109 protein-coding genes, 2 tRNA genes, 1 pseudogene and 1 riboswitch (2 of these 113 only partly in view) are annotated in these 115,343 nt (G+C 39.8%); of the genes and pseudogenes, 60 read left to right on the top strand and 52 right to left on the bottom strand.

Going from position 1 to position 115,343, the window contains the following annotated elements:
* From F886_RS04975 to F886_RS04960, 4 genes are all read left to right on the top strand, one after another.
* A protein-coding gene (locus tag F886_RS04975; RefSeq protein ID WP_005302205.1) for an acetate/propionate family kinase crosses the window boundary here: on the top strand, positions 1 to 577 show its 3' end. Its footprint begins 626 nt before the window's first position; 577 of the gene's 1,203 nt are visible here — the last part of the coding sequence; its start codon lies beyond the left edge, outside the window; it ends in the stop codon at positions 575 to 577.
* A gap of 41 nt (positions 578 to 618) precedes the next feature.
* Entirely contained in the window at positions 619 to 2,763 is a 2,145-nt protein-coding gene (gene pta, locus F886_RS04970; protein WP_005302202.1) for a phosphate acetyltransferase, read from the top strand.
* Between the two features lie 228 nt (positions 2,764 to 2,991).
* Positions 2,992 to 4,518 (top strand): fumarate hydratase, encoded by a 1,527-nt coding sequence (locus F886_RS04965; RefSeq protein WP_005302199.1) that lies wholly within the window; start codon positions 2,992 to 2,994, stop codon positions 4,516 to 4,518.
* A 142-nt stretch (positions 4,519 to 4,660) separates the two neighbouring features.
* Positions 4,661 to 5,215, top strand: a complete 555-nt coding sequence (locus tag F886_RS04960; protein ID WP_004794750.1) for a DUF2059 domain-containing protein — start codon at positions 4,661 to 4,663, stop codon at positions 5,213 to 5,215.
* A gap of 24 nt (positions 5,216 to 5,239) precedes the next feature.
* On the opposite strand, the gene F886_RS04955 is transcribed toward F886_RS04960, so the two are convergent.
* The 4 genes from F886_RS04955 to tig form a co-directional block, all read right to left on the bottom strand.
* Complete coding sequence (locus tag F886_RS04955; RefSeq protein WP_005302195.1) at positions 5,240 to 5,956, bottom strand: DUF2846 domain-containing protein; 717 nt, start codon at positions 5,954 to 5,956, stop codon at positions 5,240 to 5,242.
* Between the two features lie 153 nt (positions 5,957 to 6,109).
* The gene (gene clpX / locus F886_RS04950) at positions 6,110 to 7,423 is read right to left on the bottom strand and encodes an ATP-dependent Clp protease ATP-binding subunit ClpX (protein ID WP_005302193.1); all 1,314 of its coding nucleotides are present in this window, start codon (positions 7,421 to 7,423) and stop codon (positions 6,110 to 6,112) included.
* A gap of 105 nt (positions 7,424 to 7,528) precedes the next feature.
* Positions 7,529 to 8,134, bottom strand: a complete 606-nt coding sequence (clpP, locus tag F886_RS04945) for an ATP-dependent Clp endopeptidase proteolytic subunit ClpP (protein WP_003654845.1) — start codon at positions 8,132 to 8,134, stop codon at positions 7,529 to 7,531.
* A gap of 193 nt (positions 8,135 to 8,327) precedes the next feature.
* A complete protein-coding gene (gene tig, locus F886_RS04940; protein WP_005302190.1) occupies positions 8,328 to 9,662 on the bottom strand; it encodes a trigger factor in 1,335 nt (444 codons plus the stop codon).
* Positions 9,663 to 10,076: 414 nt separating this feature from the next.
* Between tig and F886_RS04935 the strand changes: the two genes are divergently transcribed.
* The 7 genes from F886_RS04935 (at position 10,077) to rdgB (ending at position 18,535) form a co-directional block, all read left to right on the top strand.
* A complete protein-coding gene (locus F886_RS04935) occupies positions 10,077 to 12,365 on the top strand; it encodes a TonB-dependent receptor (protein ID WP_005302186.1) in 2,289 nt (762 codons plus the stop codon).
* Positions 12,366 to 12,472: 107 nt separating this feature from the next.
* Positions 12,473 to 13,156 carry a Fe2+-dependent dioxygenase gene (locus F886_RS04930; protein WP_005302183.1) on the top strand — a complete coding sequence of 228 codons (684 nt, stop codon included), beginning with the start codon at positions 12,473 to 12,475 and terminating at the stop codon, positions 13,154 to 13,156.
* 458 nt (positions 13,157 to 13,614) lie between these two features.
* Positions 13,615 to 15,312, top strand: a complete 1,698-nt coding sequence (leuA, locus tag F886_RS04925) for a 2-isopropylmalate synthase (RefSeq protein WP_005302180.1) — start codon at positions 13,615 to 13,617, stop codon at positions 15,310 to 15,312.
* 83 nt (positions 15,313 to 15,395) lie between these two features.
* Entirely contained in the window at positions 15,396 to 16,556 is a 1,161-nt protein-coding gene (gene metX / locus F886_RS04920; protein ID WP_004641065.1) for a homoserine O-succinyltransferase MetX, read from the top strand.
* Positions 16,556 to 17,149 (top strand): methionine biosynthesis protein MetW, encoded by a 594-nt coding sequence (gene metW, locus F886_RS04915; RefSeq protein ID WP_001217230.1) that lies wholly within the window; start codon positions 16,556 to 16,558, stop codon positions 17,147 to 17,149. Before metX ends, metW begins: the two co-directional genes overlap by 1 nt.
* Entirely contained in the window at positions 17,146 to 17,733 is a 588-nt protein-coding gene (locus tag F886_RS04910) for a tetratricopeptide repeat protein (protein ID WP_013198993.1), read from the top strand. Before metW ends, F886_RS04910 begins: the two co-directional genes overlap by 4 nt.
* Positions 17,734 to 17,908: 175 nt before the next feature.
* Positions 17,909 to 18,535 (top strand): RdgB/HAM1 family non-canonical purine NTP pyrophosphatase, encoded by a 627-nt coding sequence (rdgB, locus tag F886_RS04905; protein ID WP_005302175.1) that lies wholly within the window; start codon positions 17,909 to 17,911, stop codon positions 18,533 to 18,535.
* 189 nt (positions 18,536 to 18,724) lie between these two features.
* Here the strand turns inward: rdgB and F886_RS04900 are convergent, their stop codons facing one another.
* On the bottom strand, positions 18,725 to 19,600 hold the full coding sequence (locus F886_RS04900) for an AEC family transporter (RefSeq protein WP_005302172.1): 876 nt from the start codon (positions 19,598 to 19,600) through the stop codon (positions 18,725 to 18,727).
* A gap of 251 nt (positions 19,601 to 19,851) precedes the next feature.
* On the opposite strand from F886_RS04900, the gene F886_RS04895 reads away from it, so the two are divergent.
* The 5 genes from F886_RS04895 to F886_RS04875 all read left to right on the top strand — a co-directional run bounded on the left by F886_RS04895 (position 19,852) and on the right by F886_RS04875 (position 26,151).
* A complete protein-coding gene (locus F886_RS04895) occupies positions 19,852 to 20,070 on the top strand; it encodes a Sec-independent protein translocase subunit TatA (RefSeq protein WP_004794775.1) in 219 nt (72 codons plus the stop codon).
* Positions 20,071 to 20,082: 12 nt separating this feature from the next.
* On the top strand, positions 20,083 to 20,517 hold the full coding sequence (gene tatB / locus F886_RS04890; RefSeq protein WP_005302167.1) for a Sec-independent protein translocase protein TatB: 435 nt from the start codon (positions 20,083 to 20,085) through the stop codon (positions 20,515 to 20,517).
* Positions 20,514 to 21,284 (top strand): twin-arginine translocase subunit TatC, encoded by a 771-nt coding sequence (gene tatC / locus F886_RS04885; protein ID WP_005302163.1) that lies wholly within the window; start codon positions 20,514 to 20,516, stop codon positions 21,282 to 21,284. The genes tatB and tatC overlap by 4 nt, the downstream gene beginning before the upstream one ends.
* 175 nt (positions 21,285 to 21,459) lie before the next feature.
* Positions 21,460 to 23,640 carry a PhoX family protein gene (locus F886_RS04880; protein WP_005302160.1) on the top strand — a complete coding sequence of 727 codons (2,181 nt, stop codon included), beginning with the start codon at positions 21,460 to 21,462 and terminating at the stop codon, positions 23,638 to 23,640.
* 177 nt (positions 23,641 to 23,817) lie between these two features.
* On the top strand, positions 23,818 to 26,151 hold the full coding sequence (locus F886_RS04875; protein WP_005302157.1) for a PhoX family protein: 2,334 nt from the start codon (positions 23,818 to 23,820) through the stop codon (positions 26,149 to 26,151).
* 49 nt (positions 26,152 to 26,200) lie between these two features.
* Here F886_RS04875 and F886_RS04870 read toward each other — a convergent pair whose 3' ends face one another.
* Positions 26,201 to 26,980 (bottom strand): NRDE family protein, encoded by a 780-nt coding sequence (locus F886_RS04870; protein WP_005302155.1) that lies wholly within the window; start codon positions 26,978 to 26,980, stop codon positions 26,201 to 26,203.
* Positions 26,981 to 27,073: 93 nt separating this feature from the next.
* Here F886_RS04870 and lgt point away from each other — a divergent pair, with 93 nt between their 5' ends.
* From lgt to msrA, 7 genes and pseudogenes are all read left to right on the top strand, one after another.
* Positions 27,074 to 27,892: a prolipoprotein diacylglyceryl transferase gene (gene lgt / locus F886_RS04865; protein WP_005302151.1), complete on the top strand. Its 819-nt coding sequence runs from the start codon at positions 27,074 to 27,076 to the stop codon at positions 27,890 to 27,892.
* Between the two features lie 79 nt (positions 27,893 to 27,971).
* Entirely contained in the window at positions 27,972 to 28,331 is a 360-nt protein-coding gene (locus F886_RS04860; protein WP_005302149.1) for a hypothetical protein, read from the top strand.
* A gap of 11 nt (positions 28,332 to 28,342) precedes the next feature.
* A pseudogene (locus F886_RS04855) lies at positions 28,343 to 28,706 on the top strand (hypothetical protein); the annotation flags it as partial.
* Positions 28,707 to 28,874: 168 nt separating this feature from the next.
* The gene (thyA, locus tag F886_RS04850; protein WP_005302144.1) at positions 28,875 to 29,717 is read left to right on the top strand and encodes a thymidylate synthase; all 843 of its coding nucleotides are present in this window, start codon (positions 28,875 to 28,877) and stop codon (positions 29,715 to 29,717) included.
* A gap of 44 nt (positions 29,718 to 29,761) precedes the next feature.
* The gene (locus F886_RS04845) at positions 29,762 to 30,271 is read left to right on the top strand and encodes a dihydrofolate reductase (RefSeq protein WP_004794794.1); all 510 of its coding nucleotides are present in this window, start codon (positions 29,762 to 29,764) and stop codon (positions 30,269 to 30,271) included.
* A gap of 14 nt (positions 30,272 to 30,285) precedes the next feature.
* Positions 30,286 to 31,341, top strand: coding sequence for an Lnb N-terminal periplasmic domain-containing protein (locus F886_RS04840; RefSeq protein WP_005302141.1), 1,056 nt, complete (start codon positions 30,286 to 30,288; stop codon positions 31,339 to 31,341).
* A 100-nt stretch (positions 31,342 to 31,441) separates the two neighbouring features.
* Positions 31,442 to 31,966, top strand: coding sequence for a peptide-methionine (S)-S-oxide reductase MsrA (gene msrA, locus F886_RS04835; RefSeq protein ID WP_005036987.1), 525 nt, complete (start codon positions 31,442 to 31,444; stop codon positions 31,964 to 31,966).
* A 57-nt stretch (positions 31,967 to 32,023) separates the two neighbouring features.
* Here msrA and F886_RS04830 read toward each other — a convergent pair whose 3' ends face one another.
* The 5 genes from F886_RS04830 to F886_RS04810 all read right to left on the bottom strand — a co-directional run bounded on the left by F886_RS04830 (position 32,024) and on the right by F886_RS04810 (position 35,850).
* A complete protein-coding gene (locus tag F886_RS04830) occupies positions 32,024 to 32,428 on the bottom strand; it encodes an ExbD/TolR family protein (protein ID WP_003654800.1) in 405 nt (134 codons plus the stop codon).
* Entirely contained in the window at positions 32,428 to 33,048 is a 621-nt protein-coding gene (locus F886_RS04825) for a MotA/TolQ/ExbB proton channel family protein (protein WP_004641039.1), read from the bottom strand. Before F886_RS04825 ends, F886_RS04830 begins: the two co-directional genes overlap by 1 nt.
* A 42-nt stretch (positions 33,049 to 33,090) precedes the next feature.
* Positions 33,091 to 33,840 carry an energy transducer TonB gene (locus tag F886_RS04820; RefSeq protein ID WP_005302137.1) on the bottom strand — a complete coding sequence of 250 codons (750 nt, stop codon included), beginning with the start codon at positions 33,838 to 33,840 and terminating at the stop codon, positions 33,091 to 33,093.
* A gap of 378 nt (positions 33,841 to 34,218) precedes the next feature.
* Positions 34,219 to 35,082 (bottom strand): formyltetrahydrofolate deformylase, encoded by an 864-nt coding sequence (purU, locus tag F886_RS04815; protein WP_005302135.1) that lies wholly within the window; start codon positions 35,080 to 35,082, stop codon positions 34,219 to 34,221.
* A 75-nt stretch (positions 35,083 to 35,157) separates the two neighbouring features.
* On the bottom strand, positions 35,158 to 35,850 hold the full coding sequence (locus tag F886_RS04810) for a TetR/AcrR family transcriptional regulator (RefSeq protein WP_005302132.1): 693 nt from the start codon (positions 35,848 to 35,850) through the stop codon (positions 35,158 to 35,160).
* Positions 35,851 to 35,962: 112 nt separating this feature from the next.
* Here F886_RS04810 and F886_RS04805 point away from each other — a divergent pair, with 112 nt between their 5' ends.
* From F886_RS04805 to F886_RS04790, 4 genes are all read left to right on the top strand, one after another.
* Positions 35,963 to 37,411: a coniferyl aldehyde dehydrogenase gene (locus tag F886_RS04805; protein WP_005302127.1), complete on the top strand. Its 1,449-nt coding sequence runs from the start codon at positions 35,963 to 35,965 to the stop codon at positions 37,409 to 37,411.
* A gap of 167 nt (positions 37,412 to 37,578) precedes the next feature.
* Positions 37,579 to 37,815 (top strand): 50S ribosomal protein L28, encoded by a 237-nt coding sequence (gene rpmB / locus F886_RS04800; protein ID WP_000048256.1) that lies wholly within the window; start codon positions 37,579 to 37,581, stop codon positions 37,813 to 37,815.
* Between the two features lie 12 nt (positions 37,816 to 37,827).
* Positions 37,828 to 37,983, top strand: coding sequence for a 50S ribosomal protein L33 (gene rpmG / locus F886_RS04795; RefSeq protein WP_003654787.1), 156 nt, complete (start codon positions 37,828 to 37,830; stop codon positions 37,981 to 37,983).
* 151 nt (positions 37,984 to 38,134) lie between these two features.
* Entirely contained in the window at positions 38,135 to 39,844 is a 1,710-nt protein-coding gene (locus F886_RS04790; RefSeq protein WP_005302126.1) for a cation:proton antiporter, read from the top strand.
* 35 nt (positions 39,845 to 39,879) lie between these two features.
* On the opposite strand, the gene F886_RS04785 is transcribed toward F886_RS04790, so the two are convergent.
* From F886_RS04785 to F886_RS04740, 10 genes are all read right to left on the bottom strand, one after another.
* Entirely contained in the window at positions 39,880 to 40,158 is a 279-nt protein-coding gene (locus F886_RS04785) for a hypothetical protein (protein ID WP_002114792.1), read from the bottom strand.
* A gap of 112 nt (positions 40,159 to 40,270) precedes the next feature.
* The gene (locus tag F886_RS04780) at positions 40,271 to 40,774 is read right to left on the bottom strand and encodes a DUF6586 family protein (RefSeq protein WP_004794811.1); all 504 of its coding nucleotides are present in this window, start codon (positions 40,772 to 40,774) and stop codon (positions 40,271 to 40,273) included.
* 81 nt (positions 40,775 to 40,855) lie between these two features.
* Positions 40,856 to 41,218: an ASCH domain-containing protein gene (locus F886_RS04775; RefSeq protein WP_005302118.1), complete on the bottom strand. Its 363-nt coding sequence runs from the start codon at positions 41,216 to 41,218 to the stop codon at positions 40,856 to 40,858.
* Positions 41,219 to 41,227: 9 nt separating this feature from the next.
* On the bottom strand, positions 41,228 to 41,467 hold the full coding sequence (locus F886_RS04770; protein ID WP_005302115.1) for an RNA recognition motif domain-containing protein: 240 nt from the start codon (positions 41,465 to 41,467) through the stop codon (positions 41,228 to 41,230).
* A 72-nt stretch (positions 41,468 to 41,539) separates the two neighbouring features.
* The gene (locus F886_RS04765; protein ID WP_034590874.1) at positions 41,540 to 43,519 is read right to left on the bottom strand and encodes an ATP-dependent helicase; all 1,980 of its coding nucleotides are present in this window, start codon (positions 43,517 to 43,519) and stop codon (positions 41,540 to 41,542) included.
* Between the two features lie 113 nt (positions 43,520 to 43,632).
* Complete coding sequence (locus F886_RS04760) at positions 43,633 to 44,214, bottom strand: HdeD family acid-resistance protein (protein ID WP_005302107.1); 582 nt, start codon at positions 44,212 to 44,214, stop codon at positions 43,633 to 43,635.
* A 132-nt stretch (positions 44,215 to 44,346) separates the two neighbouring features.
* Entirely contained in the window at positions 44,347 to 45,105 is a 759-nt protein-coding gene (locus F886_RS04755; RefSeq protein ID WP_005302104.1) for a hypothetical protein, read from the bottom strand.
* 88 nt (positions 45,106 to 45,193) lie between these two features.
* Entirely contained in the window at positions 45,194 to 47,830 is a 2,637-nt protein-coding gene (topA, locus tag F886_RS04750; RefSeq protein WP_005302100.1) for a type I DNA topoisomerase, read from the bottom strand.
* A gap of 35 nt (positions 47,831 to 47,865) precedes the next feature.
* A complete protein-coding gene (locus F886_RS04745; protein ID WP_004794821.1) occupies positions 47,866 to 48,315 on the bottom strand; it encodes a hypothetical protein in 450 nt (149 codons plus the stop codon).
* 148 nt (positions 48,316 to 48,463) lie between these two features.
* The gene (locus F886_RS04740) at positions 48,464 to 48,841 is read right to left on the bottom strand and encodes a winged helix-turn-helix transcriptional regulator (RefSeq protein WP_005302097.1); all 378 of its coding nucleotides are present in this window, start codon (positions 48,839 to 48,841) and stop codon (positions 48,464 to 48,466) included.
* Between the two features lie 99 nt (positions 48,842 to 48,940).
* On the opposite strand from F886_RS04740, the gene F886_RS04735 reads away from it, so the two are divergent.
* Positions 48,941 to 49,951 (top strand): zinc-binding alcohol dehydrogenase family protein, encoded by a 1,011-nt coding sequence (locus F886_RS04735; protein WP_005302094.1) that lies wholly within the window; start codon positions 48,941 to 48,943, stop codon positions 49,949 to 49,951.
* A 54-nt stretch (positions 49,952 to 50,005) separates the two neighbouring features.
* Here the strand turns inward: F886_RS04735 and F886_RS04730 are convergent, their stop codons facing one another.
* Positions 50,006 to 50,251, bottom strand: a complete 246-nt coding sequence (locus F886_RS04730; RefSeq protein WP_005302092.1) for a SlyX family protein — start codon at positions 50,249 to 50,251, stop codon at positions 50,006 to 50,008.
* 32 nt (positions 50,252 to 50,283) lie between these two features.
* Between F886_RS04730 and F886_RS04725 the strand changes: the two genes are divergently transcribed.
* The 4 genes from F886_RS04725 to F886_RS04710 all read left to right on the top strand — a co-directional run bounded on the left by F886_RS04725 (position 50,284) and on the right by F886_RS04710 (position 55,450).
* A complete protein-coding gene (locus tag F886_RS04725) occupies positions 50,284 to 52,194 on the top strand; it encodes an ATP-binding cassette domain-containing protein (RefSeq protein WP_005302089.1) in 1,911 nt (636 codons plus the stop codon).
* Positions 52,195 to 52,430: 236 nt separating this feature from the next.
* Entirely contained in the window at positions 52,431 to 53,063 is a 633-nt protein-coding gene (locus tag F886_RS04720; RefSeq protein WP_004794830.1) for a LysE family translocator, read from the top strand.
* Between the two features lie 116 nt (positions 53,064 to 53,179).
* Positions 53,180 to 54,115 (top strand): LpxL/LpxP family acyltransferase, encoded by a 936-nt coding sequence (locus F886_RS04715; RefSeq protein WP_005302084.1) that lies wholly within the window; start codon positions 53,180 to 53,182, stop codon positions 54,113 to 54,115.
* 234 nt (positions 54,116 to 54,349) lie between these two features.
* Complete coding sequence (locus F886_RS04710) at positions 54,350 to 55,450, top strand: glycosyltransferase family 4 protein (protein ID WP_005302081.1); 1,101 nt, start codon at positions 54,350 to 54,352, stop codon at positions 55,448 to 55,450.
* A gap of 58 nt (positions 55,451 to 55,508) precedes the next feature.
* On the opposite strand, the gene gltP is transcribed toward F886_RS04710, so the two are convergent.
* Both gltP and F886_RS04700 read right to left on the bottom strand, forming a co-directional pair.
* Complete coding sequence (gene gltP, locus F886_RS04705) at positions 55,509 to 56,795, bottom strand: glutamate/aspartate:proton symporter GltP (RefSeq protein WP_004794835.1); 1,287 nt, start codon at positions 56,793 to 56,795, stop codon at positions 55,509 to 55,511.
* 670 nt (positions 56,796 to 57,465) lie between these two features.
* Complete coding sequence (locus tag F886_RS04700; RefSeq protein WP_005302078.1) at positions 57,466 to 58,593, bottom strand: endonuclease/exonuclease/phosphatase family protein; 1,128 nt, start codon at positions 58,591 to 58,593, stop codon at positions 57,466 to 57,468.
* 187 nt (positions 58,594 to 58,780) lie between these two features.
* Here F886_RS04700 and asd point away from each other — a divergent pair, with 187 nt between their 5' ends.
* The 5 genes from asd to truA all read left to right on the top strand — a co-directional run bounded on the left by asd (position 58,781) and on the right by truA (position 64,588).
* Entirely contained in the window at positions 58,781 to 59,899 is a 1,119-nt protein-coding gene (gene asd / locus F886_RS04695) for an aspartate-semialdehyde dehydrogenase (protein ID WP_005302075.1), read from the top strand.
* A 148-nt stretch (positions 59,900 to 60,047) separates the two neighbouring features.
* Positions 60,048 to 61,397 (top strand): type IV pilus assembly protein FimV, encoded by a 1,350-nt coding sequence (locus F886_RS04690; protein ID WP_005302070.1) that lies wholly within the window; start codon positions 60,048 to 60,050, stop codon positions 61,395 to 61,397.
* A gap of 59 nt (positions 61,398 to 61,456) precedes the next feature.
* Positions 61,457 to 62,749 carry a hypothetical protein gene (locus tag F886_RS04685; RefSeq protein ID WP_005302066.1) on the top strand — a complete coding sequence of 431 codons (1,293 nt, stop codon included), beginning with the start codon at positions 61,457 to 61,459 and terminating at the stop codon, positions 62,747 to 62,749.
* Positions 62,750 to 62,804: 55 nt separating this feature from the next.
* Positions 62,805 to 63,776, top strand: coding sequence for an asparaginase (locus F886_RS04680; protein ID WP_034590840.1), 972 nt, complete (start codon positions 62,805 to 62,807; stop codon positions 63,774 to 63,776).
* A gap of 14 nt (positions 63,777 to 63,790) precedes the next feature.
* Positions 63,791 to 64,588, top strand: a complete 798-nt coding sequence (gene truA / locus F886_RS04675) for a tRNA pseudouridine(38-40) synthase TruA (protein ID WP_005302063.1) — start codon at positions 63,791 to 63,793, stop codon at positions 64,586 to 64,588.
* A 23-nt stretch (positions 64,589 to 64,611) separates the two neighbouring features.
* Here truA and F886_RS04670 read toward each other — a convergent pair whose 3' ends face one another.
* Entirely contained in the window at positions 64,612 to 65,622 is a 1,011-nt protein-coding gene (locus F886_RS04670; RefSeq protein WP_005302061.1) for an AraC family transcriptional regulator, read from the bottom strand.
* A gap of 263 nt (positions 65,623 to 65,885) precedes the next feature.
* Here F886_RS04670 and infA point away from each other — a divergent pair, with 263 nt between their 5' ends.
* Positions 65,886 to 66,107: a translation initiation factor IF-1 gene (gene infA, locus F886_RS04665; protein WP_001284370.1), complete on the top strand. Its 222-nt coding sequence runs from the start codon at positions 65,886 to 65,888 to the stop codon at positions 66,105 to 66,107.
* Positions 66,108 to 66,158: 51 nt separating this feature from the next.
* On the opposite strand, the gene F886_RS04660 is transcribed toward infA, so the two are convergent.
* Positions 66,159 to 66,530, bottom strand: coding sequence for a lysozyme inhibitor LprI family protein (locus F886_RS04660; RefSeq protein ID WP_005302057.1), 372 nt, complete (start codon positions 66,528 to 66,530; stop codon positions 66,159 to 66,161).
* Positions 66,531 to 66,704: 174 nt separating this feature from the next.
* On the opposite strand from F886_RS04660, the gene F886_RS04655 reads away from it, so the two are divergent.
* Positions 66,705 to 67,112 carry a hypothetical protein gene (locus F886_RS04655; protein WP_005302055.1) on the top strand — a complete coding sequence of 136 codons (408 nt, stop codon included), beginning with the start codon at positions 66,705 to 66,707 and terminating at the stop codon, positions 67,110 to 67,112.
* Between the two features lie 53 nt (positions 67,113 to 67,165).
* On the opposite strand, the gene leuB is transcribed toward F886_RS04655, so the two are convergent.
* The 4 genes from leuB to leuC form a co-directional block, all read right to left on the bottom strand.
* Complete coding sequence (gene leuB / locus F886_RS04650; RefSeq protein ID WP_004640985.1) at positions 67,166 to 68,245, bottom strand: 3-isopropylmalate dehydrogenase; 1,080 nt, start codon at positions 68,243 to 68,245, stop codon at positions 67,166 to 67,168.
* Positions 68,246 to 68,283: 38 nt separating this feature from the next.
* Positions 68,284 to 68,868, bottom strand: coding sequence for a hypothetical protein (locus F886_RS04645; protein WP_005302052.1), 585 nt, complete (start codon positions 68,866 to 68,868; stop codon positions 68,284 to 68,286).
* Between the two features lie 112 nt (positions 68,869 to 68,980).
* Entirely contained in the window at positions 68,981 to 69,628 is a 648-nt protein-coding gene (leuD, locus tag F886_RS04640) for a 3-isopropylmalate dehydratase small subunit (RefSeq protein ID WP_003654711.1), read from the bottom strand.
* An 18-nt stretch (positions 69,629 to 69,646) separates the two neighbouring features.
* The gene (gene leuC / locus F886_RS04635) at positions 69,647 to 71,065 is read right to left on the bottom strand and encodes a 3-isopropylmalate dehydratase large subunit (protein WP_004794861.1); all 1,419 of its coding nucleotides are present in this window, start codon (positions 71,063 to 71,065) and stop codon (positions 69,647 to 69,649) included.
* A 236-nt stretch (positions 71,066 to 71,301) separates the two neighbouring features.
* Here leuC and F886_RS04630 point away from each other — a divergent pair, with 236 nt between their 5' ends.
* Together F886_RS04630 and F886_RS04625 are read left to right on the top strand one after the other, a co-directional pair.
* Entirely contained in the window at positions 71,302 to 71,556 is a 255-nt protein-coding gene (locus F886_RS04630) for a DUF2061 domain-containing protein (protein WP_171067765.1), read from the top strand.
* 115 nt (positions 71,557 to 71,671) lie between these two features.
* Entirely contained in the window at positions 71,672 to 72,532 is an 861-nt protein-coding gene (locus F886_RS04625; RefSeq protein ID WP_005302044.1) for a LysR family transcriptional regulator, read from the top strand.
* 12 nt (positions 72,533 to 72,544) lie between these two features.
* Here the strand turns inward: F886_RS04625 and F886_RS04620 are convergent, their stop codons facing one another.
* Both F886_RS04620 and F886_RS04615 read right to left on the bottom strand, forming a co-directional pair.
* The gene (locus F886_RS04620; RefSeq protein ID WP_005302041.1) at positions 72,545 to 72,796 is read right to left on the bottom strand and encodes a hypothetical protein; all 252 of its coding nucleotides are present in this window, start codon (positions 72,794 to 72,796) and stop codon (positions 72,545 to 72,547) included.
* Between the two features lie 81 nt (positions 72,797 to 72,877).
* The gene (locus tag F886_RS04615) at positions 72,878 to 73,537 is read right to left on the bottom strand and encodes an HAD family hydrolase (protein ID WP_005302039.1); all 660 of its coding nucleotides are present in this window, start codon (positions 73,535 to 73,537) and stop codon (positions 72,878 to 72,880) included.
* Positions 73,538 to 73,719: 182 nt separating this feature from the next.
* On the opposite strand from F886_RS04615, the gene F886_RS04610 reads away from it, so the two are divergent.
* The 3 genes from F886_RS04610 to katG all read left to right on the top strand — a co-directional run bounded on the left by F886_RS04610 (position 73,720) and on the right by katG (position 79,258).
* On the top strand, positions 73,720 to 74,205 hold the full coding sequence (locus tag F886_RS04610) for an RNA pyrophosphohydrolase (RefSeq protein ID WP_004794866.1): 486 nt from the start codon (positions 73,720 to 73,722) through the stop codon (positions 74,203 to 74,205).
* Positions 74,206 to 74,290: 85 nt separating this feature from the next.
* On the top strand, positions 74,291 to 76,585 hold the full coding sequence (ptsP, locus tag F886_RS04605; protein WP_004794867.1) for a phosphoenolpyruvate--protein phosphotransferase: 2,295 nt from the start codon (positions 74,291 to 74,293) through the stop codon (positions 76,583 to 76,585).
* Between the two features lie 516 nt (positions 76,586 to 77,101).
* Positions 77,102 to 79,258, top strand: coding sequence for a catalase/peroxidase HPI (katG, locus tag F886_RS04600; RefSeq protein ID WP_005302035.1), 2,157 nt, complete (start codon positions 77,102 to 77,104; stop codon positions 79,256 to 79,258).
* Positions 79,259 to 79,329: 71 nt separating this feature from the next.
* Here the strand turns inward: katG and F886_RS04595 are convergent, their stop codons facing one another.
* Positions 79,330 to 80,382, bottom strand: a complete 1,053-nt coding sequence (locus F886_RS04595; RefSeq protein WP_005302032.1) for an MBL fold metallo-hydrolase — start codon at positions 80,380 to 80,382, stop codon at positions 79,330 to 79,332.
* Positions 80,383 to 81,038: 656 nt separating this feature from the next.
* Here F886_RS04595 and hcaR point away from each other — a divergent pair.
* Together hcaR and F886_RS04585 are read left to right on the top strand one after the other, a co-directional pair.
* Entirely contained in the window at positions 81,039 to 81,944 is a 906-nt protein-coding gene (gene hcaR, locus F886_RS04590) for a DNA-binding transcriptional regulator HcaR (RefSeq protein ID WP_005302028.1), read from the top strand.
* A gap of 266 nt (positions 81,945 to 82,210) precedes the next feature.
* A complete protein-coding gene (locus tag F886_RS04585; RefSeq protein WP_005302023.1) occupies positions 82,211 to 82,888 on the top strand; it encodes a DUF1345 domain-containing protein in 678 nt (225 codons plus the stop codon).
* A 58-nt stretch (positions 82,889 to 82,946) separates the two neighbouring features.
* On the opposite strand, the gene F886_RS04580 is transcribed toward F886_RS04585, so the two are convergent.
* The 4 genes from F886_RS04580 to F886_RS04565 form a co-directional block, all read right to left on the bottom strand.
* Positions 82,947 to 83,552: a glutathione S-transferase family protein gene (locus F886_RS04580; protein WP_005302020.1), complete on the bottom strand. Its 606-nt coding sequence runs from the start codon at positions 83,550 to 83,552 to the stop codon at positions 82,947 to 82,949.
* Positions 83,553 to 83,601: 49 nt separating this feature from the next.
* Positions 83,602 to 84,294 (bottom strand): helix-turn-helix transcriptional regulator, encoded by a 693-nt coding sequence (locus F886_RS04575; protein WP_005302016.1) that lies wholly within the window; start codon positions 84,292 to 84,294, stop codon positions 83,602 to 83,604.
* 70 nt (positions 84,295 to 84,364) lie between these two features.
* Positions 84,365 to 85,039, bottom strand: coding sequence for an HAD-IA family hydrolase (locus F886_RS04570; RefSeq protein WP_005302013.1), 675 nt, complete (start codon positions 85,037 to 85,039; stop codon positions 84,365 to 84,367).
* On the bottom strand, positions 85,036 to 85,968 hold the full coding sequence (locus F886_RS04565) for an RluA family pseudouridine synthase (protein WP_004794885.1): 933 nt from the start codon (positions 85,966 to 85,968) through the stop codon (positions 85,036 to 85,038). Before F886_RS04565 ends, F886_RS04570 begins: the two co-directional genes overlap by 4 nt.
* A gap of 721 nt (positions 85,969 to 86,689) precedes the next feature.
* Here F886_RS04565 and F886_RS04560 point away from each other — a divergent pair.
* From F886_RS04560 to F886_RS04545, 4 genes are all read left to right on the top strand, one after another.
* Positions 86,690 to 90,037 carry an Rne/Rng family ribonuclease gene (locus F886_RS04560; protein ID WP_005302009.1) on the top strand — a complete coding sequence of 1,116 codons (3,348 nt, stop codon included), beginning with the start codon at positions 86,690 to 86,692 and terminating at the stop codon, positions 90,035 to 90,037.
* A 191-nt stretch (positions 90,038 to 90,228) separates the two neighbouring features.
* On the top strand, positions 90,229 to 92,070 hold the full coding sequence (locus F886_RS04555) for a long-chain-acyl-CoA synthetase (RefSeq protein WP_005302006.1): 1,842 nt from the start codon (positions 90,229 to 90,231) through the stop codon (positions 92,068 to 92,070).
* A 120-nt stretch (positions 92,071 to 92,190) separates the two neighbouring features.
* A tRNA-Lys gene (locus F886_RS04550) sits at positions 92,191 to 92,266 on the top strand.
* Between the two features lie 22 nt (positions 92,267 to 92,288).
* Positions 92,289 to 92,364, top strand: a tRNA-Lys gene (locus F886_RS04545).
* A gap of 63 nt (positions 92,365 to 92,427) precedes the next feature.
* Here F886_RS04545 and F886_RS04540 read toward each other — a convergent pair.
* On the bottom strand, positions 92,428 to 93,324 hold the full coding sequence (locus F886_RS04540; RefSeq protein WP_005302003.1) for a LysR family transcriptional regulator: 897 nt from the start codon (positions 93,322 to 93,324) through the stop codon (positions 92,428 to 92,430).
* 112 nt (positions 93,325 to 93,436) lie between these two features.
* On the opposite strand from F886_RS04540, the gene F886_RS04535 reads away from it, so the two are divergent.
* A complete protein-coding gene (locus tag F886_RS04535) occupies positions 93,437 to 94,192 on the top strand; it encodes an SDR family oxidoreductase (protein ID WP_005301999.1) in 756 nt (251 codons plus the stop codon).
* Positions 94,193 to 94,237: 45 nt separating this feature from the next.
* Here the strand turns inward: F886_RS04535 and hemW are convergent, their stop codons facing one another.
* On the bottom strand, positions 94,238 to 95,392 hold the full coding sequence (gene hemW / locus F886_RS04530; RefSeq protein WP_005301996.1) for a radical SAM family heme chaperone HemW: 1,155 nt from the start codon (positions 95,390 to 95,392) through the stop codon (positions 94,238 to 94,240).
* Between the two features lie 116 nt (positions 95,393 to 95,508).
* Between hemW and F886_RS04525 the strand changes: the two genes are divergently transcribed.
* Together F886_RS04525 and abeM are read left to right on the top strand one after the other, a co-directional pair.
* A complete protein-coding gene (locus F886_RS04525) occupies positions 95,509 to 95,970 on the top strand; it encodes a DMT family transporter (RefSeq protein ID WP_005301993.1) in 462 nt (153 codons plus the stop codon).
* Between the two features lie 33 nt (positions 95,971 to 96,003).
* The gene (abeM, locus tag F886_RS04520) at positions 96,004 to 97,350 is read left to right on the top strand and encodes a multidrug efflux MATE transporter AbeM (RefSeq protein ID WP_005301990.1); all 1,347 of its coding nucleotides are present in this window, start codon (positions 96,004 to 96,006) and stop codon (positions 97,348 to 97,350) included.
* A 33-nt stretch (positions 97,351 to 97,383) separates the two neighbouring features.
* On the opposite strand, the gene F886_RS04515 is transcribed toward abeM, so the two are convergent.
* Entirely contained in the window at positions 97,384 to 98,634 is a 1,251-nt protein-coding gene (locus tag F886_RS04515) for an acyl-CoA dehydrogenase family protein (RefSeq protein WP_005301987.1), read from the bottom strand.
* A 32-nt stretch (positions 98,635 to 98,666) separates the two neighbouring features.
* On the bottom strand, positions 98,667 to 99,914 hold the full coding sequence (locus F886_RS04510) for an SfnB family sulfur acquisition oxidoreductase (RefSeq protein WP_005301984.1): 1,248 nt from the start codon (positions 99,912 to 99,914) through the stop codon (positions 98,667 to 98,669).
* 256 nt (positions 99,915 to 100,170) lie between these two features.
* On the opposite strand from F886_RS04510, the gene F886_RS04505 reads away from it, so the two are divergent.
* The 3 genes from F886_RS04505 to F886_RS04495 all read left to right on the top strand — a co-directional run bounded on the left by F886_RS04505 (position 100,171) and on the right by F886_RS04495 (position 102,414).
* A complete protein-coding gene (locus F886_RS04505; protein WP_005301979.1) occupies positions 100,171 to 101,469 on the top strand; it encodes an ABC1 kinase family protein in 1,299 nt (432 codons plus the stop codon).
* A 101-nt stretch (positions 101,470 to 101,570) separates the two neighbouring features.
* Positions 101,571 to 101,825 carry a type B 50S ribosomal protein L31 gene (locus tag F886_RS04500; RefSeq protein ID WP_005301976.1) on the top strand — a complete coding sequence of 85 codons (255 nt, stop codon included), beginning with the start codon at positions 101,571 to 101,573 and terminating at the stop codon, positions 101,823 to 101,825.
* Between the two features lie 253 nt (positions 101,826 to 102,078).
* Positions 102,079 to 102,414 (top strand): HopJ type III effector protein, encoded by a 336-nt coding sequence (locus tag F886_RS04495; RefSeq protein ID WP_004794912.1) that lies wholly within the window; start codon positions 102,079 to 102,081, stop codon positions 102,412 to 102,414.
* 430 nt (positions 102,415 to 102,844) lie between these two features.
* Here F886_RS04495 and crcB read toward each other — a convergent pair whose 3' ends face one another.
* The 4 genes from crcB to F886_RS04475 form a co-directional block, all read right to left on the bottom strand.
* Entirely contained in the window at positions 102,845 to 103,225 is a 381-nt protein-coding gene (gene crcB / locus F886_RS04490; RefSeq protein ID WP_005301974.1) for a fluoride efflux transporter CrcB, read from the bottom strand.
* Between the two features lie 126 nt (positions 103,226 to 103,351).
* Positions 103,352 to 103,418: riboswitch (Fluoride riboswitch) on the bottom strand.
* Positions 103,419 to 103,463: 45 nt separating this feature from the next.
* Positions 103,464 to 103,874, bottom strand: a complete 411-nt coding sequence (locus F886_RS04485) for a GFA family protein (protein WP_005301972.1) — start codon at positions 103,872 to 103,874, stop codon at positions 103,464 to 103,466.
* Positions 103,875 to 103,951: 77 nt separating this feature from the next.
* Positions 103,952 to 105,157, bottom strand: coding sequence for a TIGR03862 family flavoprotein (locus tag F886_RS04480; RefSeq protein ID WP_005301969.1), 1,206 nt, complete (start codon positions 105,155 to 105,157; stop codon positions 103,952 to 103,954).
* Entirely contained in the window at positions 105,147 to 105,785 is a 639-nt protein-coding gene (locus F886_RS04475) for a class I SAM-dependent methyltransferase (protein ID WP_081402090.1), read from the bottom strand. Before F886_RS04475 ends, F886_RS04480 begins: the two co-directional genes overlap by 11 nt.
* Positions 105,786 to 105,872: 87 nt before the next feature.
* On the opposite strand from F886_RS04475, the gene F886_RS04470 reads away from it, so the two are divergent.
* A complete protein-coding gene (locus tag F886_RS04470; protein ID WP_004794921.1) occupies positions 105,873 to 106,067 on the top strand; it encodes a DNA gyrase inhibitor YacG in 195 nt (64 codons plus the stop codon).
* Here the strand turns inward: F886_RS04470 and F886_RS04465 are convergent.
* The 5 genes from F886_RS04465 to F886_RS04445 form a co-directional block, all read right to left on the bottom strand.
* Complete coding sequence (locus F886_RS04465; protein ID WP_005301963.1) at positions 106,064 to 106,708, bottom strand: MBL fold metallo-hydrolase; 645 nt, start codon at positions 106,706 to 106,708, stop codon at positions 106,064 to 106,066. The genes F886_RS04470 and F886_RS04465 overlap by 4 nt on opposite strands.
* A 23-nt stretch (positions 106,709 to 106,731) precedes the next feature.
* The gene (gene hemH / locus F886_RS04460) at positions 106,732 to 107,748 is read right to left on the bottom strand and encodes a ferrochelatase (protein WP_005301959.1); all 1,017 of its coding nucleotides are present in this window, start codon (positions 107,746 to 107,748) and stop codon (positions 106,732 to 106,734) included.
* A 73-nt stretch (positions 107,749 to 107,821) separates the two neighbouring features.
* Positions 107,822 to 108,826: a DUF4062 domain-containing protein gene (locus F886_RS04455; RefSeq protein ID WP_005301954.1), complete on the bottom strand. Its 1,005-nt coding sequence runs from the start codon at positions 108,824 to 108,826 to the stop codon at positions 107,822 to 107,824.
* A gap of 118 nt (positions 108,827 to 108,944) precedes the next feature.
* A complete protein-coding gene (gene murI, locus F886_RS04450; protein ID WP_005301952.1) occupies positions 108,945 to 109,811 on the bottom strand; it encodes a glutamate racemase in 867 nt (288 codons plus the stop codon).
* Positions 109,812 to 109,857: 46 nt separating this feature from the next.
* Positions 109,858 to 110,469 (bottom strand): DUF1285 domain-containing protein, encoded by a 612-nt coding sequence (locus F886_RS04445; protein WP_004794931.1) that lies wholly within the window; start codon positions 110,467 to 110,469, stop codon positions 109,858 to 109,860.
* Between the two features lie 186 nt (positions 110,470 to 110,655).
* Between F886_RS04445 and F886_RS04440 the strand changes: the two genes are divergently transcribed.
* Entirely contained in the window at positions 110,656 to 112,368 is a 1,713-nt protein-coding gene (locus tag F886_RS04440; protein WP_005301947.1) for an electron transfer flavoprotein-ubiquinone oxidoreductase, read from the top strand.
* Between the two features lie 43 nt (positions 112,369 to 112,411).
* Here F886_RS04440 and F886_RS20420 read toward each other — a convergent pair whose 3' ends face one another.
* Together F886_RS20420 and tusA are read right to left on the bottom strand one after the other, a co-directional pair.
* Positions 112,412 to 112,792, bottom strand: a complete 381-nt coding sequence (locus tag F886_RS20420; RefSeq protein ID WP_005301945.1) for a hypothetical protein — start codon at positions 112,790 to 112,792, stop codon at positions 112,412 to 112,414.
* Positions 112,793 to 112,924: 132 nt separating this feature from the next.
* Positions 112,925 to 113,182, bottom strand: coding sequence for a sulfurtransferase TusA (tusA, locus tag F886_RS04430; protein WP_002053527.1), 258 nt, complete (start codon positions 113,180 to 113,182; stop codon positions 112,925 to 112,927).
* A 185-nt stretch (positions 113,183 to 113,367) separates the two neighbouring features.
* Here tusA and F886_RS04425 point away from each other — a divergent pair, with 185 nt between their 5' ends.
* Positions 113,368 to 114,207 (top strand): HlyC/CorC family transporter, encoded by an 840-nt coding sequence (locus tag F886_RS04425; RefSeq protein WP_004794939.1) that lies wholly within the window; start codon positions 113,368 to 113,370, stop codon positions 114,205 to 114,207.
* Positions 114,204 to 115,343 carry the 5' portion of an apolipoprotein N-acyltransferase gene (gene lnt, locus F886_RS04420; protein ID WP_005301941.1) on the top strand. The gene runs 420 nt beyond the window's last position, so the window shows 1,140 of its 1,560 coding nt (coding positions 1-1,140); it begins with the start codon at positions 114,204 to 114,206; the stop codon falls past the right edge of the window. The genes F886_RS04425 and lnt overlap by 4 nt, the downstream gene beginning before the upstream one ends.

Raw genomic sequence — 115,343 nt, 5'->3', positions numbered from 1 at the left:
GAATGGACAAAGTGTTGACACATCTATGGGCCTTACTCCACTTGAAGGTGTTGTGATGGGAACTCGTAGTGGTGACGTCGACCCAAGCCTACATAGCTTCCTTGCGAAAAACCTCGGTTGGGATTTAGCAAAAATTGATAAAGTTTTAAATAATGAAAGTGGCTTACTAGGCTTATCGCAATTATCTAATGACATGCGTACAGTGATTGAAGCTGCTGAAAATGGTAATGAAGATGCTTGTCTTGCAATTGAAGTGTTTAGCTATCGCCTTGCAAAATCACTTGCTGCATTAAGCTGTGGTTTGCCAACTTTAGACGGTCTAATCTTCACGGGTGGTATTGGCGAAAACTCAGCTTATATTCGTGAAAAAACCTTAGCTTATTTACCTCATTTTGGTTTGCAGCTTGATAAAGATCAAAACAATAACTTAAAACGTGGCACTGAAGGCCGAATCGACAATGGAACTGGTCCTCAAATTTGGGTTATTCCAACAGATGAAGAAGGTCGTATTGCCAAAGAAACTCGTCAAGTTGTAGAAGCGGCAGAAAATACAGCATCTGTAGCAAGCCTTGCTTAATTAGAGCTCAGCGAAAACTCGATATTTATTTATAGGTTTATATGAATACAATTTTATTGATTCCTACAGGCGAAGGGGTTGGCTTAACCTCTGCCTGTTTAGGCATGATTTACGCACTTGATTGTAACGGGATTAAAGCAGGCTTTTTAAAACCATTTTCTCAAGAAGACCAAGAGCATCTTGACCGAACCACTTCATTATTTGGTCATCTATTTCAAAGTAAAACTGTTCAATCTATTTCGCATGAAAAATTAACTCAGCTTATTGCCGCTGGGGAAGTAGATGAATTACTTGAAGAAGCTGTCAGCCTCCACCGTAGCGTTGCAGCAGACCACGATGTCATTATTGTGGAAGGCTTATTACCTAACGGACAAGACCACTTCGCCAGTGAGCTCAACGCAAGTCTTGCACAAGCACTTGATGCAGAAGTCGTGCTGGTCAGCACAGCAGATATTCAAAACCCGAAAAAAGCCGCAGAAAAAGTAGATGCTCATTTACGCCAGTTCGGTGGAGCAGCGTCAAATCGTACTGCTGGTGTACTCTTTATGCGTACCCGTGGATTAACCGAAGAAACAGCTCAAATTCCTGTTGCTTTTGATCCATCGTTACGACCAACTGAAGAAATCGCAAAATTTACGACCGAACTGCAAAAATATAATCGTTATTTCGGCTCTAGCGATTTACCAATTATTGGTTTGGTTCCATTTAGTAACACGCTAAGCGTACCGAGAACTCTCGATATTGCGAATGTCATTGATGGACAATGGGTACATCAAGGTGAAGCGAAAACACGTCGTATTTTGCATTCGAGTTTAATTGCTTCAAGCATTGAATATGAACTGAATAAATTTATTGCAGGCGAATTGATTATTAGTGCATCTGAGCGTACCGATGTTTTACTCGCAAGTAGTTTAGCAACTAGTAATGGTATTCCTTTGGCTGGTTTGGTACTTACAGAACGAGAAGCACCAGCACCTGAGCTTTTAGAGTTTTGTCAAAGTGCGATTAAACAAGGATTGCCGATTTTACATACCCGTTTAAACACACTTGAAACCGCTCAGCGTTTATCTAATTTTGGTAATGAAATTCCAACAGATGATACTGAACGTGCTGAGCAAGTGACCCGATTTGTTTCAAGTCATATTGATGTTGAATGGCTTAAACAGCACAGCAACAATGCTGCCACCCCTCGCCTGTCGCCATCGGCTTTCCGTCATGAACTGGTACAAAAATCGATTGCCGCGAAAAAACGAATTGTACTACCTGAAGGTGATGAACCGCGCACCATACAAGCTGCAGCAATTTGTCAGGCACGTGGTATTGCTGACTGTATTTTGCTAGCTAAACCAGATGTCGTACAGGATGTTGCAAAAGCACGTGGTATTGAATTACCTGCTGAATTGGCAATTGTTGACCCTGATAGTATTCGTGACCAATACGTTGCACCAATGGTTGAGCTACGTAAAGGTAAACTCAACGAACTTCAAGCGAAAGAACAGCTTCAAGATACTGTTGTGCTTGGCACCATGATGTTAGCCTTAGATCAAGTCGACGGTTTAGTTTCAGGTGCGGTACACACCACAGCAAATACGGTTCGCCCAGCATTTCAGCTCATCAAAACAGCCCCTGATTATTCACTAGTTTCATCAATCTTCTTTATGCTTTTACCAGATGAAGTTTATGTGTATGGCGACTGTGCAATTAACCCAGACCCGACAGCAGAGCAACTTGCTGAAATTGCAATTCAGTCAGCTGACTCAGCGAAAGCATTTGGAATTGACCCACGTATTGCCATGATCAGCTACTCAACTGGTACTTCTGGAACAGGTGCAGATGTTGAAAAAGTGCAGCAAGCAACTCAAATTGCTCAACAACGTCGTCCTGATTTACTGATTGATGGTCCACTTCAATACGATGCAGCTTCAGTTGAAAGTGTGGGACGTCAAAAGGCACCAGACTCACGCGTTGCTGGCCGTGCAAATGTATTTATTTTCCCTGATTTAAATACGGGTAATACCACTTACAAAGCAGTACAGCGTGCTGCAAATGTTGTGAGCGTTGGACCAATGCTACAAGGCCTAAACAAGCCTGTTAATGACTTGTCTCGTGGAGCATTAGTAGATGACATCGTCTTTACCATTGCATTAACCGCAATTCAGGCAGAACAGCAAGCCGCTGCCAAATAATTAATATAACTAACCTTTACTACCTCTCGCCATTTGATGTCCGCTCAAATGGCTTTTTTTATTCTAGTCATTCAAAAATAAATAATTTTCCGATTTCTGGCATTTAAATCACTTCAATATCTTCTTATGCGACTTTCGGTCAAAAGATCAACCAATCTCCCACAACACTGTCTTTTTATCATATAATTTAGCCCGCTAGCTAACAGCCCGCTCAAGAGATTTTCTGGTATGACAACGATTATCAAACAAGATGACTTGATTACATCGATCAAGGACGCCCTACAGTTTATTTCGTACTATCACCCGCAAGACTTTATCCAAGCGATGAGCCGTGCTTATGATCGCGAAGAAAACAAAGCCGCAAAGGATGCAATTGCACAGATTCTAATTAACTCTCGCATGTGTGCGGAAGGTCATCGTCCAATTTGCCAAGATACTGGTATTGTTAACGTTTTCCTTGAAGTGGGCTTAGATGTTAAATTTGATTTAACAATGAGCTTAGACGATGCGGTAAACGAAGGTGTTCGCCAAGGTTACCTTGAAAACAGCAACGTTCTTCGTGCATCTGTACTTGCTGACCCAGCATTTGGTCGCAAAAATACAAAAGATAATACCCCTGCTGTAATTCACTACAAACTCGTTCCGGGTAACAAAGTAGATATTACTGTTGCTGCTAAAGGTGGCGGTTCAGAAAACAAATCTAAACTTGCAATGCTTAACCCATCTGACTCGATTGTTGACTGGGTACTTAAAACTGTTCCAACAATGGGTGCAGGCTGGTGTCCTCCAGGTATGCTCGGTATTGGTATTGGTGGTACTGCTGAAAAAGCCATGATGCTTGCTAAAGAAGCACTCATGGAAGAAATCAACATGGACGAATTACTTCGCCGTGGACCAGAGAACAAAATCGAAGAACTTCGTATCGAAATCTTTGAAAAAGTAAACGCACTTGGTATTGGTGCTCAAGGTCTTGGTGGTTTAACGACTGTTCTTGATATTAAAATCAAAGATTACCCATGTCATGCTGCTGGTAAACCAGTTGGTATGATTCCTAACTGTGCTGCTACTCGTCATGCTCACTTCCAGCTTGATGGTACAGGTGTAGCTCATATTCAAGCACCAAAACTTGAAGACTACCCTTCAGTAACTTGGGACTCTTCACAATCTAAGCGTGTAAACCTTGATACCATTACTCAAGCAGAAATGGATTCTTGGAAACCGGGTGATACATTACTTCTTAGCGGAACAATGTACACAGGTCGTGATGCTGCACACAAACGTATGGTTGAAATGATCGACAACGGTGAAGAATTACCAGTTGATCTTAAAGGTAAATTTATTTACTACGTTGGTCCAGTTGATCCTGTGGGTGATGAAGTCGTTGGTCCTGCTGGTCCTACAACTGCAACACGTATGGACAAATTCACACGTAAAGTACTCGAACATACTGGTCTATTCGGTATGATCGGTAAAGCTGATCGTGGCCCTACAGCAATTGAAGCAATCAAAGACAACAAAGCAACTTACTTAATGGCAGTTGGTGGTGCAGCTTACCTCGTATCTAAAGCTGTTCGCGAAGCTGAAGTTGTTGCGTTTGCAGACTTAGGTATGGAAGCAATCTACAAATTCGTAGTTGAAGATATGCCTGTTTCTGTTGCAGTTGATGTAAACGGTACTTCAATTCACGCAGTAGCTCCAAAAATCTGGCAAGCGAAAATTGGAAAAATTCCAGTAGTCGATGCAGCAGCTGGCTAATCAAGAAAAGCACCGAATTCGGTGCTTTTTTTTTGCATTCTTTTTTTATTTTAAAATCTGAAAAGAATTGTAACAATTGCTTCTTCAATCTGTGCTATTAATAAATGCACTCTCTCGCCATATATTGAATATAGGTCATTTCATGACTATTCGCCCTATTCTTAAAAATCTTTCAATCAGTCTCTGCTTAAGCTGTATTACAACAAGCTTATTTGCTTCTCCTGCCAAATTAAGTTCAGTCAAAGAACTCATGCAAATGAGCCAAATTGATTACCTGCTTAAAGAATCAATTAATGAATTAACGCCTTACTATGATCAACAGGCAGAACAGATCGTTAGTAATATCACGGGTATCAAAACTTTAGGTCCAAAAGAAAAAGAGGCCGCGAAGAAGTTAGGTTTACTTTTGAAAGATTCGAGCAATCAGCTCATTAGTAACCCCAAAACCGCTCAAGCCTTACAGGATATTTATCTTAAGACTTATACTGAAGAAGAAATTCAGGCAAATTTAAAGTTTTTGAAAACTCCAGAAGGCCAATCAATTACACGTAAGAACGTGCAGATTATGGGGCAAATTTCAGAATATATGATGGAGTTAGGACAACAGACCTTTAATGACCCTAAAGCAAGGGATCATATGCAAGAAGAGATGCTTAAAATTCTTGCACCACTCATGAAAGATAAAGAAAAGTCTTAACTTTTCTTTATCTTTTGTAGGCCCTTACCAAGTTAAAGGATTCCATAATTTAAATGGCTTAATCAGATGTACATCTGATTTTTCATCATATTTAGCAGGTTTTAATTCCTGTGGTTTATGACGTATCTTTCCTGAAGCATCTTCAGCCACAAAGTTGTAGCTAGAAGATTTAAGCTCAGTAAACGCTATCTCTCTACGTCCAATATTGTCTTGCATTAACATAAATGGGCCAGTGTGTTCGCCACGGTCCATTTTGTTCTCTTCATCATATTTCAAATAATAAGACGTTCCCGCCTCAACAGTGATATCAATATATTTCGGTTCTTGAAAATGAATACCAAGTAGAGGCCGGCTTGCAGAAAGACGATAAGTCCCTGCTGGCAATTCAATCCAGTAATAATGATTATGTAATAGACTCGGAATACGCTTGCCATTCACAAAGAGATTTATTGCCGCAATTTCCTGACGATTCCATTTCGTGTCTGGTCGGTAAAGATAAACAACAGCAGCTTGTTGATTTTGTGGTTTGACTGGAACAAAAGTCTGACCCAATTTTTGATTAACCCAACCACCTACAGCAAAACCACCCACATGATATTGATCAAATAAACCAGGTTCTTTTTCAACATCAACTTTAGGTAAGGTTGCAGTCAATTCACCCGTATTTTTTTCTAAATGAGATGAACTTTGACAGCCCACAAACAGTCCGGCACAGCACAAAGATACGATTAAATAACGCATGGCATCCCTCAAAGCGTTTTGTTTTTGATTTATTTTTTACAACGCAAAACTATGCGTATTTTGTATTTTTAAGATTAACACCGCGCACATAAATTGAAAACAAAAAAAAGCATGAATCACTCGCGTGATTCATGCTTTTTAGATGAATGAAATCTATGCAGACTTCGAATCAATAACCTTTAAATCTGCCTTAGCAACACTTTCATGTGTTGCAGCTTCTTTAGGTTGACGCTCTGCTTTATAAACAGGTTCTGCTTCACCATTAATGACTGCTTCATTAATAATGACTGTCCCAACGTCAGTACGACTTGGTAAATCGTACATGGTTTCAAGCAGCACGTTCTCCATAATAGAACGTAAACCACGCGCACCCGTATTGCGTTCAAGTGCTTTCTTCGCGATAGCACGCAATGCAGAATCTTCAAAGATCAGATCAACATTTTCCATAGTAAAAAGATATTGATACTGGCGAGTTAATGCATTTTTTGGCTCAGTCAAAATTTGCATTAATGCTTCTTCATCCAACTCTTCAAGTGTCGCAATCACTGGTAAACGACCAATGAATTCTGGAATTAAACCAAATTTCACTAAGTCGGTTGGCTCAACCTGACGGAACAATTCAGCAAGTTTTTTGGTTTCATCTTTGTTTTTAACATCAGCTGTAAAACCAATACCGCCTTTCTCTTGACGCTGCTGTACAATTTTTTCCAAACCAGAAAAGGCACCACCACAAATAAACAAGATATTCGAAGTGTCAATTTGGATAAACTCTTGTTGCGGATGCTTACGTCCACCTTGCGGAGGAATAGAAGCCACTGTACCTTCAATCATTTTTAACAATGCTTGCTGTACGCCTTCACCAGAAACATCACGCGTAATTGACGGGTTTTCAGATTTACGAGTAATCTTGTCAATCTCGTCAATATAGATAATGCCCTTCTGAGCTTTCTCTACATCGTAGTCTGCTTTTTGCAAAAGTTTTTGTACAATATTTTCAACATCTTCGCCGACATAACCAGCTTCGGTTAATGTCGTTGCATCTGCCATTGCAAATGGAACGTCTAAAAGGCGAGCCAATGTTTGCGCAAGTAAAGTTTTACCCGAACCTGTAGGTCCAATTAATAGAATATTACTTTTAGCAATTTCTACTTCTTTAGACACATGGCCATTATGACCAACTTTTAGGCGTTTATAATGGTTATAAACCGCAACAGATAATGTCTTTTTGGCAAGATCTTGACCAATTACATATTGATCAAGCGCAGCACGTATTTCATGTGGTTTTGGCAATGCCTTACTCGCCCAGTCCCCTGCTTCAACCTGTTGGCTGGTTTGTACAAGGTCTAAGCAGACATCCACACACTCATTACAAATATATGCGTCCTCACCTGCAATCAGTTTCCCGACTTCAGACTGCGTTTTACCGCAAAATGAACAATGTTTTTGTCCTTGAGGATGTTCGGACATATTCACTCCACAAATAGAATCTTAAATATTAGGGCAAGATGCACTGCATAAATAACTAAATGGAGATCTTTTTCAACATCTCAAGTTATTTATATAAGAAGGTCCTTATGGACGCTTACTTAACACCTGATCAACCAAACCATATTCTTTAGCAGACTGTGCTGTCATAAAGTTATCACGGTCAGTATCACGAGCAACAGTTTCGTAGTCTTGACCACTATGCTCTGCCATTAAGCGGTTTAAACGTTCTTTAATAAATAGAATTTCACGCGCATGAATTTCAATATCCGATGCTTGACCGCGGAAACCACCTAATGGTTGGTGAATCATGACACGGGCATTTTCTAGACAATAGCGTTTGCCTTTAGCACCAGCATTTAATAAGAATGCACCCATTGAAGCAGCTTGGCCCATACAATATGTTACGACATCAGGTTTAATAAACTGCATCGTGTCATAAATAGCCATGCCCGCTGTCACAGATCCACCTGGAGAGTTGATATAAAGGTGGATATCTTTATCAGGATTTTCAGCTTCTAAAAACAACATTTGGGCAACAATTAGATTTGCCATGTTATCTTCAACTTCACCTGTTAAAAAAATGACGCGCTCACGTAAAAGTCGTGAATAAATATCAAAAGAACGTTCGCCGCGAGAAGATTGTTCAACCACAACAGGAACTAAAGCATTTTCAATTGTTGGAACATACATACGTTATTTATTCCTAAATTTTTTGTGACTTAACCTATGGCAACAATATGCGGGATAATTTCTCAAATTGCAAAAGGTTCGCACTGAAATATTATATTATTTATACCTAAGTACTTAATGTCGCACTCAAATTGACCACATAAAGAAAAACAAAAAAGGCGCCTAAGGCGCCTTTTTCTGACTTCTTAAAAGATTAGCCCATACGGCGAGCTTGTTGTTCTTTCAATAAGTCATCATAAGATACAGCTTTGTCAGTCACTTTAGCACCAGCTAAGATGTGATCAACAACTTGATCTTCTAATACAACTGCTTCGATTTGAGCACGTTGTTGAGCATCATTTTTGAAGTATTCAATCACTTCAGTTGGATCTTCGTAAGAAGAAGCCATGTCATCGATGTAAGCATCAACGCGAGCTTGGTCAACTTCAAGTTTAGCGTCAGCTAAAACTTTGCTTACCAATACGCCAAGCTTAACAGAACGCTCTGCTTGTTCTTTGAACAATTCGTCAGGAAGCATGCTCTTGTCAAAAGATTGCGCGCCTGCACCACCGAACTGTTGAGTGAATTGTTGAACCATTTGTTGACGTTGGCGGTCAATTTCTTGAGCAACCATTGCAGTTGGAACTTCAACTTCGTTCGCAGCAACAAGTGCATCAAAAGCAGCTTGTTTAACTTGGTTACGTAAACCATTGCGAACCTCACGTTCCATATTCTTACGAACGTCAGCTTTTAATTTCTCAACACCTTCTTCTTCAGTTACACCGAAGATTTTCAAGAATTCAGCATCAATTTCTGGAAGTTTTGATTTTTCAACTTGCTTCACAGTGATTTTGAACTGAGCTGCTTTACCAGCCAAGTTTTCAGCTTGGTAATCTTCTGGGAAAGTAACATCAATTACTTTCTCTTCACCAGCTTTCATGCCAACGATGCCGTCTTCAAAGCCAGGAATCATACGACCTGAACCTAATACGAGTTTAAAGTCTTCAGCAGAACCGCCTTCAAACTTTTCACCGTCGATAGTGCCTTCAAAGTCAAAAGTCACTTGCATGTCTTTTTTCGCCATGCCCTTGGTAACAGCCCAAGTTTGACGTTGTTTTTGCAAGTTTTCGATCATAGCATCAACGTCAGCATCTTTAATTTCAGCTGTTTTACGTTCAACTTCTAAACCGTCGAATGCTTGTACTGTAACTTCTGGATAAACTTCTACAGTCGCTTCAAAAACTAAAGCATCTTCTTTATGTTCAACTTTATCAATGTTCGGCATTCCTACCGCATTGATTTTTTCTTGTTGAATTGCTTCAAAAACGCTATCACGAATGATGTCATTTACAACTTCTTGATAAATGCCCGCACCGTATTCGCGACGAACAACGTTTTCAGGTACTTTACCTGGACGGAAGCCGTTGATCTTCACAGTTTTGGCAGTGCGCTTCAAACGAGCTTCAAATTGCTCGTTAATACGGCTCGTCGGTACAGACACATTTAAACGACGGGCAACGCCCGAAACCGCTTCAGTCGTTACTTGCATGGCTTCCTCGATAAAAATTAGTGAGTAGGAACAGTTTTTTTAAAAGTGCTGTATTATATGACAACTTTCAAGATATACAAAATTAACCGATCACTTCATTTTAGTTAGCCTCGTTATTCTCGTAAATTTCACAGTAATTTTATGATTCTTTAAATATTTTTCATAAGACCTTAAGTAAAACTAATTTTTTAGTTATTCTTCATAAATCTAAAATTACAATCAAAATCTAAATTTAATCGTTTTTACAAACAATTACTAAGAATCAGTAGATTAGCTAAATAAAAGTACAATTCACCATTCAATCATTCACTTTTTCTTCATAATTCAATTGGCAAATCCAATTAACACAAACTGTACATATAAATAAGAATTATTATTATTCGCATAACCTTTTAGTTTTAGAGTCCTGAAGTCATGTCTTTGATTAGAACACGTAAAAAAATTGTTTCTTCTGCGATAGCTTCTTCGTTATCAATGATTGCAACAACAGCCATGGCACAAGAAGCAATTTCACAATTACCAACGATTCATACTCAAGCGACTCAAGAAGAATCTTTAAAAGTAGATCAGTCAGCAAATTCTAAATTCGTGGCTCCCCTCAAAGACACACCAAAATCAGTCTCTATTCTTTCTCAAAAATTAATTAAAGATACAAACTCTAATACCCTACTCGAAGCTTTACGCTACGAACCAGGCATTACTTTAGGTGCGGGTGAAGGCGGTACACCGTTTACAGATATGCCTTACATTCGCGGTTATAGCGGTCAATCTTCTATTTATGTCGATGGTGTTCGTAATACAACTTCACAAAGCCGCGATATGTTTGCCATCGAACAAGTTGAAGTTATTAAGGGCTCTTCTTCTGCCCTTGGTGGTGGTGGTAGCGTGGGTGGAAGTATCAACTTAATCCCTAAAGTTGCTCATGAAGGTGACGTTTACCAAGGTAGTGTTCAAGGTGGTACTGACAACTATCGTCATATCCAACTCGATGCCAACAAAGACTTTGGTAGCGGAGTTGCTGGTCGTGTTGTTATTATGGGCCATGAAAACGAAAAAGCTGGTCAAAGTAACGGCGCAGAATATGCTCGTGCTGGTATTGCGTCAAGTCTTGCATTTGGCCTAGATACTGCAACTCGCGGAACACTGAGCTACTACTATTTACGTAGTAATGATGAACCTGATGCAGGTATTCCGTTTAACAACGCAAATCCAACAACTCCTCCAGCTGGAGTTACTGTAACTCCTGGTGATGGTAAACCTGTTGATGTAAAAGCGGGTACCTACTATGGCTGGAAAGCACGTGATTTCGATAAACGTGAAAACCATATTGGTACGTTTAAATTAGAACATGATTTTAATGAAAATCTTACTTTGTCAAATGTAGCAACTTACAACAAATCTAAATCTGATTATGTTTATACGAATGCTGATGACTCTAAGGGTAATATTTACAGAGGCACAATTGCTCGTCGTGCTTTAAGTCGTATTTTGGATAGCGATGCTTATAGCGATCAACTTTCTTTAAGAGGTAAATTTAATACTGGTTCATTAAAACATTCTTTTAATGTCGGTACTGAATGGAGCTTCCAAGAAACTGATCAAGGTGTACATACATTTACTAATGCTGCTGGTGAAACTACCTCAACCATTTTAGACAGCAACATTCAAAACTGTACTTCAGCCGCTGCTGTAGCAAATGGCTGGTGTACGAGTTTAAATAATCCAGGAAATGGTGCATTCACAGACAAACGTGGAACTATTACAGCACAATCGACCACTCGTAGTCATAATGTAGGCGTATATGCTTTAGATAGTATCGAATTTAATCCACAATGGTTACTTAACTTAGGTGTTCGTTGGGATAAATTTGAAACTGAGAAAAAATACAATAAAGACGTAGGTGGACGTACTCCTCATAAAGCTGGCGATAAACTAGAAAGTGATACAGATTACTTCTCTTACCAAGCTGGTTTAGTTTTTAAACCAACAGAAGATGGTAGTATTTATTTAAGCTATGCTACTTCAGCAAACCCAGTAGGTGTGCTCGCTGAAGGTGATACAGGTTCAGATTCTATTAGCGACTCAGGGGCTGCAAGTGCGAGTGCAAATGATCTAAAACCAGAAGAAGCTCGTACTTTCGAGTTAGGAACTAAATGGGACCTATTTAATAACCGTGCTAATTTAACAGCAGCAGTTTTCCGTACTGAAAAGCAAAATACACGTATCCAAATTGATCCGAACACGACAGCCAATGCTGGTAAAAGTAAAGTTGATGGATTTGAAATTAGTTTAAACGGAAAGATTACTGACAAATGGGATGTTTCTACAGGCTATAGCTATTTAGATAGTGAAATCACTGAGGCTGCATATAATGCCGTTGCTCAAGAAGGTAAACCGCTTCCATTCGTAGCTAAAAACAGCGCGACTTTATGGTCTACATATAAAGTTATGCCTCAATTGACTTTAGGTGCTGGTGTTGAATACCGTGATCAAGTTTTTGTGAACACAACTGCTCCGAAATACTTACCAACCTACACTATTTACAACGCGATGGCTAAATACGACGTGAACAAGAACGTAAACTTACAGCTTAATATTAATAATATTTCTGATAAGCGTTATTTCACAAGTGCACATGCAGCTCACTACGCATTTGAAGGTAATGGCCGTAATGCTGTCTTAGCGATTAACTTTAAGTACTAAGGTTAAATTCCATAATTTATTTATGGAATTAATTAAAGTTCATATAAAATAGCCTCATCACGAGGCTATTTTTACAAATGAAGTATCTATATTAAAAGGTGTTTGCTGTGATTCATCATATCCCCAATGTTTTAAGCAAAGAGCAAGTTGCCGAGTTTCGTAAACTCATGGAAGATGCCAACTGGGTAGGTGGAAAAGTGACTGCTGGCACCTTATCTGCTTCTGTTAAAAGAAATCAGCAGCTTTCTGAACAAGACCCGCTTACTCATCATTTAAGTGATATTGTCATTAAAGCAATTTGGCAAAATCCAGTGTTTCAGGCTGCGGCTCTACCCCACAAAATTATTCCACCACTTTTTAATCGTTATGATGAACATGAAAGCTTCGGTTTCCATGTGGACAACTCAATTCGTCTTATCCGTGGTACTTCTGAGCAGCTCCGCACCGACTTATCTTGTACGCTATTTTTAAGCGAACCTGATGAATATGAAGGCGGGGACCTCGTTATTGAAGACACTTATGGTTATCACGAGGTCAAATTACCCGCAGGTGATGTAGTACTCTACCCTTCGACCAGCCTGCATGAAGTTAGTAGTATTACTTCAGGTACTCGTTTTGCCTCTTTTTTCTGGGTACAAAGTTTGGTACGCGACGATAGTAAACGCCATCTTTTATTTAACTTAGATGAAAGTATTAGAGAATTACGTAAATCACACGGCGATAACTATCCAGAAGTCATGAAGCTCACCAACATTTATCATAATTTAATTCGAATGTGGTCAGAGCTATAACTACATTTATTTTTGCCTTATTGAGATCATATAATTTCTTTTACCTTAATTTGGCAAAAATATGAAAATTATTTTCTCATAAATATAAAACTGCGCAAAATTAGAAAATTATTTTCTAATTTCTGAGATTAAAATTACGATAAGAATTTTGCACAAGGTGTAATCATTGTTTAGATGTGATATATCTAAATATCAAGATTACCAGCAAACCATCAAACTTATTATTTCACGGTCTAGAGATGAAAACGAATTACTTGTTTGCCCAGCCTACTCAAGCAAGACATCATCCGCAACTCCTGATGCTGCGCCAAGCGCGCGTATAAAAATTTTGTCTGCTTTCTAAAGCAGCACTTTGAAGTTCCCTTTAATTTTTCTGAATTAGATACCATATATTAAGTAGAGACGTTGCCTTTTAAATATATCCAGAGCAACTGCGCTACGAGACAAGGAGTTTTCTCATGATGTTGGCTGACCCAAGCAAAAAATACCGCCGTATGTACCAACGAGTGGATTTACCAGATCGCCAATGGCCAAATAAAGAAATTACAAAAGCGCCAATCTGGATGAGTACTGATTTACGTGACGGTAACCAAGCAATTTTTGAACCGATGAACATGGAACAAAAATTCAAAATGTTCAAAATGCTTGTAAAAATCGGTTTTAAACATATTGAAATCGGTTTCCCTTCCGCGTCTCAAATTGACTTCGATTTTACTCGCATGTTGATTGAAGAAAATCATATTCCTGATGACGTATACATTGAGGTTTTGGTTCAAGCACGTGATCATTTAATTGAACGTACTTTTGAATCTTTGGCAGGTGCTAAACGCGCAATTGTGCATATTTATAACTCTAACTCTCCAACCTTCCGTCAAAAGGTGTTGAATGTAGACGTTAATGGCGCAAAACAATTAGCAATTAATGCTGCTCAAAAAGTTAAAGAATATGCGGCGCAATATCCTCAAACTGACTGGATTTTCCAGTACAGCCCAGAGTGTTTCTCTGCAACTGAATTAGAAGTCGCTAAAGATGTCTGTGATGCCGTCACAGAAATTTGGGATGCACGTCCTGACCATAAAGTGATTTTAAACTTACCCGCGACTGTAGAAGTGTCTACGCCAAATGTTTATGCAGACCAAATTGAATGGATGCATCGTAATTTGGCACGTCGTGATGGTGTGATCATTTCTGTTCACTGCCACAATGACCGTGGCTGTGGTATTGCTGCATCAGAACTTGCCATTATGGCGGGTGCTGACCGTGTTGAAGGTTGTGTGTTCGGTAATGGTGAACGTACGGGTAACGTTGACGTTGCAGCTATTGCATTGAACATGTACACCCAAGGTGTAGCGCCAGAGTTAGATTTCTCTAACATTAATGAAGTGATTGCAACGGTTGAAGAATGTACTGGTTTACCTGTACACCCTCGCCATCCATATGCAGGTGACTTGGTATTTACTGCATTCTCTGGTTCACATCAGGATGCAATCAAAAAAGGCTTCGAGTACCAGAAAAACGAAGAAATCTGGGATATGCCTTATTTGCCAATCGACCCGAAAGATTTGGGCCGCGACTATGACGCAGTTATTCGTGTAAATAGTCAGTCTGGTAAAGGCGGTATCGCTTACTTATTAGAAGCGAACTACAACGTTGTGTTGCCTCGTCGTTTACAAATCGAGTTCAGTCAGGTTGTTCAACAATATGCTGATGATAATGGTACAGAAATTAATGCAAAAGAAATCTGGACCTTATTTAAAGACACGTATGTTGATGTGAAAAACCATCATTACACAGTTAAAAACTACAGATTATCTGACATTAATGGTACTCAAATCATCGAACTTGATGTTGATGTCGAAGGTGAAACACAACAACTTCGTGGTGAAGGTAACGGACCGATTTCTGCATTCTTAAATGCACTTCAGTTACCAATTGACGTATTGAACTATGAAGAACGCAGTATTAGTTCAGGTGCAAATGCCAAAGCGTTAACCTTAATTGAACTTCAAGTCAAAGGTACAGGCAGAGGTTCATTTGGTGCTGGTGTTCATGACAATACAGTCACCTCATCAATTGAAGCAATTATTGCATGTACTAACCGTTTGATTGATCAAGGCGTTTTAAGTACAGATCAGGTTGTTGCCGCCGCTGTTTAATTAAAAAAAAGACTTTGGAAAGGATACCTAGCTTGGTATCCTTTCTTTTTATTCCTGAAAGATTTAAAAGGCGAAATGTTCCCGTGTCTTTTCCAGCTGATTCAGTGGGGTTAGTCACTCCGCAAAAGTTCCAATTTGAAGAACCATTACATCTTGAATGTGACCGTGTTTTGCCACGTTTTGAATTAATGGTCGAAACTTACGGCACTTTAAATGCAGATAAATCAAATGCTATTTTAATCTGTCATGCCTTATCTGGACATCATCATGCAGCGGGCTATCACCACGAAGATGATAAAAAAGCTGGCTGGTGGGATAGTTGTATTGGCCCGGGTAAAGCAATCGACACGAATAAGTTTTTTGTAGTTTCGCTAAATAATATTGGTGGGTGTAATGGCTCAACTGGCCCAACTTCCCCAAATCCTGAAAATGATAATCGCCCTTATGGACCAGATTTCCCATTAGTAACGGTACGTGACTGGGTAAAAACTCAGGCCATGCTTTCTGACCGGTTGGGTGTAAATATTTGGTATGCTGTTATTGGTGGCTCTTTAGGGGGCATGCAGGCACTACAATGGTCGGTTGACTATCCTGACCGCTTACAAAAATGTGTCATCATTGCCAGTGCGCCAAAGCTTTCAGCACAAAATATTGCCTTTAATGAGGTTGCTCGCCAGTCAATCTTGTCTGATCCAGACTTCCATCATGGTCGTTATTTGGAAAATGATAGCTACCCGAAACGCGGCCTGATTTTGGCCCGAATGGTAGGTCATATTACCTATCTTTCAGAAGAAGCCATGAAACAAAAATTTGGTCGTGATTTAAAATCAGGCAAATTTATGTATGGTTTTGATGTCGAGTTTCAGGTTGAAAGCTACCTTCGTTATCAAGGCGAACAGTTTAGCCGTAACTTTGATGCCAATACTTATCTCATTATGACCAAAGCATTGGATTATTTTGATCCATCACGTGAATACAACCACTCGTTAACAGACGCGATGGGTAAAACAAAATGTCAGTTCCTGATCGTTTCTTTTACAACAGACTGGCGTTTTACACCAAGTCGCTCTCAAGAGATTGTTGATGCACTCATTACCAATCATAAGCCAGTAAGTTACCTCGATATTGATGCGGAACAAGGACATGACTCGTTCTTATTCCCGATTCCATTGTATGTAAAAACAATGCGCGCTTTCTTAGGCGGTGAAGAACTCTTAAAATCGACGTCACTGGAGGCAAGCTAATGCGTATTGATCAACAACTGGCAGAAAAGTGGATTAAACCAGGCTCAAGCGTACTCGATTTGGGGTGTGGTGATGGTGAATTACTCGCTCATATGAGCCAAAAGCATCAAATTCGTGCTTATGGCTTAGAAATTGATCAAGAAAAGATTGCAATTGCCGTCAGTCGCGGGTTAAATATTATTCAACAAGATTTGAATCTCGGTTTGAGCCGTTTTGCTGACCAGTCTTTTGACTATGTGGTTATGGCACAGGCTTTGCAAGCTGTAGATGCACCGGATGTTTTATTAAGAGACATGGTGCGTGTGGGTAAACAGGCAATTATTACTTTTCCAAACTTTGCGCATTGGAAGACTCGTTCTTTTCTTGCATTAAAAGGAATGATGCCTGTATCGGATGCTTTACCATATATGTGGTATAACACCCCCAATATTCATCTATGTACATTTAAAGATTTCGAAGCACTCTGTGCTGAAAATCAGATACAAATTATTAATCGACTCGCCGTCAATGGAAATCAGCAGGGAAGCCTGTTAAGCAAACATGTTCCTAATTTGTTTGGTGAAGTCGCTATTTATCGAGTGAGTGCACTATGAAAAAGACATTATTTAGCACACTATTTGCAGGACTGCTAAGTATGCAGGCTCATGCAGATTATATCGCCCAGCCACAATCGGTTGCGAGTCAGGCTGCACGCTTTTCAACAATGGGGGTTAATGACCTTCAGAAAGCTGCAAAAGCTGGTCAAGCAGGCGCGCAATTTTACCTTGGTACACACTACCAATATGGTAAAGATGTAGAAAAAGACGAAAAACAAGCTTTCGCATGGTTTAAAGCGGCAGCTGATCAAGGTTTATCACCAGCACAACTCAACGTAGGTCGTATGTACGCCGACGGTATTGGTGTTAGAAAAGATGAGTCAATGGCTCGTAAATACTTTGAAAAAGCAGCAAGCAATGGTGATAACCGTGCAAGCTACAACCTCGCGATGATGGAAGAGCAAAAGAAAAACTACGTAGGTGCTTACCAGTGGTATGAGCTTTCAACTCGTGATGGCATGCTCGATAATAAAGTGATTAGCCTATCTGAAGGTAAGAAAACTGCTCTAGCGGCGAACTTAACTCAAGAACAAATCCGTACAGCGCGTGACCGTGCAGACAAATGGATTCAAGCACAATAATAACGGTTCATCCGTAAAAAAACCTTACTCGACTAAAGCCACCTTGTATGCTCTACAAGGTGGCTTTAGTTTAGGTTGTCCCATTTTATATTCTATTTATTTCCCTCTATATCCCCTCTTAAAAAACACGTAACATAACTTACGTTCGATATTAGCTATAAAGTTTGGTTTTATTATGTCTACCCCACATTGGTTTGATCAGGGCAGTTTAGTTCTTGCCAGCAATAACAAAGGTAAAGTCGCTGAGTTTGAAAAACTTTTCGAACAGCTTAAGTTACCTGTAGAAATTATTCCTCAAGGTCGCCTTAATATTCCCGATGCAATTGAAGATGGCTTAAGCTTTATTGAAAATGCCATTATTAAAGCTCGTCATGCCTCTCAAATTTCAGGTAAACCTGCTATGGCTGATGACTCAGGCATTTGTGTTCCTATCTTAGGCGGCGCACCTGGCATTTATTCTGCACGCTATGCTGGAGAACACGGTGACGATGCAGCAAACAATGCCAAATTATTAAATGATCTTTTGCCATTTCGTAAAAATGGTGAAGTGATTGAAGGCATGTTTGTGTGTGTACTTGCTTTAGTAACGCATGCTGAAGATCCTCTGCCACAAATTTTCCAAGGCATCTGGCACGGCGAAATTTTAGAAGCTGCACGCGGTGAAAATGGCTTTGGTTATGACCCTCTGTTCTGGTTACCTGAGCTACAAGTTTCTAGTGCTGAACTTTCTAAAGAAGACAAGAATAAGATTAGTCATCGTGGACAAGCGATGCAGTTATTTAGAGAGAGTTTGCAGAAGTAAGCTGATCACATGGCCACAATATGCAGCGTTAAAACATATTAAACTTTGTATAGGCAAATCTTACTTTTCAAAGATGAAAAGTAAGCAAAAATCTTTTGTTAGACTGATGGCACGTCCTTGTGCCACAGTCTAACTAGCGGCATCCATGCCGCCTTCTCACACGCAAATGTGGGGAAAGAACTTTAAAAATTATAGTGGGAAATGTAAAAACACTGCATAAATCGCAATACACACACAACTCACAATCGTCCCTGAGGCGATATAAGCCGCAGATCTTCCTGTTCCTTGATAATGGGTTTCTAGCGCTACAATATTGGCTGCTGGTGGCAGACAGAACATTAAAAACATGACTCCAATTTGCTGACTTATATTTGGAATCGGTAGAAATCTATAAGTTAAGCCACAAAGAATAAGTCCACACACCACCTTAAATGCTTGAGCTTTGGTGCTGTAGATTAAGTCTTTTAAATGCACTCGAGTACGACGTAACCACATTCCCAATACACACATTCCAGCAAATGTCATTGCGAACTTAGCAACCTCATATACCCAATGTATGGCAGGATGCTCGATATGTTGAGCACCTAACAACCTGAGCACAAGCGCGCAAAAGATTGAAATACACGGAGGAGAAGTTAAAACCTTTTTTAATATGCTGAGCTTACTTTGTGGTGCTGTAGTGACTGCCGTAACAGCCCATGCATTTCCAAAAAGAGACATACCAATATATAGTGCAACAATTGGGGCCATAGCATCAGGGCCGAATAAAGCCATGGCAAAAGGAAAACCGAGCCAGCCCATGTTGGTATAACTTACGCAAAGCGCTAATAATCTGTCTTTAAATAAAGCTAAATAAGCAAAGAAAATAAGAAATGCTGAACCGAAGCTAAAGAGCATCAAACTCAAACTACCCGGCTGATAAAATACCATGTTGTAAATAATCACAACTGGAATCAGTAAGCGGGCAAGCCAAGCTGAAAGAACAGGTTTTATCGTTTCTGAAAGAGAAGTTTGAGCAAGTAAAAGTCCAGTGATAAACGCCAATATTGGCAATAATAACGCCACGTTTTCTCCTCTCACTCATCAAAATCAGGTTGTTATGCTACACCTTTTCAAAATGAAATGTACTCTCCATTTCAAGTAATTTAAGCTTCACTTTCTCAGCTCTCTCCAAAATAAAAATTAAATACAACCTTTATAGAATTACCCTTTTAGATTTGGACTGACAGTTATTGTCTTAAAAATGACATATAAATGTCACATTGTTGTCATGGCAACCTGTTGATATAAAGCAAACTGAAAAGAGGTATAAGATCATGGCCGGTTTATCTATTTGGCACGTCGTTATTTTTGCAATTGTCGTTATTTTATTATTCGGTACATCTAAATTAAAAAATATCGGTAAAGACGTAGGCGGTGCAGTAAAAGACTTTAAAAAATCAGTTCGTGAAGAAGACGAAACTGCTGCTCTTAATACTCCACGTACAATTGATGCCCAAGTCAAAACCCCTGACAGCACATCAGTGAAAAGCTAAAGGTTTTCCACCATGCTTGATGTAGGAATGACAGAGCTACTCTGTTTTGCAATTATTGCAATTTTAGTTTTAGGCCCAGATAAACTTCCAGAAGCCGCACGCTTTGCTGGTCGCTGGTATGTTCGCCTAAAACGTTATATTACCAATTTGCAAAATGAGATTGATCAAGAGTTGCGTCTTTCTGAATTTCGAAAAGAAATGCAAGAAGAACTCAACCGCATTGAAGCACTAGAACGCAAAGTACAACAACAACTTGAAGAAATACAAAAACAGACTACTTCAGACAACTCAGAAAAAACTGAGGTAGCTGAAACTATATCTCAGTCTACGATGTACTCCCCTGTATCGGGTCATTATGAAGTGCCCTTTCTTGCCAAATTTACACCTTTGGTATCTGAAAGCGACACTTTAGAAACACCTCCCGTTAAATTGAAGATTGCCGTATGAACCAACTGCCTTCAACGACTGTAAATACGCAAGAAAATCTAGACCAAATGCCAATCATGAATCATTTGGTCGTTTTAAGACGTCATTTATTTAGGATTGTCGGGGTAACATTATTTTTATTCTTTTGCTTATTACCCTTTCGAAACCATACTTACCAATTATTATCTGAACCTTTAAGGCTGCAACTTCCAGCATCATCGTCAATGATTGCAACAGATGTAACTGCAACCTTTATGGCGCCGTTTAAGCTCAATTTATTTGTCGCGCTTGTGCTGGCAATGCCATTTATTCTTTATGAAATCTGGACTTTTGTCCGCCCAGCGTTATATCAAAAAGAACGTCATTTAGCGCTGCCATTACTCATCGGTAGTATCGTTTTGTTTTATGCCGGAGTTGCCTTTGCATACTACATTACACTTCCTGCGATTTTACATTTCTTTATTAGTGTATCGCCTGAAACTGTTGCACCTATGACGGATATTAATAGCTACCTAAGCTTTTGCTTAAAGCTGTTTTTAGTTTTTGGTGTCACTTTTGAAATTCCAATCGCGACGCTTCTACTGATTTTAATTGGTGTGGTAAATACAAAAAGTCTTGCTGAAAAAAGACGTTTTATCATTGTGGGCTGTTTTTTTGTAGCCATGTTCATTACCCCACCAGATGCAATTTCTATGGTGATGTTGGCAATACCGATGTGGTTGCTTTTCGAACTTGGATTATTGTTCGGTAAAATTCTTGAGAAAAGAAAAGCTCAATCTGCTGAATAAAATAATATTTAAGAAAAAGCCTGAACCTCTAAGTTCAGGCTTTTTTATATAGACCACTTTTTAATCTACAAAGCAATAAACTGTCTTCAAAGTGACTTAAAAATGTAAGAAAAGTGTCATTTCCAGTCCATAGAATCAACTCAACAAATATACTCACAAAAGTTACGGATTTATTATGACAACTGCTTCTAACCACCCAACACGTCGCGACATTTTAAAATGGTTTACGGGGATCCCTTTTCTTCCATTAGGTGCGATGGCTACGGCAGCAACGTTAGCAGGATGTAACGATAGTAATGATGATTCAGACGTTACCACTCCATCAAAACCAATTAACTTTAAAAATGCAACGTTCACGTCAATGCCTGCACCGTCTACTGTAGCAGAGATCGCAACAACAGCATGTGCATCAAAGCTTGCTATTTCATGGGAAGATGGCAGTAAAACCGAATATCAACTTGCTTACAAACCATTCTTCTTAACAGGTACAGAAGTTCCTGATGGTAAAGGCGGAAAGATTATCGCGGGTGGTTATGTTGACATTAATAATAAGCCAATTATTGATAAATCAGTTGCAGGTAAAGAACGTCAATTCTTCTCTGACTGTCCAGATGGTAGTTCTCTGATTAGCTTCAAACAAGCGACTGGCAAAGATTTCACAGATGCAGACAAGAAAGCATTAGGTGTAACTGGTAACCCAGTGTTCCATGTAGTTCAGTTTGAATATTTATCAAAAGACCAAAATGGTGGTGATACTTACGGTAAATTATCATCTCCGATTGCAGTGCTTACTTTAGATCAAGACCCAAAAACTGGTCATTTGACTTTAATCAAATATCACAATGTAGACACTTCAAGTGCGCACGGTTTATGGATTACTTGTGGTGCAAGCTTGTCACCATGGGGAACTCATTTATCGAGTGAAGAATATGAGCCAGATGCTTTCAACCAAAAGTTAGGTCAATCACTTTCAACACTTAAAGCATTCAGTAAAAATGTATATGGTGATGAAAATGCGGCTAACCCATATAACTACGGTCATTTACCAGAAATTACCGTTAATGCAGATGGTACGGGTCGTGTGACAAAGCACTACTGTTTAGGCCGTATTTCACATGAGCTTGTACAAGTTTTCCCAGATAACCGTACAGTTTTGATGGGTGACGACTATACCAATGGTGGTCTCTTCATGTTTGTTGCAGATAAAGAGAAAGACCTATCTGCCGGCACACTTTACGTTGCAAAATATACAACAGTACTTACAGATACAACGACGGGTCAGATCTCATGGATCAAGCTTGGTCATGCAACAAGTGTAGAGATTGAAAACCTAATCAAGAGCGGTATCAAAGGAACTGATATTTTCGAATCGGTTCTACAAATTGCCAAATATCCAAGCGATGCAACGACAGCAGAAGTTGAAGCTATTGATGCTGGAGATAAAGGTACGCCTGAACAACAAGTTTTAGCAAAAGCTGCGAAAGATCGCTTAAAACTACAACAAGCTGCTCAAAAAGCAGAATTAGAAGCTCAAGGTTTTAAATTTACTTATTTGAGCAAAACTGGTGTTTATCTCAAGCTTAAAGATAACAGCGACAAAACTAAACTTGCAGCGGCTTTCCTTGAGACACACCGTTATGCGGCTTACGTTGGTGCTTCAATGGCATTGACCAAGAACGAAGGTACGACTGTAAATATTGCAGATAAACGCGCATATTCAGCTTTAGCTAACATTGTTGATTCAATGGTTGAAGGTGGTAGCGGCTACCTTGCTGAGCACAACGTTAAATTCCCGAAAATCACGGCTGGTGGTATTTTGGAGCATAAACTGACAGGCGGCCAAAAAGACAGCTCAAATGTAGCAATTAACAGTGAATGGGTACCTAGCCAATCTAGTCTTCTCATTAAAGGTAAAGACATTAGCTTTGACAGCTTAGGTAACACTGCTGATCCAGAACAGATTGCTAGCCCTGACAACTTGAAGTTCTCTGAAAAGCTACGTACGTTATTTATCGGTGAAGACTCTGGTAACCACTTAAATAACTTCTTATGGGCTTACAATGTCGACACTAAACAGCTCATCCGTATCTTGTCTACACCAGCAGGTGCAGAATCAACTGGTCTACACGCAGTCGATGAAGTAAACGGTTGGACTTACATCATGAGTAACTTCCAACATCCAGGTGATGAATGGAATCGTTTCTATAAAGAAACTAACGGTGTTCGTACTGGTATCAGTGTAGATTTACTTTCGCAAATTGATACAGCGATTAATACAAACTACAGCAATAAATTTGCAGCAGCGGTTGGCTATATCACTGCCGACCCAATTGCTCCATCTGTTGTGAAAAAATAATCTCTTTCACCAAAATAGAAGAAACCTGCCTTATGCAGGTTTCTTTTTTTTGACTAAACAATCAATTATTTCACAAACCTATCATCAAAACGTCAAAGCCTCGTCACACTACCCAACTAAGCTAATGAAGATTTTTAGAACAATCTCTTTATTTCTTTACTTACTTAGGAATTTCCCATGACAGAGCTGACGCCATATCATGAAGATCAAGAACTGGACAATAATACTTCTGACAATATCCACTTTCGTGACATTTTAGAACAACATGTAAGTCGCCGTAGTTTAATTACTAAAGCAGCAAGCGGTGCTGTAGCTTTAACTTTAGCCTCAACTTTAACAGGCTGTAATGATAGTAATGATGACTCAGGTTCTAACAATGGTGGAATCCCACCTGTAGATCCAAATAAAAAACCAGAGAAATTAACTTTTACAGCAGTGGCAAAAAACCACAACGATATTGTGACTGTACCAGAAGGCTATGAAGCCAATGTTATTTACGCTTTAGGGGATTCAATCAATCCAAAAGTTGGAGATTGGGATGACAATAAAATTCCACTTGGTCCAAGTTTCCAGTTTCGCTCTGGCGACTGCCATGACGGCATGCATTTCTTTGGCTTAAATACTTCAACAAACCGCTTTGATGAGAGTGTTTCAGCGCAAGGTTTGTTAGTCATGAATCACGAATATATCAACCAGACCTTCCTTCACCCAAAAGGTCCAACAAGAGTTGATGGACGCCGCCCTGAAGATGAAGTCATTCGTGAAACCAATGCGCATGGCGTATCTATTGTTCACATTAAAAAAGATCCAACAACTCAACAAGTAACAATTGATAAAAGTTCTGCTTTTAACCGTCGTATTACAGCATCAACAGAAATGGATTTTGAAGGTGCTGCAGCGGGTTCAAGCCTGCTTGCAACTCGTTTCTCACCTGCTGGTCGTCAAACTCGCGGTACCCATAATAACTGCGGTAATGGTTATACGCCTTGGGGCACATACTTAACTACCGAAGAAAACTTTATTGGTTATTTCCAACGTTCAGGTAGCGATGAATATGCACGTACAGATGCAGAAAAAATTGCTTTAAAACGTTATGGTTTAGGCGTTAAAAAAGATGAACTTTACCTCTATGAGAAAGATGAAAAAGGTGCTCCTAAAAAAGATAAAGACGGCAAGGTCATTTATTTAAAAGATAAAAACGGTGAGTTAATCCCTAACGTTGATGAACAAGGGCGACAAATTTATTTAGGCGTAAGTTCACGCTACGGCTGGGAAACAGCAATTGGTCAAGTAGAGTCACAAGACTTATATGACCGCTGGAATGCCGATGTAAAAGCTGTACAGCCGACACAGGACTATCGTAATGGGCCAAATACATTCGGGTGGATGGTTGAGATTGATCCTTTTGATAACCGTCTAAACCCAGTTAAAAGAACATCGCTAGGTCGTTTTGCACATGAAGACAGTGCTTGCCGTGCCGTAGCAGGTCAACCATTAGCGTTTTATATGGGGGATGACTCTCGCGGTGAATACATCTATAAATTTGTCTCGACTGCTGTATGGGATGTCAAAGACATAAACGGCGGTTATACAGCTGGCGACAAATATATGAACACGGGTAAATTGTATGTTGCCAAATTTAATAATGATGGTTCAGGTCAATGGATTGAACTTGCCTATGGCAAAAATGGCTTAAATGAAAGCAACACTACTTACCCTTTCAAATCTCAGGCAGACGTTGTCACATTTGCACGTTTGGCAGGTGATGCAATCGGCGCTACCAAAATGGACCGTCCAGAATGGTGTACGGTTAACCCAGTAAACGGCGAGGTCTATGTCACCCTAACCAACAACTCAAATCGTGGTAAAGATTACGCGACCGATGCAGCCAATCCACGTAACTACACAGACCTTTACAACGGCACTAAAGAGCAAAAGGGTAACGTTAACGGTCATATTATCCGTTTTAAAGAAACTGATGACAAAACCACTGCTGAAACCTTCAAATGGGATATCTACCTATTTGGTGCAGAAGCATCTATGGCTTCAAATATCAACTTATCGGGTCTGACAGACAATAATGATTTGTCATCTCCAGACGGGATGTGGTTTGACCCACGTGGCGTACTTTGGATTCAAACAGATGATGGTGCTTATACCGATGTTACTAACTGTATGATGCTTGCAGCGCTACCGGGTCAAATTGGTGATGGTGCCGCTGCCACTACGTCAAATGGCCAACAAACGCTAGTCGGTGCTAAAGTTACAGACTCAACACTACGCCGTTTCTTAGTTGGACCAAAACAATGTGAAATTACAGGTATTGCCATGACACCTGACCACAAAGCTATTTTTATTAATGTTCAACACCCTGGTGAAGACTCGAAAAGTTACGCAACACCAGACAGTAACTGGCCAGCAACCCAGAAAGATCCAAACAATAAAACAGCACGTCCACGTTCAGCAACTGTTGTGATTACCCGTAAAGATGGCGGTGTGATCGCAGGCTAATTCGTTTATGCCAATAAAAATGCCGATCAATTGATCGGCATTTTTATTGCTATCGATTTAAAAGAATTTGCTGCTCTACAATTTGACCGCTGTGCTCACCTTGTTGGGTCTTTTCAAACCAAAGCCATTCATTATTGGTCATTCTTAGAAAATTCGAACAGCGTGTACCATACACAGGACTTTGAATAAAGGTAGATGACAATAACTCTTCCATCTCTGCTTGAATGCCAGTATTCGGTAATAAAGCGGTTGTGACTTTGCGCTCATCTTCCAGAATATCCCACGCCGCATGTTGCATAGTTAACTCTTCTGTCTGATGCTGAAGCATAGGCAAAAACTCTTGCGTAAAACGTGTTCGTAAATGTTTAGTTTTTTCCCAATGTTCAGACATCAAGCCATTTGAAACCACATACACACCGTTAGCCAATACTTGCGGTGCTTCACCACGGTTACTCATATAAACCGCTTGATCAGCATTTCCCATAAACAAGTTAAAGCCAGCAAAATTCTGTTGCTGCTGTTCTAATTGTTGAGCAAATCGAATCGGCAATAAATCAGATTCTAAAAAAGCCTGCACCAAATGCCCGCGAGAAGTCTCATAAGACTTTTGATCTCGCCCATCACGGAAGTTGGTTAAAACAGCCCATCGACCTTGAGGCGTAACGCCCATCCACGTACCACCCGACTGCAAATCTTGTCCTGCAACAATGGGGGTATGTTCCCACTGATGCAACAAAGCTGTTGGACGATGATAAAACTCATCCCGATTTGACATAAGACACAAGGGCATATCGTCCAGAACATGCCATGCTAAAGCCACAATACACATTGATTCTTGTTCCCTATCTTTACACATTGAATGTACAACATTTTTCACATCATTCCGCTACAATCTGTCAAAACGTAAGATCAAGGAGCAGCAATGCTGACCTATCCTAATATCGATCCGGTCGCAATACACTTAGGACCTCTTCAAGTCCATTGGTATGGACTCATGTATTTATTGGCATTTTTATGTGCTTGGGGGCTTGCTTCCTACCGTGCTAAACAACGTGATGGCTGGACATCAGAAATGGTTTCCGACCTAGTGTTCTATGGTGCCCTAGGTGTTGTTCTGGGCGGTCGTGTCGGCTATGTCCTTTTCTATGAGTTTGATAAATTTCTCGAAAATCCGATTTGGTTATTCCAAGTCTGGACAGGTGGCATGAGTTTCCACGGCGGCTTTCTCGGTGTTATGGTTGCTATGCTATTTTGGTGTAAAAAATACCAAAAAACATGGTTCCAAACGCTCGACTTTATTGCCCCTTGTGTACCGACTGGCTTAATGTTCGGACGCATTGGTAACTTTATTGGTGGAGAGTTATATGGTCGTGCGGTAACTGACCCGAATTATCCATTCGGTATGATCTTCCCAACAGATCCGTTACACCTAGTTCGCCATCCATCACAAATCTATCAAGCGCTTTGTGAAGGTTTGATTCTATTCATTGTTCTGTGGTGGTTTAGTTCAAAACCGCGTCCTCGGATGGCCGTTTCTGCTCTATTCTTAATGGGATATGGCGTTGCCCGCTTTGTTATGGAATTCTTCCGCCAACCAGATGCCGACCAAGGTTTTATTCTATTTGGTTGGATGACAAAAGGACAGATTCTAACAATTCCAATGTTGCTGATTGGCCTTTGGATGATGTGGTATGCCTATCAAAAGAAAATTTATGACTGGGGTCCACAAAAGAATAGTTAATATCTAAATTAGAGGAGTTTCGGCTCCTCTTTTCTTTTTTTATGCTACAGTTTTTACTCTCCCAAGATGAAGATATACCATGCTGGAATTCTGGTTTAACACGCAAGTCCCAACATTTAAAAAATTAGTGATTTTGATTATTACGCTACTTATTTGTATTGCGCTATATCAATACCAACCACTGCCTTTAGATACGATTCTAATGTTTACTGGAACTGGGGTAATTTTTTTAATCTGTCGTTACTTTAAATTGCATTTCGCTCAAAGCAACCCGACGGGTTTACTCTACCGTTTACTTACTTGGATCCCTATTGCCCTTTTGTTTGCCCTTATTTTTGTTAAAGCGATGCCGAACTTGCTGATCTGGGGTGTGCAAGGAATTGCTTTTATGGCACTTGCTGCTTTTATTTTTTCACCTCAATCACTTTTTAAGAAATAGGTCTGGTTTTCATGTTGGCTTATTGGTACAACGCTCCGCGCCATATCAAACTCATTTTCATTATTGCGGTTTGTGCTGCAATTTATGTAGCCAATCAAGCCCAGCCTTTATCACCGACTTATACTGTTCTTAGCCTTATTTTCGGTTTTGGTTTACATGTTGGACATTACTTAAATAGCAAAATTTCAAATAACACATCAGACAAATCGAGCTTTAGATTTTTAAGCAGCATCTATCCTATTTTGATCGTTGTTATTTTGATGTATCTACTTCCTGCTCAGCATAAATGGATTCTTGCTATACAAGCTTTAGGTTTTGTATTGGTTGGCTTTTTTCTGGTTTCGATACATCAAAATCGTGCTAAACGATTTGAATAATTACATCTATTGAAATGTCATAGAACTATTTTTAGATTTTCATCTTGAGCTACAAAGGGTATCATCTTCAATGGTTCATGATGAAGCAGCTCTATTGCGTAATTATTTATCATTGAGCTATCTCCCCCCGTTTATTTTATGGAATTAATCCGAACTCGAGAGTGTTATGCGTGCATATTTAGACCTACTACAACATATCCTTGATAATGGCGGTGACAAAGGCGACCGTACAGGCACAGGAACCCGTTCTGTATTTGGTCATCAAATGCGTTTTGATCTCTCTAAAGGTTTTCCTTTACTCACCACAAAAAAAGTTCACTTCCGTTCTATTGTGATTGAGTTACTTTGGTTTTTAAAAGGCGATACCAACGTCCAATATCTAAAAGATAATAAAGTTTCAATTTGGGACGAATGGGCAACAGCAGAACAAACTGCTCGTTTTGGCCGCCCAGAGCATGAGCTTGGTCCAGTCTATGGTCATCAATGGCGTAATTTCGGCGCAACAAAAAACGCTGACGGCACTTATAACCAAGATGGTTTTGACCAGATTAAATGGTTAATTAATGAAATTAAAACCAACCCAAACTCACGTCGTTTAATTATTTCTGGTTGGAACCCAAACGAAGCTGGACAAGTAGCCTTACCACCTTGCCACACGCTTTTTCAATTTTTCGTACAAGATAACAAATTGTCGTGCCAACTTTATCAACGTAGCGCAGACGTGTTCTTAGGTGTGCCTTTTAACATTGCGAGCTATGCTCTACTCACCCATATGATTGCTCAAGTGTGCGGTTTAGGAGTCGGTGATTTTGTATGGACTGGTGGTGATACACATCTTTATGCCAACCATTTTGAGCAAGCACAACTTCAATTGACACGTGAACCTTTACCGCTCTGCCAATTGAAACTAAATCCAGAAATAAAAGACTTATTTGATTTCAAATTTGAAGATGTTGAAATTGTAGGCTATGAGTCACATCCTGCAATTAAAGCACCAGTAGCAGTGTAACAACGACTCAAATTTCATTAGATTACGGTTTAGAGAATAAGATTATGGCATGGCAAAATGTAGAAGTTGTTCACGTTGTAGCAATGGACAAAAACCACTGTATTGGTAAAGGCAATGCCTTGCCATGGCATATTTCTGCCGACTTAAAACACTTTAAAGAAATCACCCAAGGCGGTGTGGTTGTGATGGGTCGTAAAACTCTTGAGTCTATGGGCCGTGCGCTACCAAACCGTGTGAACTGGATCATTACCCGTGACATTAACTGGCAATTTGACGGTGTTAAAATTGCCTATTCAATTGAAGATGCTTTAAATGCAGCTTTAGAAGATGTAAAAAATACTGAAAAGCAGGCATTGTTCATCATTGGTGGCGGTGAGATATTCAAGCAAACTTTGTCAATTGCAGACCGTCTTGAACTTACTCATGTTGACTTAGATGTGCAAGGTGATGCACATTATCCAACAATACCGAGTGAATTTCATAAAACTGCAAGTGAACAGCAAGTTGATGAAAAATCAGGAACTTCATTCGAGTTTGCCACTTATAAAAAATAATTCTATGGATGCCTATGCACAATATCGGAACACGTGAATTTATTATTGCTCTACTTTTTGGGCTGTTACATAGTCTATTCACGCTGTTTATTGTGTTCTCTAGTATTTGGGTATGTGTAGCGCTCTGGGTTCAACAGCCTTTTGGCTGGTTAGGCAGCCGCATACTCATTGGCATCTGGATTGCTTTTGCGCTGAGTATGGCGGGCTTATATGTTGAAGGCCATCTTGTTAGCCGCCGTACAGATATCTTGATTTACCTTTTAGCATTTGCCTGCTCTCTCGTTTGGTATTTTTCGATTACTGCACGTCAAGACCGTGACTGGAACCCTGAAGTTGCCAATATGCTGAGCTATGAAAAGCACGGCGATGTAGTCACTTTGCATAATGTCCGTAACTTTAACTGGCATCCTGATGGAACTTATGATGTTCGCTGGGAAACTCGAACTTTTGACCTTAACCAGTTAAATGGAATAAACATCATTGCCTCTTACTGGATGGGACCACAAATTGCCCACACACTGGTCAGTTTTGAATTTGCACACCAACAACCTTTAGTCTTCTCAATCGAGATTCGCAAAGAAAAAACTGAAGAGTTTTCAGCAATCGGCGGTTTTTTTAGAAAATATGAACTGAGCTTAATTGCTTCTGATGAAAAAGATATTGTCTATACGCGTAGTAACATCCGCAAAGAGCAAGTTTATAATTTTCCTATCAATATGCCACGATCCGAGCAAAAAGCTTTATTTTTAGAATATCTTAAAAAATCAGATGAGTTACGTACAAAACCAGAGTGGTACAATACACTCACGAGTAACTGTACAACTCTAATTTTTGATATGGTTCAAGCGATTAACCCATATCAACTACCTAAAGATTATCGTCTAATCGCTTCAGGTTATTTACCTAATTATTTATATGATCTTAAAGCGCTTAATCAAAATGTCAGTTTAAAACAGTGGTATCAAATTGCACATATCAATCCACGTACTGAAAATTTTGAACAGCTTGCAGATCAGAGTAGTGAACACTTCTCTCAAATCGTTCGACAAGGTTTACCTAAAGCTAAATGAAATAAGTAATGCACTTTTCTTTACTTTTTTATACATGCTTTACTTTGTATTTTAAATACATAAACCCTATTGTAATAGGTAGGAAATAGAGGGAAAAACAATGCAACAGGCATTATTTGGCGGCGGCTGTTTTTGGTGCGTCGAAGCTGTATTTTTACAAATACGCGGTGTAGAAAAAGTAACTAGTGGTTATGCAGGTGGGCACACGACTAACCCTACCTACGAGCAAGTATGTCAAGGAGATACCCAGCACGCTGAGGTGATCTTGGTTGATTTTGATGAAGAGCAAGTAACATACTCCCAGTTACTCGATGTATTCTTCGCGACTCACGATCCAACGACTTTAAATCGCCAAGGTAATGATATCGGCACGCAATACCGCTCTGTTATTTATTACTATAATGAAGAGCAAAAGCAAGCAGCGGAACATACGATTCAAACGTTAAAAGATGATGATCTTGATATTGTGACTGAATTGTCTCCTGTTCCGACGTTCTACCCAGCCGAAGAATATCATCAGAATTACTATGCAAAGAATCCTTCACAAGGTTATTGCAACTTTGCGATTCCACCTAAGTTGCTCAAGCTCTATAGTAAATTCCAGCATCTTATGAAAGATCAATAAATTAGAGTAATAAAAAAGCAACCGATTTGGTTGCTTTTTTATTAGGTAAACTAAATTTTAGTTTTCACTGACAAAGGCAATATCGCTCAGTCCGGCTTCACTGGCGCGAGACATTACCTGTGCAACAGTATCGTACTTCGACTCTTTATCTGCACGAAGCTGAACTGTTGGTTTAACATCACCTTGACCTGCTTCTTGAAAACGTTTTTGAAGCTCATCAAGGCTAATTACTTGAGTATCCCAAGCCACTTCACCATTTGCATTAATACTAATCGTAATTGCTTTTGGTGGTGGATCAATAATTTCAGCAGTTGTTTTAGGAAGCGTTAATGGAATCGATGGGTTGGCAACTGTTGCTGTGACCAAAAAGATGATCATTAACACCAACATAATGTCGATTAGCGGAATGAGGTTCATCTCATTTATGCCACTATCGTGGTCTTCACCCAATTGAAAAGCCATTAAGCTTGACCTCCAACATAACTTTGCTGTGCAGTTTTAACATCAGACTTTACAGTTGAGTCTTGCTGCAACATCGTATCAATTAATAAGCTGTGCGCTTGATCTTGTAAGTCATGAGCAAGACCACGGTTAGCACGTACACAAATGTTATATGCCAATACCGCAGGAATCGCAACTGCAAGACCAAGGCCCGTCATAATAAGCGCTTCACCTACTGGTGTAGCCACTTGAGCCAAACCTGCTTGTCCACTTTTACCGACTGCAACAAGTGCATGGAAAATACCCCATACCGTACCAAACAAACCAACGAATGGTGCAATTGAAGCAATTGTTCCTAAAACAGAAATACCTTTTTCAGCATTGACTTTTTCAGCAGAAATTTGACGAAGTAGAGCCTGCTCCGCAACCGCTTTACGCTGCTCAAAACTTAAAGGTTGTAACTTTGCTTTTAGCGAAGTGATAGCCTGAGAAAGTTGAGCATAAGCTTGTTGCTTTAATTGGCGAGTCCCCATCAAACGTAAGATGAAAACTGTCCAGGTAGCAATCGACATTGCCAATAAGATGAAATACAGGGTTTTACTCACTGCATCTGCATGTTGCCAATAGATTGAAAAGTTCATATGAACTCCTGATTAAGGTTAGCCGTTGGGACTCAAATTCATTTAAGGGGTTAAATCAAAGGGTTGCTCTGCTTTAATTGGATAAGCAACACCATTTTCCATATAAGGTTTAAATTTCGCACCGCGAACAGCACGGACAACTTTGTCATCTAGACTTGGAATACCACTACTTCTCGTCACTCGTACATTAATAATCTTGCCTTTTTCATCGGCTTCAATCAGTACCATGACAGAGCGTGCTTCGCCTTGTAAATCTTTTGAAGAAACTGTTAAACGTGGTGAACGACTCCACTGTACACCCGAACCACCAATTGAAACTCGTTTTGGTGATGGATCTGGAGCGGGTTGAGCTTTAGGTACTTCTTGTACTACTGGCTTTGGTTTTTCAACGACTTTTTCAGAAACAGTCGTTGTCACCACTTTGGTTTCAACTTTAGGTTCTGTCTTTACTGTTTCTTTTGGTGTTTCAGCTTTTTTTACCTGTTGAATTTTTTCCACTTTTTTCGGTGGTGTCACAGGCTTTTCAACAACTTTAACTTCTTTTACCTCTTTCTTAGGTTCCGGCTTTTTAGGCGGCTCCTTTGGTTTAGGAGGTAGTGGTTTAGGTTGCTCTTGAATTTTTACGAAACGTACCTGTAAAGGTTTCTTATCGATTGGCTTTAATTCAGCAGGCTTAATATGGCTAACTGCCCATAAGACCCCGATATGACCAATTGCAACTGCAATTAGTGCTGTGATGACTTTCTTTTTCATCGGATTGGGAGCGTTTAAGGCTGCGGAAGATTGACTCATAAGAATCTAATTACCTAATGGATGATGATTTCAGATTTCTATTTATAGAAACGATTTCAAACATCGGATAGAACAATAAAGTGCCACAATAATAAATGAGAAGTGTTTTCATTTGCAACTATTTTTTGAGAAAAACATTTACTCTGTGTCATAGCTTTATGCTTGCTCAGTGTCTTTACTTTAGTTTTCTCATAGTTACATCAATAGACACCCATGTTCACAATTTGTTTAGCCAAACTTAAATAGCTGGGCTATTTACAACATGAACAGATCTATTCTTATGATAATCCCACTTATTATTGATATGTTATATTATTTCAATTTTATTTTAAATATAAAAAAACACGCAAGAAGCGTGCTTTTTAAAATAACCGTTATTTAAAAAACAACGGTCTTATTACCATCAACAATAATACGATCTTCTAAATGCCACTTCACTGCACGAGCTAATACATTACGCTCTACATCTTCACCTAGCTCACGTAATTGCTCAACATTATAGTCGTGGCTCACACGCTCAACGTCTTGCTCAATAATTGGACCTTGGTCAAGGTCAGCAGTCACATAGTGAGCTGTCGCACCAATCAACTTCACACCTTTTTCATAAGCTTGCTTATATGGATTAGCACCCACGAAAGCTGGCAAGAAAGAATGGTGAATATTGATGATTTTCATTTCCCATTTCGCAACAAAATCTTCGCTTAAAATCTGCATATAACGTGCAAGAACTAATAAATCATTACCTTGCATCATTTCATCAATTTGCGCATAAGCTTCAGCTTTATTGTCTTTAGTGACTTTAATTACAGTAAATGGAATACCGAAGTTTTCAACAGATTCACGTAAATCTTCATGATTAGAAATGACATGAGTAATTTCGCAAGGTAACGAACCACGTGCATGACGCCATAACAACTCAAGCAATGCATGGTCAACTTTAGAAACTAAAATACCAACTTTTTTAACATCGTTAACGAAAGCAAGACGCCATTGCATCTCATAACGCTCAGCAACGTTCGCAGCAAAAGTTTGAATTAATGCATCTTTACGCGACTGTAAATGATCAAGTTCAAATTCAACACGCATGAAATAACGTCCGCCCTGAGCTTCCGTCGCATACTGATCAAGCGCGGTAATGTTTGCACCTTGGTGATACAAAAAGCTCGATACCGCTTGTACGATCCCTGGCTTGTCTTCACAAGTAATCAGTAAACGGGCTGTATTGGCAGTGGTCATATTCATTTGGTTAATATCACTTAATTGAGATAAATCTTTTAATAGGCCGAGTATTCTAGCGCCCTAAATAAACAAGCACAACTATTCGTCTTTTAAGGACGATAAGCTAGCAAATAGATCTGAAGGGCCAAGAGATTCAAGCAGCTGCTCATAAGTTGCTCGGCTTTCACCCATAAGATAAGGGCCTTCAAGGAAAACCATTTGGCGTAATGCTTGCCAAACCCATTTTTCTTCTAAATGGTTATTGTCACTAATATGACCAGACATATACAAAAAGTTTGTCCAGTTTGTTAATACAATCCAGAGGTTAATAATGAGGGCTTCAATTTCCGATGCCGTCATTTTCATAAGACCTGCATCTACAAAGGCTTGATAAATCTTTTGCCCCTGCTGCATTACCTGCCCTGCAAAACGTGGATAAATCTTTTTAAAGTCTTCGTTACTTTCAACTAAATGATAAACATCACGATGAATAAAACGGTAGCTCCATAACTGGCCACTGAGCACTTGAAAATAGTTAATTTTATCATTGGTCGTTAATGGTCTGTCGTCAGGTAAAGAAAGCACTTCCAATGTCTCGGCCTGATATTGATACATTAATTCCTTAATGATTTCATGCTTATTCCGAAAATGATAATACAAGTTTCCGGGACTGATACCCAACTCCGCAGCAATATGATTGGTTGTAACCGACCGTTCACCTCGCTCGTTAAAAAGCTGCAAACTGATTTGTAAAATCCGGTCTTTTGTCTTCAGAGCTTTAGGTTGAGACATTTTAATAACCTTTAATAATTCACATGGTTAAGACTTGAACACATAAACTGACTTGACTATTTAGAGTATTTACTCTAAAAAATAAATATATCAATGTATTTGGTAAGTACCGATGAACAGTCAAACAAAAACAAATCCAGAGACTCAGCTTCCTTATGATGTTAAGCATTTACATGATTTGCTTGAACAACAAAAGCTTGCTTATTTACGTCATCCGGTACCCACTGCTAAAGAGCGTATTGATCGTTTAGCTCGTCTTAAAAGAGTCTTGGTAAAATATCAAGATCAGATTGCCGACGCAATTAACCTTGATTATGGCAATCGTGCAGTTATGGAAACAAAAATTGGTGAGCTACTCACCAGTTTGGAACAAATCAAATATTACAGTAAACATCTGACAGCGTGGATGAAACCTTCAAAACGCCATATCAGTGTATTACATCAGCCAGCAAAAGGTTGGGTACAATATCAACCTATGGGTGTAATTGGTATTATTACACCATGGAATTACCCATTACTTCTTTCAGTTGGGCCATTAATTTGTGCACTGGCAGCTGGCAACCATGCCATGATCAAAATTTCGAGTGCCTCTCCTAACTTTGGTCGAGTTCTTGAAAGTGCATTAGCAGAAGCGTTCCCACAAGAATTAGTTGCTGTAGTAAATGGTGGCGGCGTTATTTCAGACGCTTTTAGTCATTTGCCTTTTGACAAAATGATTTTCACAGGCTCAACTTCTGTTGGTAAAACAGTGATGGCAGCCGCAGCTCAAAATCTGGTTCCTGTTATTCTTGAGTTAGGCGGAAAATCTCCTGCCCTTGTGCATGCATCTATGGATATGAAAGATGTGGCTCAACGTATTGCTGTAGGGAAATTATGGAACGCGGGTCAAACATGTGTTGCACCTGACCATATTTTCTTACCACGCGGGAAAACTGCCGAGTTCATCGAAAACTTTAAATTGATTGTGGCTGGCATGTATCCGCATTTCCGCAATAATCAAGATTACACGTCTATTATTAATGACAAACAATACAACCGCATTCAGGGCTACCTTGAAAATGCCCGCGATCAAGGTGCTCGTATTATTGAAATTAATCCTCAAAATGAAATTTTAGATGATGTCCGTAAAATTGCACCGACTTTAGTTACAGGCGTAACGACTGCAATGGATATTATGCAAAATGAAATTTTTGGTCCGATCCTACCAATTTTAGAATATGACCAAATAGAAGAAGTCGTCGAATTCATTAATAGTCGCCCGCGTCCTTTAGCGATGTATTATTTTGACTATGATCAGGCACGTGCTGACTATATTGCACAGCATACCCATTCAGGACACTTCGGAATCAACATGGTGATTACCCATGTGGCTCAAGATGATTTACCGTTTGGGGGAATTGGTGCATCAGGTATGGGGAAATATCACGGACCAGAGGGCTTTTTTAGCCTTTCTCATGAACGTTCGGTGATGTCTAATCCAAAACTTTATAGCCTTAAATACATTCTTCCACCGTTCAATAAGCCGATTCATCGTTTCATTTCGAAAACCTTGTTGCGCTAACTGATCAAGGCATGATCTGTTATACTAAATCATGCCTCGTTTTTACCAATTCCGCTTGTCTTTTAATCGTATTTTTGGTATAAAACGCCCCTTGAATGAATTCATCCGTTTACATTTAGTATGACTGGCCACAGATTTGCTGTTGGCTGAATCAATGGAGTTACACCATGTCTAAGGTTTGCCAAGTTACCGGCAAGCGTCCAGTCGTTGGTAACAACGTCTCACACGCCAACAACAAAACCAAGCGCCGGTTCGAGCCGAACCTGCACCACCACCGTTTCTGGTTAGAAAGCGAAAAACGTTTTGTACGTCTTCGTTTAACCACTAAAGGTATGCGTATTATTGACAAATTGGGTATCGAAAAGGTTGTTGCAGACCTTCGTGCTCAAGGTCAAAAGATCTAAGGAGTCTGAACAATGCGTGATAAGATTCGTCTCGTTTCTACAGCTGGTACAGGTTATTTCTATACCACGACTAAAAACAAACGTACTATGCCGGAAAAAATGGAAATCAAAAAATTTGATCCAAAAATCCGTCAACACGTGATTTTCAAAGAAGCTAAAATCAAATAATTTTAGCCTCGAAAAAAAACGACTTCACAATGAAGTCGTTTTTTTTTGCATTTTTTTTATAGCTCGCTTTTTTTTGTTAAACTTTCCACATATTTCGCCTTGGCATTTTTTATGCTTGTCTTTAGCCTAACTCACGTAAAAGGAGTTTTTAGTGCCGCATGACGTAGATTTAATTGTTTTACTTGCTGTTGGTTTCGGTGTTGCCCTCTTTTTTGGTTATCTTGCAGCCCGATTACGACTTCCTCCTCTTATCGGCTATTTAATTGCCGGAATTATTATTAGCCCAAATACACCCGGTATAGAAGCAGATATTCATCTTGCTAATCAGCTTGCAGAACTCGGGGTCATGTTCCTGATGTTTGGTGTAGGGATGCACTTTTCATTAAATGACTTGCTGCTGGTTCGACGTATTGCTGTACCAGGCGCGATTTTACAAATTGCCGTCGCTACCCTATTAGGGGTCGGTGTATCCATGCTCTGGGGATGGAGCTTTGGTTCGGCACTCGTTTTTGGCTTAAGTCTATCGTGTGCGAGTACTGTTGTATTATTAAAAGCTTTAGGAGACCGAGGTCTTTTAGACTCAGTCAACGGCAAAATTGCTGTGGGTTGGCTGTTAGTCGAAGATTTAGTGATGGTACTTGTTTTAGTACTCCTTCCAGCTACAGCAGTTTTACTCGGTGGGAAAGCACCAGAAGGTGCAAATGGTAATATCTGGTTAACCCTTGGACTCACTTTATTAAAAGTAATTGGCTTTATTGCCTTTATGCTGATTGTAGGTAAACGAGTCGTTCCTATTATTATGCAGTTTGTTGCTCGTTTAGGTTCAAGAGAGTTATTCACCCTTACGGTTGTTGCAGCTGCTGTTTCAATTGCTTACGGGTCTTATGCCATTTTTGGGGTTTCAATGGCATTAGGAGCTTTCTTTGCGGGGATGGTTGTTAAAGAATCAGACTTTAGCCACCGCGCAGAAGAAGAAACGCTTCCACTACGTGAAATTTTCTCAATTCTGTTTTTTGTTTCTGTGGGTATGCTGTTTGACCCCCATATTCTTGTTGAACGTCCACTCCATATTTTGGCCGTTATCGCAATTATTATGGTAGGTAAAACACTTGCTGCAATGGCTTTGGTTTTATTCTTTCGCTATCCAATTAATACAGCGCTTACAGTTGGCGCGAGTTTGGCCCAAATTGGTGAATTCTCATTTATTTTAGCGACTCTCGGCGTCTCATTAGGCTTATTAAGCTTAGAAGCACAAAATCTGATTTTAGCTGGTGCTTTATTTTCGATAACGCTGAACTCTTTTATATTCTCTGCCATTGAGCCTGTACAACGCTGGATTCGCGAGCGCTCTCACCTAGCCCGACTTCTTGAACGTAGTGGTGACCCATTAGCCATGTTACCCGATGAGGTTGATCAAGCTTACTTACGCGATCAGGTTGTCATTGTTGGATATGGTGGTGTAGGACGACGTATTACTGAAAATTTAATTAATGAAAATATTAAAGTCGTTATTGCTGAAGAGAATCGTGAAATCGTAGAAAAGCTACGTCAGTCAAATATTGCTGCTGTGAGTGGCGTTGCAACCGAACCAGGTGTTTTAATTCAAGCACACATCATGCATGCAAGACTCCTGGTGATCTCCCCTATGGATATTTTAGATATTCACCGAATTGTGGCGATTGCTAAGCAATTAAACCCTCAAATTCAGGTGTTAATTTGTGCAGAAAGTAAAGAGGAAGCAGCAGTAATCAGAGATGAGAATATTGGTGAAGTGTTCTATGCCAAAGAGGAAATGGCAAAGAATATGAGCCATCATATATTAAATCAGATCGAGCTTGCCCATCAGTCAACTATTCATTAACCCATATAAAAAGCGTACTCAAGAGTACGCTTTTTTTAACTTAAGAATTTAGGCTGTTCGTCTAGTACCTCAGCCTGCCATTCATTTACCTGCTTTTCGAGCAGTCCAAATAGTGCAGCCTGAATCATATGCTGAGCAACAACTGGAGTTTGCTCACCCAAGATTGCTTTTACTTCATCGCTAAATTGAATTTTAACCAAGGGTTCATTCTCAGAACCGGCATTACGCAAGGCGAGTTCGCCACCTTCGAGTTGGACTAATTCCAAAACGGCTTCTTGATTTCCAAATAACTCTTTCAATTGCTGTATAGACATATATTTCCTCCATGTTTCAACATGGTGGCAAAGCACCCTTGCACTTTGCATCTCTTGTCTTATTTATATAGGCACACCCGGATTAAATTTCAAGCGTTCGGGCAGTTTAATTTTAGAACTCGACCATTTCATTACGAAAACCATCAATTAAATGGCTTAATTCACGATGCCATTCACGCAAAATCTTAACATCTGGCAACCAAGATTGAGGACCTTGAGTTACTTTGATAATGAGATTAGAAGAAGTTTCTTCTTCTGGGGTCGGCTCTTTAGGTTCTGGTGCATATTGACACATACGGTAAGCTCGTTTGAGCTCTGCAACAAAACCATCTTTCGCCAATTGTTGCAAAACGGACACTTCTGGAGAAACTTGTCCTTTTGCCGCCATATGTTCTTCAATAGATTTTAAAGTGGGTTGCAATTCATTTAAACGGTAATAACGTACGAGTTCTTGTAAGAATGCTAACATTGCGCCATGTAAATGAAATACAGCTGCTTCACGGTAAGCTTGTATCTGCTGCACATGATCGGTCTGTTCTGCCTGTTGACACGCTAAGCGCGCAAAATAGAGCTTCTGATTGGTACGATCGGCATGATAACGAGCAACACGTGACATAACTAAACTTTCCTGTTCTAAAATCGCTATTGCAACAGCTATTCTTTAGCTTAACGACTCCATTAATAAAATCAACGTTATTTATGGTAAATCCAGCTCAACTTGATAAATTTTACGTTTCGCTAAAACTTTTAGTGGCTGCTTTATAGGACGAACATTACTTAAAACCCAAGCAAAATACCCTTCGTCCCAAGCAGTTGCACATGCTGGCTCAATTTCATCGTTTCGCCAAGCATGAATAGAGTCGACATCAACTAAAGCGACAGCAACTCCCTCTTCTTCATCAGTATCTTTAACCAAAAATTTTTGGTTCTCGACAATTAGTAGATCTTTGATTGGCAGTTTTATAGGTACCCATGAACGCACTTCAAGTGTTTTGATACCTTCAGCGATACGAGTGCCATTTGGCGTTACAATCGAAAGAGCTAAAAACTGTCTTTTCACACTGAAGACTTATTCTTCAGCTGCTTTAACGCGAATTCCATTGCCTTTAACTTTAAGCAGGTTTAAGCCTTTAATTGCCTTAATTGCTTCACGTGGGTTAGGCATTTCAACAAAACCAAAACCTTTTGATTTGCCTGTGTCTTTATCAGTAACAAGAACACACGTCTCAACTTTACCATATGCTTTGAATAACTCTAAAATTTCAGTTTCACTCACAGCACGATCTAAATTACGAACTAATATCTTCATTTTCTAACCTTAATTGGCAATTAAAGGGAGCAGCCAATATATTTAAGTAATCACAGTGTCTTATACAGTAGTTTAGTCCAGATCGATACCAAAACCTAAATTTACTGTAGGTGAACGGTTCCATTGCTTTTTAGCAAATGGCTGAGGTACTTGCCTATGAATCTTTGCTTGAACTAAATGTGTAGGAAGATCATTTAGGAAATAACTTTCGATTTTACGACCTTGTTCGTCATAATTGTCTTGTGACCATGTATTGAGATTTTGCTTAGTCAAAATTAATTCATTTTCTGCACGTGTTAATGCAACATACAATACGCGGCGCTCTTCTTCGACATCATCAAAATCGCCCTGTGCCCTTGCATAAGGATATTGATTTGGCGATACATGAGGTACATAGCAGACTTTCTGTTCAGCACCTTTAGCGGAATGAATCGTAATTAAAGTCACTAAATCCTGATCAGCGGCTTTCTCAATTTCAGAAACTGAAATAGGTTCAAGAACATATTCTTCGAGGAACTCACCCAAAGATGCATGTTTACGTGCAAGTTGTTTGACTAAATCAAAGTCTTTTAATCGGCGAGACCAATCTTTAGTTTTATAATTTTGCTCTAGCTGTTCACCTAAAGCATCGAGTGCCAAGCCAATGCTTGCTTCCACATGCTGCTGTAATACATCTAGCTGTTTTAAAATTAAAATCGCTTGTAAAGGGACTTTCCCATGACGTTCTAGACGGTTGCAGCGCTCTTCAACGTCAACAATTCCCATCAACTCTTGCGCTAGCTTACTTGCACCAACATCACCAATACCATCCCACAAGGTTAAAAAACGCATCCACGCCAAATCATCGTGAGGATTGCTCACAATACGTAGCAAGCTAAGCACGTCTTTCACATGTGCAGATTCAAGAAGTTTTACCCCACCAATAAAACGATAAGGTACTTCAGCAGCAATGAAAGCCCCTTCCAGATATCGTGCACTATAGCCAGAACGGACGAGCACCATATGGTCGTACCAGCTTGCACCTTGCTGATGTCGCGTTATTAAGTCCTGTGCAATCCAGTTTGCTTCTTCATACTCATTACCAAATAGGTGTAGCTGAGGCTTTTGCCCTTGCCCACGATATGCTTGTAGCTGTTTTTGATAATCAATTGGGCTATGCGCCAACAACCAGTTTGATAAATCTAAGATTTCTTGAGTCGAACGATAATTTAAATCCAGCGTATGAATAACTGCGTCAGGTATCCGTTCTTTAAAAGAATGGATATTTTCAAAATCTGCACCGCGGAAACCATAAATCGACTGGGCATCATCTCCAACACAAAACAGCTTCACTTTGCCAATCAATGGTTGTAATAAAGCCCATTGCAAAGGATTGGTATCTTGCATTTCATCGACTAGCAATGCCTGACAAAAACCTGCTACCCAATTCGTTAATGCTTCTGAATTTTGTAAATGGACAGCCACAATTGACAAGATATCGTCGTAATCTAAAAAATTACGCTCTCTTTTACGCTGCTCATAGGTCTTCATTAAATCTGCAATTTGAGTCTTATGCTCATATGCATCTGGAAGCTGTTTAATTAATGCCTCAGAAAGCTTTGTTTGAGTATTTCTCGCATAAGAATATAAATCACACAGCTCTGCGGCTTTAGGCAAGACGTTATCTTTATCTTTACCTCTTAATAAGCGAAACATGAGCAACTGATCATCACGATCAATAATACTAAATTGATTTAACCCAAAAGCTTGTGGGTTACGGCGTAGTAAATACATACAAAAAGTATGAAAAGTTGAAGCTCGCAGACCCTTTGCCTGTGCTCCCACATGTTGTTCTACTCTCGCAACAATTTCACTCGCAGCACGGCGCGTGAACGTTAAAATCTGGATTTGGTTCGCTGGCAAGCCCTGATCAATTAAATAAGCTGCACGAGCAACAATAGTTTTAGTCTTGCCACAACCAGCGCCCGCCAAAACTAAACAGTTTTGCGCAGACGTAGTAGCTGCTTTTTTTTGCTGAGCATTTAGTTCATTAATTAATTTTGCAAGACTCATAACACATATCGCTAAAACACCAAGGCATAGTTTAACAGAGCCCAGCAAAGATGGGTCTGCCTGTCCTAAAAACAAAAAGAGCACTTAAAGTGCTCTTTGAGTCGATATTATTTTTAAGATACTGTTTTTGAACTAGATGGAAGATGTTTAATGGCTGAGGCTAAACCAAGGAAGTTAATTCCCTGAAATAAGATATCAACAGCAAGGAACATTCCCAGTACCCAAAAAGGTGAATCTTTAGAAACCAAAATTAAAATACCAGTAAATAAGGTGAGCAGTCCCGAAAACAAGGTCCAGCCCCATCCTGTAATGGGCTTAAGTAAAATTGCATTTATGGTACGTATAGCACCAGCAATGATCAGCGCTATAGATAATAGGCTCGTCAGCACCACTGCTGTAGTGACTGGAGTAGAAAACGCATAATAACCAGCCATTAAATAAAGCACACCAAACAGTGCCCATAACCATCGGCTTGCGCCTTTAAAAACACTCATAGCCGCGACGAGATGCAAAACACCGCCGACCATCATGAGTATTCCAAATAAAAAAACGACAGAAAAGGTCGCAAATGGTAATGAACTAAATAAAATCAGGCCAAAACCAATAAGCACAAAGCCCAATATCAAATACCATTTACGGTCAGCATGTAACTGATTACGTACTAAATCATTACCTACAGTTTTCATCATGATCATGGCTACTCTTATTATCAGGTATTAGAATTTCATCTACGTAATAATAGTGATGCACTTCACATTTTTTGTCTGTATAAAATCTGCATCGTTTCTTAACAATTGATGTGGATAAAGCAGTATTTATCCACAGTTTTATTTCACCCAGCCAATTTCTTGAGCTGTAGGTAAACCTATTATTGTTTCATGTAAGCCATTCGGCATTTTATTGCTCTGCTCAGACAAAGGCGTTCGACCACCCATGATTTCGGCATTAGTTTGTGGATATAGAGGCACTTTTTCAGGTTGAGCATAACCTAAAGGGTAAATAGGTTGTCCTGTTTTTAAATCATATTTGTCTTGTGCCCCAAAGCCATGTAATAGCTCATGAACAATCACAACCTGATTTTGTGAAGCTTGTGTTTTAGTCGCAAATAAATTCACACTACCAATACGACCTTTTTCTAAAGCAGTCGAATGAATCAAAACTTTTTGGTAATTGGGATCATAATAATTTAAATAAAGTTTGAGTGATGCTCCACTGTCTTCGGGTTGTTTTTGTCGCCATGCATAGAAACGAAACTTTAAGCTCCACCACATAACATGCAAAATATTGGCATTTTGAGGAACCTCGGGCGGTCGTTGCTGTAACTGTTGTCCTAAGCGAATTATAAAGTTTCCTGATTGCCCACGATAATGCTGTGACCACTCACTTAAATAGCTATTAATTGCCCAAAAATCTTCATTTTTCAACTGATGAATATAGCTCTGTGTTGTCTCTAAACCATCTGCATTAACTGGATGTAAAACGACTACAACTGGTCGATTCCAATCTTGATTTTGATCTCGCCATGCTTGAACAGCAACAATCAATAAAATAATTAATAAACATAAGACCCGAATGTTTTTCCACATTCTTATTCCCCATAAAATTAAAATTTTCTTTTATTGTTTTAGACATAAAAAATGCTAGCTGAGCTAGCATTTTTTATGGTGGACTTGATTAGCCTTCAACCCATTTACCATCTTGGTAAACTAGGCTCCATTTAGTTTGTTTACCTTCTGGGGTTTCTGAACCGACATATTGTGATTGATTCTTACGACTGAATTTCACAATTGTTGGATTACCTTCAGGGTCTACATCTGGCGCTTGTAAAATAAATTGATATTTTGGATCAAGCTGAGCTGCCACACTACGTAATTCTGCAACTTTTGGTGCACGTGTTTCACGAATTTTCGGGAATTTACTCGCTGCCAAGAATAAGCCAGCTGCACCGTCACGCAACACAAAGAAGTCATCATGTTTCGCTGAACGTAAATGTTCCATCTTGATCGGTTCTACACGTGGAGGGGCAGGTTGACCACTTTTCAAGACCTTACGGGTATTGTCACAGCTTGTACAAGCGAAATACGGGCCAAAACGACCAGTCTTAAGCTGCATTTCACCATCACATTTATCACATGGGATCGTTGGCCCATCATAACCCTTAATCTTGAACTCACCTTCTTCAAGCTCAAAACCATCGCAGTCAGGGTTATTACCACATACGTGTAATTTACGACCACCATCAATCACATAGCTGTCCATGGCAGTGCCACATTTTGCACAGCGATGCTTTGACATCAAGTCAGCAGTTTCAGCACCATCATCATCAGATAACGCAGCTAAAGACTCAACAGGTGTTAAGTTCAATGTACCCTTACAACGCTCTTTAGGCGGCAAGTTATAGCCAGAACATCCTAAGAATACACCAGTTGTACCCGTACGAATCTGCATTGGACGTGAGCATTCAGGGCAATGTACAGCTGGTACTTCAACTGGTTGATTACGGCGCATGCCATGCTCGCCTTGAGCATTAGTAAGACGTTTCTTAAAGTCGCCGTAGAAAGTATCGAGTAACTCTTTCCAGTTACGCTCGCCTGTTGCAACTTTATCAAGCTGTCCTTCAAGGTCTGCCGTAAACGCATAGTTCATCAAGTTATTAAAACTTTCATCCAGACGATCCGTCACAATCTCACCCATTTTTTCGGCGAAAAGACGACGGTTTTCTAACTTAACGTAACCACGTTCCTGAATAGTAGAAATAATCGCTGCATAAGTCGAAGGACGACCAATACTACGTTTTTCAAGTTCTTTAACTAAAGATGCTTCAGTAAAACGTGCAGGTGGTTTAGTAAAGTGCTGACTTGGATCTAACTTTTCTAATTTTAAGATTTCGCCTACTTTAATAGCAGGTAAAATAATATCGTCATCTGACTTATTCGCACCACGTACTTTAGTAAAGCCTTCAAATACAAGCGTACGGCCCTTCGCCTTTAGCTCAACATTCGCCGCTTCAACAATCAAAGTAGAAGACAAATATTCTGCTGGTGTCATTTGACACGCAACAAACTGGCGCCAGATCAAATCATATAGACGTTGAGCATCACGCTCTACACCCGCAAGCTGATCACCTGTAAGTGCAACATTTGACGGACGAATCGCCTCATGGGCTTCTTGAGCACCCGCTTTGTTCCCGTAACGGTTTGGCTTTGCTGGTAAATATTTTTCACCATATTGGCTTTCAATATGCGCACGTACCATGCTTACTGCATCATCACTCAAGAAAGTTGAGTCAGTACGCATATAGGTAATAAAACCAGCTTCATATAAACGCTGAGCTAACATCATGGTTTTCTTCACAGAAAAGCCTAAACGTGTACTCGCAGCCTGTTGCAGAGTTGAAGTAATGTAAGGTGCGCTTGGATTAACCTTAGTTGGTTTATCTTCACGCTGTGCAACTTTATATTCAGCACCTTTTAAAACATCTAATAAAGCATCAGTTTCAGCTTTATTTTTCAGTTTAAGGGTTTTACCAGCCTGTCTAAATGCCTCAAGACGAATCTCATCTTTTTTCGCTTGGGTATCTGCAAAAACTTGCCAATATTCTTCTGGAATAAAAGCACGAATTTCTCGCTCACGTTCTACAACCAGTTTTACTGCTACTGACTGCACACGTCCAGCTGATAAACCACGGGCAATTTTTTCCCAAAGTAATGGCGAAACCATAAAGCCCACAACACGGTCTAAGAAACGGCGTGCTTGCTGAGCATTTACACGGTTTAAATCTAGACGTGTTGGCTGTTTAAATGCTTCTTGAATGGCATTTTTAGTAATTTCGTTAAATACCACGCGGTGATAACGGCTGTCATCACCACCAATCACTTCTCTTAGGTGCCAAGCAATGGCTTCCCCTTCTCTATCCAAATCCGTTGCGAGATAGATTGCATCGGCATCTTTGGCGAGTTTTTTGAGTTCAGCTACAACATTTTCTTTACCAGGCAGAACTTCGTAATGAGCTTCCCAACCATGCTCAGGATCAACGCCCATACGATTAACTAAAGCCTGACTAGCTTTTTGTTCTTTTTCGGCTTCGGTGAGTTTAGTCCGGGCAGCCGGCTTTTTCTCTGTTGATTTACTGCCGCCTGTTGGCAAGTCACGTACGTGACCTACAGAAGACTTTACAATGAATTGCGAACCCAAATATTTATTGATGGTTTTCGCTTTGGCAGGCGACTCCACAATCACTAAGGCACGTTTATGTGCAGCAGGTGCAGTAGATGCTGTGCTTTGAGATGCAGAGCGCGAGGTATTCGCCATATAAAATGTTATTCCTATACCAATAAATTTAAAAATCAGGCTTTAGCCAAGGTCAACAGATAAGCCTTCATCTCATCTAATTGTGTTGCTCTTAGGTCTGATTCCTCATCCCAATAAAGCCCTACACAGTTTGCCTGCATATCAATAGCATAAATCCCTTTTAATGCAATGGGAGAATCATTAAATTTCTCATCGCCCTGAACCACTTTTAACTTGCCATCTATAACGCGAGCACGCATTAAGGATAAACGGGCATCAGGAATCAATACACTATAATAAGCAACCATGCTGGCACGTTTTTCAGTAGCCATTGGAACATGTGTCCATTCAGGTGCAACAATTACACGTGGATGTAACCCTATTTTTCGGGCTTTATCACGCATAATACCAAGTGCCTTTTCACGTGGGCTCACTCTTAAACCAAAAATGGAGCCTAGTACGAAAAGAACAATGATAACGGTAACCCAAATTCCCATATTGTCCATAGCAAAACCTATTAATCTCTTTTATTAGAGTTGCATAAGCTGACCAGAAAACGCAAGTTACATCAGAAAAATAATGCCCGATAAGATCGCAAGAACTAAAATATCAGTATTTCACGGTGCAAATTGCAATGTTGTCACTCAAATATAGTTAAGAGTTCTGACCATCATTAACAAGTGTCAACTTTCCAAATCGGTCAAGATGGGCATCACCCCACAGTTTTAAAGCAAATAGAATTTGCTCAAGACTTTGCCCTAATTCGGTCAGGCAATATTCCACTTTAGGTGGGACCTGAGGGTAAACTTCCCGATGAATAATTCCGTCTTGCTCTAACTCACGTAACTGATTTGTCAGCATTCTTTGAGTAATGCTCGGAACACGCTTTCGAATTTCATTAAACCGTAAGGTGCCTTCATTAAATAAATGCCAAAGAATGACGCATTTCCACTTTCCGTCAATCAAACTAATGGCCGCCTCCACTGAACAACCCGGAGAGCAATCAAAACTTGAATGTCGTAATTTTGCCATTTTACAGTATCCTTTTTGACACTATGAGCGTTATTTGTCTGTAGTCACTAAATTTAAGCTTACGTTATGATCAAACTCTCAACAAGAGGAATTATTATTATGAAAGCTGTGGCATATCAAAAAGCAGGTCTCATTACGTCACCAGAAGCACTCGTTGATATTGAACTCGACACTCCCGTTGCAGAAGGTCGTGATTTACTTGTTCGTGTTCAGGCGATTTCAGTTAATCCAGTTGATACAAAAATTCGCAACAATGTAAGCCCAGAGAATAATCAATGGAAAACTCTTGGTTGGGATGCAGTAGGTGTCGTTGAATCAATTGGAGATCAAGTTTCACAATTTAAAGTCGGAGATGCAGTCTGGTATGCAGGCGCACTCAATCGCCAAGGCAGTAATAGTGAATTGCAGTTGGTTGATGAACGTATTGTGGGGCATAAACCAAAAACTTTAGAAGCAACTGAAGCAGCTGCTCTTCCTTTAACTGCTATCACGGCATGGGAAATGCTATTTGATCGGTTACAAGTACCCAAAGCTGCTCCAGAAAATACATCAATATTAGTAATTGGCGGAGCTGGTGGTGTAGGTTCAATCACAATTCAACTTCTTAAACAGTTGACTAACCTAACTATTATTGCGACAGCTTCACGAGCCGAAACTAAAGAATGGGTTAAGCAACTTGGTGCCGACTATGTATTAGATCATCGAGAGCCTTTAGCAGCCCAAATCAAGCAATTAGGCTTAACTGCACCTTTATATGTATTCTCAACGACTCAAACAGATCAGCATTTATCAGATATCGTAGAGTTGATTGCTCCACAAGGTCATTTTGGCTTAATTGATGATCCAGCTCAGTTAGATATTAAGCCTTTTAAATCGAAGTCTGTATCGGTGCATTGGGAATTTATGTTTACACGTTCAATGTTCCAGACTGATGATATGCAAAAACAAAGTGAACTATTAAATGAAGTCAGCAAACTAGTTGACGAAGGAAAAATCAAAACGACCGTAACCGAGGTTATAAGTCCAATTAATGCTGAAAATTTAAAACGAGTTCATCAGCAAATTGAAAGCGGCACAACAAAAGGGAAAATCGTATTACATGGTTTTTAAGTAAAATTGAAGATATTCCCTAATAAAATGGCAAGTATTGAACTTGCCATTTTATTAATAGTGAGGAGGTTTATTGGTTAATGGGTCAAAAGGTGCAATACCTTCCGATAAATCCGATGATTCCACACGTTGATAAAGAAATTGCATTTGTTTTTTTAAATCAGCTATTTCTTGGGTCTGAATAGCGAGTTGTTGATTTAATTCTTCAACTAAATCATCCAAAAATGTAATTCGCACTTGCAAATCTTCAATGGGTGCGGACAATGACGCTTGATCATCATGATATGGTGGTTTAGTCATTTAAATCCTCATTTGAGATTCTGGAAAACATTATGGCCTATATTACCCTAAGGGATGTCCAACTTGCTTTTGGCGGACCTGCCCTACTCGATGGCGCGAACTTTAATCTAGAACGTGGCGAACGAGTCTGTTTAATTGGGCGTAATGGTGAAGGTAAGTCTACTTTACTTAAACTGATCGAGGGAAGCCTATTACCAGATTCTGGTGAAGTTTCCATTCAAAATGGTCTAACTGTTTCAATGTTAGCCCAAGACGTTCCAATGGACTCTGGCAAAGTAGCTGACATTGTGGCAGATGGTGCAGGAGAAGCTTCTGAAGTACTCAGAGCTTATCATGAAGCGACCGATGCTTGTATGTTAGGAGATATGGAAGCCTGTGATCGCATGGGTAACCTTCAGCATAAGCTAGACCAACTAGATGGTTGGGCATTAGAAAATAAGGTAAATGCTCTTTTAAGTAAAATGGGGCTTGATCCAAATGCAGACTTAGCAGACCTGTCAGGTGGACGTAAACGCCGTGTCTTACTCGCACGCGCTCTTTTAACACAGCCAGACGTATTACTTCTAGATGAACCAACGAACCATTTAGATGTTGAAAGTATTGAATGGTTAGAAAAATTCTTACTCGATCAAAATAATTTAACGCTTCTATTTATTTCGCATGACCGTTCTTTTGTAGATAGCATTGCAACTCGAATTGTGGAACTCGACCGCGGTATTTTACGAGGTTATGAAGGTAATTATTCTCGCTATTTAGAGCTAAAAGCTCAGCAAATGGAAGCAGAAGAAAAACAGAATGCTTTATTTGATAAAAAGTTAGCTGAGGAAGAAGCTTGGATTCGCCAAGGTATTAAAGCACGTCGTACCCGTAATGAAGGCCGTGTTCGTGCTTTAAAAGCTTTACGTGAAGAATCGAAAGCACGCCGCTCACAACAAGGCAAAGTGAGTATGGCAACTCAAGACGCAAATCGTTCAGGTAAATTAGTATTTGATATCGAACATTTAAGTGTCGCTTACGATGATAACTTACTGATCAAAGATTTCTCTACCCTTATTATGCGTGGTGATCGTATTGGCTTGGTAGGTGATAACGGTGTTGGTAAAACGACGTTGATTAAAGCCATTTTAGGTGAAATCGAACATGGCGGTTCAGTTAAAACAGGTACACAGTTAGAAGTTGCCTATTTTGACCAATTACGTAATGCCTTAGACCTTGAAAAAACGGTAATGGCAAACGTTTCAGAAGGCTCTGACTTCGTTGATGTAAATGGCAACCGTCGTCATATTTACAGCTACCTTCAAGACTTCTTATTTTCACCTGAACGTGCCCGTACTCCGGTAAAGGCACTTTCTGGTGGTGAACGAAATCGAATCTTACTGGCTAAATTGCTACTCAAACCGTCGAATCTAATTGTAATGGATGAGCCAACCAATGACTTGGATATGGTGACCCTTGAGCTTCTAGAAGAAATGTTGTCTGATTACAAAGGCACATTGCTACTCATTAGCCATGACCGTGCATTTATGGATAACGTAGTAACATCTACGTGGGTATTTGATGGTAAAGGCAATATTGCAGAATACATCGGTGGCTACCAAGACTATTTGCAGCAACGTCCAGATGACAAAGTAGTCGATCAAAAATCTGATGTTAAAAAAGCTCAGGCGAAAGCTGAAGCGGAAAAAGCTGCTGCCCAAAGTACCGTTAAAAAGGTCAAACTGAGTTATAAAGATCAGCGTGAACTTGAACAATTACCCGCTGAAATTGAAAACTTAGAAAAGGAACAAGCAGAACTTTCTGAGAAACTTGCAGATGGTTCATGGTTTGTTAAAGATGCAGATGCTGCGACCCAAGCAAGCCAACGCCTAGCAGAAATTGAAGAATTACTGCTTGAAAAATTGGAACGTTGGGACGTGCTTGAACAAATGAGTAAAGGAAACTAATTCATTTTACTTTCCTAAAAAGCCTCTAAAAAAAGAGCCTTCTTAAATTAAGCAGGCTCTTTTTTTTATATTGTGAATATAAGCTTTTAAAAACTTAAAGCTTATAAATCACATTCCTATCATGGATTATATCTTGGCTATTTTTAGTATTTTAAAATAGCCTTGTGCTTGAATATAGGACTTATAAAAATAATTATGTTATATCTAACAGCATAATAATATTGGAGTGTTTTGGCATGCTGGAGCTTTCTCAAATTTTAGCATTTGGACTAATTTGTTTGGCGATGGTACTCACTCCTGGTCCCAATATGATTTACCTTATTTCCCGATCAATTTGCCAAGGGAAAACCGCTGGATTTATCTCTTTAGGTGGCGTAGCTGTAGGCTTTATCTTTTATATGCTTTGCGCATCTTTTGGTATTACGGCGTTAATTGTAGCTGTTCCTTATGCTTACGACACGATTCGTATTGCTGGCGCGATTTATTTACTCTGGCTTGCATGGAAAGCCCTGCGTCCAAATGCCGCTCCTATTTTCAATGTAAAAGATTTATCAGTAGACTCCCCAGCTAAACTTTTTTTAATGGGTTTTGCGACTAACCTGCTTAATCCGAAAATTGCCATTATGTATTTATCTTTACTGCCACAGTTTATTCATCCACAACAAGGCAGTATTTTGTGGCAATCAATTCAACTCGGTACGATTCAAATTTTTGTCAGCGTTTCAGTAAATGCGCTTATTGTACTTTCTGCGGGTAGCATTGCCCTTTTTCTACAACAAAAACCTCTTTGGGCAAATATACAACGCTGGCTCATGGGAACAGTATTAGCAGGACTCGCTGTTAAAATTCTTTTAGAAAATCGCCGATAACTCAAGCTTCTTATTTCATCCTCTCTTAACACTCAATTGAACAGTGTATTACGACGATAAATTCAGTTCGTGATACACTTTTGCCTGTTTTAACTTTTTGAACTCTTTATATCGTTATGAGCCAAAAGCAGCCTTATACGCCCGGTGAATTTCAATGGTCCTTTTTATTGCCTAAATATTGGGGTGTTTGGATTGCTATTGTCTTTTTAATGCTTTTGGCTATTTTACCTTGGGCCATACAATGGCGTCTGGCGCATGGCGTAGCTCATCTAGCTTGGAAATATCTAAAATCACGCCGTAAAACCACTATTCGTAATTTAGAAGTCTGCTTTCCTGAATGGTCTGCCGATAAGGTTCAACAACAAGCTCAACAAGTTTTCGTCGATATGATGCTTGGGGTGTTTGAAACCTTAAATGCATGGTACAGCCCACGCTGGTTTAAAAATCGAGTCACGATTGAAGGTTTAGAGTACATTACCAATGCTCAAGCTCAAGGCAAAGGTGTTTTATTACTAGGGACTCACAGCACGCTTCTTGATGCAGGCGGCTATGTTTGTGCTCAATATTTTGAACCAGATGTTGTCTATCGACCTCAAAATAACCCATTGCTCGATATGCTCATTTATCGTTGCCGTGGCACGATTTATAAAGCACAAATCGACCATGATGATATGCGTGGTTTAATTCGTCACCTTAAAGATGGCGATGCAATTTGGTATAGCCCCGACCAAGACTTTGGACTTAAACAAGGTGTTATGGCACCATTTTTCGGAGTACCTGCTGCCACAGTAACTGCACATCGCCGCTTATTAAAAATCTCAAAAGCAGTCGCCGTGCCTTTATATTTCTATCGCCATGGAGATATTAAGAACCCGAAATATCATGTTCTGATTGAACCTGCGGTCGACAATATGCCAAGTGAAGACGAAGTCGATGATGCAACACGCGTCAATAAAATTATTGAAAATCAACTTCGCATCGCACCGACTCAATATATGTGGTTCCACCGTCGATTTAAGACACGTCCTGAGGGATATGAAGAGATCTATTAAATAATCTTCTGTAATGACCGCACTGTAGTTATAAACATCTAAATAAACACCAGTATGTACTATCGTGCGAAGGCGACAAGGATGTCGCCTGTTGGACTACAACATCATGGATGTGTCGTTAGTCCAACAAATGGTTTTGTTACTTTTGCCAAAACAAAAGTAAGGAGTAAACTCCACCTATTGAATGAATAAACCGTAAGACCCCGCTTTGCTACAACCTAAAGGCAAAAAACAATGAAAGTGATGCAACTTCTCCCAGAACTCAATAGCGGTGGCGTAGAACGCGGCACACTAGAAATTGCACGTGCGCTCGTTGCACAAGGCCACCAATCATTGGTTGTTTCAAATGGTGGCCGTTTGGTCTCACAGCTCGAAGCTGAAGGTTCTACTCATTTAACGCTACCCATTCATAAAAAAGCACTTTCAAGCTTGTGGCAAATCCGCCCTTTACGCCAGCTGATTGAACAGCATCAACCCGATATTGTTCATGTACGCTCACGCGTACCTGCTTGGCTGACTCACTTTGCTTTAAGAAAAATACCTTCGAACAAACGCCCTCACCTCATTAGCACGGTGCATGGCTTTTATTCAGTCAATCGTTATAGTGCAATTATGACTCAGGCCGAAAAAGTGATTGCTGTTTCAGAGAGTGTAGTTAAATATATCACTGACCATTATAAAAACTGCCCTCCCCAAGATATTGTTCGAATTTATCGAGGAATTGATCCAGCCGCGTTTCCACATAGTTATCAGCCATCAGCACAATGGTTTAATCAAGTTTTTAATGACTTTCCTGAACTCGAAAATAAACTCTTACTATGCTTACCTGGCCGTATTACGCGTTTAAAAGGACATGAAAGCTTAATTGAATTGATGCAAAAACTAGGTGAACAATATCCTCAGCTACATGCGGTAGTTGTTGGTGGTGCCGATGCAAAAAAACAGGCCTATCTAAGCGAGTTGCAGAGTACCATTCAAAGCAAAGGACTCGCAGATAAAATTACCTTTGTAGGTCATCGCTCAGATATTCGCGAATGGCTCGCTTTTAGCGATATTGTGCTCTCTCTATCCAATCAAGCAGAAACATTCGGTAGAACAGCATTAGAAGCGCTCTCAGTCGGTACTCCAGTCATTGGCTGGAACCGTGGAGGCGTGGCCGAAATTTTATCGAATGTCTATCCACAAGGTCTTGTTGAAGTAGGAAATGAAAAGGCTTTACTGGAAACAGTGGAACAGCATATTGAACAACCTCAGGTTGTTGCCCCTGTTACCATGTTTAGCTTGAAAGACATGTGTGATCAGACACTGGCGTTATATGAATCTGTAGTGAAATAACCTCATAAAAAAACCCGCGATCAACGCGGGTTTTTATTACAACAATAAAAAGTCAGCTTTATTTAAGCGATGCTTCATAAGCTGCTGCTTTTTCATAGTCGTATTGTTTTTCCCATTTACTAATCACAAGTACTGCAAGTGCATTACCTACAACGTTCAATGCGGTACGTGCCATATCCATGATACGGTCAACACCAGCAATAAATGCCAAGCCTTCTACAGGAATACCAACACTACCTAATGTTGCTAATAACACAACAAATGATACGCCAGGAACACCCGCAATACCTTTAGAAGTAATCATTAAAGTTACAACTAAAATCACCTGTTGGCTAATTGACATTTCAATACCGTAAAGCTGTGCAATAAAGATTGCCGCGATACTTTGGTAAAGCGTAGAACCGTCAAGATTAAATGAATAACCTGTTGGGATTACAAAACTAGAAATTGCTTTAGGCGCGCCATAAGCTTCCATCTTTTGCATAATACGCGGTAAAACTGTTTCAGAGCTTGCAGTTGAATATGCCAAAATTAATTCATCTTTCAAAATCTTAAACAAAGTAAAGATATTGATGCTGAACATTTTTGCAGTTAAACCAAGTACCACCAAAGCAAAGAACAAGATCGCGCCATATACCAACACGACTAACTTGCCTAAAGGGATAAGCGAAGCGAAACCGAAGTTTGCAACCGTTACTGCAATCAAACCAAACACACCCACTGGCGCATATTTCATGATGATGTGCGTTACACGGAACATTGTTTCCGATACAGCATGAAATACGTTTAATAATGGATCTTTAGTTGTTGCTGGTAATGAAGACAAACCAATACCAAATAACACAGCAAAGAAAATCACAGGTAACATTTCGCCATGCGCCATTGAACTAATAATGTTCGTTGGGATAAGCGATAATATTGTCTGCATAATGCCATGAGACTGTGACTGAACTTCTTCAGTTGTATGCTTATATTGAGAAATATCAGTTTGAACCAGTTGAGACATATCAATGCCTGAACCTGGATGGAAGATATTCGCTGCAACTAAGCCCACCAAAATAGCAATAGTGGTAATAATTTCAAAATAGAGAATGGTTTTAAAACCAAGTCGCCCTAAACTTTTCGTACTGCCAACACCTGCAATACCTAAAATCAAGGTAGAGAAAACGATTGGAATAACAATCATTTTAATCAGGCTAATGAAAATCTTACCAAGTGGCGTAAGAACATTAGTTACAATACTGTCTTTGATTTCAGGCTGGTTATGTAAAACAGCCCCGACAACTATCCCTAGGATTAAAGCAATTAAAATTTGCCAAGCAAGGCTAAATTTAAAATTCTTCATAAGACAATCCTTATGCACCGCAAAGTATCAAATATGAGAGGGAGAAGACCACTAACTAAGAGTGAAACCTCAATATGTACAGTAATTTCCAAACAGAAATTTAAATGCACAAACAAATCACAACTCGCCGATCTGACGAGATAAACAACAATGCCTGTTGACGATCCAACATGTCAACGATCGGCACATTCTATTGAGATTTGCTAATTAAACAACCCCAATTTATCTCTAAACAGATGAAAACCCATATTTATTCATCAATAATCTATAAAAACAGAAACTTATCTAAAAAAAAAATTGTATCTATTTTCATTGAAAATTACTTAGATATAGATGAGAGCTTACCTATCATTAGATAGATTTTAAAATTAAGATTAACTTAAAAATATTTCTTTTTTTACGATAAATTAAATATGGTATATATAAAATATTAACCCGAGTTCTGCGTCCTGCAAAACTCGGGTAAATGAGGTTGTGCTTTCAGGTTAATCGTTATTTTTATCGTTTCCGTTCCAACATCTAATCCGTGATGCTATTCCATATCAGCTTTGTGTATCCTTACGTGGGATTGTCCATTCCCGTTTCCGTGTGCCGATGAATGTAGAATAAGGTTTTTATCCCCCCCTGCCTATTCGCCCTAGACTCAAATCTTTGTACGATATTGCTTACATCAATTTTTATATTCTTTTTCTTTATAAGGCTGTGCAATTTTATCAGTCACAATTTTTTCTTCTTTTTCAGCCTTTGCAATCCCTTCTTGTATAGCACTTTGAGCCTCTTCTTCATCGGTTTGAGTTTGTTCTAATTCCTCTTGAATATGTTCAAATATTCGGCCAGTCTGCAAAACAACATATACAGGAAAATGATCAGATCCAATATGTGGTAAACGCTGCATTTTAACTAAACCAAAATCCGTACTATGAAAAATATGATCTAAAGACCAACGCAGCAATGGATAATCTGCATGAAAAGTATTAATAAAATGTCGCCCAACTCGTGGGTCAAGTAGCCCACTAATCCGCTGGAACAAACGCGTAGTCCGCGACCACGCTACATCATTTAAATCTCCCATCACAATACAGCTTTCATCTAAGTCTTTAATCTGGTCGCCAACAATTAAAAGCTCTGCATCACGTAAAGTCGAATCTTTCGCCTCGGTTGGACTCGGTGGCTTCGGATGTAAACAATAGAGTTGAACTGGCATACCAGATCGTAAGGTCACAGTAGTATGAATAGACGGAATTTCATCACTTAAAATAAATTTAACTTCAGTATTCGATAGAGGTAATCGACTATATAAATGCATGCCGTATAAATTATCTAAAGGCACGGGAACGCGATAAGGATAATCTTCTTCAATTTCTTTTAAAGCATTTTCCCAAGTCTTATCACTTTCCAATGTAAGTAGTAAATCTGGTTTTAATGTCCTGATCTGCTCAAGCAGTAAATGATATTTATCATTTGGGGTTAGAACATTCGATACAATTAATGAAATTTGCTTTTGTTGGTCTAACTGAGATGATTTGACCTGTTTAACCTGTTTTTTCCAGAGCAAGGTATAAGGCAAAACCATTTTAAGCTGATAGGCGATGGCCGCCATAAGCACAGCAAGCACTATTTCACGCCATAGATTCCATTCGCCCGGCCAAAATAACATTCCTATAAAGGCTAATAGACCAACAAATAGAATCTGCAAACGAGGAAAATCGGCGCCACGAAACCACCACTCATCACGAGGAATAAGTGACCAGAAACTTAACCAAATCACCAGACCAGCTAGAACTTCGACATAAATCATTGAATTTTCTCTTTTAAGATGATTTGGTTTTTAAATTTTTTGTCATCTTTATCAATTTTGTATGTAACATAAACAAGATATTCTACTCAATAAACATGGTGTTTTGTTTCTGTAACGCTTGCAGTTGTGGACACTTTTGATACACTCAACTCCCCCTAACAATTTTAACGCACCGAGGCAAAATGACATGAAAGTAGGTCTGGTCGGTTGGCGCGGGATGGTCGGTTCCGTCCTTATGCAACGTATGGTTGAAGAGAATGATTTTGCTCATATTGAGCCATTTTATTTCTCTACCAGTAATGCAGGTGGTGAAGCTCCTTCATTTGGTGGTAAGTCTGCCCCAGCACTTATGGAAGCTACAGACATTAATAGTCTGAAGCAAATGGATGTCATTATTACCTGTCAAGGTGGTGACTATACGTCTGAAGTTTTCCCACAGTTAAAAGCAACTGGTTGGGATGGCTACTGGATTGATGCAGCCTCTACTTTACGTATGTCAGATGATGCGATCATCGTTCTTGACCCAGTAAACCTTAACGTTATTAAAGACGGTTTGGTTAACGGCACCAAAACTTTCGTAGGCGGTAACTGTACAGTATCGCTTATGTTGATGGGTGTAGGTTCACTTTTCCAAAACAATTTGGTGGAGTGGATGACTGCTATGACTTATCAAGCAGCATCAGGCGCTGGCGCACAAAACATGCGTGAGCTAATTACTGGTATGGGCTACTTATATAACAATACCAAAACATTGTTAGATGATCCTAAATCTGCGATTTTGGATATCGATCGCCAAGTTGCTGAGTTACAACGTGGCGAAGGTTTCCCATCTGCTAACTTTGGCGTGCCATTAGCTGGATCGTTGATTCCTTATATTGATAAACAGCTCGAAAGCGGTCAGTCAAAAGAAGAGTGGAAAGGTCAGGTTGAAACCAACAAGATCTTGGGTAATTCACAAATTGTTCCGATCGATGGCCACTGTGTCCGTATTGGCGCGATGCGTTGTCACTCTCAAGCACTGACAATCAAGTTGAAAAAAGATGTGCCGCTTGATGAAATCGAAGATATGATTCGTACTTCAAACCAATGGGCGAAAGTTGTACCAAACACTCGTGAAGCGTCTATGACTGACCTTACACCTGTTGCTGTAACTGGCACCTTAACTGTACCTGTTGGCCGTTTGCGCAAACTTAATATGGGTAAAGAATATTTAGGCGCATTCACAGTAGGTGATCAGTTACTTTGGGGTGCTGCTGAACCTTTACGTCGCATGTTACGTATCTTAGTAGAATACAAGAGCTCATAATTTGGTCTGAATTATTCAGTCAAAACGAAAAGCCGATCACATTAGATCGGCTTTTTCGTAACTGGTTTGTAAAAATTTTACAATTTATTTACATTTCATTATTGTATAATTTTGAACGACTTTACGACTTATTAGGTCATGGATTGAGATGACTGTTTATAACAAATTAAAAATTGCCATTTTCACCATTATGTCTTCGCCTTCTCTTTATGCGATTACATTAGACCCTATACAAATTCAGTCTGCGCCCGGGGATTTGTTATATGCAGAAATGAATTTCCAACAAGCTGACCCCAACGCTACATTACAAGTGAGTTTAGCGACTCCTGAAGATTTAAGCGCTTTGGGTGTAACTCATCAGCCTCCAGGAAATCTTAATTTTTATACACGCCAAAATGGTCAAGGTTCTGGGGTTATTGTGATTACCTCATCCCGACCTGTTAATGATCCTGAGCTCAATATTGTTGTGAAAATCAGTGAAGGTTCTGCAACGCGTTTACAGCATATTAAAACGGTAATTAAACCTTCTCCGATAAAAAAGACTGAAAATAACGAAAGTACTTTATCTCCTCAGTTTGTTGTTAACGAGAAAGATATTGCATTAAATCTGCCAGAAAGCACCCAATATGCTTCATCAACTTCGACCCCAACTACAACAAACTCTAATAGTGAACAAAATCTTAATATCAGCTCTGGCACTGCCTCTGCATTAAATACGAATTCAACACCCTCACTTAGTGAAAACGCTTCAGCTCTAGCAGCTCAACAAGTTGTAACAGGTACGGCGCCCGATCAGGCACAAACCAAACCCACTATCACTAAGTCAAATGCCCATACTTCGCCAAAGACAACCGTTAAAAATTTAGCAGGACAAAAGAAGCCTGTTCCATCCAAAAATATCAGTCAAAATACTGCAAAGAAACAAACCCTAAGTCCATCTAAAGGACCAGTAACTTCAGGTAAATATGTAGTACAACATAATGAATCTTTATGGAGCATTGCTAATCGTATTGCAGCGAAAACCAAACAGCCAGTTGCAAAGGTCATGAATGATATCCAAAAACAAAACCAGCATGCTTTTATTCAAGGTGATGTAAACCGTTTACGTCAGGGAATTTCTCTAAAACTCACACACCCTCCTGTCGCTAAAACTCAGCAAAATAAATCAAAAACAGAAATAACACATACTGCAAAATCATCTTCTGGCCAAGCTAAATACCGATTGCAACAAGCAGAAATGAGTATCGTGGCTGAAAACAGCCAAAATTCTACACATGGAAGTGCTAAAAAGAGCACACAACAAAGTCAAAACAATACTGAGTTAGCAGTAAAAGTTATGACAAAAAGAGAAAAAAACGTTACATTACAAAGGAATGTAACCAAACTAAATCAAACTTTACGTTTAAAAGACCAGCGTATTCAACTTTTGAATGCACGCTTGGCAGAGTTACAACAGCAGTTAAAAGCACAGCAACAAACTCACAAACAAAAACATTAAGTTAAAACCAGAGTTAGCTCGCTTTATATTGCAAATATTTATTTTTTAAGGGGAAAGTAATGTTATATGTGATTCCATTCATCATATTACTCGTGGTCGCTGTTATTTTAAAAAAACGCGAGAATAGCCAGAAACAAGAGGCCACTTCTCCTAAAACGGTAAACAAAAAAAACAATAAAAAAGCGAGCTCTAAATCGAGTAAAAGCTCGCGTGAAAAAAGCAAAGTAAATGTGGTAGAAGACACTCTCCCACCTATTCCACAAAGCACTCCTGTTCCAGAAGCTGTACGTCAAAAAATTCAACAGCTCATTCAAGAAAAGCAATATTCAGCTGCTGAAGCTCAAGTCAATCAGGCGTTAAAAAAAGACAATACTCAGCATGCGCTTTATTTATTATTACTTGAAGTTCATATTGCACAGAAAGATGAGTTTGCTATAACACAACTGATTGGCCATATTCGTAGCTTGGCATTAAATGAAATAGCGACTCAAGCAGAAACTAGACAAAAAGAATATGAGTCATCAAGACAACCTGATGCCATCGATTTTCCTCAAGCTCAAACATATGAAGAACCAAAAAATACACCAGACACTACAGCTCAGTTTGATCAGTTAACAACAAGTTCTTCTGAAGCTTCTTTTGATGACTTGCAGAAAGACTATACACCTGTAAAACAAGAACCTGCTGTTGAAGTTAAACCTTTAGAATTTAACTTTTCACTCGAAAAAACTGCTGCTACAGAAACTACCAGCCAACCTATACATGAACCAGAAGTATCAACATCTCAGCAAGTACCAGAAGTATCGTCATCTCAGGAAACAAATGAGCTAGCTGATTTAGAGTTTTCTTTTGACTTGGCACCTCTGCATGAAACTGAGGAAAAAACTCAAGCAGTAGAGGTAAAAGCAGATCAAGAGAACAGCGTCAATGCTTTAGATTTCAACCTTGACTTAAAGCCTTCAAGTTCAGAGACGAAATCTGTTGAACAAGCTCCATCATTAGATGAACTTACACTCGTAGAACAAGCGCCATTAGAAGCAACTTCAATCGCGTCTCTTGAGTTTTCGTTAGATGAGCCAGCGTTAGTTACAACACCAGAGATTGAAACTCAAAACCATATAGAGGCAGTCAATGGAGAGGCGACTCAAACTCAAGTAGAGGATCCACTTCTAGACGCATTTCCAGAATTAAAACAGTTAGATGAAAATGAACTCGACTTACAACTTGCAGAGCAATACATCAAGTTAGGCGCTTACCCAGCAGCACACGCCTTGTTGGCAAGTAATGAGCAAAAATTCAACACAGAGCAACAACAACGCGCGAAAAATCTACTAAATCGCATAGCTTCTTAAGGCTGATCGTTTTACCATAAGCAGTCAAAGATGACTGCTTTTGTGCATGAAAAAGATGAAAAAAATAGCCTTATTTTATATGGGTGGTACTTTTGGCTGTGTAGGTGAACCTTTAGCGCCTATGCCATATGACCAATTCTTGCCTCAACTTGAAAAAGTTATACCACCCCACTTAACAGTTGACTGTTTTGCTGCCCCAAATATTGTAGATAGCAGTGCTTGTACAGCACCTGATTGGCTACGTCTTATTCAACGTATACAACAGCTCCAACTCGAAGGTTATCAACACTTCATCGTTATTCATGGTACAGATACTCTTAGTTATGCTGCTGCAACCCTAGCTCGCTTTTTAGGCCAAAGCTGTCATATTGTGATTACTGGTAGCCAATACCCGTTACTCAATGTTCAAGGTGATAATACTCGTGAATTTACTGATGCAATTGAGAACTTATATCTTGCATTAGAACAAGTGATTGCCCTACCTGTAGGTGCGTATCTTGCATTCCATCATCAAGTATTCCATGCACAAACTGCATTAAAAACGCATACGACTGAACTCGATGCATTTTCAGGTCTAAGTAGTGAAGTTGAGTTTACGCCTCAGCAAAATGAATTGATCGTACAAGATGCTCAAATTGAAAAAGCGGCTTCATTCCAGATTTTAAACTGGATGATGCAACCTATTGCGACCAGTCAACTTGTCCAACAATTACGAAACTTACTACCAGCCCCACCTCAATTTTTAGTATTACAAGGCTTTGGTACTGGAAACATAGCTGTTAATCAAGAGTTGCTAGCAACATTAGATGAGCTCTATACACATGGCTGCGTTCCGATTCTTACAACTCAGGTGACGTTTGGTGGTATTGATCAACGTTATGCGATTAGTGCTTGGGCCAAAACTGCAAAAATTGTCATTAATGATGCGCATAGTCACGCAGATCTCTATGCAAAAGCACTTCAAATCTATTTAAAATACTCAACCCCAGAACAATGGTTCAGCCATTGGAACGAAAATTTGCATTAAATAGAGGTAAAGCCATGCAACGTTATGCAGTCGGTATTGAATTTAGCGGAGTTCAATATCGAGGTTGGCAAACACAACAGCCAGGCGTTGCCAGCGTACAAGAAACGATTGAACGTGTGCTTAGCAAAGTCGCAAATGAACCTATAGCACTCCATGGTGCTGGTCGTACCGATGCAGGAGTACATGCGACAAATATGGTGGCACACTTCGATACTCATGCCATTCGGCCAGAGATGGGGTGGTTAAGAGGGGCAAATAGCCAATTACCCAAAGATATTTCCATTCAGTGGATTAAGCTGATGGATGAAAGTTTTCATGCCCGTTTTAAAGCGACTGCTCGACGTTACCGCTATATTATATATAACACGCCTCATCGCCCTGCACTCCTGCATAAACAGGTTACTCACGTTTACCAAAAGTTAGATGTGCAAAAGATGATTGGAGCTGCCAGTAAATTTGAAGGAACGCATAACTTTGAAACTTTTCGTGCAGCAGCATGCCAGTCAAACCAGCCTGTTCGACATGTAAAACATTGCCGTTTATTTGAACACGGGCGCTATTTGGTTTTAGATATTGAAGCAGATGGTTTTTTACACCATATGGTTCGCAATATTGTTGGATGTTTACTTGAAATTGGTCAAGGTATGTATGAAATTGATCATATCGATACAATGTTTGCTGCACAGGATCGTAAAGCGGCAGGAGTAACAGCCCCACCCGACGGTCTTTATTTTATTCAGTGTAATTACCCAGAGCAGTTTGATTTGCCACAGCCACCGCTTGGACCACATTGGCTAAACTTACCTGAATAAGCTTAGCCCAATGCTGTATGTTTCTACCGGTGTTGTTTACGCTTACGATACTCAACCGGTGTCTCATTCGTCCAACGCTTAAATGCGCGGTAAAACGTACTCGGTTCAGAGAAGCCAGTTAAATACACAATACGCTCAACACTCTCGTTGGTATTTGCCAAAAGTTTTTTAGCTAATCGACAGCGATAATCTGACAAGATTTGCTGAAAACTAGTATTGGCTTCGCTTAGCTGAGTACGTAAGCGACGTGGAGTAATATTCAACTGAGCTGCAACCGTTTCTAAGGTTGTTTCTCCACTTTCCAACGTTGAACCAATTGCGCGACGAACTTCACCTACTAAATCATAACGAGCCAATTCCTGTAATTTTTCAATCGCGAGCTGCTCATGCAACTGCAATAACTCAGGCTCTGCTTGCCAAAGCTGAAAATCTAGAATAGCTGGATCAAAATATAAACGTGTCTCTTTCTGACCTAAACTGACTGGGCAGCCATACACTCGGAAATATTCATCCTCAGAAGCACCTTCGCTAAAATTAAAATCGATGAAGATGGGATGAAATTGCCCTTCGGTAATAAATTTAAAAAATCTAAGGATGCCTGAAATTGCACATTCAGAGAAGTGACGATTAACAAGATTATCAGCACCGATCTGTTGACCATTGGTTAAATAGCAACGCCCTTCTTCAATGACTAGTTTCGCATCAAATGCGTCACTAATGAGTCGCTGATAAGCCAAGGCCCGTTTTAGCCCTTCACCAAAAGTTTCACTACTAATAAATAGATGTTCAATGACCTGACCACGGTACAAAGGCAAATGCTCGCCTAAATGCAAACCGATATCTGGATCTTTACTGACTTCCTGAGCGGCAGTCCAAAAGGCGTACTGTGCACTTAACGGTGTACGTGCATTTGTATCAACCTGATTTAAAGCAACTCCCGCTTTGGTTAATATTTCTTCTGTTGGCAAACCCGCACGACGAATCGCTTGATAGCCAAAGCGTAATACAACTGATGCATCTGTTAGCTGACCCACGCAGTGCCCTTCCATGTAGATACTTCATTGATATTTAGGGCTGTTGACCTTTACGCAATTAACAGTCCCTAATAACTATGATTTTAGATTAGCGTTGATTGACCAAACTGACAACAGAATTACTCTTCTTTTATGAAAAAAATTACATCTTTTTTTATTAGTCATACTTTAACCAGATGCTTTAGCAAAAGGATGTCTATCTTGTTTTTTTTAAATAAATTGACTATAATTTGCGCCTTTCCAATTTGATCATCAGGTAGGCTATGGCCAATAAAGAGGAACTCATTGAGTTCGAAGGCGTTGTCACCGAAACGCTTCCTAATACGATGTTCCGTGTACGTCTTGAAAACGGTCACGAAGTTATTGCACACATTTCTGGTAAAATGCGTAAACACTATATTCGTATTCTTACTGGCGACAGTGTAAAAGTCGAAATGACTCCATATGACCTCACTAAAGGTCGTATTACGTACCGTGCTCGCTAATTAGTGAATGCAAAAAAGCCACTTTATGATGTGGCTTTTTTATTGCGTTGTTTATTCACTTAAGCGACTGGTTTTACATCCTACCGTTTGGCATTCACGCAGTCTTTCTTGCAGCCAATGGTTTCTTTCTTGCGTTGTCTGTAAACGACATTGCACGTCTACGCTATTCCTGTTTGAATCTGTACAATCTGCATCACGTTGACGTATCCACGCGAGTTGAGATTTTTTAAGAATATTTTTTTGCGCCGTATTTAATTTTACGCGCAATGCTTGATAGTTCTTGTTCAGATCTGTATCAGCACTCGCATAAATTTTATTTGTACAGTAAATATCATCGTAAGTATTTCGGGCACTATCGCAGTTATCGGCATAGACCGCAGTCATTCCAAAGCTGCATAAAAAAGCCAAAACTATTTTTCTCATACTTTTCTTCCTTAAGTTTTCTATGAAATTATTATTAAAACGATTTGAATGTAATGATAAATCGCAAGACAAATTTACCTTCTATTTATCATAATCTTCCTTTTTTACTTTACAAGTATTCAAATCCAACCTATTGTTCTTTAATAATAAATATAATTTTTTATTGAGATAAAAATGAATACAGCTACTCGGTGTCAAATTGGCCTACTTTGTTTAATTGTCATGAATATGAGCGCTTGTACTAGCCATCCACGCCAATCTATAGATTTACAAGAATATTTAAAGGGCTTTCTAGGCAAATCATCGAACACCATTCGGCAAGATATCAATCTACGAAGTCTTGGTTTTCAAGTCGCAAATACTCCACAGAAAACATCCAATCAGCTCATCTATACGATTTTACGTCCATTAAACATTCCAATCCCAATGGTGACTAATGTCGACATGAGAGGTAATTCTGTCGCTATACAATCAGGTAATTTGGGTGGTAATTCTTACGATTTGAATTTCAACTGCAAAGTTATTTTTCAGCTGAAGAATGATATTGCTGAGTCTATTCAATATGAAGGTAAAGCCTGCTAAAACATAGGCACAAAAAAAACGCAGCATTGAGCTGCGTTTTTTATAAGAAGCTTTTAAGCAAGAGCAGCAACAACTGCCTCACCCATCTCAGCTGTACCAACTTTTGTCATACCTTCAGACATAATATCTGCTGTACGCAAACCTTGATCAAGTACTTGACCTACAGCGTCTTCAATTGCTTTTGCAGCAGCTTCTTCACGGAAGGTATAACGAAGCATCATTGCAACAGAAAGAATCGTTGCTAATGGGTTAGCCACATTTTGACCAGCGATGTCAGGTGCAGAACCATGACAAGGCTCATACATACCTTTGCCATTTTCATCCAAAGATGCAGATGGCAACATACCGATTGAACCTGTAAGCATTGCTGCTTCATCAGATAAAATATCGCCAAACAAGTTACCCGTTACGATCACGTCAAACTGTTTAGGCGCACGTACAAGTTGCATTGCAGCATTGTCGACATACATATGTGAAAGCTGAATGTTTGAATAACTTGCTTGCTGTAAATCAGTAACTGTTTGCTTCCAAAGTTCTGTAACTTCTAAAACGTTCGCTTTATCGACCGAACAAACCTTTCCACCACGTAACCCTGCAAGTTCAAAAGCTACTTTTGCAATGCGCTTAATTTCGCTTTCAGAATAAACGTCTGTGTTATAGCCTTGTTTTTCGCCGTTTTCGAGTTCACGGATACCACGTGGCTGACCGAAATAGATACCACCTGTCAATTCACGAACAATTAAAATATCTAAGCCAGCAACGATTTCAGGTTTTAAGCTAGAAGCATCTGCTAATTGCGGATATAAAATTGCTGGGCGCAAGTTAGCAAACAAGTTAAGTTCACTACGAATTTTTAAAAGACCACGTTCAGGGCGAATAGAGCGCTCAATCGCATCCCATTTTGGTCCGCCTACCGCACCTAATAAAATTGCATCAGCTTTTTTTGCTTGTTCACTCGTTACAGCTGGATACGGTTCACCATGCGCATCAATTGCTGCGCCGCCCAATAGGCCATGTTCCCAAGTTAACGATAAATTAAATTTTTCATTTACTGTATTTAATACTTTTTCTGCTGCCCCAACAATTTCAGGACCAATACCATCACCAGCTAAAATTAAAATCTGTTTAGACATGAACTTTTTCCATTTTCCAAAAACAAGCAGCGTTATATTTACCGCGGTGTTAGTTTTTTCTGTTCAAGGAACTCGCCTAGCCCTGTTGTTACATCAAATGGTCGACAAAAACGGCGAATTACACGCCCATCCTGATCTAAATCGACACATAATGGATCTGGTACAGAAACATTGAGCAAACTACCCGAACGGTTAGATTTGTCTCGGTACATTTTAAATGTATAGCGATGGTTGGCATTAAACTGGTGAATCACATGAAATGTTTCTGCCCGATCTGGAGAAATCGGATAGAAACGGATCACCACTTCATATTGTTTAGCGGGCACAGATAAATATAAACTGTTGGTTTGACCAAGCACTGAACCGTGCAATCTTACAATTCCTTGATGAATTGCCTGATTACTAATTCGTCGTGTTTGCGCATCCACTACAGTAATATCATTTAGTCGTTCAAATTCACAACTCTTCGCGCCCGAACAATATATTGCTGCATTCTGCCCCAAATTTTCTTGTTCAGCCTGCTTAATACGGACAGTATCCACTACATTATACGTGCTCTGACAAGCACTGAGTGTTATTGCGCACAGGCTCAACAAAAAGCTATGAGTAACGTTCCTCTTCATTGTTCAAGCCCAATCCTCATCTAGTGCATAATTTTAAGGTGTTTTTATGCTTTAGCATGTTAGCAAGAGTTTGAACACTACGCCATGGCTATGTTTAAAATGTACCAAAAGGTTAATTTAACTCTTGGAATACCCAAGGACGAACCTGTTTAGTTTTTTCTTCATAAGCGCGAATTGCATCCGCATTTTGAAGCGTTAAACCAATATCATCCAAGCCATTTAACAAGCAATGCTTGCGAAATGGGTCAACTTCAAATTTAAAAGCTTCACCTGTTGGGGTACGCACTTCTTGAGCCGCTAAATCAATTGTTAATTGATATCCTTCATTGGCAGCACATTCTTTAAATAACTGATCAACAATTTCCTCTGACAAAATGACAGGTAACATGCCATTTTTGAAACAGTTATTAAAGAAAATATCAGCAAAGCTTGGCGCAATAACAGTACGGAAACCGTATTCATTCAATGCCCAAGGTGCATGCTCACGACTTGAACCACAACCGAAGTTAGTACGAGCAATTAAAACATTTGCGCCTTGATAACGTGGTTGATTCAAAACGAAATCCGGATTTTTGGGACGTACCGAGTTATCTTGCCCCGGATAACCTTCATCTAAATAACGAAGTTCATCAAATAAGTTATCGCCAAAACCAGTACGTTTGATTGATTTCAAAAACTGTTTTGGAATAATTAAATCTGTATCAACATTGGCACGATCTAATGGTGCAACGATACCTTGTTCAACTGTATAAGCTTTCATGGTTTGCTCCAGACCGAATTAAAATGAACGAACATCAACAAAGTGACCTGCGATTGCAGCCGCTGCCGCCATTGCTGGGCTCACCAAGTGAGTGCGACCACCATTGCCTTGACGACCTTCGAAGTTACGGTTAGACGTCGATGCACAGTGTTCACCCGGTTGTAACTTATCTGCATTCATTGCTAAACACATTGAACAACCCGGTTCACGCCATTCAAAACCAGCTTCCAAGAAGATTTTATCCAAGCCTTCTTTTTCTGCCTGTTGTTTAACTAAACCTGAACCCGGAACAATCATGGCTTGCTTAATGCTAGAGGCTACTTTACGGCCTTTAACCACTTCAGCCGCAGCACGAATATCTTCAATACGAGAGTTAGTGCAAGAACCGATAAAGACACGATCAAGTTGAATATCAGCTAATGCTTGACCTGCATTTAAACCCATATATTGATAAGCACGCGTCCAGTCATTGCGTTGAACGTCATCTTTCGCTTGTTCTAAAGTTGGGACAGCTTCTGTGACTGGAATAACCATCTCAGGTGAAGTTCCCCAAGACACTTGTGGCTCGATCTCTGCGCCATTTAATTCAACGACTGCATCAAACACTGCATCTTCATCTGAATGCAAAGTGTCCCAGTAAGCAACAGCTTGTTCCCATTGCTCGCCTTTTGGTGCGTAGCTACGGCCTTTCACATATTCAACAGTTTTGTCATCAACAGCAACCATACCGACACGAGCACCAGCTTCAATCGCCATGTTACATACCGTCATACGTCCTTCAATCGACATATCACGGAAAACTTGGCCACCGAACTCAATTGCATAGCCTGTACCACCAGCGGTACCAATTTTAGCAATGATTGCCAACACAACATCTTTTGGTGTGACGCCTTTGCCTAATACGCCATCTACACGTACTAACATGTTTTTAGATTTCTTCTGGATCAAACATTGTGTTGCTAACACATGTTCAACTTCAGATGTTCCAATACCATGCGCCAAACAACCGAAAGCACCGTGAGTAGCTGTATGTGAATCACCACATACGACTGTCATGCCCGGTAAAGTTAAGCCCTGTTCAGGTCCAACCACATGCACAATACCCTGACGGATATCATTAATGCTGAATTCAACAATATTAAAAGCTTTACAGTTGTCATCTAAGGTTTGAACTTGAATACGAGACGTATCATCTTCAATACCTGCGATACCTTGGTCACGCTCTTTTTTAGAAGTTGGAACGTTATGGTCAGGTGTAGCAACGTTTGCACTTAAACGCCATGGTTGACGACCTGCAAGTTGCAAACCTTCAAATGCTTGTGGACTAGTCACTTCATGCAATAAATGACGGTCAATATAAAGTAAACATGAGCCATCATCACGCTGTGAAACAACGTGGTCATCCCACAATTTGTCATATAAAGTTTTGCCTGCCATGTCGTCTTGCTCCATTGGACTGGGTAATTCTAATCTTTCTTCGATTATAGCCAGAGTTTCACATAAATCTAATTTATCATTTTTATAAATTAGAAAACTTTTTGGAATAAATAATAATTCCTTTGAGACACCACAAATTTAATAAATCGTTTTTGCTAATGATTATCATTTGCATAATCAATTTTTAATCTTATACTCACATCTCTATACTAAAAATATCAAAGCGGCTAAAGAGAATGATCATGGCTAATATTCAAAAATTCGTTATAAATAATCAACGTACCTTAAAGAAAACCTTCAGCTATTACATTATGCATATTAGTGTAGCAATGATAGTTGCATACTTTGTAACAGGTAATATCTGGATGGCTTTAACCTTAAGTATGCTCGAACCAACCGTACAAGCATTTGCTTTTTTCTTCCATGAAAAAGTTTGGGCAGCTAAAGATCGCCGCGTATCAGCCTTAGCCGAAAAAGAAACAATGGCTTAGGCTAAGATTAGTGCGGTAATTCACAACTTTCTCACTCGTTTTGCTGCAAGCATGATACGATTTTGGCTCGGCAACTTTAGCCCCTCGATTTTTCTATTCCAAGTTGAGTTGTATTATGAATCTTGCAGCCTTTGAAGCTTTTGTAAAAGTTATGGAAACAGGGTCTATCTCTGTGGCAGCAGATCAATTATTTATTACTCAACCTGCTGTTACCAAACGAATTCACAGCTTAGAAGAATATTTTGGTGTAAAACTATTTGAGTCCGCAGGCCGAGGTGTACAGGCAACTCATGCTGCACATTCATTATTACCAAAAGTTAAAAACTGGCTAAATGAGCTGGGTGATATTCACCATACGCTTAGCCATGAACAAACTCAGGTACAAGGCCGCTTAAAAGTCGGTACGAGTCACCATATTGGCTTGCATCATTTACCGTCCCCACTTAAACACTTTGTTCAACAATTTCCGCAGGTTACTTTAGATGTGCATTTTGTTGATTCAGAACAAGCTCATGAACAAGTACTGGCTGGTGATTTGGAGTTAGCATTCTTAACACTTCCTCCTTCAGGTGATGAGCGTCTTAACTACATTACAATCTGGAATGATCCTTTAGTTTTTGTTGCTGCGCCATTTCACCCATTAGCACAAAAGAAGAATCTCACCTTACAAGATTTAATTGAATATCCAAGCCTATTGCCCGCTGCACAAACTTACACCGCCCAAATCACATTAGCCGAGTTTGAAAAACAAGGGCTTAAACCAAAAATCACTATGAGTAATAACCCTCTTGAGTCTATTCGCATGTTGGTGTCGATTGGTTTAGGTTGGTCAGTACTACCAAAAACTCTACTGAATCAAGATATGCAGCAACTTGATTTAGATGTAGAAATGAATCGCCAATTAGGCATGGTGTGGCATCCTGCACGTACGCAATCTAGAGCTATGCAAGAACTCATTAAAATGATGCAGGAATAAGGAGTGATTGAATTAACGACTATATTTTTTAAAAAGGATATAAATTAAAACAGCAAAAGGTAGTAGTAAAAACAGAACGCCCCAACCAAAGAAAATTGCGGCAACGACAATGCCAATCAAAGTACCTGAAAATAACAGAAAAACAATGTAAATAAAAAGCTCACCAAGAACTGTGAGGAAACCATTAATCAGTTCTTCACCCATTTGTTCAAAAAATTTACCTCTACGGGTTTTCTTTTCTTCGGCCTCATTCTGATTATCCATCATATCCTCACTCATCATCATGACCGATTTCAATCGCCCTTGCTCTGAATGCTGCAAAAGCGATTCAAATCTTGAGGAATATCATGCCTGTGGAATTGACCAGTCCTGAATATCCCAATTATTTTTTTGAGCCAGTTTTTCAAGGCGATCATCAGGATTTACTGCAATTGCATGCGTTGCATATTCAAGTAAAAAACGATCATTGATTGAATCGGAATACGCCCAAGACTCAGATACGCTACGTCCTTCCAACCAATCATCTAGACGTGCAAGTTTGCCCTTTTGGTAACACGCCAAACCAGCAACTTTACCTGTATATTTCCCCTCAGCAACTTCAGCATTGGTTGCCAAAATTTCTGTAATTCCAAATTCACGGAAAATTGGTGCAGTAATAAAATCACTTGTTGCCGTAATACCCACAATTGTATGACCTAAGTCCTGATGTTTTTTGATTGCATCAAAACCCTTAGGACGCATTTGTGGGCGAATCACTTTTTGCATGAACAACTGGTGAAGTTCAGTTAAATAATTATTGTCGTGCTTTGTTAAAAATCCAAAGACAAATTCATTATAAGCATATGGGTCAAGTTGTCCTGCTTTGTAATCTTCATAAAATTTATCATTCATCTGACGATGATGAACCGGATCAACCAAACCTTCATTGACTAAAAATTCACCCCACGAGTGATCTGAATCGGTATTTAACAAGGTATGGTCTAAATCAAACAACGCCAGTTTCATGAAAATTCTCGTTTAAACTGAAATTTAAGAAAAAAAATGTAAATCTATCTCCGCTAGTCGATAGAAATTCGTTAAGATCGTAGCAATTTAAACATTTTACTTTGATCTTTTCGAGCTGGACATAAAAAAGTGTTTGTCCCCGCGATTAAAGTCAACGATATAGACAATATTTAGGTAGCCAAATGATCGACTCAGAAGGTTTCCGACCGAATGTCGGGATCATTTTGGCAAACGATGATGGACAGGTTTTATGGGCAAAGCGCATTGGTCACAATGCTTGGCAATTTCCACAAGGAGGCATTCAGTTTGGAGAAACTCCTGAACAGGCACTTTTTCGAGAACTGAGAGAAGAAATCGGCTTATTGCCCGAACATGTCCAGATTATTGCGCAAACCAAAGGATGGCTGCGTTATCGTTTGCCACATCGGTACATTCGGTCAGACTCTGACCCCGTATGTATCGGACAGAAACAAAAATGGTTTTTACTGAAATTAACTGCACATGCAAAAAATATTCAGTTAAACCTCTCAGACCCACCCGAATTCGATGAATGGCAGTGGGTTAGCTATTGGTATCCTCTTGGACAAGTGGTGAACTTCAAGCGTGATGTTTATCGCAAAGCCATGGTGGAGTTGTGTACACAGTTGCCGATGCAACAATTACCCTAAAAATCATTTATCTAGCAAATGATTTTTATTAAAAGTGCTGTTATAAATACATTCATAGTCTAAAAAAATACTGGAGTATACATCCATGTCAAACATGCAACTCGACACTTTACGGCGCATTGTCCAAGAGGTTAATGCGTCCGTCAGTTTGCATGAATCGTTAGACATCATGGTCAATCAGGTTGCTGAAGCCATGAAAGTGGATGTTTGCTCTATTTATTTACTCGATGAACGCAACCAGCGCTATGTTTTGATGGCCTCTAAAGGCTTAAATCCAGAATCTGTGGGCCATGTTTCACTTCAACTCGGTGAAGGCTTGGTCGGTCTGGTTGGGCAACGTGAAGAAATTGTTAACCTTGACAACGCACCAAAGCATGAGCGTTTCTTGTATTTACCTGAAACGGGCGAAGAAATTTATAACTCATTCCTTGGCGTACCTGTCATGTATCGCCGTAAGGTTATGGGCGTTTTGGTTGTACAAAACAAACTTCCTCAAGATTTTAGCGAAGCAGCCGAGTCATTTTTAGTCACTCTGTGTGCTCAGCTTTCTGGGGTTATTGCTCACGCTCACGCAGTTGGAAATATTGACGTATTTCGTAAACCAAGTAATGGCCCTGCCTATAAAACCTTTCAAGGTGCTTCAGGTGCAGGCGGTGTTGCTTTAGGTCGCGCTATTATTTTATATCCACCTGCCGATTTAGCCTCAGTACCTGACCGTGAAGCAGAAGATATTAGTCATGAACTTCGACTTCTAGATCAAGCCATTTCATCAGTTCGTTCAGAGATTCGTTCTTTAGATGAAAAAATGCATGATTCATTAATGGCAGAAGAACGCGCTTTATTTAGTGTTTTCTTAAGAATGCTAGATGAAAATGCATTGCCAGCCGAAATTAAAGAACTTATTCGTGACGGGCATTGGGCACAAGGTGCAGTACGCCGTGTGATTGAAAAACATACTGCCCTATTTGCACAAATGGAAGACGACTATCTTCGTGAGCGAGTTTCTGATCTTAAAGATTTAGGCCGACGTATTTTAGCTTCGTTGCAAGAAGAAGATTCTAGCCACCGTGAACTGAGCCCAGACAGTATTTTAATTGGTGAAGAAATTAGTACTGCGGCACTCGTAGAGCTGCCAGTAGACAATATTGCAGCAATTGTGACATCAGAAGGTGCAGCCAATTCACATATGGTGATTGTGGCTCGTGCATTAGGTATTCCAACCGTAGTTGGTGTAACCGAACTGCCTGTTAACACACTTGATGATGCGGAAATGATTGTGGATGCCTATCAGGGCCGTGTTTTTGTTAATCCGCCACGTCGTTTACGCCAACGTTATAAAGAAATTCAAAAAGAAGATGAACAGATCGCAAAAGATCTCAAACAATACGAGACCAAGGAAGCGATTACGCCAGATGGTGTATCTGTTCAGCTTTATGTGAATACAGGTCTCATGATTGATGTCGTCCGCGGAGTACAACGTGGCGCGCAAGGTGTGGGTCTATACCGAAGCGAAATTCCATTCATGTTACGGGAACGCTTCCCAGGTGAAGAAGAACAACGTGCCATTTATCGTCAACAATTAAGCCACTTCGCCAACAAACCTGTGGTGATGCGAACTCTCGATATTGGTGCCGATAAAGACTTACCGTATTTCAGTATCGAAGAAGAAAACTCAGCATTAGGCTGGCGTGGTATTCGTTTCACGCTTGATCATCCTGAGATTTTCTCGTCACAAATTCGCGCCATGCTCAAAGCTAGTATTGGTCTAAATAATTTGCATATTTTATTGCCAATGGTGACTACAGTAAGTGAAGTCGAAGAAGTACTTTATTTACTTGAGCGTGACTGGATTGCGGTGCAAGAAGAAGAGCAAGTTAAAATTACCAAGCCTAAAATTGGAATTATGGTTGAGGTGCCAAGCGTATTGCTACAAATTGATGAGTTTGCTGAACTCGTCGATTTCTTCTCAGTCGGTTCAAATGACTTAACCCAATACTTACTCGCGGTTGATCGTAATAATCCACATGTAGCAAACGTTTACTCGCATTTCCACCCATCCATTTTACGTGCTTTATCTCGCTTGGTTAAAGAATGCCATGACCACAAAAAACCAATCAGTATTTGTGGTGAAATGGCAGGTGATCCATTATCGGCAATTTTACTTATGGCGATGGGCTTTAATACCCTTTCGATGAGTTCAAGTAATATTTTGCGAGTACGAAAAGCAATTTGTCATGTACCTATGACAGATGCACAAAAATTACTTGATGATGTTATGAAAATGAATAACCCACTCATTGTGAAAAGCTGGCTTGAGTACTATTTTAAAACTCACGGCCTAGCCGACATGGTCAAATCAAATCGAATCGTAAATGTTTAATATTTAAAAAAGGAGAGCCATGCTCTCCTTTTTTCTTTCAAATAACCTAATAAAACTAAATATAAAATTTTTTTTCACTCTCGCTGATACCCTACTTTTTAAACCAAACTTCAATCGGTTTTTTAAATCAATATTGACAATTTAATCCATTTGAAAAATAAATCCTCTACTTCTACTATATTTAAAGAGCGTTATTCAAAGATCTTAAGTTGTTCCAGCAATTGAAGAGGTAATTCTATGCATCATTATTTTCAAACTTCATCTTATTTTTCCTCTTGTTTTTTAACCTTCATACAGTAAATTGGAGGAATAACAACTAAAGGAATCTGATGCATTATTAAATTAAAAATAATGAGCCGAAATCTTGGTGAAAAGACTTTTTAAACGGTTTCTCTCATCATTTGCTCACTCATTTCTTTATTTGATAAACATGAGTTTTTAAACCAGAAGTCCAGGAAAATGAGCCCTACTACTTTATCAAGAGCTCAATAATTATTACCCAGAGAGAATATAATCATGTCAGACGAATCAAAATGCCCTTTTTCAGGACATAACTCAAAACCCCAAGTAACGATCGGTGGTGGCACGCCTAGTTTACACTGGTGGCCAAAACAACTACGCGTCGACCTACTCAATCAACATTCAGAACGTTCTAATCCACTCGGTAAAGATTTTAATTATCGTCAAGAATTTAAAAAACTCGACTACTACACCCTCAAAGCTGATATCAAAAATGTATTAACCGATTCTCAAGATTGGTGGCCAGCCGATTGGGGAAATTATACAGGCTTATTTATTCGTTTAGCATGGCATGCTGCCGGCACATATCGTATGGGCGATGGCCGTGGTGGTGCTGGTCGCGGTCAGCAACGTTTTGCGCCATTAAATAGTTGGCCTGACAATGCGAGCTTAGATAAAGCACGCCGTTTGCTATGGCCAGTTAAACAAAAATACGGTCAAAAAATATCGTGGGCAGATTTATTTATTCTTGCCGGTAACATTGCGCTTGAGTCTTCTGGCTTCCGTACCTTTGGTTTTGGTGCGGGTCGTGAAGACGTTTGGGAACCAGACAACGATGTAAACTGGGGCGATGAAAAAGAATGGTTAGCTCATCGAAACTCTGAAGCATTGGAAGGCAGCAATCTAGCTGCAACCGAAATGGGGCTAATTTATGTAAACCCTGAAGGTCCACAAGCCAGTGGTGATCCAAAATCAGCTGCACCGTTCATTCGTGCGACTTTCGGCAACATGGCAATGGATGACGAAGAAATTGTTGCATTGATTGCAGGTGGTCATACTTTAGGTAAAACTCACGGGGCTGCCTCTGCCGACCATGTTCAGGCTGATCCTGAAGGTGCACCAATTGAACAAATGGGCTTTGGCTGGTCAAATAGCTTTGGCACAGGTGTTGGTAAAGACGCAATCACTTCTGGCTTAGAAGTCATTTGGTCACAAACGCCAACACAATGGAGTAATTACTTCTTTGAAAACCTATTCAAATATGAGTGGGTACAAGAACGCTCACCTGCTGGCGCAATTCAATGGGTAGCAGCAGATGCTGAAGCGATCATTCCTGATCCATTCGATCCATCAATTAAACGTAAGCCAACAATGCTGACTACAGATTTGACCTTACGTTTTGATCCTGAGTTTGAAAAAATCTCTCGTCGCTTCCATAACGATCCACAAGCCTTCGCCAATGCTTTTGCCCGCGCATGGTTCAAATTAACTCATCGCGATATGGGACCAAAAGCACGTTATCTAGGTCCTGAAGTTCCAGCTGAAGATTTAATTTGGCAAGATCCACTACCTGTAGCTAGTGCTGTACCATCGGCTGCCAGCATTGCTGATGCAAAAGCAAAAATTGTTGCACTAGGACTATCTGCTGGTGAGTTGGTTTCTCTTGGTTGGGCTTCAGCGTCAACTTTCCGTGGTGGAGACAAGCGTGGTGGAGCAAACGGCGCACGTATTGCCTTATCACCGCAACGTGATTGGGAAGTAAACAAAAAAGCTGTTGAAACTTTAACTAAAATTGAAGAAATCAAAGCCTCAACTCAACTGTCATTAGCTGATCTAATTGTGCTAGCAGGTAACGTTGGTGTAGAGCAAGCTGCTCAAGCGGCAGGTTTCAACATTAGCGTTCCATTTGCCTCTGGTCGTGTTGATGCATTACAAAGCCAAACTGATGTCGAATCTTTCCAATTACTCCGCGGTCTTGCCGATGGTTTTAGAAACTGGAAAAAAGAGGGCGTCAATGCAGCAACTGAAGCATTATTAATTGATAAAGCACAGCAACTGACTTTGACTGCACCTGAGTTAACCGCATTGGTTGGTGGTTTACGTGTTCTAGGCACTAACTGGGATGGTTCGCAACACGGCGTATTCACTCAGCAGGTTGGTGTACTCAGCACAGACTTCTTCACGAATTTACTCGACATGTCTACTGTATGGGCACCTGTTGATTCAACAAGCGAAGTATTTGAAGGCAAAGACCGCAAAACAGGCACCGTAAAATTTACTGCAACACGTAATGATTTAGTGTTTGGTTCAAACTCAATTTTGCGTGCACTGGTGGAAGTTTATGCTCAGGCCGATGGTAAAGAAAAATTTGTTCAAGACTTTGTAGCAGCATGGACTAAAGTCACGAATCTTGATCGTTTTGACTTAGCTTAATTTAAGTCAGAATCATAAAAGCCAGTTCAAATTGAACTGGCTTTTTTAATTAAATATAAAATGATGTACTTTTATACAGTCAATTTATGCCCTTCTCGAATGCAATAAAAAGGATTCGCAAGTTTCGATGAAGCTTTAATTGCTTGAGCTAGCGCATGTTCAGGATCTTCTCGGTCTTCGTCGGTCAACTGAAAAGTTCGATAATGAATCGCAACAGAACGATGAGCTTGCAAATCTAAATGTGCATGCACAGCATCTTGAGGATTCATATGAACATAACTCATTAACTTGCGAGGCTCATAAGCTCCGATCGGAAGCAAAGCAACACGTGGTGCGCCATAACGAGCATGAATTTGCTTAAAATGCCCCGCATAACCCGTATCACCAGCAAAGAAACAATGCCCTGTTTTAGCTACAACCGAAAAGCCACCCCAGAGTGCTTTATTCTGGTCACGTAGGCCACGACCAGAGCCATGCTGTGCAGGTGTATAGATTATTCTTAGTTCGTGATAGGGAATTTCTTGCCACCAATCCATCTCAATCACATGAAACTCTTTGGGTAGGTAAAAGCCATTCCCGAGTCCAGTATAAATCGGCATTGCGAATTTTTTATGTAGCCATTCAAGCGTAGCCAAATCCATATGATCATAATGATTATGGCTGAGTAGAACACCATGAATCGTCGGCAATTGCTCTAATGCAAAACCTGCTGGACACACACGGCGAGGTCCACGACCCTGTGAAGGGCTTGCATAATCACACCATACGGGATCGGTAATAAAGTTATAAGGCCCAATCTGAATCAATACCGTTGCATGTCCAACAAACCAAACTTGCCAATCATCTAAATCCGCCTGAGGACGATTTTGAGGCAAGGCCACAGCCGTATTTACACGAGTATCGTATTCATTTTGAATATCAACTTTCCATGTAAAAGACTCACGTGTAACTAACCAACGTAATAGCTCTTTTGAGCCTCTAGCTGGTGATTTAGGCTGTTGGTTATAAAAACGTGTATCAGATTCACGCCCTGACTCGGGATGATAAAAAGGAGGTTTTATCCATGTATGCGTCCAACAGGACTGAGTCGGCAATTGATATGTTAATGTCGGCTTGTCTTTCATGGGCTTTTCTATGTTTTAGCATCGGCAGAATGGATGTGTTCAGGTTTCTATCTTAACAATTAAAACAAATTAAGCTATGGCACTTACACTTATTTATCATATAAATATCCCTTTTATTGTGGTCATAGCCAACATAAGTTGAATTAGATTGCCATAAAAAATACATAGATGTGTTGGGTTTATGCGTCGATAATTACCATTCTTATTAAGAGTGCTTGTATAACATAACAATAATTAGTCACGTGAAATTGGGGGGAGTTACTTGGTTTTGCCTTAGTAAACTCTACTTTTCCAACTTCAAATGTTTTGCCAGATTACAGAACAAAATATTTAGTAACACTTAAAGCCAATTCATTCTTAAAGAATTTATATTTTATAATATCATTTTATATTTCTTCATTTTTGCATATTATGAGAATCACCTATACTAATATTTAAAACATTTAAATATTTCTTTGATTAAGTAAAAATAATGTATTTAAACGACCCTAATTAATATATTTTATGAATTACTTGAACTTAGATTTATATATTAAATGTTTAATGAAAATGAAAATTCCATTTATTTTATAAATACCTAAATCACCTTCACGCTATATCCCTTTATGCTTTATACTTCACATAAATCATAGTAAGACATTTTTTGGATTAGTCTTATGGAACTACGCCATCTCCGATATTTCATTACCGTTGCTGAAGAATTAAATTTTAGTAAAGCCGCCCTTAAACTTTTTACCGCACAACCCTCCCTTAGCCAACAGATTAAAGATTTAGAAGAAGATGTTGGTGTACGACTTTTAAATCGCACTAAACGTAAAGTTGAATTAACCGAAGAAGGTGAAGTCTTTTTAGAACATGCTCGCCTCACCCTTGCTCAAGCTGAAAAAGCAGTTGCTCTGGCACGACAGGTTTCTAAGGCTAAACAGCAGCTACTCCGTATCGGTTTTGTTCCCATTGCAGAAATGAAAATTTTTCCTTACGTTCTTCCTAATCTGCGATTACAACACCCCGATCTCATCATTGAACTATCTAATCTAAACAATACTGAACAACTTAAATCCTTAAAAAAAGGTGAGTTAGACATTACCTTTACTCGAGAAAATACAGATAGTGATGAGATCCAAAGCCAATTTGTTTTGACTGAACCCTTGATTTTTTTACTTCCTAAAAATCATCCACTTACTCAATATGAACGAATTCCCGTCCATGCTTTACAGGGCGTTGACTTTATTATTCCTGCTGCTGAGCAGTCACAAACATTACATAACACAATTTTAGATTTTGCCAAAACTCACAATATTGACCTCAATATTGTTCAAAAAGCAGACAGCATGTTGTTTAATATTAACTCTCTTGGCTCTGGATTAGGTTGTACAATTTTACCTGCTTACGTTGCACCTTTAGGCATCAAAAATACAGTAGTCCGCCCCCTTGATGTCGAGTTACCGACATTAGATTTATTCGTAAATTACCGTAGAAATTCACAGTCTTTAGGGGTTAAAAAATTTATTGATCAACTCACTAAAGTATTTCATCTGGATAAAAACTTAACTCACACCTAATCAGAAAAGCTATATTTTATTTTAAGCCTATGATTGATAAGGACACCTTTATAAAAGGTATAAGTAAATAATATTTTTTATTTATTTTATACTTTTTATAAACAGTTTAGCCCGCGCTTTTGTTCTATTTTACCTACTCGGTAAAAGTAAATATCTCTTAAATACAATTTAAAAACTTGGAATAAAATCCATATAAAACTAGATATTATTTTCACCATTTAATAAAAAATAATATATTTACCATTTGGTAAAAGGAGGTTAGGAAAATGGTTGCAGTATTTCAACATCTTGGACGTAGTGTACTAAACCGCCCTCATTTCTTTATTGCTTTATTTATAGGATTTATCACAGCAAGTATTCTGACATGGTTCACCTCATGGAAATGGTCAACTATTTTATTAGTCAGCTGGAATACTTCGATTAGTATATATTTACTACATGTTTGGCAGCTCATGAAAAGTGCTGATCATTCTCAAATGCAGCAGCAAGCAAAAAAACAAGATGAAAGCAAATGGGTCATTATGCTGATTGTTCTATTGGCTTTAACCATGTGCCTAGTTGCTATTTTAATACAGCTCTCACAGCTTCCTTCCGATCATGCTGCAAAGTTAGGTCATGTGGCTTTAGCTTTACTCACCATTGTTTCTGCATGGCTTTTTATGCATACCGTTTTTGCTCTACATTATGCCCATGATTTTTATATGGCTTTATCTAGAAATGAAGAAAATGGTGGTCTAGATTTTCCGGGAACAAAACAGCCCACTTATCCTGATTTTCTATATTTTAGTTATATTATTGGGACTTCTGCCCAAACTGCCGATGTTTCGATTACCACCAAACACATGCGTCTTTTAAACTTATTTCACGCTGTGTTGTCTTTTGGGTTTAATACCACCATTTTAGCGATCTGTATTAACGTTGCTGCTGGCTTTCTTACTAACTAAAAACTTGTATTTAGGAAATAAAAAGTCACCCAAATGGGTGACTCTGAACAGCAGAGGTTTACAACAATGAGCCCATCGAGCTTTGTTTTAAGCCTTCACGTTGTTTGATAGTTTCAACATAACGCGTAATAGCAGGATGAGATTCAATCGCTCCCATTTTCAATTGCCATAACAGCATTGCTCCAACGCTTACATCTGCGGCGGTAAATTGTTCGCCACACACATACGGATTGGCTTCACTAAGCCCTTGCACTAAAGCTTGGTAGGCATCGTTGTAATCACCATAACCCACAAACATTTTTTGCTCAGGCGACACATCTATTCCGAGAGCTTTATCAACACCCGCAGCTTCCCATGGACCTGCCATCAAAAATAACCAGCGATAGTACAAACCGCGTTTAGGATCATCTAATGCAGGAGCTAAGCCTTTATCGAAAAATTTATCAGCAAGATAAGCACAGATTGCACCTAGCTCATAAATCACGACATCACCATCTACCAATACTGGCACTTTTCCAAAAGGATTAATTTTTAGATATTCTGGTGTTTTCATTTCAGTCTTGTATTCGACTTCAATACGTTCACACTCAACATCTAATTCGACTAAAAGCCAGTCGACCACAACACCACGTGATTCTTTGTTAGTATAAAGTTTAAGGCTCATTTTTATGGCTCCTTGTTTATCGTGGAACCTAGTCTACAAAACCTCTTTGTCAGTTTTTGTCAGTAGTCTTCGACTCTTGTGCCCACCACTGCTCAAATAGTTTTTGCTTAAATGATGGATATAATTCTTGGCTTAAACTCAACTGTTGAATACGATCAAGTCTAAAATGTCTAAAATCCTGCCTGAGTTCACACCATGCAGCCAATAAAATTTTGTCATTAAAATATCCCAAGGCAAACGGCCACAAGGTTCGGACACTACTTCGTTGCTGCTCATCATGATAATGCAGCGAAATTTTAACTTGCTGCCGAATGGCTAAACGCACCTGTTCGACTCGACTTTCATCTACAGGCAGCCACGTATTAAACGCTCTTAAAGTCGTTTGCTGTAATAAATATTGCCGATGCTCAGGCAAAACAGAATTCAATTTAGCTAATACAGATGTAGATGCCGATTGTAACGATTGATCTGGCACACTCTTCAACCAATACAATGCCAAAAAAATAGCTTCGACTTCATTTTCATTGAGTGTCATTGGTGGGAGTACAATATCTTCTTTAAGCTGAAAACCTATACCTGCCGATGCCTCAATTGCTACACCCTGCTCACGTAAGCTATCGATATCGCGATAGATACTTCGGACACTAATTCCCATACGTTCAGCGAGAACTTGTGCAGTGATTGGATAACGGGCTTCACGAAGTTGTTGTAAAAGATTTAATAGACGAATAGAACGACTCATTTTTCTCTTCTTATTGTTATTAGACATACAATAAGAGGGAATAAATTCCCCCTTCTTATATTATTCTAAATTATGCAACATCTACCGTAGATAACTTTGCATACTCTCTTAAAAAGTTGTGCAACTCAGGTACATCTTTAGCAATCGTTAAAGGCTGGAACTGTTGTAGAACTTCGATCGAATGCACTCCATAGCCCACACCAATTCGTGGCATGTTTAACCGCTGAGCCATCTCAAGATCATAGCTACTATCACCAATCATTACTGCACGCTCAACACTCACTCCAGTGACTGTTAAGATTTCTTGCAACATGAGTGGATCTGGTTTCGATCGAGTTTCATTGGCTGCTCGAGTCACATCAAAAAGATGAGTACTCTGCGTTTTTGCGATTACACGATCTAGCCCACGACGGTTTTTACCTGTTGCGACTGCAAGTTTTAAACCTTGCGCTTTTAAATCATGTAAAAGCTCAGCAATACCATCGAACCATGCATCATTTGTAGAGTTTGCAATATAGTGATCGCCATATGCTTTTAAAATTGAGTCATGTAACTCAGGTGCTTCTGGAAATAGGGTTTGCATAACTTCGGGCAAGCCCAAACCAATAATACTTTTTGCTGCTTCATCTGTTAAAGGCAATTCATGCTGCTCTGCGGCATGTTGCAAGCTAGCAACAATCTGTCCAACAGAGTTATATAAAGTCCCATCCCAGTCGAAAATAACTAATTCGGTTTTTAGACTCATTTTGCCACTCTCAAAGCCTTTAATAACTGGGTCATGTCTTCTGGTAAAGGTGCTTCAATCGGTGGATAACCTGGAATATCTAAACGCATCGCATGTAAACATAGACGACGTGCTTCAGGGCCAGTGTACTCCGTCGTGTGTCCATATTTATCGTCACCAATCAAAGGGTGTCCAATGCTTAAACCGTGCACACGAATCTGATGAGTACGGCCAGATAAAGGTGATGCATGAACCAGAGTCGCATTTTTAAAGCGCTCTGCTACAACCCATTCGGTTTTACTTGGTTTACCATCTTTAGTCACACGTACACGACGCTCGCCATTTGCCAGCTCATATCTCAATAAAGGTGCATCAATCAGCTGTTTATCTAAGCTCACTTGACCTTTAACAATCGCGGCATAGGTTTTACGAATTTTGTGCTCACGCAACATATCTTGTAGTTGTTTTAAAGTGCTACGTTTTTTACTAATCATGACCAGACCAGAAGTATCACGGTCAATACGATGAATCAGTTCTAAATATTTTTTGCCTGTCGCTGCACGTAGTGCCTCAATCAAACCATATGCCATACCACTACCACCATGGACAGCAATACCTGAAGGTTTATTTACAACTAACAAACCTTCATCTTCATAGACCACACGGCTTAATAGACCTTGTGCCACACTATCACTGACAGGAGCAGCTGTTTCGTCTTTTTGTTCGTAACGAATTGGAGCAACACGAATCTGATCACCAATCTCAAGTTTAGTCTCAGCTTTAACACGTTTTTTATTTACTCGAACCTGACTTTCACGAATCAAACGATAAATACGACTTTTAGGTACACCTTTTAAACGCGAGAACAGGAAATTATCAATTCGCTGTCCTGCTTGATGTTCATCCACCTCAAACCAAGTGACACTTTGCCATTGCTGTGTAGAATTCATACTAATATTTAAACCTGAAATTTTGCTAAATTTGATTAATAAATGACCGTTTAGCTTAGTTTTTTCACAAGAAATCTAAGCTTAGCCCATAGGCAGATGCTGCAAGGTTTGATATAGTCAGCGCACGGATACCGCCGTAAGTGAACATCTAATAGGGAATTTCCCTGATTGAAACCTCAATCAAAATGATGCTTTCACCATCAGCTCGGATAGGTCCTAAAGAATTATGCCGACGCCGAAGGCTTATTATATCGGCAAAATGACAAACTGTTGCGTTTAATTCAGTTTGTTCAAAAAAATATGTTACCAACTCTAGTTGGTTATGGAACGTAAACTGATACACATCAGACAAATCGCTCCTTAATGTTGCCTTCAGGCTAAAGCGTTGATGCATTGGAACTGCCGAAAGCACCGATACGATGAACATTCCGTATCAAACTTCCAAAAAGAAGTCACTTCGCGCTCAATGACAGTGAAAGTCATTAACCAATGTACCGCTCACCCGCCAGTGAAGCACTAAGGAAGTCCGATTTAAAGGTTGAAGCAGTATTGCCTACATCACAGACGAGAATCGAAGTTAAGGCTAAATGTAGCCGGTAACAGATGACTCAGACCACAAATATTTTGAGATCTGGGAAATGATCCGTCATGTTCGATGTTCGTTCAGAACCTTTAAGTTTGTGCGATATGTTTGTGTGGGTCACTATTAGGTGTCACACCCATGAAACGTATGTTGATTAATGCAACTCACGCAGAAGAAGTCCGCGTTGCACTTATCACTGGTAATCGTCTTTACGATTTTGATTTAGAAAATCGTACCCGAGAACAGAAAAAATCCAATATCTATAAAGGCCATGTAACCCGCGTAGAACCTTCTTTAGAAGCTGTGTTTGTTGAATATGGCGCAGGCCGTCAAGGCTTCTTGTCTATGCGCGAAATTGCGAATAGTTATTTCCAAGCAGACCCGCGACAAACTTCAAACATTCGTGAACTCATCACTGAAGGTACTGAATTACTTGTTCAGGTTGAAAAAGAAGAACGTGGTAACAAAGGCGCAGCCCTTTCTACATTCATCTCACTCGCAGGACGTTATTTGGTTCTTATGCCAAACAACCCGAAAGGCGGTGGTATTAGCCGTCAAATTTCAGGTTCTGTACGTGAAGAATTAAAAGAAATTTTAGCTTCTTTAAATTTACCTCGCGGCATGAGTGTTATTGTGCGTACCGCAGGTATTGGCCGTACTCAAGAAGAATTACAGTTAGATTTACAGCATTTGCTTGACCTCTGGGCACAAATCCAAGGCACTGCAAGTTCTGGTCCGTCTCCAATGCTTGTTCATCAAGAAGCTGGCGTAGTTACTCGTGCCATCCGCGACTACTTACGTGATGACGTTGCAGAAATTTTAATTGATAGCGAACAAGCTTATAACGAAGCGTATAACTTTGTTAAAGCAGTTATGCCACGTCAATTAGACAAACTTAAAACTTATACTTTAAACGAGCCGTTGTTTGCTCATTTTGGTATTGAAAGCCAAATTCAAACTGCTTACGAGCGTGAAGTAAAACTTCCTTCTGGTGGTTCAATCGTAATTGACCAGACTGAAGCTTTAGTTTCAATCGACATTAACTCTGCGAAATCGACTCGTGGACATGACGTTGAAGAAACTGCGCTTAATACAAACCTAGAAGCAGCAGAAGAAATTGCTCGCCAACTTCGTCTTCGTGACATTGGCGGTTTAGTTGTTATCGACTTCATCGATATGACTAAAGAACGCAACCAACGCATGGTTGAAGCAAAACTTCGTGAAGCAACACAAAGCGACCGTGCACGTATCCAGTTTGGCCAACTCTCTCGTTTTGGCTTAATGGAAATGAGCCGTCAACGCTTACGCCCATCACTTGAAGAAGCAACTGGATATGTTTGCCCACGCTGTCATGGCACGGGTATGGTGCGTGACTTACGTTCACTTTCGCTTTCAATTATGCGTAAAGTAGAAGAAATTGCACTTCGTGAACGTCATGGTGAAGTACAAGTAGAAGTTCCTGTTGAAATTGCAGCATTCTTACTCAATGAAAAACGCCATAGCCTTGTTTATTTAGAACAAACTTCTGGTGTTCGTGTGACTGTTTTACCTCACCCGCACTTAGAAACACCTCACTATGAAATTCAGTACAATCCAGATGGATTTGCACCATCTAGCTATGAGCGTACAGAAGCAACTCGTTCAAGTGAGAAAGAGTTAGGTTATGAATCTTCTGAATGGCATTTAGAAGAAGCTGATCATGGCCATGCTCATGCAGCTCCTGCTGCAAATAACGCAGCTGGTCAAAAGAAAGCAAATCAAGCAGCTCAACCTTCTGCTGCTCAGCCAAGCACTCAAAAAGCAGCAAGCCCTCTCGCATGGTTAGAGAACCTTTTTGTTCAAAAACAAGCTAAAACTATTGATCAATCTCGTTCAGCACAAAATGCTGCTGCGACAATTGAACAAATGGTCAATACTGGCGCTGTAAGCCGTGGCCAGTTTGGACAAGTTACAGTACCGCCAGTTGCTGAAACTGTTGCAGCTCCATCTAATAATGCTTACATTTCACAGTCTCCTGCTAAACAGGAAGTTCGTGAAAATGTTGAAAAAGACGATAAAGTACAACAACGTCCAAACAACAAAAAACGTAAGCACAAAGAGCAACGTGAACAACATCACCATGCTCAAGAGCCACAACAACAGCAACAACCACAACAGGTTCACGAAGAAGTTGTACAGTTATCACGTCAAGAACAACGTGAGTTAAAACGTCAACAAAAACGTCAGCACCCAGATCAGTCACATCAACAACATCAAAATGATGGACAACAAACTGAAAATGCCGTGCCGCGTCGTGACCGTAATAATCAACAACGTCCGAACCGTCCAAATCGCCACCGCGATCCAAGTGTATTGAATGAAAATCAAAATGCACCGGCGGCACCAGTAGTTGTTGATGAGAAACAAATTAAGGTTGATTTGATTGATGCTCCAAAGCATGAAGTCATGAATACAGCCTTAGTAATCAATGTTGATCAGGCACAAAGCGAAATTATTGCTTTGACTCCAGAGCAACCTGTTGAACGCACTGAAACAGCACCTGTTGTTGAAGTTGCTCAAGAGCCCGCTCCAGCACCTGTTGCAGTTGTAGAAGAAGCAGTCCCTGCCAAAGCAGAAGAAACTACTCCTCCTGCAGACAGCAAAGCTCAACCGCAAATTCAACGTGCGAGCAATGACCCTCGTATGCGTCGTCGTGAACAACGCAACGCGAAACGTGCTAAAGCTGCGGTACCATCTATTGCCCCATCGCAAATTCCAACGTTGGCGCAATATACGATTGGTAGCTTGATTCGTCATGTTTATGGTGAAGACTGCACAGTATTGATTGAACAGTTTGGTTTAGTTCCAACATTCAATCGTGCATTGCAGAAGTTTGCTGAACAGTACGCTAGTACGCTAGCAACAGAAGTCGTGTCTGATGCTGAAGACAAAAAGCCTGTTACTCGTGATGCAGAGCTTCCAAGCAACAAGCCATCACAAGAAGCAGAGCCTGCGCCTGTACTTGCATTGACGCCACAAAAAGAGCAAACACCACGTGTTGCTAATGATCCACGTGAGCGTCGTCGTTTAGCAAAACTTGCTGCTGAACAAGCTTTTGAGCAAGTTAAACAACAACACGCTGCACCAGAAGAAGCTGCACCTGTAGCTCCAGCTGTTGAAGAAACGGTTGTTGCTCCTGCTGCTGAAACACAAGCACCTGTTGAGTCAAAACAACAACCGCTTGAGCTTGATCAAGTGGCTGAAGTAGCTCAAAGTGAAACAAACGCAGAAGAAACACCAGCGACAACAGTAGTTGAAGCTCCGGTTGTTAAACAGCCTAAAGCATCTGCAAGAGCAAAAGCTGCCGCAGAACAGGCTGTAGCACCAACAGAAGCTACTACAGAAGTTGAATCAGACGATTCTAAGGCAGATCAGGACAAACCAAGTCGTCCTCCTCGTCGCCCTCGTGGTCGTCCACCAAAGAAAGCAAATCCTGTAGCTGAGTAAATCATTTGCTCAATTGCAGCTAATTTAAACAAACCTAGTCATTTCGATGACTAGGTTTTTTTTGTTATTTTTAACCAATTAGGTTGATTGCACTAGAAGAAAAGTTTTAAAAGCATGGTGAACCATGAAAAACACTGTACTTTTGCCAACGCAACCTTTTTTGGATTGATCGAAAAATAAATAGGATTGATATGAGCCAGACAACACAGACCGATATCATTACGCTTGGTGATGTTGCAACAAGACTTCCTAGCTTCATTCCCAAAGTACCCCATATCCTGAATGGTCTTAAACAGGCTTACTTAAGAACAGCAAATACACCAACGGGATTAGGTGTAGCTTTTGAAAAAGCTGTTAAGCGAAATCCGCAAGGCATTGCTTTATTATTTGAAGATCAAAGTTATTCATATGAAGCTTTAAACGAATGGGCTAACCAGATTTCTCACTATTATCTATCTCTTGGCGCACAAAAAGGTGACGTGATTGCCGTAATGGTTGAGAATCGTTCTGAACTTATCGCTACGATTGTAGGTTTAGCTAAAATTGGGGTAACAATTGCACTTGTTAATACCTCTCAAGTAGGTAAGGTCCTCGCTCATAGTATCAATCTTGTAAAACCAATTGCCGTCATTGCAGGTGAAGAAGTTCGAGCGGTCATTGATGAAATCCGTCAGGACTTAAATGTTCCTAAAGACCGTTTCCATTGGTTTGCAGATCAGGCTACACGTCAAAATGCGGGAACAGCACCTCAAGGTTATGCCAATCTTGCAATAGAAATTGATCAATTTCCAAAATTTAACCCATCGACTACGCAATCTGTTCATGGAAATGATGGCCTGTTTTATATTTATACTTCGGGCACAACAGGTTTACCAAAGGCTGTTATTTTCAAACACAGTCGCTGGACACTTGCCTATGGCACCTATGGTCACATTTTAAACCTTGGCCCAGATGATGTGATGTATGTAACTTTACCGCTTTACCATGCAACAGGTGTCGTAGTTTGCTGGTGTGGTGTGATTGCGGGAAGTTCGACCCTTGCAATTCGACGTAAATATTCAACCAGCGCATTCTGGAAAGATGTTCAGAAATTTAATGCCTCTGCAATTGGCTACGTAGGAGAGCTTTGCCGTTACTTAATGGATGCCCCTCCTACAGAAATTGACCGTGCCCACCGCGTAACCAAAATGATCGGTAATGGCATGCGTCCAAACATCTGGGATAAGTTCAAACAACGTTTTGGTGTACAAGAAGTTCTTGAGCTTTATGCATCAAGTGAAGGCAATGTCGGGTTTAGTAATATTTTTAACTTTGACAACACAGTAGGTTTCTCTCCTACGCCATATGCCATTATTGAGTTTGATAAAGAGAAAAATGAACCTGTCCGCGATAAAAAGGGCTGGTGTAAAAAAGTTAAAGCCGGTGAAATTGGTTTGCTAGTGGGTAAAATTACCAGTCGCTCGCCTTTTGACGGTTATACAGACCCAGAAAAGAATAAATCTGTGATTATGAAAGATGTCTTTAAAAAAGGTGACTCATATTTCAACACAGGTGACCTTGTTCGTAATATTGGTTTCCGTCATGCTCAGTTTGTTGACCGCTTAGGTGATACCTTCCGCTGGAAAGGCGAAAATGTATCTACTACTGAAGTTGAGAACATGGTTTGTGAGTATGACAAGATCGCTGAAGCGGTGGTTTATGGGGTAGAAATTCCAAATACCAATGGTCGTGCTGGTATGGCAGCAATCACACTTGCTGATGGCGCTGAGCTAAATGAGTCTGATTTAACCGAAATGGTGACTATATTTAAAAAATGCCTCCCTGCTTATGCAGTACCCGTGTTTTTACGAGTGCAAGCCAAAGTTGAAACAACAGGTACTTTTAAATATCAAAAGAATAAATTGAAGGAAGATTCGTTTAATCCAAGCAAAACTTCTGAACGTTTACTCGCTTTATTACCTGGTACAAACAGTTATTGTGATGTCACAACTGAAATTTTTGACAACATTCAGGCATATAAATACCGTTTTTAGTTCATTTTTTAGCTAAACAAGAGGAAATCGTGCTTTTTATAGGCAATCATGCAAATGTTTTTGATTTACCTCTTGTGTTAGTTGAATAACTTGCTAAAATACGCGACATCAAAACGATACGGGTCGTTAGCTCAGTTGGTAGAGCAGCGGACTTTTAATCCGTTGGTCCCGCGTTCGAGTCGCGGACGACCCACCACTTATCTGTTTTGAACCTATTTGGGTCGTTAGCTCAGTTGGTAGAGCAGCGGACTTTTAATCCGTTGGTCCCGCGTTCGAGTCGCGGACGACCCACCAAATTCTAAAAAGCCTCTCACTGCGAGAGGCTTTTTTTATTGTTATCTTATTTTAGTTTCATGACTAAAAGATGACGATGCATTTCTTATATAAAATCTCTTTAACCCAATTCATAAAGATTTCTAAGCGTTTAGGAATATAACTTCGGTTCGGATACAAAATATTGAGTGGCAAAGATTGAGCAGTATGTGCACTTAACACTTCAACCAGAGTTCCTTGCTCTATTTTATCCTGAACATCGTAGTATGGAAGTTGAATAATCCCTAGCCCAGCACAAGCTGCAGCAACATAGGCTTCTGTATTATTTACACTTAAAGCACTATCGATCATCACTGTTCCATCTTGATATAAAAATATGCCTTGTTTTTCTCCTACGGCTCCTGCGTAATTAATGAGTTTGTGCTGAGATAGATCTTCTAGTTGTTCAGGAATACCGTATTGTTCTAAATAATGAGGACTTGCACAGTTCACCATAATCAAGTTACCGACGAACTTCGCAATCAAGCTACTATTATCTAGCTGCCCCACCCGAACAACACAATCAATTCCCTTCTCGATCAAATCAGTAATGTCATCTGAGCTATTGAGTTGTAAATAGATATCTGGATAGCGACTATAAAAATCGGAAAGTTCAGGAATAATCACTTGATGCACGATTCGGCTGGGCATTGAAATTTTTAGCGTGCCGCGGTAATGCTGCTTTTGCGTTTGTATGAGTTGTTCGAGCTGTTCATAGTCAAATAATAGATTTTGACATTCAGGCAAGATTCTTTGTCCATCTTGAGTAAGGCTCACCTTGCGTGTAGTTCTATGAAATAAACGTACCCCATAGTGAGTTTCTAATTGTTGAATTGCACTCGTCACTGTAGAGCGAGGTAAATCAAGTTGATTTGCTACTTCACTAAAGCTTTGTCGTTTAGCCACTTCTGAAAAAATAAAAAATTGCTGCAACCGATCCATTTAATTGTTCGTATTTTCTGAATAGTTAAACCAAACTAGCATAATTGATCAAAAATTACCGCCAATCTAGACTAAAAACACATTAAAACAAGTCATCATAGGAACAATCATCATGACAACTCATACTCTGAAAGATAAAGTTGTACTGATTACGGGCGGTGCAAAAAACTTAGGTGGACTTATTAGCCGTAAATTTGCAGAACAAGGTGCAAAAATTGCAATTCACTACAATAGCGCTGAAACTCAAGCAGATGCAGAACAGACGCTCGCAGATGTAACTGCATTCGGTGTAGACGCTGTTTTAATTCAAGCAGACCTAACGGATATTGATAATATTGAAAAGCTCTTCTTAGACACTAAGCAGCATTTTGGCGGAATTGATATTGCCATTAATACAGTTGGAAAGGTTTTAAAGAAATCCTTTTTAGACACCACAGAACAAGAGTTTGATAGCATGAGCGATATCAACTCAAAAATTGCCTACTTCTTTATTCAATCGGCGGGTCGTCATTTAAATGATGGCGGCAAGATCTGTTCAATCGTGACTTCTCTTCTAGCAGCCTACACTGGACTCTATTCAACTTATGAAGGCTTAAAAGCACCTGTTGAGCATTACACTCGCGCTGCATCAAAAGAATTTGGTGATCGTCAGATTTCTGTGACTGCTGTTGCACCCGGACCAATGGATACACCATTCTTTTATGGGCAGGAATCTGCCGAGGCAGTGGCTTACCACAAATCAGCCTCAGCTTTAGGTGGGCTCACCAAAATTGAAGATATTGAGCCATTAGTTCGTTTTCTAGTAACCGATGGTTGGTGGATTACTGGTCAGACGATTTTTGCAAATGGTGGCTACACCACTCGCTAAAATCAAAAAAGCCGCATCTCATAGTGCGGCTTTTACATTGTTTTATTATAAAAACTCTTCTAGTACCGAGTTCAAGAAAATATGTCCCTGCTCTGTACAAGCCAAACGAGAACTATCCTCTACCAGTAGCTTTCTAGCTCGAAGTGAAGTGAGTACCTCATTTAAATGATCTAAGCTTAAGCCTGTACGCTGTTCATATAACTCAGCTTTTACACCATCATTTAGACGTAAAGCATTCATCATAAATTCAAAAGGTAGCTCTTCTGCCTCAATCTTTTTCATTTGCAAATGTTCAGCAGGAACCTTAGCTAAATAGTCTTTTGGCAAACGAGTTTTTTGGAAACGATACACACCATCTGGTCGTGTCACTTTGCCATGTGCACCTGCCCCAATTGCAAGATAATCACCAAACTCCCAATAATTCAAATTATGTGCTGAAGGCAACTCTTTACGCCATGCTGAAACTTCATAATTTATAAAACCATTTGCCTTAAGATATGCCTCACCCTGCTCTTGAATATCTTCAAGCATTTCATCTTGCGGTAAAACGGGTTGAGTACGGAAGAAAACGGTATTCGGTTCAATGGTAAGTTGATACCAACTAATATGAGTGGCACCACTTTCTACAGCAAGCTTTAGATCATAGAGTGCCTGCTCTAGCGTTTGCTCAGGCAAACCATGCATTAAGTCTACATTTACTCGTTTAAAACCAGCCTGCTTTGCTTGTTGAATCGCTTCAATTGCATTGTTTGCAGAATGAATACGACCAAGTTTTTGCAAATGATCAGTATCAAAGCTCTGGACACCAATAGACAAACGATTAATGCCAGCCTCTAAATACCCTGCAAATGGGTCATGCTCTACCGTTCCCGGATTTGCCTCTAAGGTAATTTCGCAGCCATCTTCAAATTTAAGCAATGACTTAAGTTCTGCAAATAACCATACATAACCCTGTGCCGAAATCAGTGAAGGGGTTCCTCCACCAATAAACACACTATGGATCGGACGTCCCTGCGCCATCTCTAGTTGAGTTTCAAAGTCGGCGACCAATGCTTTTAAATAGGTTTGCTCAAGTTCTGACGAAAGTGCTCCGTCTGGTACTGCATGCGAGTTAAAGTCACAATATGGACATTTACGCACGCACCACGGCATATGGATATATAAAGATAGAGGAATAGAAGCAGGGTTTAATACGGCCAAGGAGCAGGTCCAATTTACACAATATTTCTATTTTAACATGACTGCATCAATGGGCTTATGAAAACATACCTTAATTGCTTTAGACTAAATTTAAACATTCTTAAATACTGATAAAAATGATGAAATTCTCTAGTCAACTTTTCCTGATCTTACCCTTAGCTATGGGAATCGGTGTTGCCATGGCTTTTCAGACAGCAATTAATGCTCAACTGCGCGAGCAACTACACTCACCCTTACAAGCAGCTTTATTATCATTTTTCATAGGTACTATTGTTTTAGCGATTATGGTTTTCTTTCAAAGTGCCGAGAAGCCCTCTTTAAGTGAAATATCAAATATTCCTTGGCTTCTTTGGACTGGAGGATTCCTTGGGGTTTATGCAATCAGCATGAGCATTTATACTGCACCTAAGCTTGGTTTTTTAACCTTTACAGGGCTAGTCGTTTTTGGGCAAATCGTTATTTCTATGTTACTTGATCATTTTGGTTGGTTGGGCACAGAAAAGACACCTGTTACATGGCAACGGTTTCTTGGTGGAATCATCATCTTTGTCGGTGTGGTACTCACTTTGCAGCGTTAGCTTCATTTTTTATATTTAAAAAGAGTACCTTTTGTGTCGAATGTCACATCTTTTCGGGCTGAATTAAAACAACTCTTCCACTTAATGCTACCTATTTTAATTACCCAGTTTGCTCAAGCAGGATTCGGGTTAATTGACACTATTATGGCTGGGCATTTATCTGCAACCGATTTAGCAGCAATTGCTGTAGGGGTCGGTTTATGGGTTCCAATCATGCTCCTGTTCAGCGGCATTATGATTGCAACAACACCTTTGGTCGCTGAAGCAAAAGGCGCAAGAAATACAGAGCAGATCCCTGTCGTTGTTCGTCAGTCATTGTGGGTTGCTGTCATTTTAGGTGTACTGGCAATGCTCATTTTGCAGCTTATGCCGTTTTTCTTGCATGTGTTCGGCGTACCAGAGAGCTTACGACCTAAAGCAAGCTTGTTCTTACATGCAATTGGTTTAGGGATGCCAGCTGTCACCATGTATGCAGCACTACGTGGCTATTCAGAAGCATTAGGCCATCCACGCCCTGTCACAGCTATTAGCCTATTAGCTTTAGTTGTATTGGTCCCTCTTAACATGATCTTTATGCATGGATTAGGGCCAATACCTGCATTAGGTAGTGCTGGCTGTGGTTTTGCAACCTCCATTTTACAATGGCTCATGTTGATTACATTAGCTGGCTATATTTATAAAGCTTCGGCTTATCAAAACACGTCTATTTTTGGCCGATTTGATAAAATTAATATGGCTTTAGTTAAAAGAATTTTACAGCTTGGTCTACCAATCGGTTTAGCTGTGTTCTTTGAGATTAGTATTTTTAGTACAGGTGCATTGGTCCTTAGCCCTCTTGGTGAAGTATTTATTGCCGCACACCAAGTCGCAATTTCCGTTACCTCTGTACTGTTTATGATTCCGCTTTCACTAGCCATTGCCTTAACCATTCGCGTGGGAACGTATTATGGTGAAAAGAACTGGGCTGCAATGTACCAAGTACAAAAAATTGGTCTCAGCACAGCAATATTTTTTGCCATATTAACCATGACTTTTATTGCTCTAGGCCGTGAACAAATTATCTCGATTTATACTCAAGACTTAAACGTAGCTCCTGTTGCGATGTATTTACTCTGGTTTGCAATGGCATATCAGTTGATGGATGCATTACAAGTGAGTGCCGCAGGCTGTTTAAGAGGTATGCAAGATACTCAAGCACCAATGTGGATTACGCTCATGGCATATTGGGTGATTGCTTTCCCTATTGGGCTTTATTTAGCGCGTTATACCCATTGGGGCGTGGCAGGTGTGTGGCTAGGTTTGATTATTGGTTTGAGCATTGCTTGTGTTTTATTACTTTCAAGGCTTTATTTAAATACCAAACGTTTAAGCCAAACCTAATAAAAAAGCCGATGAAACATCGGCTTTTTTATTTTATGCAGACTTTGCCCGCGGACTTGCTCCAATTTGCCAGACAAAGGGTAAATCGGTACGGTTCACTTCCCAATCGCCAATGACCTTTTCTTTATAGATGAGTGGATTATGAGAAGAGACTGTTCGTGCATTACGCCAGAAACGGTCGAGTTGTTTAACCTGACTACTTGCCGATGCACCTAAAGCGTTAAATAACTGGCTAGTTAAATCCAATACCAAATTAGAAATCACCACCTGCCCTTGTGCCGACTCAAGCTCGGCATCTACATTAAACTGATGTTCTTTCACCTCTAACTCACTAAAGTGACTTTCATAAGCCTTCTGTAAGGCTTCTGCTGTTTTAATCGTAATTGCTAGACTTCCATAGGCTTGAGCCGAGGCTTTACCCACCACCTGTAAAACTTGTGGGTCGTGACGAACAAGGTCACCATTACCATGACTAAAAATACGCTTTCGCTCACGTATTTCTTGGCTAAAAGTTTCGACCGCGGCATGTGCAATCCCTGTTAGAGTTGCAAGGTGTACTACTTGATAGAAAGCAGTTTGATATTTAAAACGCTGGTCAAATGGAATAAGATGCGATGCTGGTAAATGAACCTGATGCACTTTTAAAGTACCACTGCCCGTTGTCTTTTGACCAAAGCCATCCCAATCATCAATCACACTTACCCCAGTTTCATGGCGATAAATAGCAGCAATCACATGACGGTCATTCACTTCATCGTAAGCAAATAAATCGATCCAGTCAGCAAAAATACTTCCTGTCGAATAGTACTTTTCACCATTCACCACCAAGTTACCCGAAGCATCTTTGGTTACTCGGGTAACGACATCACCAATCTGTACATTTCCAACTTCGGTCCATGCGTTTCCAACTAAATCACCTTGTACAAAACGCTGAAACCAGACTTCCTGCGAATGCTCTTTATGCGCAACTAAACGATCTTCGACAAAAGCAAAGTGTCCACGCAACGCTTGCACAATATTCGAATCTGCTTGCGCCAATTCTGCTAAAAGCTGGAAAAGTTGCGGCAATGACACCCCGTCTCCACCATATTTAACCGGAACACGTACCGCACCTAACTTGAGTTCTTTTAACCATTGAATCGGTTCAAAAGGCAAAATTCGTTCTTTTTCCCGTTGAATTGCACCTTGGGCAATTTTTTCAAAAACTGGACGAAATCTACTTGCTACTTTTTCATAATCGGCGCCTACCGATAGCTCTTCTAATTCAATTTGGGTAATTGTCATCTTTATTCTCCTAATCTTATTTTTTCTTCACTTTAGCTCCATGCATGACGAGGTGGATGGATGCCATTGAGGTAGTAATTACCGACAATGTGATATTTCCAACGCACTGGATCATGCAAGGTATGAGTACGCGCATTACGCCAATGGCGGTCCAGATTAAGCTCTGACAAAGTAGAACGTGTTCCAGACAACTCAAAAAGCTTATTCGCTGCTAAAATCGCAACTTCTGTAGTGAGTACTTTTGCTTCTGCAACTAGTAATGTCGCTTGATTTACCTGCTCTTCTGTCGTGTCGGCAATCGCTTGATCAATCGCATCTCCTGCTAAATCTAATACCGCTTCTGCTGCACGAAGTTTTATTTTTAAATCACCAATGTTTGCAATCGTATAGGGATCATCGCTCGCTTTTTCCAAACCTGAATCGACCCATGCACGGCTATGATTTTTGACATAGTGAATTGTTTCTTCAATGGCGCCACGTGCAATACCAGCGTCGACAGCAGCTTGAATAAATTGTGAAATTGCACCTGCTGGTGTAGGACGTTCGAAAGCCTGATAAATCGGAATTAAATATTCTTCACGTACTGGAACTTGATTAAGTTCAACGGTCCCACTGGCTGTGGTTCTTTGCCCGAAACCAGACCAGTCATTAATAATATTCACCCCAGAAGTTTCCCGAGGAACGAGTGCAGCATAAGGCTGCCCTTGTTCATTCACAGCAACAATTGGAACCCAATGTGCAAGCAATGCACCTGTTGCAAAAAACTTCTTCCCATTAATTTCATAACCATGCTCGGTCTTTTTTAATGTGGTAGTGAGGTCAGCCACCGTTTTGCTATGTTTTTCTGAAAAAGCATTGCCAAAACGAATCCCTCTCAACACTAAGTTAAAGAAGAACTGTTGTTGTTCTGGGCCTGCATCAAGACGTAAATGCTCAATAAAAGCCAAGTGATTTTGGGGAAGCTGTGCAAGAGATGGATCAACACTCGCAATTGTCTTGATGACCTCAGCCAAGGTTCGATATTTGACTTGTGCACCACCAAATTGCTTAGGAACCGTAATGGCCCATAAGCCGCTTTGTGAAAACTGTTGAATTTCATTTAGAGGTAAACGGCGCTCCTTGTCTCGATCGGATGCTTCGTGTGCGAACTCTTGCGCAAGTTGTTTGGCAACCTCAATTGCTTCTTCATCAGAACGAATAATATGCGCATCTTTTGACTGCTCAAACACAGATAAAGGAACCGCCTGAGACCGCCCATGGGCTGAACTTAAACTTGTCATAACTTTTGTTATCTCTATTTTTATTTAACCTGTCATTCACATTAGCACCAAAAAAACAGACACTTTATATATATTAAAGCTTTGTTTATGAAATGGATTTTCACAAGCTTTTCATATTTTTTACTATAAAAATAACATTTTGTTTTTCGAAAATTTTCTTACATGAGATAAACAATTTCATATAGGCTTTTTAAGCTTTGTCACCTATGATCAAAACTAGGCAATATTATGTTGTAGTCAATGAGGTATCGAAGATATGGCAAAGAATGCAAGTTCACCCGGCAAACGATTTATGAAACTTGCAGGAATGACCGCGAGCATTGCAACAAAAACCGTTTCTAACTCGATTCGAAACTTGACCGCAGATGAAGAGCAAAAGCTGGCTTCAAAAACCAAGTTATTTCAAGATATTGGTTTGCAAATTGCCGACACCTTAGGTGAAATGAAAGGCGCCGTCATGAAAGTCGGCCAAATTGCATCTCAATATAAAGATATTTTCCCACCCGAAGTCGCCAAAGCAATTTCAAAGTTACAACGCCAAGCCCCAGCCATGCCTTTTGCTGCCATTCAGCAACAAGTTGAACGTGAGCTTGGAAAACCGCTCAATGTTGCCTTTAAATCTTTTGACCAAGAACCTTTTGCAGCTGCTTCAATTGGCCAAGTTCACAAAGCTACCCTACCTAGTGGCGAACAAGTTGTAGTGAAAGTGCAATATCCGGGTGTTGATGAGGCCTGTGAAAGTGACTTAAAACAAGTGCGTTTAGCCCTTCGTTTAATGGGCGTACTTAAAATTGATAAAAAGCTACAAGATCAGCTTTTTGCAGAAATTCAGGATAGTCTTTCAGCAGAACTTAACTATGAAATCGAGGCTCAAAACCTTGAAGTTTTTAAAACCTTTCATAGCCAGTTAGATGACAAAATTATCATCCCTACTGTTTATAAAGATTACTCTTCAAGACGTATTTTAACCTTGAGCCTCGAACAAGGTGACAGCATTGAAACTGCCAGCGCTTGGCCTATTGAAATTCGAAATACGATTGGACGTCGTTTGATTCGTGCTTTAGGTCAGGAAATGTTCTTTTTAAAACGTTTTCACTGTGATCCTCACCCGGGTAACTTTGCCTTCCGCCAAGATGGCAGTGTCATTATTTATGACTATGGCAGTGTTAAAACACTTTCAAATGAAATTGTGTATAGCTTTAAGCGTTTAGTAAATGCAGCTCGTCATGAAGATATTGAGCTTATTGAAACTGAGTTACTTGAGCTACATTCACTAGCCGAAAAAGGCAAATTCCCGAGCGACCTTTATAAACTCTGGATTGAAGTGTTATTACGTCCGCTTACCACCACTTATGATTTTGCCGAGAACTCATCACATCATGATGGCATGTTGCTTGTGAAAAAATCTTTGAAGTACTGGGATGTCTTTAAGCCTTCACCAGATACCTTAATGGTCAACAGAACCATTTCAGGACACTACTGGAACCTCATTCACTTAAAAGTACATGACAATTTGAATGGACTATTTGAAGAGCTTGTCCCACCTTCTAACTAACTTAATTTACTGATCAATGTAGCCTTCTAGGGGTTACATTGACTTTTTAATTGTTATGTTATAACATTTCTTTAATCAAAAATAATTTAGGACAATCTCTCATGCGTAAAGATATTCATCCTGCTTATCAACAAGTGTTATTTCATGACACCAATGCAGACGTGTACTTCTTAATTGGTAGTACTCTTCAGTCTAAACAAACCAAAGAATATCAAGGAAAAGTCTATCCTTATGTAACCCTTGATATTTCAAGTGCATCTCACCCTTTCTACACAGGTGAAGTACGTCAAGCAAGTAACGAAGGCCGCGTTGCAACATTTAATAAACGCTTCGCTCGCTTTAATCGTAAGAGTTAATCTTACGTTAAGATTTGATCAATACACTTAAATCATTGGAAGCCTAAGACTATCTCCTCCACTTAGGCTTCTTTTTTTATGTGTATTTTTTCAATCTTTTTATGTTGTGTATAAAAGAGAACTTATCCACAACTTGTATAAAAACTCTTCTTATTTTTCCCACAACTCATCATTTTTTTTTGCATTCGCCGAGCTTTCAAAGTTGCTATTCGATGCTATGCTTGAACCCTCATTTAATAGGAAGTTTAAGATAATGGCACAAGAGTTACTTGCACAATTACAAGCAGGCACAGCAAAATTTTCAGACGTTTTAGCTCATATTGAAGCACGTTACCAACATACTCCAACAGCTTTTCAAAATGGCGCACAGCATAATGCTGCGACTGAAAATCAAGGCAGTGCAAAAGTTTTCTCTTTTGCCAAGTTACAAGGTTTAGACCAAGCTCAAACTTTAAGTTTATTTGCAGAGCACTACGCATCTGTATTGGCTACACCTGAGGGAACTGATCATCAGAATATTCGTCAGTTTATGCAAAATGGTTGGGATGGTGTGAAGTTTGAAGGTCAGGCTTTGGCTGAAAAAGCTTAATCATTTTTTAGCACAGCCTCAAATTATGAGATTTTCTAAAGCCTGTTAATAGGCAATGCCTCACTTTTGAGGGCAAAAGTGACAAAACCCTTTGTTACGCTGATGCTACATCCATGTAGCACAGCGAAACGACGGCATCCATGCCGTCTATCACGATAGTAAATGACTAATTATTAATTAAATTATTTGATTAATCTCTTATATTCGATACTCGACAACGTCATTCGCAGCCTGCGTGGTTTCTATAAAAGATAGTTTTTACAACGCTTAAGATAAATGCTTACAGTGAACAGGTTCTGCGAATGACAGATGCTTTTGGTTACTTTGGGCGAAACCAAAGTAACAGAATTAGCTACTCCCATTAGAAACTAAACAGTAAAACCCCGCCGCAAATACCTAAAAAGTCATGCTTGTATCTACTCAGCCAAAATCAATTGCCTGCTACCCAATAATAAGTCGCCAACCCCAAACACGTAAAAATTAACGATCCAATTAAATGAATGGAAATTCCCAACATCGCCATTCCCAACTTACCACTTTGTAATAAAGTGACGATCTCAATCGAGAACGTTGAAAACGTAGTTAAAGCACCACAAAAACCCGTAATCACAAAGAGCTTATAATTCGGGCTTAAATCACTTTGAGAAAAGTAGGCAATCGCAAAACCAATAATAAAACCACCGACCAAATTAACAGTGACAGTACCGAGTGGAATTTGCGGGTAAATCGGGTTAAGTTTTAAACCTAAAAACCAACGTAACCACGCCCCTAGAACTGAGCCTAGAGCAATTGAAAGTAGAGAATAATACATAAGACCACCCCTTTAGATAGACGCTAAAAGAGCAAAAAATAATGAAGGAAAATATGACATAGCGTACTCCAAAAATAAGCAGAGTACGCAATAACCTACGTACCCAGTGATATATAAATACATGAGGGTAACGTAGGCATCATTAGCCAATACGGCGGTTTGTCAGGGGAGGAATGCCATCTCCCCGTTTTAAGTATATTAGATCATCTTGAATTTGATTTAAATATACTTTGTAAAATCATGGACGTTCATCGTATTGCGGTAAATCGTCACGAATGCATTCCCACTCTGCCTTAGAGGCAGCAAAAATATGCATTGTCGGTTTTTGCTCTAATGGCGTATCTAGTGTCCCAATTCTTACACGATACAGTTCAGGCTGAGCATCACGCGAACTAATCAAAGGTGAACCACATTCGCTACAGAACCAGCGGTACACACCTTCCACAGCGAATTTTTTAACTAAGTTTTCACCTTGGGTGATTTTAAAATCTGTACTTTTAACAGGAGCATTCGTGGCAAATGCTGTTCCATTGGATTTCCGGCAGCGTTGACAATGGCATTGAATGATATCCCCGATATCGCCTTTAATTTCATAGCGAATACCTTGGCACAAACAACTTCCTTGATAGACTGGTGATGCTTGAGACATGTTCTCGTAAATCCTATTATTATTGATCGCTCAAAAATAACACTTTTCACATATCAAAAATAGCACCAAATTCGCTGTTATTTTTCTAAGAATAAATGCACGCCTTCACCAGCCGCTCGCCCTGTAGCAAAGCATGCTGTAAGTAAATATCCACCTGTAGGCGCATCCCAATCTAGCATTTCACCACAACAAAACACACCTGAGATTTGTTTAAGGCTCAAGTTCTCAGTTAATGCTTTTTGCTTAATACCACCAGCACAACTAATCGCCTCTTCAATAGGCCTAAAGCCATCTAACTTGATTTGAAGTACTTTAATTTGCTGAGCCATAGTCTCTGGTTGACTCCATAACGCTTTATCAACGACTTCTCTAATTAAGTTAATTTTAGCTGTGTCTAAGCCTGCTTTACGCCAGATATTGGTGAGCGATTGTTTTTTACCACCCTGCAATTTTTTAATTAACTGTGACAACTCTACATCGGGCAATAAATCTAAAAATAGATTTAAGCTTTTCCCTTGTTTTTGCTGTTCTCGTAAAGCTCGTCCAAGTTTATAAATGACACCACTCTCTAAACCATAGTGAGTAATCACAATATCGCCATGAGTAACTTGGCTAGGTTCAACCCACGCATTGATACGCTTTAAAGGTTCACCAAAACAGCTTTCCATAAAAGTAGACCAAGCATGCAACACCCCGGCATTACTTGGCTGGAAAGGCTCAATATCAGATTGATTAACCCATTGCTGCCATGCACCATCACTACCTAATTGTGACCAAGACACCGCACCGCAGGCCAATACAACCGCATCGTATTGCTGAGTAAAATTTTCAGTGCTTTGATTATTTTGGTTTTCTAAAGTCACCGTTGTACGTTGCAAATCAATACAACGATGACGATAAAAGAATTTAACTTGTTGCTCTGCTAAGCGCTTGAGCCAAGCACGCAGTAAAGGAGCAGCTTTCATCTCGACAGGGAAAATGCGACCTGAGGTGCCCACATAAGATTCAATTCCCATGCTTTTCATCCAGTTCTGAATCCAGACTGCATCCCATTTTTCAACCCACGGTTTGAGCCATTCTACATGGTCATAACGTTCAATGAACTGTGCTAAAGGTTCAGCATGTGAGATATTTAAGCCCGTTTTACCTGCCATCAAAAACTTGCGTGCCGCTGAAGGTTTTTGTTCATAGACATCAATATCATAAGCGTATTGGCTTAGTACCTCAGCAGCCATAAGACCTGCTGGGCCTGCTCCAATAATGGCAACCCGCTTATTCGCCATGTGATTGCCCTTGCAATGGCGCGAACTCATCAAATCGAGTTTGATAACCTTCAGGCTTGGTCATAATGAGCTGCTGACAAAGCTCACCACGTTCTAAATACTTAATTTCAAAATGGGTACGTGCAGAGGTTTGAGCAATTTTTTCTTTTTGGTAAGGCAGCTTCCATACATTTAATAACTGCTGCTCTGCCTCTTCAATATATTCGGGAATATTACTTGCCAGAGTAATGGTTCCACCTGTTTGCAGACGCGAGATTAAGAACTCAAAAAATGGCATGTTTAACCAGCGCTGTGCTGGATTATGTGGTTCTGGATTTGGGTAGAGAATAAAGAAATGTTCAACCTGAGCTGGATGCAAAGCATGCACGACCCAAGGTAAAGCATCTGCATGTACAGGCACCAAGTTATCTCTTGGTTCCAAACCATGCTGTTTTTGCATTGCCAAGAATTTTTCTCGGGTTCGTTCAATTGCATACAACGTGTGCTGTGGCTGTTGCCCACTAAAAAGCAAAGCATGTTTGCCCTTGCCCGCTCCAATTTCTACACAAATCGGGGTATTTTCAATTGGAGTAAAATCACGAGGCGCTTGCATACGTTGTGCTTGAAATTGACGAATCGGCATAATCACATCAAACTAAATAAAAATCGGCATAAGTCTAACAAGTCACCTGACTTTTGCCTAATCTATTTCTCTTCACTTTGAGGATATCACTTTATGCCACGTACATTTCCCTGCCCACGTTGTGGTGAACCAAGTGTTTGGGAAGGCAATGAATTTCGTCCATTTTGTTCTGAACGTTGTAAATTAATTGATTTAGGCGCTTGGGCAAATGATGAATATAGACTGCCTACCCAAGATGCTCCTCAGCAAAACAAGGGTAGTCAAAATGAAGATGATTATGAAGATTAACCTGCTTTACCCGCGACAAACGGGTTAAATTGCTTTTCATAGCCAATGGTACTCATTGGACCATGTCCAGAAATAAACTGAGTATCATCTGGCAAACTAAAACACTCACGTTTAATCGATTCAATCAGCTGCTCATGGTTACCACGTGGGAAGTCTGTTCGTCCAATCGAACCTTTAAACAGAACATCGCCTGTCCAAAGTAAGCCATGGTTTTTATTATAGAAAACTACGTGACCTGGCGTATGCCCTGGAGCAAAGCGTACTTCAAATTCATCTTCACCCAATTTGAGTACTTCACCACCTTCAAGCCATTGATCGACTTTGACAGGTTGTGGAATCGGGAAGCCATAACGTGCTGATACTTCCTGAATTATATCTAGCCAGAACTGATCTTCTTTGTGTGGACCAATAACCGGAACGCTCCATTCTTTGGCAAGCTCACCTACTGCTCCTGCATGATCTAAATGCCCATGAGTTAGCCACAGAGCCTTCACTTTTAAACCTAAGGCTTCTACTTCTTTTTTCAAAACCGCAGCATCGCCACCTGCATCAATCAAAACTGCTTCTTTCGTTTCACTGTCCCAAACAAGGGAACAGTTTTGAGCAAATGCAGTAACGGGAACAATTTTGACTTGCAGCATAAGAACCTCTGGCTAAAACGCAATTAACGGTGGGCTAAGGTATGGGTAAGGGCATCAAGATTAGCCTGAACTAAACCTGCAAGCAAATCAATATGAGCCTGATCGCTATTTAAAGCTGGAATATAAGCATAACTACCACCACCTGCTTCTTGAAACAACTCTGCATTTTGAATAGCTAACTCTTCAAGTGTTTCTAAACAATCGGCAGAAAAAGCTGGGCTTAATACCTGAACAGACTTAACACCTTGCTTCGCCCAATCTTGTAAAAGCAGGTCTGTATAAGGCTTAACCCATTCTTGTTTTCCAAAACGTGATTGGAAGCTAATTGCCCATTCATCATCTTTTAAATGTAAGGCTTGCGCGACTAGCTTTGCTGTAATACGACAACGATCTGCATAAGGGTCGCCTTTGTCTGCATACGGCTGTGGAATCCCATGAAATGACATCAAAAGTTTTTCAGGTTTACCATGCTGCTCTTGGTAGGCTAAAACGCTTTCTGCCAAGGCTTGAATAAACATAGGATGCTGATAATAGTCTTTAATGATGGTCAGACCCGGCAAGTTCCGCTGAGCTGGAATCCACTTGGCAAATGCGTCGTATAACGGCGCTGTAGACGTTGCAGAATATTGAGGGAATAAAGGTAATAAAATGACATGCTCTTGCGGATTCGTCGCCAATTTTTCTAAAACTTTATCAATACCCGGATTACCGTAAGTCATTGCGGGTAAAACCGTTAAATCAAACTGTTTATTTTCTTGTTCTAAATAAGCCTGCACACGTTTGGTTTGTTCAAACACAATTTCGCGCATTGGCGAATCTGTTGACCATACCGAAGCATACGCATGCGCTACTCTTTTCGGGCGAAAAGGTAAAACAAACAGATTTAAAATAATCCACCAAATGAATTTTGGTATTTCGATCACGCGTGAATCAGATAAAAACTGTTTTAAAAAACGGCGCACCGCAGGCACAGTCGCCTCATCTGGTGTGCCTAAATTCGCTAAAATGACAGTAACTTTCGGTTTTTGTTCAAACGACATGTGTAAATGCCTTTCAGTTCATCTTATGACACTAATGTAACAGTTTTCAGTGTCATATATAAATTGAATCGCTCTAAGCTTTTAATCGAACGCCTCGATGGTTCCATTTATAACTAAGCAATATCTTTTGAGCTTTAGTGGTTAGTTTCCAGAGGTCATATGATTGCTCAGTTTGCGTTGGGACAATCCAACCTTGTGATTGCATTTGTTTTTTAATTCGAAACAGTGCCTTATGATTAATCTGTGCGCAAGCCACCGCATGTGCACGAGGTAATTCCTGACGAGCATCTTCCAAGCCTGCCTGATTTAAATATTCATTCAGACAAATTCCAAAATTCTCTTCTGGTACAGCTGTTTCAAAGCGCTTTGCCAGCACGCTCAACAACTGAGACCATGTCATTTGTCTCTCTCGTTTAAGCTCTTTAAAGTTGCCATCCTGAAATGCTTGAATCTGATATTCAAATGCAAAAATATCTTGCGGTGCAACTTCCTTTAACTGTATTGATGGCTCGGTTACTCGCTGTTCTAAATGCAAAATTTTACTTCTTAAGAGTCTAATTTCATCTTCTAACTGCTGAGCTTGATGAGCAGGAACCCAACCTTGTCCCAGATGTTGTTCAACCATTAAAGGTATATTTAAACGGACAGCCAACTCCAATTCACGTGGAGTTTTAAAGTAAAAAATATGCTTTGCTTCGTGTAATAACTTTTTTCTAAATGCGAGAAATTTATCTTTAACTTGTGGATGTGTTTCTTGTAAATCTATTTCACGACTTTCAGGCTGTTCATGCATGAACACAATAATAGGTTTAGCCTGACTTAACGCATATTCATATTCTAAAGACAGATAACTCACACCAGAAATCGATTGTTCTCCATACTGACTTCCCAGAAGTAAGATTACATAATCACATTCATCAATTTGTCGACGTGCAAGTGTAGTTGTTAAAGGTGTTCGATGCTCTAGTCCCCAAGCAAAGAAACCCATCCCCACCAAGGTTTGAGACAAAACCATTCGCTCTGGCTGCATATCGCGGCCAGAAGTTGAAATAAAAATCTGATAGCGTGTATCGAGCATAACAATACCCTTTCGCCCCACGATCTGTATGTGACTTAAAATCAGCCAAGATCATGAACCGCCCCAAATAAAATAATAAATATAAAAAAACACTATTTTCTAAATGATATCAAAAAGATCAATTCAGATTATGAAGTGTCCAAGTTAACTCTTGTGGAATCATATGTTGTAAAACTGGTTGCAATGCCTCGGCATTATTACCGCTGACATAACATTCAATACGTGCAACATTCTGACCTATTTGGTCACATAATAACGCATTTTTTATTAAAATACGGGCTGTTTGTCGGGCAACTGCGAATCCCGAATCAACCAGTGTGAATTGGTTATCAAAAAGATGATGAATTGCTTCATTTAAGAAAGGATAATGCGTACAACCGAGCACTAAATAGTCTGCACCTTGCTCAGCGGCAGGCTGTAAAACCGCTTTTAATGCCGCTAAACACGCCTCTCCCATTTGCTGTCCCGCTTCTACACAAGGAACGAGTTCAAGGCTGGTTAAGGTCATCACTTTAACACCCGCCGGAACAGCAAACTTCTCGACAACATCTTTAATGAGTTGTCCACGAAAAGTAGCAGGTGTGGCCAACACAGCAACCACTTTAGAACGTGTCTGTAATACGGCAGGTTTTAATGCTGGAACTAACCCTACGATTGGAAAGTGTTCACCATAATGTTCACGTAAATGGTCAAGACTAAATGCTGAAGCGGTATTACAGGCAACCACTGCAATTTTACAACCTTGGCGGTATAACCAATCGACTGCGCGAGCTGTGAGCTCTCTAATTTCTTCATCAGAACGTGGGCCATAAGGAACGTAGGCTGTGTCGGCATAATACACAATGCGTTCATTCGGCAAATATCTAGCTATTTCTGCTGCAACTGACATTCCCCCAATTCCCGAATCAAAAATACCAATTGGGGCATCTGCTGATGCTTTAGGCATAGGTTCTAGATCGGTAAATAGAGGTTGTATGGCGGTCATAGCTGTACTGAAGTGTCAGAAAATTTCACTTCCTAAAGCTTAAACCTCAAGTGCCTAATTGCAAGAGCAAATTACCACTTTTTAACTCTAAAACGGTTTCACCATTCTCTTTTTCGATGAGTGTTCCATAGTTCACTAAGTGATAAAAAGACTGGCGTTGAATAAGCGCATTAATTCCAAATCGGACATGCACATAAGGACGTAACTCCCCTGCATATTCACGCATAAAAATTGGATGTTCAGCATCAACCAAAATCACATCTTGATTGGTCGTGGTCAGTTGTAAAAATTGATCACCTGAAATTTCAACTTGATCGACCTGATTGACTAATAAAGGTTCATCTTCAACCTCAATTTCAATTTGTTCTACGGGGGTTTTCAGGTAGAATTTCCCTTCTTCTTTCCATAGGACTTTGGTAAATAGATCTAATAGGGCTTGGCGCTTAATTAATTGACCTTCGTGCCACCATTCTCCATTGGCTTTAACCGTCAAATCCATTTTGCCGCAATGCTTTGGATGCCACTGCTCTAAAGGTGGAATTGACCTTTTGTGACTTTGCTGTACACCTTTTAAGTATTGTGCAATGTTCATTAAGTTTTTATCATCAGATAACGGTATTTTTCCCATATCCGATGGGGAATTATTTTGATTTACCATAGTTTATGCCTTGCTGACGAAAAAATATGACGACTCAGCCAATTGGCTAGATCATGGTTTAAAACTATACTAGCCAAAACGATAAAAGGCACAATAGCATATTTGCGCCTATGGATTAAAACACTCACGGCAGCACCGAATTTCTGAATATGACGGTTGCCACCTTTAAGTATTGAGGAGTCCTACATGGAACACATCGAACGTGAATCGATGGAGTTTGACGTTGTCATCGTAGGTGCAGGACCTGCCGGTCTGTCTGCTGCGATTAAGATCCGTCAATTAGCGATTGAAAAAAACTTACCCGATCTTTCTGTTTGTGTAGTTGAAAAAGGCTCTGAAGTAGGTGCGCATATCTTGTCTGGTGCTGTGCTTGAGCCACGTGCCATCAATGAACTTTTCCCGAACTGGAAAGAAGAAGGCGCGCCTCTTAACGTACCTGTAACTGAAGACAAGACATTCTTCTTACTTTCAGAAACCACTTCTAAAGAAGCACCACATTGGATGGTTCCTAAAACCATGCATAACGATGGTAACTACGTTATCTCTCTAGGTAACGTTGTTCGCTGGTTAGGTCAAAAAGCTGAAGAATTAGAAGTTTCTATCTTCCCTGGCTTTGCTGCATCTGAAGTGCTTTACCATGAAGACGGTACTGTAAAAGGTATTCAAACTGGTGACATGGGTATTGGTAAAGATGGCGAACCAACACATAACTTTACTCCAGGCTATGAACTTCACGCTAAATACACTCTCTTTGCTGAAGGTTGTCGTGGTCACTTAGGCAAACGCCTCATTGCTAAATACAACCTTGATAAAGATGCTGATCCTCAGCACTACGGTATCGGGATTAAAGAGCTTTGGGAAATTGACCCAGCAAAACATAAACCGGGCTTAGTGATGCACGGTGCTGGTTGGCCATTGGCTGAGACTGGTTCTTCTGGTGGTTGGTGGTTATACCACGCTGAAAACAACCAAGTGACTTTGGGTATGATCGTGGACTTGTCTTATGAAAATCCACACATGTATCCATTCATGGAAATGCAGCGCTGGAAAACTCACCCACTGATTAAACAGTATTTAGAAGGTGGTAAGCGTATTTCTTACGGCGCACGTGCTGTAGTGAAAGGCGGTTTCAACTCATTGCCTAAATTGACTTTCCCAGGCGGTTGCTTAATTGGTGATGACGCAGGTTTCTTAAACTTTGCAAAAATCAAAGGCTCACACACTGCCATGAAATCAGGCATGTTATGTGGTGAAGCTGTATTTGAAGCGATTGCTGCTGGTGTAGAAAAAGGCGGTGACCTTGCGATTGCACGCGTTACTGAAGGCGAAGATTTATTCGTTAAAGAATTAACTTCATACACTGACAAATTTAACAACAGCTGGTTAAAAGAAGAGCTTTATAACTCTCGTAACTTTGGCCCAGCAATGCATAAATTTGGTCAATGGATTGGTGGTGCATTTAACTTTATCGACCAAAACGTCTTTAAAGTGCCATTCACTTTGCATGACTTGAAGCAAGACTTTGCTGTATTGAAAACTGTCGATGCAACTAGCTTCAAGCCAAACTATCCAAAACCGGATGGCAAGCTTACATTTGACCGTTTATCTTCTGTGTTTATCTCAAACACTGTACATGAAGAAAACCAGCCAGCTCACTTGAAGCTTACTGATCCTTCAATTCCAGTGAACGTAAACTTACCGAAATGGGATGAGCCTGCACAGCGCTACTGCCCTGCTGGTGTTTATGAAATTATGGAAGATAATGATGGCTCTAAACGCTTCCAGATTAATGCAGCGAACTGTGTTCACTGTAAGACTTGTGACATTAAAGATCCATCTCAAAACATCACGTGGGTAACGCCAGAAGGCGGCGGTGGTCCGAATTATCCTAATATGTAATAAAAAAGCCCCGATTATTCGGGGCTTTTTTATTGGAATTCACTTATTGAAAAGGCGGTATTTTTGCTACGTTTAAATTGAGGTTCTTTTTATAAAAAATAAATGAGCCTAATAAAAACAGGCCAAGAAAACCAAAGTTTCGCGCTAAATCGAAGTACCAAACTGACTTACCGAACAATAAATCAATAACTAACATAAGCCCCATAAAACTTGTATGTAAAATCAGACTCATCTTTATTTTTGGTTCTGGAGCAAAATATGTATTTCTATAACCCAACAGAATTGAGCCAAAAATAACAACAGTAACTAAAATAATGACAGCAACAGTTTCAGATAACCAAGAAGTTTCTAGATTTAATAAAATGGCAATACAGAAAAACCAAAGAAAAATAAATAAGCTTCGTTTTACAAAATATTCATTCATTTTTATACGTCATTTATATACTTAATTTTATAAATTATATAACGATTCTTATTTGTAAAAAATTATCATTTCAAATTAAATTTGAATTATTAATGGCTTCTAATCATCGTTATTAGAAGCCTTATTATTGTATTACCCTTTCTTCACCAAATAATGAAATTCTTTATGCCCATTTTCATCTAAGCGTTCTTCTTGCAAAAGCAACTCATGGCCTAAATGCATACAAAATTTAGGAATATCCCACGAGGTCGAATTATCTGTTGCGAAGACTTCAACCACATCGCCAGATTTAGATTTACGGATGGCTTGATGCAACATCATGACAGGTTCCGGACAACGTAAACCACGCGTATTGAGTTGTACAGTAGGTGAAATGGGTTGCTCTGACATAACAAACTCGAACAAATAGAATTTTCACATTTTAGCATAAACAAATTACTGCGCTGTTAACTGTAACTGGCTTTTACATAACAATATACGTTTTGTCTTTTAGCTTGTTTTATAGATGCATAAGCATGTTTTCTTCGGTATGATTCAAAGTATTCATTTGATAGATTGAGTCTTTAGGAAAGATCATGCAAGAGGAACCAAGTCCGTCGTGGGGAATGCGCGGCTTACGAAAATGGTTAGGCACAGCACCAGAAACCCGTGATGAATTATTAAAATTAGTCCAAAATTCACGTCGCTTTTTAGAACCAGATACTGTTGCCATGCTTGAAGGTGTTCTTGACCTTCCAGCTACAAAAATTCGTGAAGTCATGACACCACGAACAGCAATGATCAGTTTGCAAGAAGATGATCAGTTACTTGATATTCTTGATGTATTGGTCGAGTCTGCTCACTCACGCTTTCCAGTCTTCTCTTCTGATCAGCCTGATAATGTTGTCGGGATTTTGCTCGCAAAAGATTTACTGCCGTTTCTAACCGAACCGAATACCAAAGTCGATATTCGAGTTCTTATGCGTCAACCCTTATTTGTTCCAGAAAGCGCACGTTCCGATCAGGTTCTACGCATGTTGAAACATACTCAGACTCACATTGCTATTGTGATTGATGAATATGGTTCAACGGCTGGTCTTGTTACGCTCGAAGATATTCTTGAAGAAATCGTTGGCGAAATTGAAGACGAACATGACACTGCTGATGAAGATGCTCAGTACATTGTTCCTGACAATGACCATACGGTAGCAAATGCATGGATGGTGCAAGCACTTACACCAATCGAACATTTCAATACTGTTTTAGATGCTGATTTTTCTGACGATGAAGTAGAAACTGTCGGCGGTTTATTGCTTCAAGAGATTGGTCTAGTAAGTGATTTACAAGGTCAAACTGTTGAGCTTGGAAATTGGTTATTTACAATCGTTGAAGCAGATGCCCGCACTATTCATCTGATTCGAGCTGTACGTCAATGAGAGCATACTTTGAAAAGCTGTTAGATTCTTCGCAACAACAAAAACAGCTTCCTTTAATTTTTCCTTTACTCATTGCTTTATTTTCAGGTGCCGTGTTCAGTTTTTCACTGGCACCTTATTATTGGTGGTGGTTGGCAATTTTATCTCCAGCCCTACTCTATGCATCACTACATAAACGCTCAGCTAAACAAGCATTTGCTATTGGCTGGAGCTATGGCTTCGGCTTATGGTTTGTAGGCGCTTTTTGGCTCTACACTTCCATCCATGTATATGGCGATACCAATGCTTTTCTAAGCGTGGGTATGATTGCTGTTATGGCCCTGCTTATGGGCTTATTCACCGCATTTCAGACTTGGGTTTACCGACGTTTCTTCCCTGAAACGCCGCTGACTTTTGCGCCGCTCTGGATTGTTTTCGAGTGGGCAAAAACTTGGGTATTTACAGGTTTCCCATGGCTGTTTGTGGGTTACGCTTTTACTGAACGTTTACTTGATGGTTACGCACCTCTATTCGGTATTTATGCAATTTCCTTCGTTGTCATTGTATTAGCATGTGCTTTAGTTGAAGTTCTGCGCAAACGTATTTTCTGGGTTATCCCGTCTGCCCTATTAGTTTTGGGTGCATGGGGAGCATCATATATACAGTTTGTAAAACCTAAAGCTGCTAAACCACTTAGCGTTTCGCTCATTCAAGGCAACATTCCACAAGATTTAAAATGGCTGACTGAATATCAAGTTAGAACATTAGAAATTTATGCTGGTCTGACTCAATCTGAATGGGGCCGTGACTTAATTGTATGGCCTGAATCATCAATTCCACTCTTCCAAACTGACATTGAACCGTTTTTGGATGCAATGGATGCACAAGCTAAAAAGAACCACACTGCATGGGTAACCGGAATTCCTTACTGGGATGTTACCAAATCTCATGAAGTTGGTAGCCCACTGTATTACAACAGTATTATGGCTTCTGGCAGTGATTCAAGCGGTCTTTATAAAAAGCAGCGTCTTGTGCCGTTTGGTGAATATATTCCACTATCAGGTTTACTCTCATGGGTATTACCAGCCATGCAAAATGATATTAGCATGAGCGGTTTTTCACGTGGCGAGAGTAACCAGAAACCACTCTTAATTAAA

Origin of the sequence: Acinetobacter sp. NIPH 542 (assembly GCF_000369825.1) — a bacterium.
Lineage (GTDB): Bacteria > Pseudomonadota > Gammaproteobacteria > Pseudomonadales > Moraxellaceae > Acinetobacter > Acinetobacter oleivorans.
The sequence above is the reverse complement of the archived record's forward strand: the minus strand, read 5'-3'. Positions and strand labels throughout refer to the sequence as shown.

Bases quoted from the DNA above. Each gene is read 5' to 3' on its own strand.
- tatB (WP_005302167.1), top strand. From the start codon at position 20,083: ATGCTTGATGTAGGAATGACAGAGCTACTCTGTTTTGCAATTATTGCA.
- F886_RS04910 (WP_013198993.1), top strand. From the start codon at position 17,146: ATGAAAAAGACATTATTTAGCACACTATTTGCAGGACTGCTAAGTATG.
- F886_RS04740 (WP_005302097.1), bottom strand. From the start codon at position 48,841: ATGGCAAAATTACGACATTCAAGTTTTGATTGCTCTCCGGGTTGTTCA.
- clpX (WP_005302193.1), bottom strand. From the start codon at position 7,423: ATGTCCGAACATCCTCAAGGACAAAAACATTGTTCATTTTGCGGTAAA.
- F886_RS04495 (WP_004794912.1), top strand. From the start codon at position 102,079: ATGGCACAAGAGTTACTTGCACAATTACAAGCAGGCACAGCAAAATTT.
- rpmG (WP_003654787.1), top strand. From the start codon at position 37,828: ATGCGTGATAAGATTCGTCTCGTTTCTACAGCTGGTACAGGTTATTTC.
- F886_RS04965 (WP_005302199.1), top strand. From the start codon at position 2,992: ATGACAACGATTATCAAACAAGATGACTTGATTACATCGATCAAGGAC.
- katG (WP_005302035.1), top strand. From the start codon at position 77,102: ATGTCAGACGAATCAAAATGCCCTTTTTCAGGACATAACTCAAAACCC.
- rdgB (WP_005302175.1), top strand. From the start codon at position 17,909: ATGTCTACCCCACATTGGTTTGATCAGGGCAGTTTAGTTCTTGCCAGC.
- F886_RS04810 (WP_005302132.1), bottom strand. From the start codon at position 35,850: ATGTCTCAACCTAAAGCTCTGAAGACAAAAGACCGGATTTTACAAATC.
- F886_RS04440 (WP_005301947.1), top strand. From the start codon at position 110,656: ATGGAACACATCGAACGTGAATCGATGGAGTTTGACGTTGTCATCGTA.
- F886_RS04505 (WP_005301979.1), top strand. From the start codon at position 100,171: ATGGCAAAGAATGCAAGTTCACCCGGCAAACGATTTATGAAACTTGCA.
- tatC (WP_005302163.1), top strand. From the start codon at position 20,514: ATGAACCAACTGCCTTCAACGACTGTAAATACGCAAGAAAATCTAGAC.
- F886_RS04820 (WP_005302137.1), bottom strand. From the start codon at position 33,840: ATGAGTCAATCTTCCGCAGCCTTAAACGCTCCCAATCCGATGAAAAAG.
- F886_RS04825 (WP_004641039.1), bottom strand. From the start codon at position 33,048: ATGAACTTTTCAATCTATTGGCAACATGCAGATGCAGTGAGTAAAACC.
- F886_RS04760 (WP_005302107.1), bottom strand. From the start codon at position 44,214: ATGATCATGATGAAAACTGTAGGTAATGATTTAGTACGTAATCAGTTA.
- F886_RS04955 (WP_005302195.1), bottom strand. From the start codon at position 5,956: ATGCGTTATTTAATCGTATCTTTGTGCTGTGCCGGACTGTTTGTGGGC.
- F886_RS04770 (WP_005302115.1), bottom strand. From the start codon at position 41,467: ATGAAGATATTAGTTCGTAATTTAGATCGTGCTGTGAGTGAAACTGAA.
- F886_RS04845 (WP_004794794.1), top strand. From the start codon at position 29,762: ATGGCATGGCAAAATGTAGAAGTTGTTCACGTTGTAGCAATGGACAAA.
- F886_RS04625 (WP_005302044.1), top strand. From the start codon at position 71,672: ATGAATCTTGCAGCCTTTGAAGCTTTTGTAAAAGTTATGGAAACAGGG.
- F886_RS04470 (WP_004794921.1), top strand. From the start codon at position 105,873: ATGCCACGTACATTTCCCTGCCCACGTTGTGGTGAACCAAGTGTTTGG.
- F886_RS04690 (WP_005302070.1), top strand. From the start codon at position 60,048: ATGACTGTTTATAACAAATTAAAAATTGCCATTTTCACCATTATGTCT.
- crcB (WP_005301974.1), bottom strand. From the start codon at position 103,225: ATGTATTATTCTCTACTTTCAATTGCTCTAGGCTCAGTTCTAGGGGCG.
- hcaR (WP_005302028.1), top strand. From the start codon at position 81,039: ATGGAACTACGCCATCTCCGATATTTCATTACCGTTGCTGAAGAATTA.
- F886_RS04510 (WP_005301984.1), bottom strand. From the start codon at position 99,914: ATGACAAGTTTAAGTTCAGCCCATGGGCGGTCTCAGGCGGTTCCTTTA.
- purU (WP_005302135.1), bottom strand. From the start codon at position 35,082: ATGAATATGACCACTGCCAATACAGCCCGTTTACTGATTACTTGTGAA.
- F886_RS04710 (WP_005302081.1), top strand. From the start codon at position 54,350: ATGAAAGTGATGCAACTTCTCCCAGAACTCAATAGCGGTGGCGTAGAA.
- F886_RS04630 (WP_171067765.1), top strand. From the start codon at position 71,302: ATGATCATGGCTAATATTCAAAAATTCGTTATAAATAATCAACGTACC.
- F886_RS04880 (WP_005302160.1), top strand. From the start codon at position 21,460: ATGACAACTGCTTCTAACCACCCAACACGTCGCGACATTTTAAAATGG.
- F886_RS20420 (WP_005301945.1), bottom strand. From the start codon at position 112,792: ATGAATGAATATTTTGTAAAACGAAGCTTATTTATTTTTCTTTGGTTT.
- F886_RS04735 (WP_005302094.1), top strand. From the start codon at position 48,941: ATGAAAGCTGTGGCATATCAAAAAGCAGGTCTCATTACGTCACCAGAA.
- topA (WP_005302100.1), bottom strand. From the start codon at position 47,830: ATGGCGAATACCTCGCGCTCTGCATCTCAAAGCACAGCATCTACTGCA.
- metW (WP_001217230.1), top strand. From the start codon at position 16,556: ATGCGTATTGATCAACAACTGGCAGAAAAGTGGATTAAACCAGGCTCA.
- F886_RS04680 (WP_034590840.1), top strand. From the start codon at position 62,805: ATGAAAAAAATAGCCTTATTTTATATGGGTGGTACTTTTGGCTGTGTA.
- F886_RS04425 (WP_004794939.1), top strand. From the start codon at position 113,368: ATGCAAGAGGAACCAAGTCCGTCGTGGGGAATGCGCGGCTTACGAAAA.
- msrA (WP_005036987.1), top strand. From the start codon at position 31,442: ATGCAACAGGCATTATTTGGCGGCGGCTGTTTTTGGTGCGTCGAAGCT.
- F886_RS04445 (WP_004794931.1), bottom strand. From the start codon at position 110,469: ATGGTAAATCAAAATAATTCCCCATCGGATATGGGAAAAATACCGTTA.
- F886_RS04525 (WP_005301993.1), top strand. From the start codon at position 95,509: ATGATGAAATTCTCTAGTCAACTTTTCCTGATCTTACCCTTAGCTATG.
- F886_RS04580 (WP_005302020.1), bottom strand. From the start codon at position 83,552: ATGAGCCTTAAACTTTATACTAACAAAGAATCACGTGGTGTTGTGGTC.
- hemH (WP_005301959.1), bottom strand. From the start codon at position 107,748: ATGTCGTTTGAACAAAAACCGAAAGTTACTGTCATTTTAGCGAATTTA.
- F886_RS04935 (WP_005302186.1), top strand. From the start codon at position 10,077: ATGTCTTTGATTAGAACACGTAAAAAAATTGTTTCTTCTGCGATAGCT.
- rpmB (WP_000048256.1), top strand. From the start codon at position 37,579: ATGTCTAAGGTTTGCCAAGTTACCGGCAAGCGTCCAGTCGTTGGTAAC.
- F886_RS04960 (WP_004794750.1), top strand. From the start codon at position 4,661: ATGACTATTCGCCCTATTCTTAAAAATCTTTCAATCAGTCTCTGCTTA.
- F886_RS04465 (WP_005301963.1), bottom strand. From the start codon at position 106,708: ATGCTGCAAGTCAAAATTGTTCCCGTTACTGCATTTGCTCAAAACTGT.
- F886_RS04535 (WP_005301999.1), top strand. From the start codon at position 93,437: ATGACAACTCATACTCTGAAAGATAAAGTTGTACTGATTACGGGCGGT.
- pta (WP_005302202.1), top strand. From the start codon at position 619: ATGAATACAATTTTATTGATTCCTACAGGCGAAGGGGTTGGCTTAACC.
- F886_RS04840 (WP_005302141.1), top strand. From the start codon at position 30,286: ATGCACAATATCGGAACACGTGAATTTATTATTGCTCTACTTTTTGGG.
- tusA (WP_002053527.1), bottom strand. From the start codon at position 113,182: ATGTCAGAGCAACCCATTTCACCTACTGTACAACTCAATACGCGTGGT.
- F886_RS04655 (WP_005302055.1), top strand. From the start codon at position 66,705: ATGAATACAGCTACTCGGTGTCAAATTGGCCTACTTTGTTTAATTGTC.
- ptsP (WP_004794867.1), top strand. From the start codon at position 74,291: ATGTCAAACATGCAACTCGACACTTTACGGCGCATTGTCCAAGAGGTT.
- F886_RS04745 (WP_004794821.1), bottom strand. From the start codon at position 48,315: ATGGACAATATGGGAATTTGGGTTACCGTTATCATTGTTCTTTTCGTA.
- F886_RS04565 (WP_004794885.1), bottom strand. From the start codon at position 85,968: ATGAATTCTACACAGCAATGGCAAAGTGTCACTTGGTTTGAGGTGGAT.
- leuA (WP_005302180.1), top strand. From the start codon at position 13,615: ATGATGTTGGCTGACCCAAGCAAAAAATACCGCCGTATGTACCAACGA.
- F886_RS04895 (WP_004794775.1), top strand. From the start codon at position 19,852: ATGGCCGGTTTATCTATTTGGCACGTCGTTATTTTTGCAATTGTCGTT.
- F886_RS04755 (WP_005302104.1), bottom strand. From the start codon at position 45,105: ATGTGGAAAAACATTCGGGTCTTATGTTTATTAATTATTTTATTGATT.
- F886_RS04570 (WP_005302013.1), bottom strand. From the start codon at position 85,039: ATGAGTCTAAAAACCGAATTAGTTATTTTCGACTGGGATGGGACTTTA.
- F886_RS04725 (WP_005302089.1), top strand. From the start codon at position 50,284: ATGGCCTATATTACCCTAAGGGATGTCCAACTTGCTTTTGGCGGACCT.
- F886_RS04685 (WP_005302066.1), top strand. From the start codon at position 61,457: ATGTTATATGTGATTCCATTCATCATATTACTCGTGGTCGCTGTTATT.
- F886_RS04620 (WP_005302041.1), bottom strand. From the start codon at position 72,796: ATGGATAATCAGAATGAGGCCGAAGAAAAGAAAACCCGTAGAGGTAAA.
- murI (WP_005301952.1), bottom strand. From the start codon at position 109,811: ATGACCGCCATACAACCTCTATTTACCGATCTAGAACCTATGCCTAAA.
- F886_RS04700 (WP_005302078.1), bottom strand. From the start codon at position 58,593: ATGATTTATGTCGAAGTTCTAGCTGGTCTGGTGATTTGGTTAAGTTTC.
- F886_RS04715 (WP_005302084.1), top strand. From the start codon at position 53,180: ATGAGCCAAAAGCAGCCTTATACGCCCGGTGAATTTCAATGGTCCTTT.
- leuB (WP_004640985.1), bottom strand. From the start codon at position 68,245: ATGTCTAAACAGATTTTAATTTTAGCTGGTGATGGTATTGGTCCTGAA.
- F886_RS04785 (WP_002114792.1), bottom strand. From the start codon at position 40,158: ATGTCTATACAGCAATTGAAAGAGTTATTTGGAAATCAAGAAGCCGTT.
- F886_RS04500 (WP_005301976.1), top strand. From the start codon at position 101,571: ATGCGTAAAGATATTCATCCTGCTTATCAACAAGTGTTATTTCATGAC.
- F886_RS04560 (WP_005302009.1), top strand. From the start codon at position 86,690: ATGAAACGTATGTTGATTAATGCAACTCACGCAGAAGAAGTCCGCGTT.
- leuC (WP_004794861.1), bottom strand. From the start codon at position 71,065: ATGGCAGGCAAAACTTTATATGACAAATTGTGGGATGACCACGTTGTT.
- F886_RS04660 (WP_005302057.1), bottom strand. From the start codon at position 66,530: ATGAGAAAAATAGTTTTGGCTTTTTTATGCAGCTTTGGAATGACTGCG.
- F886_RS04805 (WP_005302127.1), top strand. From the start codon at position 35,963: ATGAACAGTCAAACAAAAACAAATCCAGAGACTCAGCTTCCTTATGAT.
- F886_RS04615 (WP_005302039.1), bottom strand. From the start codon at position 73,537: ATGAAACTGGCGTTGTTTGATTTAGACCATACCTTGTTAAATACCGAT.
- clpP (WP_003654845.1), bottom strand. From the start codon at position 8,134: ATGTATGTTCCAACAATTGAAAATGCTTTAGTTCCTGTTGTGGTTGAA.
- F886_RS04830 (WP_003654800.1), bottom strand. From the start codon at position 32,428: ATGGCTTTTCAATTGGGTGAAGACCACGATAGTGGCATAAATGAGATG.
- F886_RS04480 (WP_005301969.1), bottom strand. From the start codon at position 105,157: ATGGCGAATAAGCGGGTTGCCATTATTGGAGCAGGCCCAGCAGGTCTT.
- thyA (WP_005302144.1), top strand. From the start codon at position 28,875: ATGCGTGCATATTTAGACCTACTACAACATATCCTTGATAATGGCGGT.
- lgt (WP_005302151.1), top strand. From the start codon at position 27,074: ATGCTGACCTATCCTAATATCGATCCGGTCGCAATACACTTAGGACCT.
- F886_RS04610 (WP_004794866.1), top strand. From the start codon at position 73,720: ATGATCGACTCAGAAGGTTTCCGACCGAATGTCGGGATCATTTTGGCA.
- F886_RS04485 (WP_005301972.1), bottom strand. From the start codon at position 103,874: ATGTCTCAAGCATCACCAGTCTATCAAGGAAGTTGTTTGTGCCAAGGT.
- asd (WP_005302075.1), top strand. From the start codon at position 58,781: ATGAAAGTAGGTCTGGTCGGTTGGCGCGGGATGGTCGGTTCCGTCCTT.
- F886_RS04555 (WP_005302006.1), top strand. From the start codon at position 90,229: ATGAGCCAGACAACACAGACCGATATCATTACGCTTGGTGATGTTGCA.
- F886_RS04515 (WP_005301987.1), bottom strand. From the start codon at position 98,634: ATGACAATTACCCAAATTGAATTAGAAGAGCTATCGGTAGGCGCCGAT.
- F886_RS04720 (WP_004794830.1), top strand. From the start codon at position 52,431: ATGCTGGAGCTTTCTCAAATTTTAGCATTTGGACTAATTTGTTTGGCG.
- F886_RS04730 (WP_005302092.1), bottom strand. From the start codon at position 50,251: ATGACTAAACCACCATATCATGATGATCAAGCGTCATTGTCCGCACCC.
- F886_RS04860 (WP_005302149.1), top strand. From the start codon at position 27,972: ATGCTGGAATTCTGGTTTAACACGCAAGTCCCAACATTTAAAAAATTA.
- F886_RS04455 (WP_005301954.1), bottom strand. From the start codon at position 108,826: ATGCTCGATACACGCTATCAGATTTTTATTTCAACTTCTGGCCGCGAT.
- F886_RS04870 (WP_005302155.1), bottom strand. From the start codon at position 26,980: ATGTGTATTGTGGCTTTAGCATGGCATGTTCTGGACGATATGCCCTTG.
- F886_RS04780 (WP_004794811.1), bottom strand. From the start codon at position 40,774: ATGTCACGTGTTGCTCGTTATCATGCCGATCGTACCAATCAGAAGCTC.
- F886_RS04540 (WP_005302003.1), bottom strand. From the start codon at position 93,324: ATGGATCGGTTGCAGCAATTTTTTATTTTTTCAGAAGTGGCTAAACGA.
- F886_RS04765 (WP_034590874.1), bottom strand. From the start codon at position 43,519: ATGAGTCTTGCAAAATTAATTAATGAACTAAATGCTCAGCAAAAAAAA.
- F886_RS04575 (WP_005302016.1), bottom strand. From the start codon at position 84,294: ATGAGTCGTTCTATTCGTCTATTAAATCTTTTACAACAACTTCGTGAA.
- leuD (WP_003654711.1), bottom strand. From the start codon at position 69,628: ATGAAAGCTTATACAGTTGAACAAGGTATCGTTGCACCATTAGATCGT.
- truA (WP_005302063.1), top strand. From the start codon at position 63,791: ATGCAACGTTATGCAGTCGGTATTGAATTTAGCGGAGTTCAATATCGA.
- F886_RS04595 (WP_005302032.1), bottom strand. From the start codon at position 80,382: ATGAAAGACAAGCCGACATTAACATATCAATTGCCGACTCAGTCCTGT.
- F886_RS04585 (WP_005302023.1), top strand. From the start codon at position 82,211: ATGGTTGCAGTATTTCAACATCTTGGACGTAGTGTACTAAACCGCCCT.
- infA (WP_001284370.1), top strand. From the start codon at position 65,886: ATGGCCAATAAAGAGGAACTCATTGAGTTCGAAGGCGTTGTCACCGAA.
- gltP (WP_004794835.1), bottom strand. From the start codon at position 56,795: ATGAAGAATTTTAAATTTAGCCTTGCTTGGCAAATTTTAATTGCTTTA.
- tig (WP_005302190.1), bottom strand. From the start codon at position 9,662: ATGCAAGTAACGACTGAAGCGGTTTCGGGCGTTGCCCGTCGTTTAAAT.
- F886_RS04875 (WP_005302157.1), top strand. From the start codon at position 23,818: ATGACAGAGCTGACGCCATATCATGAAGATCAAGAACTGGACAATAAT.
- F886_RS04645 (WP_005302052.1), bottom strand. From the start codon at position 68,868: ATGAAGAGGAACGTTACTCATAGCTTTTTGTTGAGCCTGTGCGCAATA.